103 protein-coding genes and 1 riboswitch (1 of these 104 running past the window's edge) are annotated in these 115,343 nt (G+C 49.9%); of the genes, 34 read left to right on the top strand and 69 right to left on the bottom strand.

The features are described from left to right. The 7 genes from BLU57_RS16415 to BLU57_RS03965 all read right to left on the bottom strand — a co-directional run. Positions 1-643 carry the 5' portion of a diacylglycerol kinase family protein gene (locus tag BLU57_RS16415; RefSeq protein ID WP_256206097.1) on the bottom strand. Its footprint begins 362 nt before the window's first position, so only the first 643 of its 1,005 coding nucleotides appear in the window; the start codon lies at positions 641-643; its stop codon lies off the left edge, out of view. Positions 644-668: 25 nt separating this feature from the next. Continuing rightward, positions 669-1,901 (bottom strand): CDP-alcohol phosphatidyltransferase family protein, encoded by a 1,233-nt coding sequence (locus BLU57_RS03990; protein WP_090316535.1) that lies wholly within the window; start codon positions 1,899-1,901, stop codon positions 669-671. 101 nt (positions 1,902-2,002) lie between these two features. Continuing rightward, positions 2,003-3,067, bottom strand: a complete 1,065-nt coding sequence (lptG, locus tag BLU57_RS03985; protein ID WP_090316531.1) for an LPS export ABC transporter permease LptG — start codon at positions 3,065-3,067, stop codon at positions 2,003-2,005. Beyond that, a complete protein-coding gene (lptF, locus tag BLU57_RS03980) occupies positions 3,064-4,146 on the bottom strand; it encodes an LPS export ABC transporter permease LptF (protein WP_090316525.1) in 1,083 nt (360 codons plus the stop codon). Before lptF ends, lptG begins: the two co-directional genes overlap by 4 nt. 66 nt (positions 4,147-4,212) lie before the next feature. Continuing rightward, entirely contained in the window at positions 4,213-5,052 is an 840-nt protein-coding gene (locus BLU57_RS03975; protein ID WP_090316522.1) for a nucleotidyltransferase family protein, read from the bottom strand. Next, complete coding sequence (locus tag BLU57_RS03970) at positions 5,049-6,200, bottom strand: N-acetyltransferase (protein ID WP_090316519.1); 1,152 nt, start codon at positions 6,198-6,200, stop codon at positions 5,049-5,051. The genes BLU57_RS03975 and BLU57_RS03970 overlap by 4 nt, the downstream gene beginning before the upstream one ends. 94 nt (positions 6,201-6,294) lie before the next feature. Then, entirely contained in the window at positions 6,295-6,759 is a 465-nt protein-coding gene (locus BLU57_RS03965; protein WP_256206098.1) for a hypothetical protein, read from the bottom strand. Positions 6,760-7,218: 459 nt separating this feature from the next. Between BLU57_RS03965 and BLU57_RS03960 the strand changes: the two genes are divergently transcribed. From BLU57_RS03960 to BLU57_RS03940, 5 genes are all read left to right on the top strand, one after another. Next, positions 7,219-7,473, top strand: a complete 255-nt coding sequence (locus BLU57_RS03960) for an exodeoxyribonuclease VII small subunit (protein ID WP_090316513.1) — start codon at positions 7,219-7,221, stop codon at positions 7,471-7,473. Further along, positions 7,463-8,356 (top strand): polyprenyl synthetase family protein, encoded by an 894-nt coding sequence (locus BLU57_RS03955; protein WP_090316510.1) that lies wholly within the window; start codon positions 7,463-7,465, stop codon positions 8,354-8,356. The genes BLU57_RS03960 and BLU57_RS03955 overlap by 11 nt, the downstream gene beginning before the upstream one ends. A gap of 35 nt (positions 8,357-8,391) precedes the next feature. Further along, positions 8,392-10,236, top strand: coding sequence for a 1-deoxy-D-xylulose-5-phosphate synthase (gene dxs, locus BLU57_RS03950; protein WP_090316507.1), 1,845 nt, complete (start codon positions 8,392-8,394; stop codon positions 10,234-10,236). A 72-nt stretch (positions 10,237-10,308) separates the two neighbouring features. Further along, positions 10,309-11,130 (top strand): GTP cyclohydrolase FolE2, encoded by an 822-nt coding sequence (gene folE2, locus BLU57_RS03945; protein WP_090316504.1) that lies wholly within the window; start codon positions 10,309-10,311, stop codon positions 11,128-11,130. Positions 11,131-11,264: 134 nt separating this feature from the next. After that, on the top strand, positions 11,265-12,359 hold the full coding sequence (locus tag BLU57_RS03940) for an ADP-ribosylglycohydrolase family protein (protein WP_090316501.1): 1,095 nt from the start codon (positions 11,265-11,267) through the stop codon (positions 12,357-12,359). Here the strand turns inward: BLU57_RS03940 and BLU57_RS03935 are convergent. The 6 genes from BLU57_RS03935 to BLU57_RS03915 all read right to left on the bottom strand — a co-directional run bounded on the left by BLU57_RS03935 (position 12,356) and on the right by BLU57_RS03915 (position 18,524). Next, the gene (locus BLU57_RS03935; RefSeq protein ID WP_090316498.1) at positions 12,356-13,390 is read right to left on the bottom strand and encodes a methyltransferase; all 1,035 of its coding nucleotides are present in this window, start codon (positions 13,388-13,390) and stop codon (positions 12,356-12,358) included. The two genes, BLU57_RS03940 and BLU57_RS03935, sit on opposite strands and share 4 nt — an antisense overlap. 73 nt (positions 13,391-13,463) lie before the next feature. Beyond that, positions 13,464-13,955: an SRPBCC family protein gene (locus BLU57_RS03930; RefSeq protein WP_090316495.1), complete on the bottom strand. Its 492-nt coding sequence runs from the start codon at positions 13,953-13,955 to the stop codon at positions 13,464-13,466. 222 nt (positions 13,956-14,177) lie between these two features. Then, positions 14,178-15,617, bottom strand: a complete 1,440-nt coding sequence (locus BLU57_RS03925; protein ID WP_256206099.1) for a DUF4263 domain-containing protein — start codon at positions 15,615-15,617, stop codon at positions 14,178-14,180. Continuing rightward, positions 15,520-15,969, bottom strand: coding sequence for an ATP-binding protein (locus tag BLU57_RS16410; RefSeq protein ID WP_256206100.1), 450 nt, complete (start codon positions 15,967-15,969; stop codon positions 15,520-15,522). The genes BLU57_RS03925 and BLU57_RS16410 overlap by 98 nt, the downstream gene beginning before the upstream one ends. A 145-nt stretch (positions 15,970-16,114) precedes the next feature. After that, complete coding sequence (gene murJ / locus BLU57_RS03920; RefSeq protein ID WP_090316492.1) at positions 16,115-17,653, bottom strand: murein biosynthesis integral membrane protein MurJ; 1,539 nt, start codon at positions 17,651-17,653, stop codon at positions 16,115-16,117. A gap of 151 nt (positions 17,654-17,804) precedes the next feature. Continuing rightward, positions 17,805-18,524 (bottom strand): hypothetical protein, encoded by a 720-nt coding sequence (locus BLU57_RS03915; protein ID WP_090316489.1) that lies wholly within the window; start codon positions 18,522-18,524, stop codon positions 17,805-17,807. A 273-nt stretch (positions 18,525-18,797) separates the two neighbouring features. Here BLU57_RS03915 and BLU57_RS03910 point away from each other — a divergent pair, with 273 nt between their 5' ends. The 5 genes from BLU57_RS03910 (at position 18,798) to BLU57_RS03890 (ending at position 23,329) form a co-directional block, all read left to right on the top strand. Beyond that, positions 18,798-19,136, top strand: coding sequence for an HvfA family oxazolone/thioamide-modified RiPP metallophore (locus tag BLU57_RS03910; RefSeq protein WP_090316486.1), 339 nt, complete (start codon positions 18,798-18,800; stop codon positions 19,134-19,136). A gap of 12 nt (positions 19,137-19,148) precedes the next feature. Further along, positions 19,149-20,006: an HvfB family MNIO-type RiPP peptide maturase gene (locus tag BLU57_RS03905; protein WP_090316483.1), complete on the top strand. Its 858-nt coding sequence runs from the start codon at positions 19,149-19,151 to the stop codon at positions 20,004-20,006. After that, complete coding sequence (locus BLU57_RS03900; protein WP_090316480.1) at positions 19,984-20,760, top strand: HvfC family RiPP maturation protein; 777 nt, start codon at positions 19,984-19,986, stop codon at positions 20,758-20,760. Before BLU57_RS03905 ends, BLU57_RS03900 begins: the two co-directional genes overlap by 23 nt. 164 nt (positions 20,761-20,924) lie before the next feature. Further along, the gene (locus BLU57_RS03895) at positions 20,925-21,650 is read left to right on the top strand and encodes a sensor histidine kinase (RefSeq protein WP_090316478.1); all 726 of its coding nucleotides are present in this window, start codon (positions 20,925-20,927) and stop codon (positions 21,648-21,650) included. Positions 21,651-21,676: 26 nt separating this feature from the next. Beyond that, positions 21,677-23,329 (top strand): tetratricopeptide repeat protein, encoded by a 1,653-nt coding sequence (locus BLU57_RS03890; protein WP_090316476.1) that lies wholly within the window; start codon positions 21,677-21,679, stop codon positions 23,327-23,329. A 40-nt stretch (positions 23,330-23,369) separates the two neighbouring features. On the opposite strand, the gene BLU57_RS03885 is transcribed toward BLU57_RS03890, so the two are convergent. From BLU57_RS03885 to BLU57_RS03805, 17 genes are all read right to left on the bottom strand, one after another. Continuing rightward, entirely contained in the window at positions 23,370-24,236 is an 867-nt protein-coding gene (locus BLU57_RS03885; protein WP_090316473.1) for a hypothetical protein, read from the bottom strand. 169 nt (positions 24,237-24,405) lie between these two features. Then, entirely contained in the window at positions 24,406-25,020 is a 615-nt protein-coding gene (locus BLU57_RS03880; protein WP_256206101.1) for a YfiR family protein, read from the bottom strand. Then, entirely contained in the window at positions 24,995-27,091 is a 2,097-nt protein-coding gene (locus BLU57_RS03875; protein WP_090316467.1) for a TonB-dependent receptor plug domain-containing protein, read from the bottom strand. Before BLU57_RS03875 ends, BLU57_RS03880 begins: the two co-directional genes overlap by 26 nt. Positions 27,092-27,407: 316 nt before the next feature. Next, a complete protein-coding gene (locus BLU57_RS03870) occupies positions 27,408-27,941 on the bottom strand; it encodes a YfiR family protein (RefSeq protein ID WP_256206102.1) in 534 nt (177 codons plus the stop codon). Positions 27,942-27,997: 56 nt separating this feature from the next. Then, positions 27,998-30,115, bottom strand: coding sequence for a TOL_0244 family TonB-dependent receptor (locus BLU57_RS03865; RefSeq protein ID WP_090316464.1), 2,118 nt, complete (start codon positions 30,113-30,115; stop codon positions 27,998-28,000). Beyond that, the gene (locus BLU57_RS03860; RefSeq protein ID WP_090316462.1) at positions 30,103-32,166 is read right to left on the bottom strand and encodes a TonB-dependent receptor plug domain-containing protein; all 2,064 of its coding nucleotides are present in this window, start codon (positions 32,164-32,166) and stop codon (positions 30,103-30,105) included. The genes BLU57_RS03865 and BLU57_RS03860 overlap by 13 nt, the downstream gene beginning before the upstream one ends. A gap of 167 nt (positions 32,167-32,333) precedes the next feature. Further along, positions 32,334-34,277 carry a GGDEF domain-containing response regulator gene (locus BLU57_RS03855; RefSeq protein ID WP_090316459.1) on the bottom strand — a complete coding sequence of 648 codons (1,944 nt, stop codon included), beginning with the start codon at positions 34,275-34,277 and terminating at the stop codon, positions 32,334-32,336. Next, entirely contained in the window at positions 34,264-36,384 is a 2,121-nt protein-coding gene (locus BLU57_RS03850; protein WP_090316455.1) for an EAL domain-containing protein, read from the bottom strand. Before BLU57_RS03850 ends, BLU57_RS03855 begins: the two co-directional genes overlap by 14 nt. Continuing rightward, positions 36,381-39,143 carry a response regulator gene (locus tag BLU57_RS03845; RefSeq protein ID WP_090316453.1) on the bottom strand — a complete coding sequence of 921 codons (2,763 nt, stop codon included), beginning with the start codon at positions 39,141-39,143 and terminating at the stop codon, positions 36,381-36,383. Before BLU57_RS03845 ends, BLU57_RS03850 begins: the two co-directional genes overlap by 4 nt. After that, the gene (locus BLU57_RS03840) at positions 39,143-39,703 is read right to left on the bottom strand and encodes a YfiR family protein (protein WP_090316450.1); all 561 of its coding nucleotides are present in this window, start codon (positions 39,701-39,703) and stop codon (positions 39,143-39,145) included. The genes BLU57_RS03845 and BLU57_RS03840 overlap by 1 nt, the downstream gene beginning before the upstream one ends. A gap of 10 nt (positions 39,704-39,713) precedes the next feature. Then, positions 39,714-41,597, bottom strand: coding sequence for a TonB-dependent receptor plug domain-containing protein (locus BLU57_RS03835; protein WP_090316447.1), 1,884 nt, complete (start codon positions 41,595-41,597; stop codon positions 39,714-39,716). Positions 41,598-41,733: 136 nt separating this feature from the next. Continuing rightward, positions 41,734-43,659, bottom strand: coding sequence for a TonB-dependent receptor plug domain-containing protein (locus BLU57_RS03830; protein ID WP_090316444.1), 1,926 nt, complete (start codon positions 43,657-43,659; stop codon positions 41,734-41,736). Between the two features lie 264 nt (positions 43,660-43,923). Then, positions 43,924-44,427 (bottom strand): YfiR family protein, encoded by a 504-nt coding sequence (locus BLU57_RS03825; protein ID WP_090316441.1) that lies wholly within the window; start codon positions 44,425-44,427, stop codon positions 43,924-43,926. Between the two features lie 90 nt (positions 44,428-44,517). Beyond that, complete coding sequence (locus BLU57_RS03820; RefSeq protein ID WP_176776358.1) at positions 44,518-45,786, bottom strand: TonB-dependent receptor plug domain-containing protein; 1,269 nt, start codon at positions 45,784-45,786, stop codon at positions 44,518-44,520. Between the two features lie 3 nt (positions 45,787-45,789). Then, positions 45,790-46,497 carry a TonB-dependent receptor plug domain-containing protein gene (locus BLU57_RS03815; protein ID WP_090316435.1) on the bottom strand — a complete coding sequence of 236 codons (708 nt, stop codon included), beginning with the start codon at positions 46,495-46,497 and terminating at the stop codon, positions 45,790-45,792. A 145-nt stretch (positions 46,498-46,642) separates the two neighbouring features. After that, complete coding sequence (locus BLU57_RS03810; RefSeq protein WP_090316431.1) at positions 46,643-48,499, bottom strand: ABC transporter ATP-binding protein; 1,857 nt, start codon at positions 48,497-48,499, stop codon at positions 46,643-46,645. An 18-nt stretch (positions 48,500-48,517) separates the two neighbouring features. Then, on the bottom strand, positions 48,518-49,762 hold the full coding sequence (locus BLU57_RS03805; RefSeq protein ID WP_090316429.1) for a TraB/GumN family protein: 1,245 nt from the start codon (positions 49,760-49,762) through the stop codon (positions 48,518-48,520). Between the two features lie 357 nt (positions 49,763-50,119). Here BLU57_RS03805 and BLU57_RS16405 point away from each other — a divergent pair, with 357 nt between their 5' ends. Further along, positions 50,120-50,998: a PEP-CTERM sorting domain-containing protein gene (locus tag BLU57_RS16405; protein ID WP_256206104.1), complete on the top strand. Its 879-nt coding sequence runs from the start codon at positions 50,120-50,122 to the stop codon at positions 50,996-50,998. A 371-nt stretch (positions 50,999-51,369) separates the two neighbouring features. Continuing rightward, positions 51,370-51,813: a hypothetical protein gene (locus BLU57_RS03795; RefSeq protein WP_090316426.1), complete on the top strand. Its 444-nt coding sequence runs from the start codon at positions 51,370-51,372 to the stop codon at positions 51,811-51,813. A 4-nt stretch (positions 51,814-51,817) separates the two neighbouring features. Here the strand turns inward: BLU57_RS03795 and BLU57_RS03790 are convergent, their stop codons facing one another. Genes BLU57_RS03790 through BLU57_RS03775 form a run of 4 tightly spaced genes read right to left on the bottom strand, consistent with a single transcriptional unit; the run spans position 51,818 to position 55,998 of the window. Then, entirely contained in the window at positions 51,818-53,548 is a 1,731-nt protein-coding gene (locus BLU57_RS03790) for a hydrogenase maturation protein (protein WP_090316419.1), read from the bottom strand. Between the two features lie 10 nt (positions 53,549-53,558). Continuing rightward, positions 53,559-54,617, bottom strand: coding sequence for a hydrogenase expression/formation protein HypE (gene hypE, locus BLU57_RS03785; protein WP_090316416.1), 1,059 nt, complete (start codon positions 54,615-54,617; stop codon positions 53,559-53,561). Continuing rightward, entirely contained in the window at positions 54,617-55,765 is a 1,149-nt protein-coding gene (gene hypD, locus BLU57_RS03780; protein ID WP_090316661.1) for a hydrogenase formation protein HypD, read from the bottom strand. The genes hypE and hypD overlap by 1 nt, the downstream gene beginning before the upstream one ends. Then, positions 55,765-55,998 (bottom strand): HypC/HybG/HupF family hydrogenase formation chaperone, encoded by a 234-nt coding sequence (locus tag BLU57_RS03775; protein WP_090316413.1) that lies wholly within the window; start codon positions 55,996-55,998, stop codon positions 55,765-55,767. The genes hypD and BLU57_RS03775 overlap by 1 nt, the downstream gene beginning before the upstream one ends. A 73-nt stretch (positions 55,999-56,071) precedes the next feature. On the opposite strand from BLU57_RS03775, the gene BLU57_RS03770 reads away from it, so the two are divergent. Next, complete coding sequence (locus tag BLU57_RS03770) at positions 56,072-56,647, top strand: L,D-transpeptidase (RefSeq protein WP_256206105.1); 576 nt, start codon at positions 56,072-56,074, stop codon at positions 56,645-56,647. A 281-nt stretch (positions 56,648-56,928) separates the two neighbouring features. After that, positions 56,929-57,219: an Lpp/OprI family alanine-zipper lipoprotein gene (locus tag BLU57_RS03765; protein ID WP_090316406.1), complete on the top strand. Its 291-nt coding sequence runs from the start codon at positions 56,929-56,931 to the stop codon at positions 57,217-57,219. 106 nt (positions 57,220-57,325) lie between these two features. Here the strand turns inward: BLU57_RS03765 and BLU57_RS03760 are convergent, their stop codons facing one another. Beyond that, complete coding sequence (locus BLU57_RS03760; protein ID WP_090316403.1) at positions 57,326-58,315, bottom strand: L,D-transpeptidase family protein; 990 nt, start codon at positions 58,313-58,315, stop codon at positions 57,326-57,328. 425 nt (positions 58,316-58,740) lie between these two features. On the opposite strand from BLU57_RS03760, the gene BLU57_RS03755 reads away from it, so the two are divergent. The 3 genes from BLU57_RS03755 (at position 58,741) to BLU57_RS03745 (ending at position 61,112) form a co-directional block, all read left to right on the top strand. After that, positions 58,741-59,952 carry a porin gene (locus tag BLU57_RS03755; RefSeq protein ID WP_090316658.1) on the top strand — a complete coding sequence of 404 codons (1,212 nt, stop codon included), beginning with the start codon at positions 58,741-58,743 and terminating at the stop codon, positions 59,950-59,952. Between the two features lie 146 nt (positions 59,953-60,098). Continuing rightward, the gene (locus BLU57_RS03750) at positions 60,099-60,515 is read left to right on the top strand and encodes a hypothetical protein (protein WP_090316400.1); all 417 of its coding nucleotides are present in this window, start codon (positions 60,099-60,101) and stop codon (positions 60,513-60,515) included. A 36-nt stretch (positions 60,516-60,551) separates the two neighbouring features. Further along, entirely contained in the window at positions 60,552-61,112 is a 561-nt protein-coding gene (locus tag BLU57_RS03745) for a hypothetical protein (protein ID WP_256206107.1), read from the top strand. Here the strand turns inward: BLU57_RS03745 and BLU57_RS03740 are convergent. Both BLU57_RS03740 and uvrA read right to left on the bottom strand, forming a co-directional pair. After that, complete coding sequence (locus BLU57_RS03740; RefSeq protein WP_090316398.1) at positions 61,102-62,373, bottom strand: glycerate kinase type-2 family protein; 1,272 nt, start codon at positions 62,371-62,373, stop codon at positions 61,102-61,104. The two genes, BLU57_RS03745 and BLU57_RS03740, sit on opposite strands and share 11 nt — an antisense overlap. Further along, on the bottom strand, positions 62,370-65,189 hold the full coding sequence (uvrA, locus tag BLU57_RS03735) for an excinuclease ABC subunit UvrA (RefSeq protein WP_090316395.1): 2,820 nt from the start codon (positions 65,187-65,189) through the stop codon (positions 62,370-62,372). Before uvrA ends, BLU57_RS03740 begins: the two co-directional genes overlap by 4 nt. A gap of 66 nt (positions 65,190-65,255) precedes the next feature. Here uvrA and BLU57_RS03730 point away from each other — a divergent pair, with 66 nt between their 5' ends. Together BLU57_RS03730 and ssb are read left to right on the top strand one after the other, a co-directional pair. Next, entirely contained in the window at positions 65,256-66,641 is a 1,386-nt protein-coding gene (locus BLU57_RS03730) for an MFS transporter (protein WP_256206108.1), read from the top strand. Further along, on the top strand, positions 66,642-67,097 hold the full coding sequence (ssb, locus tag BLU57_RS03725) for a single-stranded DNA-binding protein (RefSeq protein WP_090316389.1): 456 nt from the start codon (positions 66,642-66,644) through the stop codon (positions 67,095-67,097). 20 nt (positions 67,098-67,117) lie between these two features. Here ssb and BLU57_RS03720 read toward each other — a convergent pair whose 3' ends face one another. The 4 genes from BLU57_RS03720 to hemP all read right to left on the bottom strand — a co-directional run bounded on the left by BLU57_RS03720 (position 67,118) and on the right by hemP (position 69,155). Next, positions 67,118-67,324, bottom strand: a complete 207-nt coding sequence (locus BLU57_RS03720; RefSeq protein WP_090316386.1) for a hypothetical protein — start codon at positions 67,322-67,324, stop codon at positions 67,118-67,120. A 164-nt stretch (positions 67,325-67,488) separates the two neighbouring features. Continuing rightward, entirely contained in the window at positions 67,489-68,163 is a 675-nt protein-coding gene (locus BLU57_RS03715) for a DUF2325 domain-containing protein (RefSeq protein WP_090316383.1), read from the bottom strand. A gap of 118 nt (positions 68,164-68,281) precedes the next feature. Beyond that, entirely contained in the window at positions 68,282-68,746 is a 465-nt protein-coding gene (bfr, locus tag BLU57_RS03710) for a bacterioferritin (RefSeq protein WP_090316380.1), read from the bottom strand. A 223-nt stretch (positions 68,747-68,969) separates the two neighbouring features. Next, positions 68,970-69,155 carry a hemin uptake protein HemP gene (hemP, locus tag BLU57_RS03705; protein WP_090316377.1) on the bottom strand — a complete coding sequence of 62 codons (186 nt, stop codon included), beginning with the start codon at positions 69,153-69,155 and terminating at the stop codon, positions 68,970-68,972. 283 nt (positions 69,156-69,438) lie between these two features. Here hemP and BLU57_RS03700 point away from each other — a divergent pair, with 283 nt between their 5' ends. Continuing rightward, positions 69,439-70,455 carry a J domain-containing protein gene (locus BLU57_RS03700; protein WP_256206109.1) on the top strand — a complete coding sequence of 339 codons (1,017 nt, stop codon included), beginning with the start codon at positions 69,439-69,441 and terminating at the stop codon, positions 70,453-70,455. 45 nt (positions 70,456-70,500) lie between these two features. Here the strand turns inward: BLU57_RS03700 and BLU57_RS03695 are convergent, their stop codons facing one another. Further along, complete coding sequence (locus tag BLU57_RS03695; RefSeq protein ID WP_090316374.1) at positions 70,501-71,361, bottom strand: MBL fold metallo-hydrolase; 861 nt, start codon at positions 71,359-71,361, stop codon at positions 70,501-70,503. 348 nt (positions 71,362-71,709) lie between these two features. Here BLU57_RS03695 and BLU57_RS16815 point away from each other — a divergent pair, with 348 nt between their 5' ends. The 3 genes from BLU57_RS16815 (at position 71,710) to BLU57_RS03680 (ending at position 72,787) form a co-directional block, all read left to right on the top strand. Further along, complete coding sequence (locus BLU57_RS16815) at positions 71,710-71,919, top strand: YeeE/YedE family protein (RefSeq protein WP_371113136.1); 210 nt, start codon at positions 71,710-71,712, stop codon at positions 71,917-71,919. Between the two features lie 30 nt (positions 71,920-71,949). Continuing rightward, entirely contained in the window at positions 71,950-72,363 is a 414-nt protein-coding gene (locus BLU57_RS03685) for a DUF6691 family protein (protein WP_090316371.1), read from the top strand. 97 nt (positions 72,364-72,460) lie between these two features. Further along, positions 72,461-72,787: an ArsR/SmtB family transcription factor gene (locus BLU57_RS03680; RefSeq protein ID WP_090316368.1), complete on the top strand. Its 327-nt coding sequence runs from the start codon at positions 72,461-72,463 to the stop codon at positions 72,785-72,787. Between the two features lie 247 nt (positions 72,788-73,034). Here the strand turns inward: BLU57_RS03680 and BLU57_RS03675 are convergent, their stop codons facing one another. Beyond that, positions 73,035-73,550, bottom strand: coding sequence for a protein tyrosine phosphatase family protein (locus tag BLU57_RS03675; protein WP_090316365.1), 516 nt, complete (start codon positions 73,548-73,550; stop codon positions 73,035-73,037). Positions 73,551-73,697: 147 nt separating this feature from the next. Here BLU57_RS03675 and BLU57_RS03670 point away from each other — a divergent pair, with 147 nt between their 5' ends. Further along, positions 73,698-76,412 carry a cation-transporting P-type ATPase gene (locus BLU57_RS03670; protein WP_090316650.1) on the top strand — a complete coding sequence of 905 codons (2,715 nt, stop codon included), beginning with the start codon at positions 73,698-73,700 and terminating at the stop codon, positions 76,410-76,412. Positions 76,413-76,488: 76 nt separating this feature from the next. Here the strand turns inward: BLU57_RS03670 and BLU57_RS03665 are convergent, their stop codons facing one another. From BLU57_RS03665 to BLU57_RS03630, 8 genes are all read right to left on the bottom strand, one after another. Then, positions 76,489-77,940: a cytochrome c peroxidase gene (locus BLU57_RS03665; protein ID WP_090316362.1), complete on the bottom strand. Its 1,452-nt coding sequence runs from the start codon at positions 77,938-77,940 to the stop codon at positions 76,489-76,491. Between the two features lie 357 nt (positions 77,941-78,297). Next, positions 78,298-79,743 carry a vanadium-dependent haloperoxidase gene (locus tag BLU57_RS03660; RefSeq protein ID WP_090316358.1) on the bottom strand — a complete coding sequence of 482 codons (1,446 nt, stop codon included), beginning with the start codon at positions 79,741-79,743 and terminating at the stop codon, positions 78,298-78,300. Positions 79,744-80,348: 605 nt separating this feature from the next. Continuing rightward, entirely contained in the window at positions 80,349-81,074 is a 726-nt protein-coding gene (locus BLU57_RS03655) for a glycosyltransferase (protein ID WP_090316353.1), read from the bottom strand. Positions 81,075-81,145: 71 nt separating this feature from the next. Beyond that, positions 81,146-81,736: a protoglobin domain-containing protein gene (locus BLU57_RS03650; RefSeq protein WP_090316350.1), complete on the bottom strand. Its 591-nt coding sequence runs from the start codon at positions 81,734-81,736 to the stop codon at positions 81,146-81,148. A 188-nt stretch (positions 81,737-81,924) separates the two neighbouring features. After that, the gene (locus BLU57_RS03645) at positions 81,925-83,334 is read right to left on the bottom strand and encodes an FGGY family carbohydrate kinase (RefSeq protein ID WP_256206110.1); all 1,410 of its coding nucleotides are present in this window, start codon (positions 83,332-83,334) and stop codon (positions 81,925-81,927) included. Beyond that, the gene (locus tag BLU57_RS03640) at positions 83,319-84,905 is read right to left on the bottom strand and encodes a glycerol-3-phosphate dehydrogenase/oxidase (protein WP_090316347.1); all 1,587 of its coding nucleotides are present in this window, start codon (positions 84,903-84,905) and stop codon (positions 83,319-83,321) included. The genes BLU57_RS03645 and BLU57_RS03640 overlap by 16 nt, the downstream gene beginning before the upstream one ends. Further along, positions 84,902-85,654, bottom strand: coding sequence for a glycerophosphodiester phosphodiesterase (locus BLU57_RS03635; RefSeq protein WP_090316344.1), 753 nt, complete (start codon positions 85,652-85,654; stop codon positions 84,902-84,904). The genes BLU57_RS03640 and BLU57_RS03635 overlap by 4 nt, the downstream gene beginning before the upstream one ends. 20 nt (positions 85,655-85,674) lie before the next feature. Further along, positions 85,675-86,835: an ankyrin repeat domain-containing protein gene (locus BLU57_RS03630; RefSeq protein ID WP_090316341.1), complete on the bottom strand. Its 1,161-nt coding sequence runs from the start codon at positions 86,833-86,835 to the stop codon at positions 85,675-85,677. A gap of 232 nt (positions 86,836-87,067) precedes the next feature. Between BLU57_RS03630 and pgeF the strand changes: the two genes are divergently transcribed. The 3 genes from pgeF (at position 87,068) to BLU57_RS03615 (ending at position 89,152) form a co-directional block, all read left to right on the top strand. Beyond that, the gene (pgeF, locus tag BLU57_RS03625; RefSeq protein ID WP_090316336.1) at positions 87,068-87,814 is read left to right on the top strand and encodes a peptidoglycan editing factor PgeF; all 747 of its coding nucleotides are present in this window, start codon (positions 87,068-87,070) and stop codon (positions 87,812-87,814) included. A gap of 71 nt (positions 87,815-87,885) precedes the next feature. Beyond that, complete coding sequence (locus BLU57_RS03620; RefSeq protein ID WP_090316333.1) at positions 87,886-88,695, top strand: ZIP family metal transporter; 810 nt, start codon at positions 87,886-87,888, stop codon at positions 88,693-88,695. A gap of 40 nt (positions 88,696-88,735) precedes the next feature. Further along, entirely contained in the window at positions 88,736-89,152 is a 417-nt protein-coding gene (locus BLU57_RS03615; RefSeq protein ID WP_090316645.1) for a DUF4019 domain-containing protein, read from the top strand. Between the two features lie 21 nt (positions 89,153-89,173). Here BLU57_RS03615 and BLU57_RS03610 read toward each other — a convergent pair whose 3' ends face one another. From BLU57_RS03610 to BLU57_RS03565, 10 genes are all read right to left on the bottom strand, one after another. After that, positions 89,174-91,756, bottom strand: a complete 2,583-nt coding sequence (locus BLU57_RS03610) for a glycosyltransferase family 39 protein (RefSeq protein ID WP_090316331.1) — start codon at positions 91,754-91,756, stop codon at positions 89,174-89,176. A 47-nt stretch (positions 91,757-91,803) separates the two neighbouring features. Beyond that, positions 91,804-92,799 (bottom strand): endolytic transglycosylase MltG, encoded by a 996-nt coding sequence (gene mltG, locus BLU57_RS03605; protein WP_090316328.1) that lies wholly within the window; start codon positions 92,797-92,799, stop codon positions 91,804-91,806. A gap of 17 nt (positions 92,800-92,816) precedes the next feature. After that, the gene (gene fabF, locus BLU57_RS03600) at positions 92,817-94,058 is read right to left on the bottom strand and encodes a beta-ketoacyl-ACP synthase II (RefSeq protein WP_090316326.1); all 1,242 of its coding nucleotides are present in this window, start codon (positions 94,056-94,058) and stop codon (positions 92,817-92,819) included. Between the two features lie 36 nt (positions 94,059-94,094). Further along, positions 94,095-94,337 (bottom strand): acyl carrier protein, encoded by a 243-nt coding sequence (gene acpP / locus BLU57_RS03595; protein WP_090316324.1) that lies wholly within the window; start codon positions 94,335-94,337, stop codon positions 94,095-94,097. Between the two features lie 201 nt (positions 94,338-94,538). Next, on the bottom strand, positions 94,539-95,282 hold the full coding sequence (fabG, locus tag BLU57_RS03590; protein WP_090316319.1) for a 3-oxoacyl-ACP reductase FabG: 744 nt from the start codon (positions 95,280-95,282) through the stop codon (positions 94,539-94,541). Positions 95,283-95,332: 50 nt separating this feature from the next. Next, positions 95,333-96,274: an ACP S-malonyltransferase gene (fabD, locus tag BLU57_RS03585; RefSeq protein WP_090316316.1), complete on the bottom strand. Its 942-nt coding sequence runs from the start codon at positions 96,272-96,274 to the stop codon at positions 95,333-95,335. Between the two features lie 3 nt (positions 96,275-96,277). After that, positions 96,278-97,234: a beta-ketoacyl-ACP synthase III gene (locus tag BLU57_RS03580; RefSeq protein ID WP_176776354.1), complete on the bottom strand. Its 957-nt coding sequence runs from the start codon at positions 97,232-97,234 to the stop codon at positions 96,278-96,280. After that, positions 97,234-98,274: a phosphate acyltransferase PlsX gene (gene plsX / locus BLU57_RS03575; RefSeq protein ID WP_090316310.1), complete on the bottom strand. Its 1,041-nt coding sequence runs from the start codon at positions 98,272-98,274 to the stop codon at positions 97,234-97,236. Before plsX ends, BLU57_RS03580 begins: the two co-directional genes overlap by 1 nt. Before the next feature lie 66 nt (positions 98,275-98,340). Then, positions 98,341-98,520 (bottom strand): 50S ribosomal protein L32, encoded by a 180-nt coding sequence (gene rpmF / locus BLU57_RS03570; RefSeq protein ID WP_090316306.1) that lies wholly within the window; start codon positions 98,518-98,520, stop codon positions 98,341-98,343. An 18-nt stretch (positions 98,521-98,538) separates the two neighbouring features. After that, positions 98,539-99,054 (bottom strand): YceD family protein, encoded by a 516-nt coding sequence (locus tag BLU57_RS03565; protein WP_090316303.1) that lies wholly within the window; start codon positions 99,052-99,054, stop codon positions 98,539-98,541. 56 nt (positions 99,055-99,110) lie between these two features. On the opposite strand from BLU57_RS03565, the gene BLU57_RS03560 reads away from it, so the two are divergent. The 6 genes from BLU57_RS03560 to BLU57_RS15760 all read left to right on the top strand — a co-directional run bounded on the left by BLU57_RS03560 (position 99,111) and on the right by BLU57_RS15760 (position 107,324). Continuing rightward, positions 99,111-99,707, top strand: coding sequence for a Maf family protein (locus BLU57_RS03560; protein ID WP_176776353.1), 597 nt, complete (start codon positions 99,111-99,113; stop codon positions 99,705-99,707). A gap of 133 nt (positions 99,708-99,840) precedes the next feature. Next, positions 99,841-100,182, top strand: a complete 342-nt coding sequence (locus tag BLU57_RS03555) for a hypothetical protein (protein ID WP_256206111.1) — start codon at positions 99,841-99,843, stop codon at positions 100,180-100,182. Between the two features lie 127 nt (positions 100,183-100,309). Next, the gene (locus tag BLU57_RS03550; RefSeq protein ID WP_090316298.1) at positions 100,310-101,734 is read left to right on the top strand and encodes a TolC family protein; all 1,425 of its coding nucleotides are present in this window, start codon (positions 100,310-100,312) and stop codon (positions 101,732-101,734) included. Between the two features lie 27 nt (positions 101,735-101,761). Continuing rightward, positions 101,762-103,261 carry an efflux RND transporter periplasmic adaptor subunit gene (locus BLU57_RS03545; RefSeq protein WP_090316639.1) on the top strand — a complete coding sequence of 500 codons (1,500 nt, stop codon included), beginning with the start codon at positions 101,762-101,764 and terminating at the stop codon, positions 103,259-103,261. A gap of 32 nt (positions 103,262-103,293) precedes the next feature. Continuing rightward, the gene (locus BLU57_RS03540) at positions 103,294-106,461 is read left to right on the top strand and encodes an efflux RND transporter permease subunit (protein WP_090316295.1); all 3,168 of its coding nucleotides are present in this window, start codon (positions 103,294-103,296) and stop codon (positions 106,459-106,461) included. Positions 106,462-106,655: 194 nt separating this feature from the next. Further along, entirely contained in the window at positions 106,656-107,324 is a 669-nt protein-coding gene (locus tag BLU57_RS15760; protein ID WP_143026935.1) for a PEP-CTERM sorting domain-containing protein, read from the top strand. Between the two features lie 311 nt (positions 107,325-107,635). Here BLU57_RS15760 and BLU57_RS03530 read toward each other — a convergent pair whose 3' ends face one another. The 8 genes from BLU57_RS03530 to mgtE form a co-directional block, all read right to left on the bottom strand. Further along, on the bottom strand, positions 107,636-107,977 hold the full coding sequence (locus BLU57_RS03530; RefSeq protein ID WP_090316292.1) for a type II toxin-antitoxin system PemK/MazF family toxin: 342 nt from the start codon (positions 107,975-107,977) through the stop codon (positions 107,636-107,638). Continuing rightward, the gene (gene mazE / locus BLU57_RS03525) at positions 107,970-108,200 is read right to left on the bottom strand and encodes a type II toxin-antitoxin system MazE family antitoxin (protein ID WP_090316289.1); all 231 of its coding nucleotides are present in this window, start codon (positions 108,198-108,200) and stop codon (positions 107,970-107,972) included. Before mazE ends, BLU57_RS03530 begins: the two co-directional genes overlap by 8 nt. 166 nt (positions 108,201-108,366) lie before the next feature. Next, positions 108,367-110,562: a bifunctional 23S rRNA (guanine(2069)-N(7))-methyltransferase RlmK/23S rRNA (guanine(2445)-N(2))-methyltransferase RlmL gene (rlmKL, locus tag BLU57_RS03520; RefSeq protein WP_090316287.1), complete on the bottom strand. Its 2,196-nt coding sequence runs from the start codon at positions 110,560-110,562 to the stop codon at positions 108,367-108,369. Positions 110,563-110,642: 80 nt separating this feature from the next. After that, positions 110,643-110,855 (bottom strand): RNA-binding S4 domain-containing protein, encoded by a 213-nt coding sequence (locus tag BLU57_RS03515; protein WP_090316284.1) that lies wholly within the window; start codon positions 110,853-110,855, stop codon positions 110,643-110,645. Then, entirely contained in the window at positions 110,848-111,096 is a 249-nt protein-coding gene (locus tag BLU57_RS03510) for a VF530 family protein (protein ID WP_090316281.1), read from the bottom strand. Before BLU57_RS03510 ends, BLU57_RS03515 begins: the two co-directional genes overlap by 8 nt. Positions 111,097-111,241: 145 nt before the next feature. Then, positions 111,242-111,901, bottom strand: coding sequence for an NADPH-dependent FMN reductase (locus tag BLU57_RS03505; protein ID WP_090316278.1), 660 nt, complete (start codon positions 111,899-111,901; stop codon positions 111,242-111,244). A 7-nt stretch (positions 111,902-111,908) separates the two neighbouring features. Beyond that, positions 111,909-112,643, bottom strand: a complete 735-nt coding sequence (locus BLU57_RS03500) for an endonuclease/exonuclease/phosphatase family protein (RefSeq protein WP_090316275.1) — start codon at positions 112,641-112,643, stop codon at positions 111,909-111,911. A gap of 35 nt (positions 112,644-112,678) precedes the next feature. Continuing rightward, positions 112,679-114,121 (bottom strand): magnesium transporter, encoded by a 1,443-nt coding sequence (gene mgtE, locus BLU57_RS03495; protein ID WP_090316272.1) that lies wholly within the window; start codon positions 114,119-114,121, stop codon positions 112,679-112,681. A gap of 343 nt (positions 114,122-114,464) precedes the next feature. Beyond that, a riboswitch (cyclic di-GMP riboswitch) is annotated at positions 114,465-114,551 on the top strand. Between the two features lie 112 nt (positions 114,552-114,663). Between mgtE and BLU57_RS03490 the strand changes: the two genes are divergently transcribed. Next, positions 114,664-115,343, top strand: a 680-nt coding sequence (locus tag BLU57_RS03490; protein WP_143026934.1) for a hypothetical protein, incomplete at its 3' end; no start/stop codon positions are given.

Here is a 115,343-nt window from a genome sequence, read left to right as displayed (position 1 = left end):
TAACCGGCGCCCATTCGCTTTGCTGGCGGCCCAGAATCATGTTGGCGAGCATGCCGAAAAGCGAGCGCAACATGATCATCGCGGTGAAAATGCCGCCGGTGATGCCAATTTGCTTCACCGGGCTGCGCGAGAATTTTACGCCGCGCGCGACCAATCCGACGGCAAAGAACATACCGTAAATCGGATTCGTGCCAGCCTGTTCAATACGCAACACCGCACGTTGTGCCAGTTTTGGAGCGGAGGGTTTGCGCAAATAGGCGTGCAAGCGCCGGATGATTTGTTCGGGCTTGCCGCGCACGCCCAAGTCCAGCGGCGTCATATTCGTGGTGCCGCCGGGTATGATCGTGATGAGCGGCCAGTCAGCGGGGGCGCGTGCTGCGAATAAATGGCCGAAGATAGCGTGCGTGGTGCCGTCACCGGCTACGATCACCAGTAAGTCGATATCCGCTTGGAGTAATTGATCAACCGCGCTCTTGAAAGTGATCGCATCATTGGCTTCGCACACCAGCATGCCGGGTATGTCGTCCAACGCTTGCCGGATCGCCGGTTTGCGCTTACGTACCTGACCGCCCATGGGGTTGAGCAAACAACCGGTTTTGGCTGTTCCGCTTCTCAGACGGTCAATCCGTGCTTGCAACGTCATCAGGTATTGTTATGCAATGTGGTGCTTACGAAAGCGGAAACGGTTTTCTAAGATCGATCGGGGCGCGCGTGAAAATTTTCACCGCCCATTGTTCACGATCACGCGCCGGATCGATATCCTGCAACCAGGATCGCAACGATCCTTCCTTCTGCTTGGTTTTCCAGCCATCGGCCAAGCGCCAGAGCAGAATTCCCGTTGAGATCACGTGCCACAGCACCACCAGCAGCAACCCGGTATCCGGGTGGCCATTGAGCCATCCGCACGTGAGTAGCAGTAAATTCGGATTGCGCCGGGCTGTGATCAGCCGGTTAAAAGAATCCATTCTGCGCCAGATGAACATATCAAAGTGCGCCAGCCAGTACTGGAATGCGCCTTCGCACAAACGCCCGCCGATATACCCCAGGAACATCAAGAACATTAGGACGCTCAATCCGGTCAACGGCGTTGCCGTGCCTTCCAAGCCCAGCCCCCAAGCCAGATACCACAGCGGCGGGTGGATGATATCCAAGCCGTGATCCATGATATCGCCGAAGCGGCTGGATGTGACCGTGACGCGCGCCAGTTTTCCGTCCACTGTGTCGAGAAAGGTCATGAACCAACCCATCAATAATCCGATGCCGAAGAATCCGGCCCAGAACGCAAGCCCCGCCAGCACGGCGAATACAACACTGAGATACGTGACGTGATTGGGTTGCCAGCCTTGGCGTACGCAATAATGCGTGACCCAGAATGCCGGAACAGGCCAGACCCATTTGGTGACCAGATCGGTGACGCCTTTGTACGATCCGGAAAACAGTTCTTGTTCCAATAACGGACGGTTAGCTTCGCTGACCGGCAGAATGTACGGCGGATCTTTCTTTTTCAGATTCTGCTGGTAATCGATTTGCAGATCTTTTAATCCAACGCGCGGGATCGTCAGCAGTGCAAATTTATAGTTCTGGTCCTTGTTGTTATTGAGATTGCGCAACAGTTGCGGTGCATAATTGCCGTCGGTGCGGATTGCCGCGGGGCAGCCTTCATCGCTATACAAGGCGATTTTCTTGTCCATGCCGAGCAATGCGCCGAGCACCCGGGCATCGAATAGAAAATTGGAATTCAGGAATAGAGCAGTAGCGGTAACGGGAATTTTTTCAACGTCATCGGTCAGTATGATGTCCTTATGCGTTTGCAGCATGCGCCGCAAGCGCTCGCGTCCGGTCAATCCCCAGATGGTTATTTCATTTTCACCGAAAAAATAGATATAAGTTGCAGTCGACATGTGTGATGGAGAATTAGGATTATTCAAGTGCAACACGTTACGCCAAACTATGCGATTTTAGATGTTTTGCGGTAACAATAACAGCAGTTAATACACTGCTGTTAAGAAGTCCGGCGTAACCAGAGAGCGGCTAGGGCGATCAGCATCAATCCGGGTGCCAGTGCGACCAGCGCCGGGTTTAAGCGCAGGATCAGACCGGCATTGGCAATAATTTGATCGAGCAAGTAAACCGCAAGACCGATCAGCGCGGCAAGAATGAGCTTATTGCTCAGCCCGGAGCGGATCGACCCGAATACCAGCGGAACCGATAGTAACAGCATGGCGACCGTCATGATCGCGCCGCCCGCTTTGCGCCACAGCGCCAGGGCGTAGGAATCGGCTTCCTGGCCGGTGCTGCGCAGAAATTCCACATGCCGTACCAATTCCAGCGGTGACAAGCTTTCCGGCGGCTTGGTCAATGTTGCAATATCCTCGGGATTGACGAAGGAAGGCCAGCGGATCGAACTGGCATGACTCACCGAGATCCGTCCGTCGTCATGGAATGTTCTGATTACTGCATTGCTGAGTTCCCAGACTTGGTCTTCCACAATGTCGGCGTATTCAGCAATGGTATGCGTGAGCAGGAGATCTTCCGCGCTCAGATGCAGGATTTCGATATCGGCTGCGCGCTTGTTATGCACGATCATGCCGATGCGCAGAATGTTATGCTCGTTGCGCGTCCAGATTCCCAGGTTCTTGCCTAATTCCGCGCTTTGTTCCAGCGCGATGGCGCGATTGGTGATGGCTTTTTGTTGCAGTTGCGGTGCGACAAATTGTTCCAGGATGGCGACAATCAGCAGTAGCGCAATACCAACGCTCAACGGCGCGAAGCTGATATGCAACGGGGAAATGCCAGCAATCCGCATCGCGATCAGTTCCGAATTGACTGCCAGTTTTCCCAATGCAACCACCGTGCCGAGAGAGGCAATAAAAGGTGCGATCTGAATAAACCGGCGCGGTAATATCATGGCTGTGTAGAGGAACGCGTCCTTGGCGTGGTAAGTTCCTCTACCCACGTCATCCAGTTGATCCAATAAGTCAAAGAAACTGAATAATGGCAGCAGAATGGCGGTGGACATCACGAAGCCGATCAGGACCTGGTAGGCGATGTAGCGATAAATAATCATTGCGTGCGTGCGAAGAGACGTTTTTTGTTTGATAACAATGCGTACATGCCGAGTCCTGTCAGCATCAGCAGATCCAGCCACCAGACGCCCGGTATGCTGCCGACCACACCTTGTTCAACCCAGGTTCTGGCCAATCCGCTCAGATTGTAATAAGCGGCGAAAACCAGGGCGGCGGCGAGGTAGGTTCGCTCGGTTTTATCCTGGCGCGGCGAAATGCGGATAAATGTCACCGCGATCAAAGCCATCAGAATCGCCGAGAGCGGACGGGAAAGGCGCCATTGCAGTTCCGCGATGTCACGCGGCTGAGCCGATTCCCATAAGGTCCGGGTGGTGGCTGCTTTGCGCCGGTAATTCAGCACATAGTCGCTGTCGATGAAATAAGTCATCTTTTCGAATTGTATGACATCGTCGATGCTGGCTGTTTTACTTAGCTCGTACACCACGCCGTCGGATAACAGAATGTGCGGTCTTTCTTCCTTGGCAGACGGTTGAATCTGACGGGCCTGCTTGGCAATGACAATTTCACTGCCTTCTTTTTTCTTGATGTAGTGAAAAATATTCTGCATTTCCTTGTCAGTATCGTTTTTGCTGCGCACATACACAACCCGCCCGGTTTTTTCACTGCCATAGAAACGCCCGGCCTGGAAACGATTGGTATTGAGTTCCGCTTCCGCCTGCGCATCGAGTATATAGCTCTCGGCATAGGCCCACGGACGCACATACGATGACAGCATGCCGCTGATGAGGCCGACCGGTATCGCTACCGTCAACACAGTGAGCACAATGCGCGTGCCGCTGACGCCCATCGTGCGGATAATGTTGAGTTCCTGATCTCTGCTGAGCCTGCCGAGACCGATGATGACCGAAATATAGAGTGCGATGGGGATTAATACTTCCAGTGCGATCAGCGTTTTTAAGAAGACCAGTTTAAGCAGCGCGGAAACGCCCAAGGTTTCCGTTACGGCGCCTGCCAATAGCCGGGCGCTGATGAAACTGGCGAACAGACCGACCAAAATGAGGATAACTACCGTGAAAGGCAGTGATATTTCGCGCGCGATATATCGTTCAATTAATTTCATACATCGGTTTGATCAGTTATTTACTGATAAAAGGCGAACATCATCGGGTATACAGGTGAAGATTGCTCAAGATGGATTAGTGCTGCATTCGGAACCGGCTTTCCGGCTGAGGATCACTTCCGCCAGCATTAAATCTTCAACCTTGTCGACATCGATACCGGCGCGGGGATCGTCAAGCATAACCAGCTGAATGTTGACTCCGGATTTTTCCGATACCGCGGCTAAAGCCTGTTGCGATGTGAGCAGTCCAAAGACATACAACAATACCGCTTTGAATCCCAACACTTGTCCGATCAACCGCCACGGACGTTTACGCAAATCTTCGGCTTGCTGCCAGAACCCCACCAGTGTGCGCCCTTGCGGGTTGAATGCATACAGATTGCAACCGCGGAATCCACCGTCGCGCAAACGGATAATGGTGCGCTTGCAACCGGGGAATGCATCGGCGATGGACTGCCCGCTGACAGCCCCTACCGCGGCATCACACTGCGTAGTCAGGGTATTCTGTAAAAAACTGCGCACAATGCCGGGTGTGAGTAAGGCATGATCGGCCGTGGTCAATAATACCGGTGTATCGAGTGGTATGTGGTTGAGGCCGCGATCTGCGCTGCGACTGGGGGAATCCAGATTCGGCAGCCAGATTACTTGTCCGGAAGCGATACGCTGCTTTAATTCCGGGCAGCGATCGTGCAGCGATTCGGGAGGCCCGCACAAGATGACGGTGGAGATCAGATCGCAAGCCTTCAATGTATCCAAAACGCGAATAATCATCGGTACGCCGTCCACCGGTGCGAAAGCCTTGCAGGCCGCGCCGGTATGCTGCGTAATGGGGTCTTTGCTGGTGCGGTCAGCAGCTAGAACCACTGCGGCGAATTGCTGCGTTGCCGGACGGGATTCAGCGCTCATAGTGTTTTTCCATAAATACGGTAGCGTTTGTATTGTTCGCTGCCAATGCGGTCGAGGATGCCGCGCATTGCCATGTTATCTTCCAATATCCAGGACATTTCAACTTCCTTGACACCTCGCTTCATGCCGACTTGACGGGGCGCATCGATGACCAGGCAAGCCAGTGCCAAACCGATCGGTGTATGGTGATATTTTTTTCGCACCCCCATCAGTGGAATGCGCCCAGTGCGGATCTGGTGGTTGCGGACTTTATTAATTAGTTTCAGCCAGCCGAATGGAAACAAGCTGCCGTTGAGTTCGATCAACACTTCGTTGAGGTTGGGCAGTGCGACCATGAATGCTGCTGGTTCTCCGTTAACCTCGGCGATTTGAATATAGTCATCTGGTAATAACAGACGCAAGCTGCTACCCAGTTCGGCAAATTCTTCCTGCGTGAACGGGATAAACCCCCAGTTTTCCGACCAGGCATCGTTAAAGATGTCGCGCAGCGTCTCCATTTCCTGATCGAATCGATCGCGTTGCAATGTGCGCAACTTGATTTGCGGCGAGAACCGGTTAATCACCGTTTGCATGACGTGCGGTATTTCAAAATCGACTTTGACTTTGTAAGCCAATAAATCCTTTTGCGGAAGATATCCCTGTGCTTCGAGTAAGCGGCTATACCAGCGCGGCGAATGCGGCATCATGACCACCGGCGGCGTATCGAATCCATCAACCAGAATGCCGCATTCCTGGTTGATCGACAGATTAAACGGGCCGCTGACCCGGCGAATTTCCCGGGAAGCGAGCCAGGCTTCCGCGTGCAGCAGCAGCGCAGCGAATACTTCCGCATCGTCGATACATTCCAGCAGGCCGAAGTGTCCACTGTCGGCACCGTAACGTTCCTGATGCAAAGAATCGATTTGCGCGCTGATGCGCCCAACCGGCTGGCCGTTTTGAAAGGCGACCCAGGCTTGCCATTCGCCGTGCTTGAAATAGGGATTGAAACGGGAAAAATGAAAACGCCGTTCCAGCCGCAGCGGCGGCACCCACATCGGATCGTTCGCGTAAACATGCCAAGGCACTTCGATAAACTTACTCATGTCACGATAAGACATGACTGGGCGCACCGTTACTCTGGAATTGGCCGGCTTATCGTGTGGAGTCATGGCAGGTGAACGATGTCGTTTTAATGATAGTGCCGTGAAAAAGAATTATAAATTTATGCCGATTTGCTGCTCTGACCGGTGACGCCGGAAATTCCTACTTTTCAGTATGTTTCAGTAAATTTGATATCAGTTGATGAAAAACGGCTTTGGGATCAGGTTCGTTGCTGGCGGATTGACCTGTAGCGTTCTGTTCCGCTGCGGCGATCTTTTCATCGGTAAGCGTGCGGCAGAAGTCGCGGAAATTGTTCCAATCCGTGTTGTATTTTAGTAAATGATCCTGCCGGATGAAAACGCGCAGCACTTCAAAATTTTGATACATTTCCGGCAACCGGGATGTCAGATAATGATTGATGTTAGGTGGCCAGCGTTTGTGCTGCGGGTACATATCGGCCAATTCAATTTCGATGGTATAGCGGAAATTTTCGATGGCCATAGCGCGGCGCTTGCGGTTAACGATATCCACCATGATGGCGACTACCCCTAGTAAACCAAATAAGACAAAGGGCCATAGCGGTACGGTTTCAAAATATGAGGCGATTTGATCAAGGCTTTCGTTCACGATATTTTCAATTAATGTGCGTTAGAAAAAATAGAATAGGTTCTTATACTGGGAACCGCTACCAAGAATATTGCTGAAATAAGCGGGTGTGGCGATCAAAATAGGCAAGCAGTCATTTTTATTTCATCACATATGCTTACCGGTTTCGATGATGCCATCCAAGGCCCGTATCTTGCCATAGTAATATGCATGGATCAATATGATTGCCGTGCGCGACTGACATTGCAAACAAGTCATCGAGAAACCGCGATCAATTTTCCTGAGATAACTGCAATCACAGGTAACCGGTGATTTGAGCGGCTTCTTGAGTCGTTGTTCCCGGCTTCAAGAAGGTATGATGATCGTCATTTCTAAATTTGAATTGACCTGATACTGCTAATTGCGTTATTTTTGTCTGTTTTTTTGTAATAAAACCACTTATTATTCTTCATATGAGTTTCTTGCTGGCTTGGACGTCTTATGACCAAATCATCTAAACAGGCTGCGCCGCCACAACCGGAGAGCTTTGAAGCGGCGTCGGCTGAATTGGAGAAAATCGTGACGGCCATGGAAGCGGGGCAAATGTCATTGGAAGCATCTCTGGCAGCCTATCAGCGGGGAGCGGAGTTGTTGCAATATTGTCAAAATAAACTACAAGGCGCGCAACAGCAGGTACGCGTGCTGGAAGCCGGTATGTTAAAAAACTTCACTAGATCCGATAGCGATGAGCGTTGATTTTCAGAGTTGGGCAAGCGGTTGTCAGGCACGGATTGAAACGTTTCTGGATGCGAGACTGCCCGCGAGCGATTGCGTTCCGGTGCGATTGCATAAAGCCATGCGTTATTCCGTACTGGGCGGCGGCAAACGAGTCCGTCCGCTGTTGTCATTTGCAGCAGGTGAACTCGCGGCAGCGGATGTAGAGCGCGTAACAGTCGCAGCAGCGGCGGTGGAATTAATCCATGCCTATTCGTTGGTGCATGACGACCTGCCGTGTATGGACGATGATGTGTTGCGGCGCGGTAAACCGACCTGTCATATTGAATTTGACGAAGCAACTGCACTGTTGACGGGCGATAGTTTGCAAACACTGGCTTTTGAACTGTTGGCGGAAAAGCGTTTGGCGGATACACCACAAGCGCAACTGGAAATGATTACGCAATTAGCACTGGCTTCGGGTTCGCGCGGCATGGCGGGCGGACAGGCGTTTGATTTGGATAGTGTCGGCAAAATGCTCAGCCTGCCGGAGCTGGAATTCATGCATATCCATAAAACCGGCGCGTTAATTCGCGCAGCGGTGATGCTGGGCGCGCGTTGCAGCAGCCGTTTGGATGATGAACAACTAAGCAAGCTGGATCATTTTGCCAAGTGTGTCGGTTTGGCGTTCCAGGTGGTCGACGACTTGCTGGATGCCGAGGCGACGACTGCCACATTGGGCAAAACCGCCGGTAAGGACGCGGAAAACAATAAACCGACTTATGTCAGCATTCTGGGGATCAGTCAGGCGCGTGAGCTGGCGGAAAAATTGCAGCACGACGCCGATCAAGCGCTGGATGGTTTTGGTGAAGCGGCGGCAAGATTGCGTCAGGTAACCGATTTTATAATTAAACGTAAATTCTAAGTTTTTCTTCTTTCTTTTTTATTCTCAGGTCTTGAATGTATCCACTGTTAGATACCATTAACTCGCCATCCCAGTTACGCGAACTGGAGCAGAAGAAATTGCCGCAGTTTGCCAAGGAACTCCGTGACTTTCTTGTCGAATCGGTAGCAAAAACCGGCGGGCATTTGTCCTCCAATCTGGGTACGGTTGAATTAACCGTTGCGTTGCACTATGTTTTTAATACGCCGCACGACCAGCTGGTTTGGGACGTGGGGCATCAAACTTACGCGCACAAGATTCTGACGGGACGGCGCGATGGGATGAGCAAGCTGCGCATGCACGGCGGGATTGCCGGGTTTCCGCGCCGTGACGAGAGTGAATTCGATGCCTTTGGTACCGCGCACTCCAGCACTTCGATCAGCGCCGCACTGGGCATGGCGGTTGCCGCGCGTTTGAATCATACCGACCGGCGTGCGATCGCGATCATTGGCGATGGCGCCATGAGCGCCGGGATGGCATTTGAAGCATTGAACAATGCCGGTGTGATGGACGCGAATTTGCTGGTTATCCTGAATGACAACGATATGTCGATATCGCGACCGGTCGGTGCATTGAACAATTATCTGGCCAAGCTGATGTCCGGACGTTTCTACGCCACGGCACGGCGCGCCGGAGAAAAGGTATTGGGGGTAGTACCGCCGGTGCTGGAGCTGGCCAAACGCGCCGAAGAGCATGTCAAAGGCATGGTGACGCCGGGTACTTTATTCGAAGAATTCGGGTTTAATTATATTGGCCCGATCGACGGTCACGATCTGGATGTCTTGATTACCACGCTGAACAACATCAAACAACTGGACGGCCCGCAATTTCTGCACGTGGTGACTCGCAAAGGCGCCGGTTACAAAGTAGCCGAAGAAGATCCGATTCTGTACCACGGCGTAGGAAAATTCGATCCGAAAAAAGGCATTGTCGCTAAGTCGGCTGGAAAACCGGCCTATACGCAGATATTCGGTGATTGGTTGTGCGATATGGCAGCGCAGGATTCCCGCTTGATCGGCGTTACCCCGGCGATGCGCGAAGGCTCGGGATTGGTGCGTTTTTCAGAGGAATATCCCGAACGTTATTTTGATGTCGGTATCGCCGAGCAACACGCCGTCACCTTCGCCGCGGGTGCGGCATGCGACGGCTTAAAACCGGTAGTGGCGATTTATTCGACTTTTTTGCAGCGTGCTTACGATCAGCTGATTCACGATGTCGCCATCCAGAATCTGCCGGTGGTATTTGCCATTGACCGGGCCGGCTTGGTGGGCGCGGATGGGCCGACGCATGCGGGTAGCTTTGATTTGTCGTATCTGCGGTGTATTCCGAATATGACCGTCATGGCACCGGCGGATGAAAATGAGTGCCGGCAGATGTTGTATACTGCTTTTAAACTGGATACACCGTCGGCGGTGCGTTATCCGCGGGGAACCGGGCCGGGCGTGAAGATTCAAAAGGACATGCAGGCGTTGCCCATAGGCCGGGGGGAAATCCGCCGCCAAGGGGAAAAGATTGCGTTACTGGCGTTTGGTAGCATGCTGACACCGTGTTTGAACGCAGCGGAAGAATTGAATGCGACAGTCGCTAATATGCGCTTTATCAAGCCCTTGGATGATGATTTGGTGGCATCATTGGCAGCCAGCCACGATGTGCTGGTGACTGTGGAAGAGAATACGGTTCTGGGAGGCGCTGGAAGTGCTGTAACAGAATCGCTCAACAGTCAGCGGATCAATGTTAAGGTGCTGCAACTGGGTTTGCCGGATGTTTTTATCGACCAAGGCGATCATGCGCAAATGCTGGCGGATTGCGGGTTGGATAAAGACGGTATTATTAAATCAGTGCGAGCAATTTTGCCTGCGTAACGTTTCTGGGATCGGCTGAATATTTGATTCGATGTTGCCAGGAATGAATTCCTCATCGCACAGGAGAGAGACATGAATAAACAGATAGATTTGCCGATTGCCGATGTGCAAAGCTCGCCCGATACCCGGCGCATTGCGATCGACCGGGTAGGGATTAAAGCCATACGTCATCCCGTGGTTGTGGCGGATAAAAGCGATGGTGTGCAACATACCATCGCGGTTTTTAACATGTACGTGAATTTGCCGCATAACTTCAAAGGCACGCACATGTCCCGCTTTGTCGAGATCCTCAATAGCCATGAACGGGAAATTTCCGTTGAATCGTTCCAGGTTATCTTGCGGGAAATGATTCAGAAGCTGGAAACGGACTCGGGTCATATTGAAATGTCCTTTCCGTATTTCATCAATAAATCCGCTCCGGTTTCTCAGGTCAAAAGTTTGTTGGATTACGAAGTGACCTTTATTGGTGAAATTAGAGATGGTGAATACCTGTTCACTATGAAAGTCATCATTCCGGTCACCAGCCTTTGTCCGTGCTCGAAGAAAATATCCGATTACGGCGCGCATAATCAGCGCTCACATGTGACGATTTCCGTACGCACCAACAGTTTTGTATGGATTGAGGATGTTATCCGGATTGCCGAGACAAATGCGTCGTGCGAACTATATGGTTTGCTGAAACGGCCGGACGAAAAATACGTGACCGAAAAAGCGTACGACAATCCCAAATTTGTCGAAGACATCGTCAGGGATATCGCCGAAGTGTTGAATCGCGATGAACGAATCGATGCCTATGTGGTTGAGTCGGAGAATTTTGAATCGATTCATAATCATTCGGCGTATGCGCTGATTAAAAATGATAAAACCCAGTCTTCGGGGATATCGCTGGAATAAATCGCTGCTTTGAAGCTTTTTTGCGGCTAGCACAGCTAAGATGCACCTGTAACAAACCGAAGGCGCCGCAGTTGTCCATGATTTCAGCAGCATAACAAGTGTTGCCGTAGCGTTTCACCGGTCAAGGAGGTTTCATGTCGCACACGACTACCCAGGAACGCGCCGCGGGTGCCATTATGGGGGCTTTTATCGGTGATGCTCTGGCGCTCGGCCCTCATTGGTACTACGATCTCGCCGAACTGCGGCGTGATTACGGGGAATGGATCACCACCTATACCGATCCCAAACCGGGGCGCTACCATAGCGGGCGCAAGGCCGGTCAGCTCTCCCAATCAGGCATTGTCCTCACGCACATGTTGCGTTCTCTCGTTGAAAACGGCCGATACGACGAAGCCGATTTTTGCCGCCGGTTGGACGAACAGCTTTTTCCATTGCTTGATGGCACCCCGATGGCCGGGCCGGGTGGCTATACCTGTCAATCGATTCGTCATGCATGGCGCTGCCGGGTAGAACAAAAGCTGCCATGGGGGAAAACCGGCGGGCATGCGGATACCACTGAAGCGATTGAGCGCACACTGGCACTTGCTGTCCGCTATGCTTTCCAGCCAGCCGAACTGGCTGCCACAGTCGCAAACAATACTCACCTGACCCAGATTGACGATACGGTAATTTCAATGACCGTTGCCTACGCGGCTGTGCTGAGTATGCTGGTGCAAGGGCATGCTTTGGATGCGGCGTTGTCGGGAAAATTGATGCAACTGGTGAAAACCGGGAAACTGCCCTTTCATGCTGTTACCCTCGGCGATTTGCAACCACCGCGCCCAGGCGATCCCGATCCGCCGCGTGCCGGGCGTTTTGCATCACCGGATGCATTGCTGACACCGTCTTATATGGCCCAAGCGGCAGTGGACGAAGATATCCGCATCGAACCGGCGTGGAAGGTGTCGATCGTCTATGGCATGCCGTGCGCGATTTATCATCAACTGCCTGCGGTGTATTATCTTGCCGCTCGATTCCGGGATGATTTTGAGTCTGCCGTGCTGCATGCCGTCAATGGCGGAGGGCAGAATCAAGCGCGTGCGAGTCTCACCGGTGCGCTCGTTGGTGCTCAGGTGGGACTGGCTGGTATCCCTCAGCACTTTCTCGACGGACTCGAAGATTCGGAATTACTTATAAATCTAGCGAAAAGCCTAGCTGCGCAGACGGATAGCGCAATGACCCGAAATTAAGGCTTTCGCCCGGTTACGATACTGTAATAACCAGAAGCTTTATGGATTTGGATGTCCTCAAAGCCGATTTCTTTCAGCATGGTTGAGAGTTCCAAACCGGAGTATTGCTTTCCTTCCGTCCAGCCCATCATCATCATGCCGAACGCGGCCGGTGCAAACGGGCCTGTTTTATCGTCGTTGCACAGCATCTCATGAATCACGATACGTCCGCCGCATTCTAAGTACCGGAAACTTTTCGCGGTCAGAAAATGGCATTTCTCCGGCGGCCAATCATGGTACATGTTGGAAAAGAAATGCAGATCGGCGGATGGCCAATGATCGTTCCAGATATTCGCGCCGCAGGTTTTAATGCGCTCTTGCAGGTTGTATTCCACGATGTATCCTTCGGCCACTTCGCATACCTGTGGAAAATCCAGAACAATCGCTTGCAGATTAGGCAATCGCAAAGTCGCGCCGATGGAATGCGCGCCGGAACTGCCGCCGATATCCAGCATCACGCGGTGCCGGGAAAAATCTAAAACCCCCGGCCAAACCAGTGCGGAAGCCATGCTCATGCTATGCATGCCGCTGGTGAAGCGATGCAATAGCTCGACTTGTTCTTCGTGCGATTGATAAATATCGCCGCCGCCGTAAGTTTGCGGTGAATCGGTCATGACGGCTTTTTCCAGGCTTGTAATGGAGCATACCTGATAATTGTCGATCATCAGATCCCAGAGAAAACCGAAGTAATTGGGGCTTTTCTGCAACAAATATTCTTCCGCCACCGCAGTGAGCGCATAACGCTCCTGCTGTAGCGACAAAAAACCCAGCGCGGTAGCGACCGTCAGGATCACTTCCGCCGGGCGTGGCTTGATATTGAGCGCATCGCAAATCTCCGTCAAAGTGCGCGGATTATCCTCCAGCAAAGCAAAGACTTTGAGCCGGTGCGCCAGCAATAAAGCCGGATAACCATAAACCGCGAACACCACATCCCATACCGGACGATCATCGACGCGCGGCATTTGAATATTGGAAGAGGTATGTTGTGTCATCAGTTCTCCTTGGACATTAAGCGGATTGCAGTGAAGATCATCAGCCAAAGCGGTTGCGGACGAGCGGGAATTTTCATGATTGCTTCGCCTCAACCAAGCGCTTGATGTTTTGTACTGTTCTGCCCGCACCATCTTTGATGGCAACCCGCACCAATCCTTCAAAAGGACGCATAATCGCCAGAATTTCCAGCAACTCAAAAGAAAATGTCAATTTGGTGGATTGCGCCGGACTGATTTCCTGTAATTCATAAGTGCAGCGGAAAGGGTCGGATACACCAACCAATGTGATGCGCTGACCCGGTTCAAAGGCGGAAATTTTAAACTTCGATTCCGAACGCCGACCCTGATCAACCCGCACCTGCCGCCCTTCCGTTCCGAGTTGGACGGGACCGGGCGTAATTTGCTCCAGCTCTTTCACTTCCGGAGACCACTTGGGATAGTTATCGAATAGGCCCGCGCCAATATATTGGAAAAGCTCCGCAGCCGAGCAGGACACGATGGTGTGCGCCCGTCCGATAACCGGGTCGGTCGAACCCAGATTGAGCATGGAACCTAAATTGAACATAGCGTTTCGCCCTTGCTGCCGCGTTCAGCGGGTTAATCGATTACCAATCGAGACGTTAAACCAATCAAGAGGGGATTACAAGTGATTTGGGTGTTTGGGGGTGTTAGCGAGAAGATGGGATTTCAAACACAAAATCAGTTTAAGTAGCGCATTGTCTAATTAACTCGTTAATTGTTTATTCTTATCATGGCTCACGATCGCCATTAAGAGAAAAGAGGAGAATCAGCCATCATTTTGCTCTTTACCCATTCTCAATAGCCATTCAATTTGCTTGCGAGCTGTAGAGATTACTTGATTATAAAGCCGCGTTTCTACTTGGGGCTCTATATTGCTGGTAGGAAAATTTGATGAACGTCTGCCACCGATCAACAACACTCGAATTTGAGAATTGAGATCCTTGGACAATTCGTGACGGTAGCTAATCGCCTGAACATAGTTATCGTGATTGAGCTCATGTTTTGGTTTCTTGAATTCGATTAATAGATATTCGCCACTCAAATTCTCACTCAGTACAAGATCTGGGCGATTATCGGCTTTGGCACCGGTGTAGGTTTTGCCGAGAAAAACTTCTATTTGCCGTCGTAACGTGGTGTTTGAGCTGAATAAGGAGTATTCATTTCCCAACACCCAGAGGTTACGCTCCAAGGCTTTATGCAAGATCGCCTCTGTGGTTGTGTCGTCACGTGCCAACGCTTCAAGCTGATCGAGAATAACTTGCCGAGCGGTAGCTTGCTGAACTAGAAAAGCCATATCAGCTAAGCCAAATTCATTCAGGTTATCTGCGATACCTGCAACATCACTCGACTTGGCATCAGCGATATGCTCGAGAAGAAGGCGGTAATCAGAGCGTTCCAAAGCCTCAAGTAGCACATAGACAATCGGTTCAACCTTGCTTTCAGGCTCACCATAATATTTATCGAGCACTTTCTTGATTGCACGATCTGCGAAACTGCGTTTATGCTCGGGTAAGGTAGCTAGACGCTCAAGAATATTTCTTTTTAACCGAGCTTGGGCAAGTTGTATCTCACGGCGGTATTGCTGACTAAATGCATCACGCAGAATTGGTTGAACAAAGCTTTCGACGATCTTCAATAATTCGCTATTTTCTACCGGAGCATCCCAACCGGCAGTGATATGATCGCGTAGACCGTTGGCTTCTACTTCTCCGAATAGTTTACGTAAGAGCTTTTTAGGAAAATCGTCTTGTTCATCTAAACCGAAGAATCCTGGTCGACCAACTGATTTTCCATCAACGCGAAGAGTGATTCCAGGCTGACGTAAGCCGGTTTTGCCGTCGCTTAATGAGAATCGGAGACGGACTTTGCCTACAGAAGGTAATTCCTGTTCGGTTTCGACGTAAGAGCCAGATATGTCATCAACATCAAGCTGTTTGTCATTAATTGTGATGATAAAGTCATCTTGACGTCCATAATCCTGTAGCAATACTTGACGTAGTTTACTGGCACTTGGGTAAACCAACCCTTGGTGCAAATCGGTAAGTGTAATCGTAGTGCCATGAAGTTCGGGATTGCATGGTTCAATTTGGAAGTCAATTTGTAGTTGCTCAATGTCTTCGACATTGGCCAAGTCTTGCAAGCGTAAAATGAAACTGCATCGACGTCCTCGAGCTCGGGTTTGTAGGCTCATCACCGATGCGGCCATGAGACCGGCAAATTTTCCAATACCTTTGCGCCCTTTGATTCTTCGATTTTTTTCCTGTAGTACGCTCACCGCGGCGTGAGCGCCGATCACTGGCTATGAATAGATAGTGACGACGTAGCTCCTCTTCCGTCATACCACTACCGTCGTCTTGAATAATGATGGGTTCGCTACTCATCGGTTTGGGAAGCGTTACTGAAACATTTTCAGCATCGGCATCCCAGGCGTTGTCAATCAGCTCTTTTATTGCGCGTTCGGATGATGTGTATTCCTGACTGAGCAAAGTGGCGATGCGGGAATCAACTTGAAAGTTTAAACCGACTTTGCTGCTTTGCTTTGTGTCTTCTGCAATCATGTTGCTCCCTTATATGGACTTGAATGCGCTTGAACTGAAGTAGATTTTGTCGCGCGATACTGGGGCGAAAGTTGATTAAAGAATTGTGCCAAATCTCTCAAAGTCTAGCATCAGCCCATAGAGCTGGCTGCATCGGCTAAGCGGATTACAACGCCTGCCGCTGAGTGAAGTCTCTCAGGCGGAATCCCAGCAGCCAGAGCGCGGCAAAATAGCTGCTTGCGCCAGCTGCAACTACCCAGCTTAACCGGCCGGCACGTGTCAGTGTCGAATCGGTCAGCCATGAGGCATCGCTTCCCGCTGCAAACCATAACACAGCACCCATTGCCGCTAATGCCAGCAATATTTTCACACAGAAGATGAGCCAGCCGGGCTGTGGTTGATAGATTTCCTGTTTGCGCAATTGGTAAAACAGCAATCCGGCGTTGAGACATGCGCCCAAGCCGATGGCCAGCGCCAATCCGGCATGCTGGAGTGAACCGATGAAGGCGAGGTTCATCAGTTGCGTTGCAGTTAACGTGATGATGGCGATTTTTACCGGTGTTTTGATGTTCTGGCGGGCGTAGAATCCGGGGGCGAGCACTTTTACCAAGATGATGCCGAGCAAGCCGACGCTGTATGCGACCAGCGCTTCGCGCGTCATCCATACGTCGTGTTCGGTGAATGCGCCGTGGTGAAACAGTGTGGTGATCAGCGGCACCGACAGCAAGGCGAGCGCCAGTGCGGCCGGGAGCGTCAGCAGCATGGTCATGCGCAGACCCCAATCGAGCAGGCGGGAGTATTCGTCGTTGCTGTTATTGCTGTAATGCTTTGCCAGCGATGGCAGCAGGATGGTGCCGAGCGCGACACCGAGCAGACCGGCGGGAAATTCCATCAGCCGGTCGGCGTAATACAGCCAGGAGACGCTGCCGGTAACCAGCAGCGAGGCAAAAATCGTATTGATCAACAGGCTGAGCTGGCTAACCGAGACACCGAAAATGGCTGGGCCCATCAGTTTGATCACACGCCACGCACCGGTGTCGGGATTTTTGAAGCGGATGCGCGGCATAAGTTTGAGCCGCAACAGATAGGGTATTTGAAACGCCAGCTGCAAAATGCCACCGATAAAAACCGCCCAAGCCAGCGCTAGAACCGGCGGATCGATGAGCGGCGTCAACCATACCGCGCAACCGATAAATGCGATATTCAGCAGCGCCGGAGTAACGGCGGGTACATTGAATTTGCCGTAAGTGTTGAGAATCCCCCCGGCTAGTGCCACCAACGAGATAAATAAAATATACGGAAAGGTGATTTGCAGCAGCTGAACGGTGAGCTGGAATTTATCCGGATCGGCGGAGAAACCGGGCGCGCTGACATAAATGATCAGCGGCGCCGCAAAAATACCGGCCAGCGAAATGAAAAACAGTATGGTGCCTAGCAGCATCGTGATTTGATCGATAAGGCCGCGGGTTTCTTCAATGGTGCGATTGTTCTTGTACTCGGCGAGAATCGGCACAAACGCCTGAGAAAACGCACCCTCGGCAAACATCCGCCTCAGCAGATTCGGAATACGGAATGCGACAAAGAAAGCATCCGTTTCCATACCCGCGCCAAAAATCCGCGCGATGATGATATCGCGCACAAAACCGAGAATGCGCGATATGAAAGTCATGCTGCTGACCGCAGCGAGTGCTTTAAGAAGATTCAATGGTTTGCGATGTTTGAGCGATCAAGGCGGTGGTGAGAAGCTGGGCAGACTGGATTGAGAAATCCGATCTGCCCGGTTGGAAATTCAAGTAATCGTTCTGCTGATCCAATCCTGTTACTGTAAACGGGCAGGATGACGATTTGATGGCCGCTTAGAACATGCAGCTTACTTTTTTGATCAAGCCTTCTTCTTCCCAGCTCCACTGCAGGCAGTATTCCACTCCCCGTTTCGGGTTTTTGATATCCGCTTCAATGGTTTGTCCGGTGATTACGGGTGGTAGCAGAGCTTCTTCTTTGCCGTCATGGATGCTGAAAAAACGGGCGGTTGAAATGGCGCGTCCTTCGGGTAATTCAACGATCAGGCGTAATCGTTTCGTGTCATCGTCGACGACATGGGAGAGTATGCCTTCGTTCTGTGTGAAAGCGCCTTCGCATTGATATGTGAGGGTTAAATCGGAACCGTTGATGACTTTTAATTCCGGCGGGAATTTCATGCAGACTTGATAGCTGTCGTTTTCTTTTCGCAGTTCAGCTGGCTCGGTGTTATTGATGCGGAAATTGCTGATGCTGCCGATCGAGCGGATATTTTTAAACCAGTATTCTGAATTATCAACATGACATGCGGTGGTCATTTGTGTTTGCGTCAATGTCGCTTTTTTCCCGCAAGTATCGTGCACCGTCAGTATTTTTCTTAAATCCGCGATGGAAAACGCGTGTTTGTTTTGTCTGATTTGCTCGTAAATCAGCAACGCGGCGCAGACTGCAACGATCAGTGCAATCACGATGAATTTCGTCAGCAGTGCAACCAATACACCAAAGACAAAGATTGCGGCATTGATGTAAAAAACAAGCTGGTTGGGTTTGTCAAACATTCGGAGCTCCTTAGTTAACTGGCATATTTTTATAATATTTTTCGAAGCGCTGAGTTTATCAGAGAGGCGCAGGCAACAAAAGTAAGATAGGCCAGATTGATGCTGGCCGCGTAAAAATGGGATGTGCTGGTTTTTAGCCGGTATTGGCGGCTAGTGGTGTTATGCATGGCGAGCGCCGTTCAGACTGAGCGGGAGAAACGAGCGACTTCGCGCCGATTTGGCGTTATCATTGGTGTTTGCAGTTACGATCAATTTTTATGGAGAAAATAATCAATGTCGAAAAAATTAATGAAACCCGTTTCACTGGCATTAAGCACCGCATTAGTCACCAGCTTGGCGGCCAGCAATCTGTCGGCTGACACCGTTGCCAACCCATTTGCGATGAATGAATTATCAGGCGGCTACATGCAATTGGCCGATGCCAACGGCGCGAATAAACCGGCGCAAGACGGCGGCAAGGAAACCAAGCAAGATATGGAAGGCAAGTGCGGTGAAGGTAAGTGTGGCGGTAAAAAAGAAATGAAACAAAATATGGAAGGCAAATGCGGGGGCAAGAAGGCCGAGCAAGAAGGTAAATGCGGTGAAGGTAAGTGTGGAGCGAATAAGAAGTAATCCGTGAAAACCATGAACGGTCTGTGTTATCCAGTTCATGGTGCTGGTTTGGGTCTGCGGCGTTCACTGCTCGGTGCGCTGGCGGATCAAACCACGCAGCCGGTGAATTTCTGGGAAGTTGCTCCGGAAAACTGGATCGGTGTCGGCGGACGGTATGGAAAACAGTTTCGTGAGCTGACCGAGAAATTTCCTTTTATTTGTCATGGACTATCGCTTTCGATCGGCGGGCCGTCGCCATTGGACGAAGCATTTCTGCAACGGCTGAAGCGTTTTCTGCACGAGCATCAAATCCGCTATTACAGTGAACATCTGAGTTATTGCAGCGACGACGGGCATCTGTACGATCTGCTGCCGATCCCCTTTACCGCAGACGCGGTGCGCTATGTGTCGGAGCGCATCCGGCGAGTGCAGGATATCCTGGAACAGCGTATTGCAATGGAGAATGTTTCCTACTATGCGGCGCCAGGTCAGGAGATGAACGAGATTGATTTCCTCAACGCCGTGCTGCACGAGGCGGATTGCGACTTGCTGCTGGACGTTAATAATATTTATGTGAACAGCATCAACCATCGCTACGATGCCGAAAAATTTCTGCAACAGCTACCCGCATCGCGCATTCGCTATGTTCATGTTGCCGGACACTACCAGGAAGCCGAGGATCTGATTGTGGATACGCATGGCGCGGATGTCGTCGATCCGGTCTGGCAATTACTCGAAAAAACATATCAACATTTTGGTGTTATTCCAACCTTGTTGGAACGCGATTTTAATTTGCCGCCGCTGGCGGAGCTGCTGCAAGAAGTGGACGTCATTCGCACACTGCAATCCAAATGGCAGGACCAAACCGATGAGCACGTACAACACGGCTAATCGTCCCGATTTTGTGCGGCAGCAGTATGCTTTTGCAGCGCATATCCGCGATCCGGAGAGAAATCCTTGCCCGGATGGGATCGAAGATCGGCGCATGAAAATCTATCGCGAATTGTTTTATAACAACGTGGAGGATTTTATCGCCAACACGTTTCCGGTATTGCGGCAAATCATGCCGGATGCGCGCTGGCATACCATGATCCGGGATTATTTCGCCCATCACCTATCGCATACACCGCTGTTCCCGGAAATGCCGCGCGAGTTCTTGAAATATCTGGAGCATGAACGCAAGCCGCAACCGGATGATCCGCCTTTTCTGCTCGAGCTGGCGCATTATGAGTGGGTCGAGTTAGCACTTTCGTTGCTGGACGAAAAAATTGACGCAACGAAAATGGATGTTGATGGCGATCTGTTGGAGGGAGTCCCTGTTATTTCACCGTTAGCTTGGCCATTGAGCTACCGCTTCCCCGTGCATAGAATCGGTCCGGCTTTTCAACCCAAGGAAGCCGATGACAAACCAACCCATTTGATTGTTTATCGCGACACTGGTTTTGACGTGCGTTTTATCGAAATCAACCCAGTCACTGCGCGGTTGCTGCAATTGCTTTCCGGCGATGATCCTGTGCCGGGACGGATGGCGCTGCAACAAATTGCCGCGGAGCTGAATCACCCCCAACCTGATGCTGTGATTCAGGGGGGCATCGAAATATTGCAAAACTTAAGAAAGTGCCATGTGATTCTAGGAAAACGCTGATTAATGCAACGAAGTGATTCGCTCGTGCAATCAATGAATCAGCGTTTCTCTAGGAATCTATCCCTAACTTGCTGATTGTGCTTCAACACTACAGGTTTAAAGTGATTTGCCGTTAGATTCCCCATTGATAACGAATCGAAAACGCATGTTATGCGGGGAATCACATGATAGGAATATCGAATAAGAAGCAGACGAATACAGCCAACACCCCGGTTGTATTCAATATGGCAAACTTTCTGGTTTCTTCCGTGCACGACATGAAAAACTCGGTCAGCATGCTCATTTGCGGTCTGGATAAAGTGCTGACATCGGCTGAAGCGGCCGAACTTTCCACGCATGCCGAACTGGTACAAATGAATCATGAAGCGAAACGCATCAATAACCGCCTGATTCAATTACTGACACTCTATAAGCTGGGTCAAAAAATATATCCCTTCGACCCGCAATCCGTTTGCTTGGATGACTTTTTGCGCATGACTGTAGCGCAATATGCGCAGTTGCTTAAATTTCGCCAGATCCATCTGGAAATCCGGGTAGATCCTGGGCTGTACTGGTATTTTGATGAAGATCTCATCAGCGGTGTCATCGGTAATGCGCTAAATAATGCCATGCGTCATACGAATGATCATATCTTGATCAGTGCCGAAGAGCATGATGGTCAATTAATGTTGCGAGTTGAAGATGATGGTGATGGCTATCCGCCTGAGTTACTGGAAGGAAACGGTAATGTCATGCAGAGCGTCGATTTCCATGGCGGTAATACCGGTTTGGGGCTTTATTTTTCCGCTATGGTGGCAAGAATGCATCGTAATCAAGGCGTTCAAGGCGATCTTTGCCTGGAGAACGGCGGCTCACTGCAAGGCGCCTGCTTCGTACTACATCTGCCGTAACCATCATTCATTCTAATTTTTGAATCATGCATATTAATCCGCTAGACATCTCAACGCCTGCCACTGAGTTAAATTTTTCAGGGAAAAATGTATTGATCGTCGATGATTACATGGAGATGCGCAGTATTTTGCGCGATATGCTCAGTAGTTGCGGCGCTGAAATGAAAAAGATACATATGGCAACCAATGGCAATGAAGCGATCGCCTGGTTGAAAAAGGTGCCGTTTGACATCGTGCTCTGCGATCTTATCCTGGGTTCCGGAAAGAATGGCCAGCAAGTGCTTGAAGAAGCAAAATATCAATCGCTTGTCGGGCCTTCTTGCCTTTGGCTCATGATCACTGCGGAAAAAACCATGGAAGCGGTTACCGGGACTGCGGAATATCAGCCGGATGCTTATTTGCTGAAACCGGTCACGGAAGCGAGCTTGCGTTCACGGTTAGCCAAAATTTGGACAAAAAAAGAGGCATTTGCGGAAATATACAAGGCCATTAAACAGCAAGATTATTCTAAAGCCATGTATTTGTGCGATCAGCGTCTGGCTTCGGATAAAGCTCATGCGGCTGACTTGCTTCGCACCAAATGTGATTTGTTGCTGGTTAGCGGTGAGTATGACCGTGCCAAACAAGTGCTGGAAGATATTCTGGCTGTACGCGACCTTCCTTGGGCCAAAGCGGCGTTGGCCAAAATATTGCTGAAGAAAAATGATTTGGATGCGGCCAAGCATTTGCTGGAAGAAACCACAGAAGCGAATCCGGCTTATCTTGAGGCGCAAGATCTGCTGGCGCATACGTTGCAAGTCATGGGTAATCTGGAAGAAGCCGGGAATGTTCTGGAGCGTACAGTGAAGCTATCGCCGAATTCAGTGACACGGCAGAAAAACCTCGGTCAGGTTGCGATGAAACTCGGTAAGCTGGAAGGTGCCGAACGTGCATTTCGCAAGAGTGTGTCGCTCGGAGAAAATTCCGTATTGCGGACGGCGGATGCCTATCTGGGTCTTGCCAAGGCATGCAGTGCCAATAAAAACGCCGAACAAGCACTGAAAGTGCTGGGGCAGCTCAATAAGAATTTTGCAGCGGACGAAGTGCGCACGAAAGCATTGGCGGTTGAAGGATTGATTCATCATCAAAGTGGAAATACCGAAAAGGCGAAACAGATCGCCGATGAGCTGGGTCAATCGATCAGCAATGACAGCATACATCCGGATTCTGACGGAGCTCTGGAAATTGCCCGTTTGCTCTTGACGACCGGTGATAAAGAGAAAGCCATTCAGTTACTGCAAAGTGAAATCAAGAATAATCCTGAAAGCGCTACTTTACTGCGCGATGTTGCAGAAATATTTGACCAAGCCGGTATGGGCGAAGAAGGCAGCCGATTGATTGAAACTTCACGGCAAGAAGCCATGCTGATTATGAATCGTGGGGTATTGCTGATCAGTAAAGGGCAGTACGAAGAAGCGCTAAGTGCAATGCGCGATGCCTATAGCGCGATGCCGGCAAACATACGCGTGCTACTCAATCTGGCGTATGTGATCATTACCTATATGCAGAAAAAAGGCCCGGCCCCGGAACTGATTGAAGAAGCACGCCATAGTCTCCAAGCGGCCAATGAATTGTCGCCTGGAGAACCTCGTTTTGTTCGTTTGTCAGCTGTACTTAACGAGCTCACAACTTTGAGATGATTCGCGCGGATGGTTTCGTGCCAGCCTTAATCCGTGCTTGTTATTGAATCTTGACGAAACTGCCGCTTTGTTTCACCCAAACTTCTCCTGTAAAAGCGTCGCTGACGGTAGTGGCGTCGGTATTAAAGCAATCACTGACCGTTTGGCTGGTATAGGTTCCTTTTGTGTAATATTTCACCGGCGGAGAAACTACGATGCCTGTGACTGGTAAACCTGCCAGTGTTTCGCTGATGGACGCTGTGATATCGAGACACAGATCGGAATTCACAACCAGATTGGCCGTAGCAGCCGGTGCATTCATCGTGCAGTGTTTAACATTGGCCGCGGCATCTACAATGGCTTGAAACGGATTGGGTAATCCCGGAATACTGGTCGACAGACCTTCGATACGGGATTCGGTTATGGTATTGCTGCCGAGCATCGAAACACCGCTCGCCGCTGTTTGCTGAGGCACTTGGCAGAGATTGGTTTTAGAGATATCTGGTGCGGTGACACATTGACCGTTGGTTGTCACTGTCACGACAGTGCCGCTTTGGCTGTACGATACGCCGGAAAGCGCATCAGTTGTATCACAACCTGCGATGCCGCTGTTGCCGCCGGAACTGTCGATCTGGGTGATCAGGTTAGCGAGTGTATCGACCACTGCCGGATTGTTTCCCCAAGGCCCGCCAAGCACATAAGCAGTATTGTCACTTTTATTGACACCCGCATAAACGCCAGTCTCCGGATAATAGCGGAATAGCCAGGGTTCGATATTTTGCGTGACTTGAGGATTGGGGAAGAACTGCGGAAAGGTCTTTTCAGCCCAATTGAGCAATTTTTCCGTGTCGCTGGATAGGGTGGCGAAAGCAAGCTGAATGTGAGCGATCATAATAAATGTGCAAGCCGATAGAATGAGCCGTTTCATAGTTAAATCTCCGGTTAACTGGATGGTATGGATAAGTATCCGTGATGGACTTTCTTCTTGATCATCAATGGAAAGGATAAGAAATATTGTACATTTCAAGTATTCGATCTAAAGAAGGATTTGACCGGGAAAAAGCGAGCATTTCTGAGCATTGCAAGTCAGATAGTGCTTACTGGTGCACTTTGGTTGCCAGCTGAAGCAGTTTTGAACTGATATCCAATCCCGATTTGCGGACAATTCCTAAATTAATCTCGAATATGATTTTTTCATTGACCAGACTCATATTGATCATTATCCCGTGGGATATGGCATTGGGGCTGTCGGCCAAGGTCAGGATAGGTTGGTTGGGTAAATTGCTCAGTAAGCTCGACAGGCTGCCGCTCACCGATTTGGAGAAGATAATGACCTGGCAATCCGCCAATTTTTCCGGGACGGTGGTACGCACGACCTTGATAAGCCGCTTGTCGACCGGTTTGCTTTGCAATTTGTCGATTTCGCTGCCAAAGTAATCTTCCCCATATACACACAGATTGATCGTAGGGCCGGTGGTGCCGGGCCATTGCGTGAATGCGATAAAGTTGTAAATGAAAGCAGCCTTAACTTGGTATTCCAAAACGCCGCCCGCGTAGACTGGCGAGTGCGCGGCAGGCAAGCCATAACCGAGAAATAAAGCGAATAGGCAGGCCCGGATGCCGCGCGTCACGCGGCTATCCGGCAGTCGCAATAGCCAATGCAAAAAGTGCATGCTCACATTCTCGCTAGAAGCGCCACTGCACGCCAGCATAAACACCCCGTGGAATGAACACAGGAACAATGGGCGTGAACTCGGATACCGTCTCTCTATGGTTTTGACTGAATAGATTTTGTCCAACCACGAATAGCTCGATATTTTTTGCCGGCTTGTATGCCAGCTTGGCATCCATCGTGACGTAGCCGGGGATATGATAAAACCCGATATTACTGATATAGCGCAGCCAAAGATTGAATTGCAGCCGTTCGGAAAAGTCGTAGTTGGAACGAACCGACAATTGATGTTGCGGCGTTACTTTCTCTGCACCTCCACCGGTAGGATCGGATTTCGTCAGGAAATTTTTTGAGGAGAAGTCGATATGGAGAAAACTATAGCTGCTTTGCAAACGCCAGTTATCTTTGGGTTTCCAATCAACCGATGTCTCAAAACCATAGGTGAGCGCGGATCCCTGGTTGCTGATCGTGAAAGGGAAAATAAGCTGCCTCGGGGATCCGGTGCTCAGTGATAAAGCGCCCAGAGCTGAATCCCGCATTTGACTGTAGTCGTTGATAAAACCTGTCATGTCGATGGAAGCCTGGGGCGAAAACTGATGGCGGTATCCCAATTCATACGCGATCAATTTCTCGGAATTGAAGCCACTGCTACCGTTTAATAATGCGCTGATAGGAAACGGCAACAGGGGTGATCCGATAGAGCTTTGTAATTGTGGCGTGATATTGATGATGGCGTCATTTTCAGCGCGAGAAGGCGTCCTGACGGCGCGGGATACTGCCATCCAGATCGAATTCTCCGTATTGGGTGTCCACATCAGGCGCGCATTGGGTTGTATCTCCATACCGGTAAAATCGTTATGCTCAAACCGGCTGCCTACTGTAAACAACAAGCGATCCGGTATCAGCGTGATGTCATCGCGGATAAACGTGCCGATTAAATGATTCGTTTGTTCGCGTGGAGAAAGCGTGAGTAGATTGGTATCGGGAACTTTGTTGTGATATAGCCGGTAATTGGCGCCCCACGTCAGATTATGCCGCTCGAACAGAGGGAACCGGTATTGCATATCCACATCGAAGCTTTCGGCATCGAATTTCCCGATCGGCAATAATTGCGACCGGCTGCGGTCGTAGTAGGCTTGCAACATAAAAGCGGATTGCTCGGAGAACGTCCGGTCCCAGCGAAAACGGATATTGCCGCCTTCGTTATGTCCGCGCATGTCACCGGAGCGGCTGGTCGATAGATTGGAAGCGCTTTTATCCAGCGTGCTGCCATCAAAATTGGAAAAGAAATCGCTTTGCAAGGTAAATTGGTCAATGCCACGGTTATGGTCGATGCGGAATCCACCCCTGGCCGAATGCCATTGATCGTTGGCGCTTTCCCCGGAAAGCGCTTGAGTCTGGCCTCGGGTGAATCCTTTAGCGTAGACACGGAAAGGTGTGTCTTCATTGATCATGCCGCCATAGCGGGCGCCTGCAAAACCGTTCTCGAAACTTCCGCCGCCGGCGGTAAAGAGTGCGCCCTGGGTATCGGCGGCTTTCTTGGTGATAATATTGATGACGCCGTTGACTGCATTGGATCCCCATGATGTGGCGGCAGGCCCGCGGATCACTTCGATGCGCTCAATATCCTCCATCAGCGTGTCTTGCTGTTCCCATAATACGCCGGAGAAAATCGGTGAATAGACACTGCGGCCGTCCATCAGTACTTGCAGCTTGTTGGCATAAAGACCATTAAAACCGCGTACGCTGATGGCCCATTTATCGGTGCCAACGCGCTCGACTTGCACGCCGGGCGCCATACGCAGCGCATCCGGAATACTCGTGGCGCCGGAGCGGCGGATGTCGTCCTGGGTAATGACAAAAACTGCGGATGCCACTTGGGTAAGCCGTTGCGGATTTCTCGAGACCGTGGTTACCTTGACGTTCATCAATTCTTCAATGCTCAGGTTCAGAAACTGATTATTGATCGATTGGTTCTCCGCCATCGCCGGATTCGCAAGGTATCCAAGCAGAAACAAGCTTGCAAGCCGCAGCGTCATGGTTTTACCATGCTGCTGCTTTGCTTTCCGGTGAATGGGATGCAATTGAGTAAATGGACAAAATATCTTCATAGGGATGTTTTCATTTACAACGGTCTCTTTGCGCTGATGTGGGTACTACAAAGGTTTTCAGGGTTGAACTGAGCAAGTTTCAACACACTCTCGAGTGATGCTGGTTAGATCGGGTGTGGCAGCGCAATCGCTTAGAATGATTGCGACGGCTTCACAACTCGACCAATATTCGGATGAATTTTCGCATGCTATGGATCAGCGCAATGGCAGGAATTGGCTGATAAAAAATGACTATTTCTTACAAAAAAGCAGGAATTTTTGTGCAGGGATAATTACAGTGACGTTTGGGAAGGGCTCCGGCAATCGAATGCCGGGGCTATTGATACACTTTGACAGCAAGTTGCAGTAATTTTGAACTGATATCCAATCCGGACTTGCGTGCAATTTCCAGATTAATTTCAAATACAATTTTTTCATTGACCAGATTCATATTGATCATTATCCCGTGGGATATGGCATTGGGGCTGTCGGCCAAGGTCAGGATAGGCTGCGCCGGTAAGTTGCTTAATAAGTTTGATAGCGAGCTGCCGGCCGATTTTGAGAAAAATACCACTTGGCAATCCGCCAATTTTTCCGGATTGTTGATGCGCACTATTTTGATAGCGCGCTTATCCAATGGTTTGCTCTGTAATTTATCGATTTCACTGCCAAAATAGTCTTCGCCGTAGACACAAAGATGAATGGTTTGTCCGGTAGTGTCCGGCCATTGCGTGAATGCGACAAAGTTATAGATAAAAGCCGCTTTGACCTGATATTCAGTGATACCGCCCGCTTGGGCGATTGAGTGTGTGACCGGCAGACCGTAACCTAACCCCAGGGCCAGAATGAAGCCGTAGACACATCGTTTCACGATTGTGCTTGAGCGTCTGATGAGTTGGTTAAGTGTGGGCATATTCATTATTCTGATTAGAAGCGCCACTGTGCCCCGCCATAGATTCCTCGCGGAATAAAGGCTGGTGATGAAGGCAGGAAATCAGCCACGAACTCTCGATGATTCTGACTAAACAGGTTTTGCCCGACAACGAACAGCTCAAGGTTTTTGACCGGTTTATACGTTATTTTGGCATCCATCGTGATATAGCCGGGGATGTTGTAATACGAAATATCACTGATGTAGCGCAACCAGAGATTAGCCTCCAATTTATCCGAAAAATCGTAGTTTGAACGGAGCGACACTTGATGTTGAGGATTGACTTTGTCAGCCCCGCTGGTAATGGGATCAAACTTTCTTGTTAGTGAACTTGCGGAGATATCCATGTGCAGAAAACTGTAATTTCCTTGCAAGCGCCATTTGTCGGTTGGTTTCCAATCGGCGGAAATCTCAAATCCGTAAGTTAATGCGGATGCTTTATTATTGCCCATGACCGGCAACAACAGTTGAATGGGCATCCCTGTGCTCAGCGACAATGCGCCGAAACTGGCATCGCGCAGCTGGCTATAATCGTTAACAAATCCGGCGATGTCGACGGACGCGCGCGGAGAGAATTGATGACGATAGCCTAATTCATAAGCGATGAGTTTTTCGGAATTAAAGCCGTGCGAGCCCTGGATTACCGCCAATATCGGGAAAGGCAATATCGACAATCCCGGAAAATCACGTATTTGCGCCGAATTGATACGAATGTCGTGTTCAGCGCGCGAAGGGGTGCGAACTGCGCGTGAAACCGCCATCCAGAGCGAGTTATCAGCATCGGGAGTCCACATGAGGCGTGCATTGGGCTGTACCTCCAATCCGCTAAAATCATTGTGATCCAATCGAGTGCCGATTGAAAACCGCAAGTAATCGGGTATTAGCGAGATTTCGTCGCGAATAAAACCGCTGAAGAGCTGATTGGTGCGCGTGCGCGGATTAAAATTAATGATGTCGGTATCGAAGAACGTATTGTGATAAAGCCGGTAATTCGCACCCCAGGTTAAGTCATGCCGGTCGAGCCAGGAGAAACGGTGCTGAAAATCAAGATCAAAGCTTTCAGCATCATAATCAACAACCGGCAATATCTTCTGGCGGATACGGTCATAGTAGGTTTGAAACATGATGGAAGAGCGATCGGACATTGTCCGGTCCCAACGGAAACGGATATTTCCCCCTTCCTCATAGCCACGGTAACCGTTGATCGGAATGGCTGGCAAATCGAGTACCGCTTTATTGATTCTATCGCCGTTGGAATTAAAGAAAACATCGCCTTGCAGGGTGAACTGATCAATCCCGCGGTTATGGTCTACGCGGAATCCTCCCCTAGACGAATGCCATTGGTCGCGATTGTTTTCTCCGGATAACGATGCCGTATTGTCTCGCGTGAAGCCTTTGGCATAAACACGGAACGGTGTATCTTCATTAATTTTCCCGCCATATCGTGCACCGGCGAAGGCGTGTTCAAAACTTCCACCGCCCGCGCTGAGGAGTGTTCCCTGGGTATCGGCGGCTTTCTTGGTGATGATGTTAATCACGCCATTTACTGCATTCGCGCCCCATACCGCAGCGGCAGGCCCGCGAATCACTTCGATACGTTCGATATCTTCCATCAACGTATCCTGATGCTCCCACAATGTGCCTGAAAATAAAGGGGAGTAGACGCTGCGCCCATCCATCAGGACTTGCAGTTTATTGGCGAAGCGGCCGTTAAAACCGCGCACACTGACAGCCCATTTATTCGTATCGATACGCTCTACTTGTACGCCAGGCGCCATTCTTAAGGCATCCGGAATGCTGGTGGCGCCGGAGCGGCGAATATCATCCTGAGTAATCACAAAGACAGCGGATGCCACTTCCGTTAGTTTTTGCGGACGCCGTGACACCGTGGTGACTTTGATGTTCATCAATTCTTCGATGCTTAAATTCAGAAATTGATCTTCGGCAAGCTTGCCGCTTGCCGGTGCAAGTTCTACAAAACACCCCAGGAAGCAGAGAACAGTGAGCTGCAACAGCCGTTTACGCATTAGAGTCAGCTCCCGGACTGCAGGCTCGGTTTGCATTCCAACGAGCTGATGGATTGTTTGTCCGGTATTCATCGCTAAAACTGCCATTCCGCTCCGGCATAAACGCCGCGCGGTATATAGACTGGAAATGAAGGGAGAAAATCGGCAGAGAATTCTCTGTGATTCTGGCTGAACAGGTTTTGCCCGACCACAAATAATTCGACATTCTTGAGGGGGCGATGCACCAGTTTGGCGTCCATGGTGACGTAGCCGGGAATCCGATAGAAATCCACGCTGCTGACATAACGCAGCCAAAGATTGAGCTGCAATTTTTCCGATAAATCGTAATTCGAGCGGACGGATACCTGATGTTGCGGACTGACTTTGTCGGCACTGCCGGTTGTCGGGTCGATTCGTCTTAGTGGCGAATCGGAGTGAATATGCATATTCAGGTAACTGTAGCTGCTTTGCAGACGCCATTTGTCATGCGGTTTCCATTCAATCGATGTTTCCACCCCATGTGTATGCCCCGAAGCTTTGTTGGTCAGTCCGACCGGTAGTATCAAATGAGGCGGGAAGCTTGCGTGAAACAGCGGCAATCCGACAGATAGGTCGCGTAACTGGCTATAATCATTGTAGAAAGCGGAAATATCGATGGAAGCCTGAGGTGAAAACTGATGCCGGTAACCTATTTCGTAGGCGATTAGCTTTTCCGCGTTGAAGTTTGAAGCACCATTGAGTTGTGCCAAAACCGGAAACGGGAGCAGCGCTGATAAACCGGGAATTGCACCGAGTGTCCGGGTGTTGAGCTGAATATCATTTTCCGCCCGGGAAGGTGTCCGTACTGCGCGAGAAACGGCCATCCAGATCGAGTTTTGGTTATCCGGTGTCCACATTAAACGTGCATTAGGCTGGATTTCCATGCCGGTGAAATCGTTGTGATCAAAGCGTGAGCCCAGATTGAGCCGTAAGCGTTCGGGCAATAGCGTGATTTCATCGCGAATGTAAGCACTGGCAAGATGATTGGTTTGCTCACGCGGACTGAAGGAAATCAACTCGGTGTCAGATACTTTGTTGTGATAAAGACGGTAGTTCGCCCCCCACGTCACATCGTGTTTGTCAAAAAGCGGGAAACGATGTTGCAAATCAATGTCGAAACTTTCGGCGCTAAAAATCGAGCTGGTTAACAAGCGATAATCGACACGATCGTAATATGTTTGCAGCATGATGGCCGATTTTTCCGAGAACTTCCGGTCCCAGCGCAGGCGGATATTGCCGCCTTCATTATGTCCTCTGGCCGTTTCTGCCTGGATGATTGGCGCGCTCAATTGCGATTTATCCAGCCGGTCGCCAAAGGCGTTGTAAAAAATATCACCTTGCACGGTAAACAGATCGATGCCGCGCGCATGATCCAGCCGGAAGCCTCCTCTGGCTTGATGCCAAGCATCGTTGGCGTTCTCCCCGGTGACTGTTTTCATGTGGTCGCGGGTGAATCCCTTGACATAAAAACGGTAGTGCGTGTCGTCGTTGATTTTTCCGCCGTAGCGCGCGCCCGCAAAGCCGCGCTCAAAGCTGCCGCCGCCACCGGAGATTAATGCCCCCTGCGTATCGGCAGCTTTTTTGGTGATGATATTGATCACACCATTAACCGCATTGGCGCCCCAGACTGCCGCATTAGGGCCGCGGATGACTTCGATACGTTCGATGTCTTCCATCAGCGTATCTTGCTGTTCCCATTGCACTCCGGCGAACAGCGGATTGTAGACACTGCGGCCATCCATCATGACTTGCAGCTTGTCGGCAAAACGTCCATTGAAGCCGCGTATGCTAATGGCCCATTTATCTGTGCCGATGCGTGCGACCTCGACTCCGGGTGCCATGCGCAAGGCTTCCGGGATACTAGTTGCGCCCGAGCGACGGATGTCGTCTTGGGTGATGACGAAAATAGCGGATGGGACTTCGGATAGTTTCTGCGAATGCCGCGATGCAGAAGTAACTTCGACTTTCATCAATTCTTCGATGCTCAGATCGAGAAAAGGATTGCTCACCGGCTGCTTTCCGGTGATCGATTTGTTTTCGGCCGATGCGGTATTTGCCAGCCAGCAGAGGGCAAGGACGATGAATAGCTTCGGATGGAATAGTTGTGCCGGATTAAGCATCGAAACCAAAAGTCATCAATTTCCGGTGAGTGCGATCGTGCGGCATTTGTTTTTGTTAAAAACGATATCTGTCAGAAGTTGCCATGATACTGTGTCAGAGAATTCTTCAAAACCTTAATTACAGCAAGTTCAGGTTTGTTTTTCCAAAAAAGAAGAGTTTTTACGGACTAAGTTTTGATCGGAGGTTTTGCGATGACGGACGGTGCTGCCAGGAGTCTGTTTTTAAATGTCAGAAAAACCCGGTTTCTCCCTGCGTTTTTGGCGGCATAGAGGGCTTTGTCGGCTGCGTTGACCAAATGGTCTTCGCTTTTCATGCCGGATTCTTTTAACGCAACACCAATACTGATGGTGACTTGGATATGAATTTCACCGATATTGATTTGTTGCTGACTGATTTGCTGGCGCAGTCTTTCGGCGAACTGAATAACTGATTTGGCATCCGAATTTCCGAGCTGGCATACGACCAAAAACTCTTCACCGCCCATGCGGCAAAAAGTATCGCCTTTACGGGCGGTTTTGCGGATGATCGTGGATATTTCTTTCAATACTTTATCACCCACCGCATGGCCGTAGCTGTCGTTGATTGCTTTGAAATGATCAATGTCAAGGAGCATCACAGCCATCAATTGCCCAGACCGGTTGGCGACACTCCAGGTTTCCGCCAGCGCTTCCATGCCGGAGCGCCGGTTCGGTAACTCCGTGAGCATGTCGGTTAAGGCAAAGTACTCCAGTTTGCGGTTGGTGACCGCCAGTTCAGCGGCAAAACGCTTGAGTTGTTCGCGGTCCCGCTCCCAGGATTCTTGTAGTTGCCGGTAGTGCCAGGCTGCCCGCAACCGGGCCCGGAAAGCGCGGATGTTAATCGGCTTGGTGACGTAATCATCCACACCGGCGTCGAATGCCTTAATGACTTCTTCTTCATCTTCGATGCTGGTCAGCATGATGACGTATAAATTTTGCCCCCACTCGGTCGCGCGTAGGGATCGAATCAGTTCCAGTCCGTTCATGACTGGCATCATCCAATCGGTGATAACGATATGTGGTAAGACTTCCATTGCTAGCGCTAGCGCTTGTTGACCGTCACCGCTGGTGAACACGGTGTGGCCGAGTACATTGGCGAGCAATTCTTTAGTGAGAATAAGACTGGTGGGATCATCTTCGACTAATAGGATACGCAACGCAGCGGCATTCGTTGCATTTTCCGGGCGTGGCGCCGAAGCGTTCATCATCTTGTGGAATGGCAGAGGAAAGTCCATGACCGGAATCTTCAATATCGCTCCCCAGGCGTGCCATTCTTGCACGATCTGGTCGATAAAAGCACCGAATGTTTCGGTGTCCAGGCCAATTTTCCCGCCCAGTAGTATCAGTGCGGAGATATGCTGGTTCCGTGTGGATTCTTCGGTTACAGCGAAATCCGCGATTTGTTTTGCCAAATAGAGCAGATGCACAATCTGGTACGGGCGGGAGCCTTCGGAGAAACCTGATTCGTCCGGGGTTTCATGATAGTAAATGGATTCGACAAAAATCGTGGGAAAGCCGAAATTGATCAACATGGCTGCCGTCAATTCGTTATGGTCGGTTTGCAGATACTGTTGTTCCAATTGACTCAATGTAATGTCAGGCGATTGTTGCAGCAGTATTTCAGAATACTTGTCCGGGTAGATTGTAGCCAATGCCAAGCAACCGATACGCATCATCAGGCCGCAGGCAAATAATTCATCAGGTGCTGTCACTCGGGTTACTTTGCCCAATTCTTGCATGGCGATCGCCATCAACAACGAATGCGACCAGAATTCCTGGTAGTCAAATCCTTGGCTGGAGCCTTTCTGATATTGGTCGATCAAGGAAAAACCCATGGCCAGTTGCTTGACCGCGGTCAAACCGACACGCGACACTGCATCCGAGATCGATGAAACCGCACGTGCGGTTTGTTTGGTGGCATTGGCGCGTTGAATCAGACGGCCTGAGAGTGCCGGATCGGTCTGGATCAGTTTGGTGATTTCACTGATGGTGACATCCTCTTGCCGGCAGGCTTCCAGCAGAGCGAGCGCTACGCCTTTGGGACTGGGCAGTGAAGAGCTGATATTTAATTGATTGATGTCAGCTACTTTCATGATTGACTCCATTCGGTCTGAGTGGCTCAATGCGCCACTGCTTATCGGTAAGCGCGAGCATTTCTTGCATCGTGATCGGCTTGCTGAAATAGTAGCCTTGCAAAGTTTCACAGCCAAAATATTTCAAGACCTGCGCCTGATTCAGTGACTCTATACCTTCGGCGGTAATGGAAAAGCCAAGATTTTTCGATAACGAGATAATCGCCCGGACAATCGCGAGATTTTCTTTTTTATCCAGTAAGCCGCGCACAAAGCTCTGGTCCACTTTGATGTTATTAATGGGTAAGCGCTTTAAATAATTCATCGACGAATAACCAGTACCGAAATCATCCAAGGCAATTTGGATATGATGTTCACGCAACGCAAGCAGTGTTGCCAAGATATTTTCGCTATGCTCCATCAAGGCGCCCTCGGTAATTTCCAATACCAGCTTGCCTGGTGGAAAACCGGTTTCCGCCAGGATATCGAGCACATTTTTAACAAAATCGGGATTCTTAATTTGCAGCGGCGAGAGGTTGACCGCAACCTGTAATGGCCGTCCGCGTTGATGCCATTGCGCGGCTTCGGTGCAGGCGGTTCGCAGCACCCAGTCACCGATCGGAATAATCAAGCCGTTTTCTTCCGCCAGCGGAATAAAGTCAAGCGGCGAAATAAGCCCTTGTTTAGGATGTTGCCAACGGATCAGCGCTTCCACCGACTGGAAGTTTTCTTCCGCTACATCCAGTTGCGGCTGGTAGACAAGATAAAATTCATTCTGTTGTAATGCATTGCGTAAATCATTTTCCAGATGCATGCGTTTCTCGGCTTGAAAGGTCAAGTCGACGTTGTAGAACTGACAATTATCCCTGCCCTCATTCTTGGCGTGATACATCGCTGTATCCGCATGCTTGAGTAAAGTTTCCGCGTCTGCGCCATCGTCCGGATACAAAGCAATTCCGATGCTTGCGGTTAACACGACATCGCGGCTCTCAAGCTGGAAAGGGCGGCGCATGGCTTCGCGGATGCGGTGCGCCAAAATCAGTGCATCTTCGGTGCGCGGAAGATTGGGAATGACAACCGTAAATTCATCACCTCCGAGGCGGGCGAGTTTAACTTCCGGCTGTTCGGTATTATTGCGGGAAACAAAGTCGGAAGGGCGCGTGCTGCTCTGTAACCGTTCGGCCGCCCACTGTAGAATGGTGTCGCCGGTATTGTGTCCCATGGTGTCGTTGATACTTTTGAATCCATCCAAATCGAGAAACAGTACCGCTAATTTGTTACCCGTAAATTGGGCGCGTTTGATTTCGCTCTCCAAGCGCTCCATGAACGATTGACGATTGGGTAATCCGGTCAGATTATCGAAATAAGCGAGGTGAAATATTTTATTTTCTGAGTCTTTGCGTTCCGTGATATCGCGCACCAGGCACAGTGTTTCCTTGGGATCTATAACCACGATACGGTTTTCATAGTATTTGGTTTTGCCGTCGGCCAGTTTGAGCGGGTACTCGAAAAGCTCCACCGTGCCGTGGCTGCGCGCACGATCAGCCGCGCCCAGATAAAGACTGACAATTTGTTCCGGCAGACTTTGGCTTAGTGTGCTTTCCGCACCGGCAGTCAACCAGGGTGTGTTATCCGGATGGCTGCAGATATCGATAATCTTGCCTTTATCGTTCAAGATGAACATGGTATCGGGAATGGCGCTGAAAATTGCAGTACTGCGCGCATTGGCAACTTTGAGCGCGAGCATGTTCAGATAACCGCGCCGCAAGTACAAAATGCGATAAGCGATTAGATTCCAGTTGATGGGTTTGGCAATAAAATCGGTCGCGCCGGCTTCAAAGGAACGGTTGATCGATTGCATATCATCCATTCCGGTGACCATCATGATGGGTAATTCGTCGCCTACTCTCTCCCGTAAATACGAACAAACCGCATAACCGTCCATACCCGGCATTTCAACATCCAGCATGACCATATCCGCAGGCCTTGAGTCAAACAAGCGAACCGCTTCCACGCCGTCGCATGCCACGGTGACATCGAAGCCTGCTTTTTCTAAAGCGGCCTGCATCAGTAATCTGACCGTTGCATCATCATCGGCCAGTAGGATTCTGAAAGATTCTGTTGTCACGATGGATTGAGTATTTTTTTAATCTCGGTAATTACGCTTTGGTATTGTTGCTGCATGTGTTGCTGTAGCGTGTGCGCATGAGCGAGTTCTCCTGACCGGCCATCCGCTTCCAGTTGCTTAAAGATGGCGGATAAGTCTTCGGCGCCAATATTGCCCGAACTGGATTTTAACGCATGAGCCGTTTGGCGCAGGCTATCGGCATCACAATTCAAGAGGGCCTGCTCAAGCTGGCGGATATTGCTTTCAGCGGATTCGAGAAAGGCTTGCAGAATTTTGTTCAGTAAACTATTTCCACCCGATGAATCAAGTTCCCGGATTTGATTCAGCCGTGTTGGATTGAGTGCAGGCATAATGTTAGCATCATGTTTCATATCAATAGCTTCTAATTCTACAGCATTCAATGAGTTACTTTTTTCTTTAGATAACCAATCCGTGATTTTTTGCTGCAATTGATCGATTGAGTAGGGTTTGGAAAGAAAGTCATTCATCCCGGCATTTAAGCAATGGGTGCGATCATCTTCGGTTGCATTTGCCGTCAGTGCAATGATGGGGATATTGCCGTATTGCTTGCGAATTTCCGAGGTTGCTTCAAAGCCATCCATTACCGGCATTTGACAATCCATGAGGATAATATCGTACGAATTGCTGTAAACCAGTTCTACCGCTTGTTTTCCATCGTTCGCAATGGTCGTCTCCATGCCAAGTCTGTTCAACATCGCTTTAGCCACTTCCTGATTGACCGGATTGTCTTCAGCGACCAGGATCCTGCCCTTTATTCCGGCTGTAAGCTGAGCCGACGGAGCTTGCTCAATAACATCCTCCGTGGCGGATTTTGCGAGATCGCGGCCCATTACGTCGCGGATAATTTCAAATAACTCCTTCTGGCGGATTGGCTTATTGACGCAACGCAGAATCCCGATACTTTGTCTTTCCAACTGGCTTGCATCACTGTGGGTTGAAGTGAGCATCATCATGCGCGTTTTACGCATGCCGGGGTGCGCATAAATTTTATCGGCCAATTGCAAGCCGTTCATTTTGGGCATGTGCATATCCAATATGGCTAAATGAAAGGGTTCGTTGTTTTCCAGCGCCTTGTTCATGAACATGAGTGCTTGCTCGGCCCCACTGGCGCACACAACGTTAATTTGCCAGTTCTGCAACTGTATTTTAAGAATCTCCCGGTTGGTCTGATTGTCATCGACAACCAATGCCCTGATGCCAATTAAATCGGCCATATTGGAGGAATGGCTGTATTCCAGCTGCGATTTTTCCAGCGGCACATGTATCCAGAATTTGGAACCTTGACCCGGCAAGCTTTCGACATGGATGCTTCCGTCCATCAGTTCCAATAATCGTTTACAGATCGTTAATCCGAGACCGGTTCCGCCATATTGACGCGTTGTAGAACCATCGGCTTGTGAGAAATGCTGGAAGATCTTGTCATGATACTCCGCAGGAATACCAATCCCGGTATCTTCCACGCATATGCTGATATTTGATCGTGTCCCCGATTCATTGGTCAGCGTGGTGCGAACGACTACTTCGCCCTCTGAGGTGAATTTGATGGCATTATTAAGCAGATTCGCGATGATCTGACGTAACCGGAACGAATCTCCGCGTACCATGAAGGCGATATTGGGCGGGGTAAACTGTGCCGCCAGCTCCAGGCCTTTTTTATCTGCGGGCTGCGCGAACATAGCCAGTGTGTCTTCAATCATCTTGACCAAGTCAAAATCGATGATTTCCAATTCCATGTGATCCGACTCGATTTTGGAGAAATCAAGAATGTCGTTAATGATGCCCAAAAGATGTTGTCCTGAGCTTTGGACGGTATCTGCAAAACGGCGCTGATCCTTATCCAGGTGCGTATCCAGTAACAGCTCGGTCATACCCAGAATGCCGTTCATCGGCGTGCGGATCTCGTGGCTCATCGTGGCCAGGAATTCACTTTTCGCTTTACTCGCGGCTTCAGCGGATTCTTTCGCCAGCAACAGTTCGGCTGTTCTTTTCGTGACTTCGTCTTCGAGGTGATCGAGATGGTTTGCCAGCTTTGCATCGCGTTCTTGGATCATCTCCAGCATGTTATTGAATCCCTTCGATAGCGTATTCAATTCGGTAATCGCACCCGGTTCCAGCCGTGTGGTGTAATCCGCCTTGCTGGTGACATGCACCATCACGGAAGAGAGCTCGTTGAGCGGGTCGAGCACGGAGCGGTTAAATCGCTGCAGCATCAGGTTGGCGACGAATAAAGCGATGATCGCTGCGGCGAGGGTAATGACAACATACCAAAGAATCTGCCAATACAGCGGAGAGAGGGTAATTTCCAGATAAAGACCGCCCAAGAGCTGGTCATTGAAGTAAATGGGTTGCGTGATGGTTAATGAATGAATATCCGACGTATAGTTTTCGGTCAATGTCGGCAAGGATTCCGGGAGCGATTTGTTCTCAACCGAGTACTGCACAAATTGTTTTTTTTCTTCATTATAGATAACCGCAGCCTGTACTTCCAGGGTGTTGTTGAGGGAGCGTAACAGCGTTTCGGCAGTCGTCTTATCCTGGAACATCAATGTCGCTACCGCATTTTCCGCCAGTAATTTCGCTGTTGATTGACTGGTTTGTAATAACGAGAAAAAGCTGATGAAGAAGCTGCTCAAAATTACCAATGTTGCAACCAGCAGCATGGCGGTGCCCTGTGTGGCAAAACTGATTTGCTGCAATTTGGCGCGCAATGTTACGGCGGCCGATGATGAACTCTTCATTATTGATATACCTCACTGGCGAAACGTAGTAATTGAGAGCTGAGTTTTAAGCCATTTCTTTTCGCGCGTGCGATATTGGCTTCAAAGGTTACTTTACCCTCTTTGATAGACATGTTGATCACAACACCTTGCAGGCTGGCATTTGGGCTGTCACTGATGGTTAATATCGGCTTCTCGTTCAATTGATTGAGGATGGTGCCCAGATCGTGAATAACCGACCGGGAAATAAAAACAATCTGACACGCGGCGAGATCTTCGATAGTGTTCTTGTGCTGAATCACGATCTCTTGCTCGCTGGTTTTTTTGCCGCGTAAATGTTGCAGATGTTCACCAAATGGATCATCCCCATAAATGCAAAAATTCAAATTGAGGCTTTGCTGCTCCGGCCATTCAGTATAAGCGATGAAATTATAAAGGAAAGCTACTTTTAAACGGTATTCCGACGGTTGCTCGGCGCGTGTCACGGGCGAGTGCACCGATAACGCAATGCAGCCGATCATAGCCATAATCTTGGCTATGCGTTGCGCTTGCTGGCGGAGTTTTTTGAGCGGAAATGTCATATCGGCGCGCTTAGAAACGATAGTCCATTCTGAACCGCACGGTACGTCCGGGCTGCCAGAAAGCATTCTGCCAATTGCTATCTGCCGCCGGATGCAGATAGTTTTCATTGAACAAGTTATAAATGCTGAGCGAAGCCTCCAACCCTTTCACTTGCGGGACGTTGGTGACCAAGTTGAGATTGGCGAGCACATTGCTGTCGGTATGGGTGCCGTCGAGCGTTTTGCGCTTGCCGTAGTATTGCAATTCGTAACCGGCGTGTAAGCCCGTGATCAGCGGTATCGGAATGGAGATATTAATTTTCCCTAAATGATACGGTGAATTGACCAAATGGGAATCGTGTTGTTCGGCATTCTGGAGGCCATAGCTCGCGCGCAGCCTGCTCCCGAAATCCCATGTTTTGTCGAGAGATAGCTCAGTGCCTTTGGCTAAGACTCTTTTCCCCGTTTGTTGATATTGCGCAAGCCCGCTGATCGGATCGGCACCGGCTGCGATGATATTGTGCATGTCCCACTGATAAACGGTGGCGCGCAAATTCATGCTGGGCAGTGGCAGATAATCCGCCACAATCTCCGCGGTATCCGTCATTTCGCTCTGTAATCCTGGATTGGCGACTTGGTAAGTGCCATCGCTGTAGTTACGCTCAAACGAATTGGGTGCGCGATGCGAGCGGCTGTACAATGCCTTGAATGTAACCTTGGGGCTCGCTTGCCAGATCAATCCGCCGCGTGGGCTGAAGACGCTGTCTATCCACTTGTTGTGATCATAACGCAACCCCGCGGTGACAGACAAAACGTCGTTGATGCGCCATTCATCCTGAATATAAGCGCCTATCCGCAGAACAGAGTTGTGGAGCGCGATATTCTGAGCGGGGTTGTCGAAATTCTGGAATGTTTGCTTGATGTCAGTATTATTTTGATATTCAACGCCGAACATTAATTTATGATCGGTAATGGCTGTTGAAAGCAAGCGTAATTCGGCGCCATGCCAATCGCTCGGGCCGGTTGATAAGGTTCTCTCGCTGCCGTAAACCGCTGTATTCTCATAGCGGTACTGACCCAGAAACACTCGTCCGAGCACGTTCAAGGTATCGTTGGCGAAATTATCGTTATATTGAATTTGTGCATTGAGGCGGCGATCCCGCTGGAATTGACCCGGTATCAGCGGATCGGATAAATAGGCACCAGTTGGATCTTCTTTCTTTCGATTGCCGTAAATGAAGTCAAATGAAAGCGGGCCATACGAACCACGAGCGAACATTTGCTTGACGTTTTCTCCGTCCATGTGACGCGCCACGCCGGAAATACCGGAATCGCCGAATTCAAAGAAACGGTTCGCGCCCCTGGATTGGAGACCGGAGAAGGAGATGAGTGCATCAGCGCCATTTTCGAATTGTTTGCCCAAGGTAACACGTTCCTGCGGCATGATTTCCGCCGTCTGATACGATGCCGAAAGTTCAGCGCCTTTTACGTCAGCACCTTTGCGGGTAATGATATTAACCACGCCGAGCATGGCATTCAAACCGTAGATCGTGCTGCCAGACCAGGGAATAAATTCAATCCGCTCAATTAAGTCGATGTCGAGCGGGAAATCCCGTCCCGTAGGGCTTTGATCGTAGGTCGCGTCATTGATGCGATTGCCATTAATCGTAATCAGTACACGAGAATTGAAGTCTCCGGGCTGACTAAAGCCTCGTGTACCTAGGTATTCATATTGATAATCATACGTGGTATGAATGCCGGGCAGGCTCGCCAATGCCTGATTCAGTGTGCGCCAGCCATAGGTACGGATATCCATGCGCGTAATCACACTGACGGCGGCGGCAGCTTGTTGTTGCTTCTGCTCATATTTTGAAGCACCCACGACACGGATATTCATTAATTCTTCTATGCTCATCTGCTCTAAATTCTTGGCGGCATAGCCAGGTATTTTGCTTGAGTGAAAAGCAGGGATAGCAGCAATGCTTTATAGCGATGCATTGCTGCGGGTTTTTTTGCTTGTAAGGCTGTTTAAATAACATATCGACGTGCACTTAAAAGCGATAATCCAGCCTGAAGCGAACCGTCCGTCCGGGCTGCCAGAAAGTATTCTGCCAATTGGTATCCGCAGCCGGGTGCAAATAGTTTTCGTTAAACAAGTTATAAATACTGAGCGAGGCTTCCAATCCTTTCACTTGCGGAACATTAGTGACTAAGTTGAGATTGGCAAGCACGTAGCTATCGGTATTGGAGCCATCGAGCGTTTTACGTTTGCCGTAGTATTGCAATTCAGAGCCGGCTCGCAATCCGGTAATCAGTGGGATGGGTAGGGAAAAATTGAGTTTGCCGAGATAATAGGGGGAATTGGGCAGATGGGAATTTTGCTGCTCGGCATTTTGGATGCCGAAGCTGCCGCGCAAACGCGCACCCCAATCCCAGGTTTTATCGAGCGACAGTTCCGCGCCCCTAGCGACCACTTTTTTGGAATTTTGCTGATATTGGGACAATCCGCTGAGCGGATCGATACCGAGCGCAATGAGGTGGTACATATCCCAGGCGTAGACGTTCGCACGCAGGTTCAGGGTAGGCTGAGCGAGATAATCCGCGACCAATTCGGCGGTATCGACCGATTCGCTGTGCAATCCGGGGTTCGCGACCTGTGAAATATTGTCACCATAATCACGTTCGTATGAATTCGGCGAACGGTGCGCGCGACCATAAAGCGCCTTGAATGTGGCTTTGGGCGTGGCCTGCCAGATCAACGCGCCGCGCGGACTCAGGCGGCTGCCGATCCAGTGGTTGTGGTCGTAACGCAAGCCAACGGTGGCGGACAACGTGTCAGTGATGCGCCACTCGTCCTGGAGATACACACCGATGCGCATTACGGTGCTTTTGATGGTTATATTTTCGTCCGGAGAACTGAAATTCTGGAAAGTTTGTTTGATGCTGGTGTTGTTCTGGTACTCGAAGCCCGCCATTAGCTTATGATCGGTAAGCGCCGTCGACAGCAAGCGCAATTCAACGCCATGCCAATCGCTGGGGCCGGTGGATAAGGTTCTGTCACCGCCGTAAATCATCGGATTATCATAGCGGTATTGGCCGAGAAACGCTCGTCCAAGTACGTTTAAGGTGTTATTGGCAAAATTGTCGTTATATTGAATTTGTGTATTGAGGCGCTGGTCGCGCTGGAACTGGCCCGCTACCAGCGGATCGGAAAAGAACATGCCGGTAGGATCATCCTTGCGCCGGTTACCGTAGATAAAATCGAACGATAGCGGGCCATGCGAGGCGCGTGCGAACAACTGCTTGACGTTCTCTCCGTCCATGCGGTGCGCGAAACCGGAAATGCCGGAATCGCCGAATTCAAAGAAATGATTCGCGCCGCGCGATTGCAAGCCGGAAAAAGAGATGAGCGCATCGGTGCCATTATCGAATTGTTTGCCCAGTGTGACGCGCTCTTGCGGCATGATTTCGGCGGTTTGGTACGAGGCTGACAGCTCGGCGCCTTTGATGTCGGCGCCTTTGCGGGTCACGATATTGACCACGCCGAGCATGGCGTTCTGGCCGTACACCGCACTGCCGGGGCCGGGAATGAATTCGATGCGCTCAATCAGATCGATGTCGAGTGGAAAATCCCGTCCTGTCGGTCCTTGGTCGTACGTGGCATCGTTGATGCGGTTGCCATTGACGGTGATCAGCACGCGCGTATTGAAATCTCCCGGTAATCCAAAACCGCGCGTACCCAAATATTCATATTGATAGTCATACGTGGGATGAATGCCCGGCAGGCTCGCCAAAGCTTGATTCAGCGTGCGCCAGCCATAGGTGCGGATATCCTTGCGCGTGATAATGCTGACAGCCGCTGCCGCTTGCTGTTGTTTCTGCTCGTATTTGGAAGCGCCGATGACGTTGATATTCATCAATTCTCCCAAGCTCATTTGCTCCAGATTGGTCGCGGCGAGAACCGGTAGCGATTGCATGCAGAACAAACAAAAGAGTAAGTCTTTTCCTGCGCGGTGATTTTTGCTGAAAGAAGATTGTTTCTGTGATATACGCACGATCAGCTGGGTGGGTTCTTAAATTCTGAGATTAAAGCATGCGAAACTGAAAATCAAAAAGAAGAAAAGTAGGATTTATCCTATTCTATTTGAAGTATTCGTTTAAAAACTTTCATTGATAAAACCAATCCGCAATAACCGATTGCGTTTGTAATCGATGAAATGTTGGATGGATTGCGGCTTTTGTTACTGCTGTACTTTGGTGGCGAGGCGCAGCAATTGAGAACTTAAGCTCAATCCTGCTTTTCTGGCCATTGTCAGATTGGCCTCGAATGTGATCTTGTCATCTTTGACATTCATGTTGAGTACAACACCTTGCTGGCTTACACCGGGGCTATCCGCCACGGTCAGGACTGGCTTATCTTTCAGGTCATCGATGATATCCGCTAAATCGCCGATCGCGGCGCGGGAAATAAATACCAGCTGGCATTGACTGAGGCGGTCAATGGTATTGATTCTATGGATGATCACTTTGCGGTCATTGATATGCTTTTTCCGCATTAATGAGTCGAGATCCTGGTTGAAAGGATCTTTTCCGTAAATACAGAGGTTAAAATTATCCGTGGTGCGGTCGGGCCAGGTGGTGAAGATCGCGAAGTTATACAAAAAAGCGGCTTTTAGCATATATTCAGCCGCTTCGTCCGCCTGTACATCCGCTGTGAAGCCGATGCTTGCGATATAGAACATCATCCCAAATTTTGCATAAGGTGTTCTGGATACGAATATCCTGCAAAAGTGATGAATGAATAACGTAAGCAATGCCGTCATCGTGCGATATTGTTAGAAACGCAAAGTAAACCGGCCAAAAACACCGCGTTGAATTTGGACCGGCATCGTCCGGATCAACTCCGGTGCGAATTCCTGATGGTGTGATTGCAGTAAGTTTTGTCCAATCACGGAAAATTCCACGTTCGATTTGGGTTTCCACGCCAATCGCAAATCCAGCGCCTGATAACTGGCCACCCTCAGACCCGGTAATTTATCGATGTGACGGAAAAAAGCATCCAGTTCAACGTTCTTGACCAAGTCCAATTGCGTGCGCAGGGTGAATTGATGCTTGGGATCTCCGCCCGATTCGGCTTCCTGGCCCAGCGGTACCATGTTCCTCACTTGCAAGTGGCTATAGCTGGGCATGAAACGCAACCGATCAAATGCATTCCATTGACTGTAAACCTCAAAACCGAAAATGTGCGTGTGACGCTGATCCATTATCTGAATCGTTGCCGGTGCAACTTCCGATTCACTGGAGGAATGATCATAGTCGTTGAAGAATCCCGCAATGTCGACCGACAGATCGGATGTGATCTGACGCCGGTAACCGGTTTCGAATCCCCACAGGGTCTCGGCCAGCAGATGCGGATTGCTGATTAAGCGAATAAATTCCGCGCCGTCCCGGATCAACTGATTGCCGTCGCGTTCAAAGCGGGACGGCAAGCGTATCGAGCGGGTTGCGGACGCCCAGAAAGACTGTTTAGCATCGGGTGTCCACAGCAAACGGGCATTGGGTAAGAAATTTCCGTGTGTGTAAGTGTGATCGAGAAATTTAATCCCTGCCGTCAGTTTTAACCGGTCTTCTACCAGCGGCACGTCTGCCTGAGCGAAGACATTGCCGGTTTGCAAGCCGCGCCTGATAGGGTCGAAGGAGATCGGCAATCCAGTCCCCAAGTGATCGACGGTCCAGCGATAACCGCCACCCCAGACGATATCCGGTTGCACTGGAATAAAAGGGACTACCAACGGGAAGCGATGTTGAAAATCTACATCGACGGTCTGGCGGGTTTCCCGGAAAGATAGTTCGTTGCGATGCGTGCGATCATAATACACTTGTAGTGCGGTATTCGAACGCTCGCTCGTAGTGCGCTGCCAGCGCACCAGCGCATGTCCGCCGGCCAAATTGGCGTCTTCCGCGCGTGTAATGGCAGACTCGGGTTCCGCAGGATTGATGAAAGCAGTGTTTTGCCCCGCTTTGCCGCCGTAATACTGGCCTTGAAAAGTCACGGCGTTGCTGTCGTTGATATCCCAATCGGCGCGAAAACCGGCCGTTCTTATGCGCTAGCTGTCGTTGGCTCCACTCGGACTAAAGCTGTTATCGCGAGTGAATCCTTTGGTGAAGAAGCGGTAGAAAAAGCTTTCCCCGATTTTTCCGCCGTGGCGCAGCGTGGCGAATCCTCGCTCTTCGCTACCGCCACCCGAGGTGATTAAATTGCCTTGCGTGGTTCTGGCATGCTTGGTGATGATATGGATCGCGCCATTGGCGGCATTCGCGCCCCAAATGGTGCCGCCCGGTCCGCGGATGACTTCGATACGTTCGATATCTTCCAGCGGAAGATCCAGTGTTTCCCAGAATGTTCCGGCAAACAACGGAGAGTAGACCGTACGGCCATCGATCATCACCAGCAAGTCGTCGGCAAAGCGGCCGCTGTATCCGCGAGAGGTCACCGACCATTTGTTCGCATCGATGCGCGCCACGGATAAGCCGGGTGCCATGCGCAGCAGCTCGGGAATGCTATTGGCGCTGGCGCGGCGGATATCTTCCTGAGAAATGACAAAAACCGCCGCAGGTGTGTCGCTCAAGGTTTGCGGTTTGCGTGAAACAGTCGATATTTTCGTACTCATCAATTCGACAAGTGAAGCGTCGGAAATATCTTGTTTCAGCGGCATATTTTGTGCCGTGACCGCAGTCGTAGCTGAGAATGAGAGAAAAAGCAGCAGCCGAATCCAAGTTAAATGCGTTACTCGTTGATTTGAAGTCGCGATCATGAACGTACAGGGTGCTTTGATAAGAAATTTTTTGCGCGCAAAACCATGGGATTCAGGATTGTAATCCTGATATTTCTGTCTGACAGCTTGGAATAAACGGGGAATTATGCGTTAGTTTGGCACTACGGAAGTGACTGTGCCGGTGTCATGTGCGTTCGTTTTCCAGCAATCCTAGAAAACCGCCCGATTGATGATCCCACAATTGCGCGTAAAGCTGATTGTTGGCGATGAGTTTGGCGTGACTGCCTTGTTCGACAATCTGACCCTTATCGAAAACGATGAGCCGGTCCATTGCCGCGATGGTCGACAAGCGATGCGCGATGGCGATGACGGTTTTACCTTCCATCAGTTGATACAGGCTTTGCTGGATACCGGCTTCGACTTCGGAATCCAGCGCCGATGTGGCTTCATCCAGCACCAGAATGGGGGCGTTTTTGAGCAGCACGCGGGCGATGGCGATGCGTTGCCGTTGCCCGCCGGAGAGCGTCACGCCGCGTTCGCCGACGTGCGCATCGTAGCCGGTGCGGCCTTTGATGTCGCGTAATCCCAGGATGAATTCATGCGCTTGTGCTTGTTTGGCGGCGGCGATCATTTGCGCGTCGCTGGCATCCGGTCTACCGAATAGAATGTTGTCACGTACCGAGCGATGCAGCAGCGAAGTATCCTGCGTTACCATGGCGATGTTGGCGCGCAAACTATCCTGCGTGACGGTGCGGATATCCTGCCCGTCGATGGTGATGTCGCCTTGCTGGGTATCGTAAAAACGCAGCAGCAGATTGACGAAAGTCGATTTGCCCGCGCCCGAGCGACCGACGATGCCGACTTTCTCGCCAGCGGCGATATGCAAACTGAGACCGGAGAAAATACGCAGCGATTCCGGTTGTTCCGGGTGATACGAAAAAACGACGTGATTAAAATCGATCGCGCCTTGCGCGACAGTGAGTTCTTTGGCATCCGGCGCATCCGTGACACGCTGCGGTTTGGAAATGGTGTTGATGCCGTCTTGCACGGTGCCCATATTTTCAAACAATGCATTCACTTCCCACATGATCCAATGCGACATGCCCGTCATCCGGATCGCCAAGCTCATGACGATCGCGATCGCGCCAGGACCGATGCCGCCTTGCAGCCAGATTGCGAGCCCCAGCGCGCCGGTCGCGAAGACCATCAGCATGTTGATGGTCCAAACACTGAAATTCAGACCGGTCGCCAAGCGCATTTGCGGATAGACCGTGGCCATGAATTCTTCCATCCCGGCCTGCGCGTAGGCCGATTCCCGCTGGCTCTGAGAGAACAGTTTAAGTGTCAGAATATTGGTGTAGCTGTCGGCGATGCGCCCGGTCATCAACGCGCGCGCATCGGCTTGTAATGTGGAGATGCGTTTTAAGCGCGGTACAAAATACAACAGTATGCCGATGTATAAAATCAACCAGGCCACGATCGGCAAACACAGATAAGGATCGGCATTGAGCACTAACAGTAGGGTTGTGGCGAGATAAATGATGACGAACAAAATGACATCGAGCAGTTTTAGCACGGTTTCGCGCACCGACAGGGCGGTCTGCATGACTTTGGCGGCAATCCGCCCGCTGAATTCATGCTGAAAAAATGCGTAGCTTTGGTTAAGCAGATAACGATGCGATAGCCAGCGCACGCGCATCGGGAAATTACCCATTAACAACTGGTTGATCACTAAAGCGTGTGATAACACCAATAGTGGAATCCATACCAGAATGAAGATCGACATGCTCAGCAGCGTTGGCCATTCGCTTTCGAGAAAATACCCGGTTTTCTTTTCCGCCAGCCAATCGACCATCTGCCCGACCAGGCTGTAGAGCATCGCTTCACTGATGGCCAAAAGTGTGGTCAGCAACGCCAGTAATACCAGATAACGCTCAATGCCGCGAATATAGTGGCGGCAGAATTGATACAGCCCCTGCGGCGGTTCGGCGGGGTGCTCCGGCGGGTACGGGTCGATCAAGCGCTCGAAGAAGCCGAACATGGTTACGATACTCGTGATTTAACTGCTGCTCAGTTGCTCGAAAATCCGGAATCCGGCCACATAAGTGCCGATCGCGGCACCCAGTGACGAAAAAATGAAAATTAATAAAATTCGTGTGACTTGATTACTCCACCAGCCTTTTAAGCTGGTTGTATCGGTTCTGAGCCGGTTAAAATCACTGACCTTGGGCTTGCGCAAATAGGCTTCAACAGCCGCTACGACCATTCCGGCGCCGATGGCAGGATGCAGCGTTGTGAAGGGAGCCGCCAGGAAAGCGCTTAGAATGGACAGCGGATGTGCAAAAGCGATGGCTGTCCCCACTGCGGACAATCCGCCGGTTATCAGCACCCAATCCATGACCATGCTGATGCCGATATCCGGGCTTTGCATAAAGCCGATGACGAAGCCCGCCAAGATGAATACAACAATCAACCAGGGGATGAGCTTGAGCCACGGTGATGGTGGCGGGATGTTGTCCAGTTGTGCAATGCGCTCGTCCGGATTATCCATAAGATGCTCTTCGAATTGCCTGGCCATGCCATTCAAATGACCGGCGCCGACCACGGCTAAAATGTGCTGGTAATTGTTCTCCCGGCATTCTTTGATGAGCCGCGCGGCCATGTATTCATCCCGTTCACTGATCAGCGGACGGAACAAATCTTTTTCATCTTCCGCGAATTGCGAAAAAGAACTTTCCAATACATCACCTTCTTTCAGTTTTTCGATTTCCGCCGCGCTGAATTTCTCCTGACTGATAACACTGGCAATCAAACCGGCAAATATGTTGATGCGTTTCCACCATGGCACGCTGTGATAAATCCGTTTCATGGTCGTGCCGATTTCGCGGTCAATCAGCAACACCGGTAATTGTGCCGCTTGCGCATCCTTGATGGCAACCCGCATCTCCGCTCCCGGCTCAATCCCGAATTGCTCCGCCATGCGCTGCTGGAATGCGCCTAATGCGAGGCTGGCCGCGACCATGCTCGCTTGACCGTTTTTGATCACTTGGAATAAATCCATTTTAGCCATCGCGTCCGGATTCACGATGGCTTTATGACGGCTTGGGCATAACTCAACCGCCACTGCATCGTATTGTCCGGTGGCGATCAGCTCTTGAACCTTATCCGCACTGGCTTTTGAAACATGCGCGGTTCCCAGTAATGTAATGCTGCCGTTGCCGGTTTTGACAATCTTGATCGGTTCGTCTTGCGTGTCACATTTGCCGGTTGATGCAGTAGTAGTTTGTTCTTCTAGTGTGGTCATTGGCGGTGATAGTTATAAATCATCGGAAGTGGATTGCTGTTGCTTTGCATAACGAAGATTATCACGGCGTTAACTAAAACAAAATTTAGTTCTGCACAAATTTAAAACAGTGCGAAATAGTGAATATTACGGCGTGACAATTGCAGTACACATGTACTAATAAAAAGGGAAAGATGTTCTATGTACTTAAAAAAATTCAAACCTATAATGGAACACGCTGTAATCGTTAAATAAATTTTGCATTGAAACATACAAAGTTTAATTGATTAATGGGTGGTTTGAGATTTAAGTTGGTTGTGAAGAGCGAAGATTCTAACAACTATTTTATGTTGCACCGATAAATTTAAGGAGTTAATTATGAAATTCGAATTGAGAAAAAATTGCCTGGCACAAGTTGTAGCAATCGCTTTATGCGGTTCGTTTGTTTCTGCAGTACAAGCTGCTCCAACCGTAATCAGCGGTTTTGGTACTACTTCCGCAACGATTGATGATGCAGGTTATTTCTCACCTGCTGGCGCACTCGGCTTAAGCTTCAACGGCAGAGAATTTGTTAATCTGGGCACATTTGCATCCAACTGGTCACTCAATGCCAACGGCGGATCTGTTGCTGTTGCTGATTCAGTGGCCGGTAACAATCCATTAGCAACGACTGCTTTTGGTGTAGGTGGCAGCATTTCCGTTGTTACCAATCTTGGCGGTGGCGGTGGCGGCTGGAGTCTGGTTGAGACAGTCAGTGTTCCAGCAAGTGGTCACGTAGCTGTTCAAATTCAATTGACCAACAACACCGGTGCTAATGCAACCGGTGTGCAATGGGGCGTTGGTATCGATGCTGACCAAGGTGTTCCAGCTGGCTTCGGATTTGGCACAACAAACGAAATTCTGGGGCTAGGAAATGCATCTGCTGTAAGAGCTACCAGCTTGGATGGATGGTCGTTAACCCTGGCTAACACAACCAGTGCATCGGCATTCAATATTGCTTCGTATATCGATCCATTCAGCTGCTGCAGCCCAGTTGATCCTGCTGCAATGTTAGCAGCTGCTCAAGCAGTTGGTAATTATGGTTTTGCAGACAGTTCAATTAACCTGGCCTATGATCTGGGCGCCATTGCTAATGGTCAATCAGCATCTTTCGGTTATGAATACATTATGGCCGTTCCAGAACCAGAAACCTATGCAATGTTACTGGCTGGTCTTGGTTTGATCGGTTTCTCAGCACGCCGCCGTAGCGCAGTGTAATTAGAAGCAAATTTTAGAAGCCACGGAGATAAGATTTTCTCTGTGGCTTTTTTGTTTCCTGCATTTAAAGTAATTCATACATGCGTTACCAGCAATGAGCGCAAATAACTCAGGTCAATGATTGCCAAGCGCTTCCGATAATCAGGGTTTGTGAAACTCCTTACTCTCAATATATCAAAGAAGCAGATTGCTCTTAAATCTGTTTGGATTTATTGGTTTTGTCCATCTTGTCTATAAAATCGATAACACATTCGTTGCTGTACTCAAATCCATAATGCGAGCTTACGAGAGCAAATATCGGTGTACAATTCATGGCAATGGATGTGTACAAGTCAGGTTCAATGTAATAACTTGCGAGGGAAGTGGTTGTTATGAAGAGATTAATTGCTGCTATTTTTTTTATTGTTGCGATTACACTATCCGGCTGCGTGGCTTCATCGGGGAATCAACAAGCACCTTATATCTCACCAGCGCAATTTCAAACTTACAATTGCAACGAATTACTGGCAGAGATTGAGCGAATTCAAACCAGAGTCAGTCAATTGACGGGTAAGCCGGATGATAAAACACCGGCCAAGGATAAATGGATACTGGGTGCCGATTTATCGCTTTCCTGGGCAGCGTTATTTGCACTCGGCGGGACTAAAGAACAGGAAGCTGAATATGCGCAGTTAAAGAGTGAATATGATGCGATACAGCAATGGGCAGTCATCAAACAATGCCCCGGAGTGATTCCACCCGCGGAAAAACCGCCGGAATTTGATCCCGATCTGGTCGATTCTCATAAGCTGGATACTAAGACAAGTCAACGTTAAGAAATCATATGTGAATTTTTGAACCGGACTGCACTGAGAGGCGGCGATGCCGTGCGAGATAACGTGGTGTCCAGCCATAGGGGATTTTGTGCACGAAATGATAACGTGCCACATGATAACTGGGGTCAAAGCCGTAAAAATTAAGTTCCATGTGCTGGAGTTCTTCAGTGCGGTAATTTTGTAACGGTTTTAGCTGTTCATCCAATTGCCGCTGCTGTGTTTTTTGTTGCAAGAGTGAAGCGAACTCGGGATTTGCAGCAAGCGCTTCAGCAATACGAACTACTTCCTTCTTAAAGTCTTCCGGGTTTAAAGCAAAGCAATCATCGATCAATCCGATATCCCGGGCTTTTTGTGCGCTGACCGGCAAACGATTTTGTGTCAATGCGTGTACACACGATGCATCGACCCGGCGCGGTAGCAAATAAGTCCAATATTCCGAGCCGTAAAGATTTCCCATGCTTTTATAATGCGGATTGAGTATGACACTGGCGCGTGCAAAAATGTGATCGGCAGCCAGTGATAGAAACACGCCACCAGCACCGACATTGCCTTGCAGCGCCGCGATCGTGAGCCGCCGCTCAGTGGTGATGATTGACTGCACCAAATCATTCATGGCATTAATGTTGCGCCAGGACTCGCCGGCGGGACTGTCGGCATTTTCGATATGATTGAGATGTATGCCATTGCTCCAGAAATCGGGTCCGCCCATCAACACGATCACACGAACGTCGCTTGCTGCGACTTGCAAGTAAGTGTTACGCAAACGCTCACACTGTCCGGTATCCATGGCGCCGTTATAAAAATCAAAATACAGATAGCCGACATCTTTCTTTCGTTCGAACCAAATATCCCGGTAAGTGTTGCCAGATTTTGCAGTGAAAGGATCAAGAGATATTTCCGGCACAGCGTTAAGATAATCTTTTAAAGCAATCGTGGCGGCCAGTTTGAAAGTGGATTCAGCGTCTTTTTTGTGTTTCAAATGACCGATCCAGACCGCGCCATCCACGGTAGCCCGGCAGATGGCGTTGTGACGCTTGGCGATGATCGCTCCGGGTGTGCCGGTCAGATTCTCTTCACTGTATGCATCATACAAATAATAGGATTCACCCAGCAGCGTATCCAAAACACCGGGGAATCCATCGGCAGCATGGATTTTTCTCACAATGGTGCGCGTGTTGTCTCGCTGCCAATCAATACGGCGGTCAGTTTGCCGGATGGGTGTATGCAAGCGGCCGTAGACATCAACGCGCGAATAGTCCAGTGGAGCCGGTTTATAAGCGCCGGACTGAAAACGCGCTACCGCTGTGAGCACAGCGCGTGTTGCTGCTTCAACAACTTCGTGGCGGTACAGGCTGCTTTTGCGGGCCAGCCGCATCGGAAAAACTTCCGCAGCCCAGATATCGCCCGCATCCATTTCCGCATTGGCTTGCAATACGGTAACCCCCCATTCTTGCCGATCCAGCATAATCGCCCAATCGAGCGCGGCAGGGCCGCGGTCTCCGATGATTCCCGGATGCACGATAAAGCAGGTATGTTTGCGCCAGATGGCTTCCGGGATAGCGCGTTTGAGATAAGGCGCGATAATTAAGTCCGGCTGGAAAAGTGCGACGGCTTCGCAGCTCGTCGCGTCGTTGATATCAAACTCGATGGATATATCATGTCCGCAATGCGTTAATTCGACAAACAGACGTTGCGACAGACAATTGAAGCTGTGTGTGAGAAACAGAATTTTCAATTGATGGAAATTAACAGATCCGTGGCAGTTGCTCGCCGCTTAACCAATCAACGACGCGTTTGCCACCAAACCGGGTTTGCATTTGCACAAAGCAGTGTGCGTCTTCGATGACTTCGCCGATGATACTGGCATGCCTGCCCAATGGGTGGGCATGCATCACATGCAATAGCTTTTCGGCATCTTCCGCAGCACAGATCGCAATCAGCTTGCCTTCGTTGGCAATGTACAACGGGTCCAGACCGATGAACTCACAAGCGGCCTGGACTTGCTCCTGGATCGGCAGCCGGTCTTCATAGATCATCATGCCTACCGACGATTGCTGGGCAATTTCGTTTAGGGTAGTGGCCACGCCGCCGCGCGTAGGGTCGCGCAATACATGGATGCCAGGTGTGACGGCGATCATGGCCGCTACCAGATCATGCAAGGCTGCGGTGTCCGATTCGATGCTGGTTTGGAAAGACAGGTTTTCACGCAACGCCATGATGGCGATGCCATGATCGCCAAGTGTGCCGGATACCAATATCTTATCGCCGGGCCGGGCACTGTCACCGGAAATATGGATCCCTTCCGGCACCATGCCAATGCCCGTCGTGGTGATGAATACGCCATCGCCGCTGCCTTTTTCCACCACTTTGGTGTCACCGGTGACAATCGGTACTTGTGCAGCTTGCGCCGCTTTAGCCATGGAATCCACAATACGTTTCAGATCGGATAATGGAAAGCCTTCTTCCAGAATAAAACTGGCAGCCAGATAGCAAGGCTTGGCGCCAGACATGGCAATGTCATTGATGGTGCCATGCACTGCCAAATTGCCGATATCCCCGCCGGGAAAAAATAGAGGAGTCACGACATGGCTGTCGGTAGACATCACCATGCGGCCATTAATGCTCTGAAAGCAAGCCTGATCATTCATTTGTCGCAAGAATTCATTGTCAAATGCGGTCATGAACAATTGCTGGATTAATTGCGCCATCGCCCGTCCGCCGCTGCCATGACTCATTTCGATGCAGCCATGCTTCAGGTCGAGTGCACGGGTATAACCCGGTTTAACTTTACCAGTGGCGGACATTAATTTTTCTGCGCTGCAACATGATTATTTTCACGGAAACGGCCATAGCTGTAATGAGCGGCACATGCGCCTTCAGAGGAAACCATGCAGGAACCGACCGGGTTTTCGGGTGTGCAAACGGTGCCAAAAATTTTGCAATCCTGCGGCCGTTTAACGCCGCGCAAAATAGCGCCGCACTCGCAGGCCTTGTTATCGGCAATGGATATTGTTGAAATCCGGAAACGCTGTTCGGCGTCAAAGTCAGCATAGCTTGATTTGATTTTAAGCGCGCTGTAAGGCACCCACCCCAAGCCGCGCCACTCAAATGTACGGCGTAATTCGAACACTTCGGCGACAAGCGATTGCGCTTTGCGATTGCCTGCCGGAGAAACCGCACGGGTAAATTCATTTTCAACTTCAGCCCGGCCTGCATTGATCTGGCGTATCAGCATGAGGATGGCCTGCATGACATCGAGTGGCTCAAAGCCGGCTATCACGACCGATTTCTGAAATTCCTCGGCGAAATATTCGTACGGTTGGCTGCCAATGATGACGGAAACATGCGCCGGTCCAATAAAGCCATCCAAGGGAACCAGTCCAAACTGACGGACTTCCGGCGATTGCAAAATATGAGAGATGGCGGAAGGGGTCAGGACGTGATTGCAGAATACCGTGAAATTATTCAAACCCAGTATCTGCGCTTGCTGGATTGCAACAGCTGTGGGCGGTGTCGTGGTTTCAAAGCCGATAGCAAAGAAAACCACCTGCCGTTGCGGATTTTCCTGGGCGATTTTTATAGCATCCGCACTGCTGTAAACCATACGGATATCCGCACCTTGCGCTTTCGCTTTCAACAAACTCATCCCGTTGGTGGCCGGTATGCGCAGCATATCCCCGTAACTGCAGAGTATCAATCCCGGCATTTGTGCCAATTGAATCGCATTCTCCACGCGGCCGATAGGTAAAACGCATACCGGACAACCCGGGCCATGAATCATATGCACATTGACAGGCAGCAGATCGACTATACCGAAGCGCGAAATGGCGTGGGTATGACCACCGCAAAATTCCATGAAGTGGTAATCGCGTCCGGGGCCGGCTTCCGATGCGATTTTTGCAGCGATTTGCCGTGCCAGAGCGCCTGCGCGAAATTCGTCGATATATTTCATCATGAGAGATTGTTATCGAGCGCCGATATTTCGGCGAACATTGCCAATGTGCGCTCCGCTTCCAGTGGATCGAGCTTTTGTAGCGCAAAACCAACATGTACGATGACGTAATCTCCAGGAACAATATCTTCAACCAATGCCAGTGAGATTTCTTTGCGCACGCCGCTGAGGTTTACGATGGCATGATTTGCAGCAGTCAATTGTTCGACACAAGCAGGAATAGCAAGGCACATGGGCGCTTAATGGGAATTTCCGGAGAGTGAAATTATGACATAATTAATCATCCTTATTATTGATAGTCAAAAAGTGATCAAGCGAAATTTTTTTATTCAATATTCGATAATTGTGTTGATTGGATTAGCTGGCTTGTGCGTTATGCACAATTCTGCGCGTGCGGATAATAACGTGTGGATCGATGTGGATACCACTGAGCACACTTTGTCTGTGATGCAGGGAAATAATGTTCAGGCGGTATTTAAAAATGTAGCGATTGGACGTTTCGGTACTACATGGTCAAAAATGACAAAAGACGATAAAACCCCGCTGGGTAGATTCAAGATTGGCTGGGTCAATGAAAAGAGCCGTTATTATCGTTTCTTTGGCCTTAATTATCCGAATCTTGATACTGCAAAACGCGCACTGGAGGAAAATAGGATTGATGAAGATACCTGGTTATCAATCTTGGCGGCAAAAAGTATGGGGAAGACACCACCTCAGAATACACCGCTGGGTGGCCATATCGGCATACATGGGATTGGCAGGGGAGATCGAGAGATCCACCATCAGTATAATTGGACGAATGGCTGCATTGCGCTGACGAATGAGCAAATCGATCAGCTCGGTAAGTGGATCAGACCTGGTGTGTGGGTGAATATTCGTTAGCGTTAGAATGCCCATTTATGCAGGTCTTCGTTCTTTGTTGTTAATTAATTGAATTGCGGAATATGGGGAAATAGTTATTCTTATTAATTGCTTATGATTCTGTTTGTGGTTTTATTGATCCGGTGCGTGGTAAATTTGTCATAAAATGCATTTATTTTGCGGGAAAAATCGGATAAGATTCCGGTGCGTTAATGATATTAAAATATCTAAAATGTCATTAACTAGTAGAAATAGTGGATGTTTGTGCGTATTGAATAGAATAAACAACTGAGGAGATCGGAATGAAAGGAAAAATCCAGCATCCAGTTCGTATGTTAACACTGGCAGCAATTGCAGGCGCTTTTATTGGGTTGACAGGATGTGCAACGACAGGTCAATTGGAAGAGCTGCAAAATAAAGTGAATGCTGATATTGCGGCTGTTAAAGCTGATGCAGCTGCAGCGAAAGCAGCAGCAGATGCAGCTAACGCCAAAGCAAATGATGCGCTGCGTATTGCGGACGAAGCAAACAGACGTTCAATGGATACAGAATCCAAAATCGATCGCATGTTCAAAAAAGCAATGCATAAGTAATAAGTAATGTAATACCAAATAAAAATTTGGATTTGCATTCATAAAAAACCCCTCGAATGAGGGGTTTTTTATGTGTGTAGCTTCACAGCTTACATTCCGTTTGATACTAATGGTTATTTTGCGTGTGTAATTGTGCTTGTGCGGTAGTGCGAGAGATCAGTACGGGCATTCCACTTTTTTCCATGATCGCTTGTTTTAGAGCTTCTTGATCGATTTCAAAATCTGCGGGTATGGTTCTTTTGCTGCTTTTTAATGCGAGGAAGTCATTGATGGCGGTAACTACCATGTGTTTATAGTTGGTGTATTTTTCCTCGTCTTCTTCTAATGGCGGGTGAAGTTCAATGAAAAGCGAATCCAGTAACCAGCCAAGTTTAATGGGTTGATTTACTATTTGTACTGTTGTACCGACCGGGACTTTATCAAAGAGTGCTTCTATGTCTTCCGGATACATGCGAACACATCCTGCGGAAACGCGCATACCGACACCAAATGGCTTGATCGTGCCGTGTATCAGATAACTGCCGCTGCTAATACCTAGACGCATGGCATGCCGGCCTAAGGGATTGGTCGGGCCTGGCGGAACAATACTGGGATAGGGTTGTTCTCCATTGGCAATTCTGTCCATTTGGAGAGATTTTGGTGGTATCCAGGTGGGATCTTTCTTTTTGTCTACTATTTTGGTTGTTCCCAAAGGGGTTATCCAGTCCATTCTGCCTATACCGACTGGGTGTGTGATAATCATCGGCTTTTCGCCTTTTTTAGGTTCCGGGAAATAATAAATTCTCATTTCAGGTAAGTTGAGTAGTAATCCCTTGCGGTCGCCATGAGGAATAATATAGCGGCTAGGCAGAATGACTTCTGCGCCATCCTGGGGTAACCATCGATCTACATTGGGATTGGCCAGTAGAATCTCAATTTGACCAATATCGTATTGGCGTGCGATATCGAGTAGTGTTTCCGCGCTGCTTGCATGTGTAGTTCGTATCTGGCCAAAAACATCAATATCGGAGGGTGGGAGTACCCACGTTTCAGCTTTAATTGGAAGAGCGGCGATTAGATTCAGTATTGCAAAAAGAAGCAAATAGGATTTACGCATAAGTCGTACCTTGCAAAGGTGGTGCCCTACTTAAGTTATGAGGTAATCAATGTAGCGGATGATAGCTGAAATTTCCTGATTCAAAACATGAAAAACAGTATAAATATGCCTAATCGGAAGAGGACGAAATTAATTTATATTGCTTCAATATCAGTGAGTTAAATAAATTCTGAACGAATTTTTCAAGGATGTGAAATAAAATTTATCATCAGAAAAACAACAAATATGTTGTATGAGAACAACATATTTGTTGCTTAATGTGCAAGATTTGTTTGTTTTTCTTGCAGTATGTTTCTGTATTGGGGCACAATCAAATCAAACCTCCCGATTGGGGAGGTCCGAACAAGCGGGGTGCATTCCACCGGAATGTAGTGAGACAAAATAAGACGGCCCCAGTCGTTTTAACATTAAAGGAGAACTTCGGTATGAAGAAGAAACTTATTTCGTTGGCAGTAGCCGGTGCACTTGCAGCTCCGATGGTTGCATCAGCACAAGGAACAAACGTAACACTGTTTGGTAGCGTGCAAGCTGAATATGCAACAGTGAACAAAGAAGGTCAAAGTAGCCAGGCTCATATCGGTGACGATACAGGTCGTTCCAGATGGGGTATGCATGTTACTGAAAATTTGGGCGCCGGCTTAAAAGCAAAAGCGCATGTTGAGTACGGTTTTAGTACAGGCAGTGGTGCTCTAGGTATTGCGCGTGAACGTTGGGTTGGATTGGCCAATGACAATTGGGGTGAAGTAAAATTTGGTCGCGTTCAATCACCATTTAAAGATTTCGCTGGTGGTATGACCATTGATCCATTTGCATATACAACCCTCCAAGCATCAGGTAGCGGCGGTACTATGTCGGCATCAGCAAATGGTCTGGGATCAGGAGCAAATGGCTTCGTAAATAGCGCAGCTCGCTATGATTCACCAAAAGTCGAAGGTTTTAGCTTCTCGGGTATATTAATGCCAGGCGACTCTAACAGATTAGATCCTGCAAATGTTATCGCTCCATCGGGTAGCTTTGCTGGAAGTCAGTCAAATTCAGGTGGTGAAGATGGTGAATGGGACTTCCAAGTTGCAGGTAAATACGAAGCTCAATTTCAAGGTCATAATTTAGCTGTATTTGGAGGTTACTCTCGCGATAACATCAGTACCCGCCAAAGAACAGGTAATGCAGGTTATGCTCCTTTGGTTAACAACGAGCATATCTGGCGTGGTGGTGCATCATGGAGTTTCCAAAACTTTAAGTTGAATGGCCAGTATGAAAATATTAACAATGCCGTAGGTGCAGCTACTTGTACCAATGCAGGTATGCTAGGTAACCCAGCAACGGGTTCACCGGATTCACGTGGACAGTGCAATTCAGCGATGAATTGGGGTGGTGACGGTAATATCTGGTTTGCAGGCGGTCAATATGACTGGGGTAATACCAGCTTTATCGCTCAAGGCGGTATGACAAATGCTCATGGATTGGCAGGTGGTGCATCACGCCGTGAAGTAAGCAGCTTTACCGTTGGCGCAATCCACAATCTCAGCAAACGTTCTAGCCTCTTCGGCGGTTATCAACGTGCAATGATTGATGATAGAAATGCTGTATTCAGAGATAGCAATACCTATAGCATTGGTATGCGTCACAACTTCTAAGAAAGTTTTAGTCTCATAAAAAAGGCACCGATTGGTGCCTTTTTTATTGTCAGAAAGAAATATAATAAATCCTCATTAGCCTTTTTCTGGTTGTGCATTTGTAATTAAGGAAATATTGAAGGATTTTTAAAGGAGAATTTGCAGTCATGAGTATGAAGAAATGGACAGACGAAGAACTGATTACTACGCGCGACAATCTGGATGCATGGGATAAACGAAGGAAGAGTTCGGGCGCGGGCTCAAAAATGTGGTTGTTGACAGCCCTGTTGGGTGCGTTTGCTATTTCGACCGGGGTCGCATTTATCTTCCTTGATGGTATTGATGTGATGAGCGTGATATTGATCGTTATGGGTGCAGTGACATGTTTTTCCTGGTACAGAAGTGACAAGCAACTTAAAGACAATATTGGATTTCTGGCGGAGATCAACAAAGAGATTAAAGCGCGAAAATTGAAAGATACTTCAAAATCCACCAATAAAATGGATGAGCACATAAAAGAAATCAAAGAGGATGACAAGCAAGAGTCGTCTGAAACGGAATCTCAGGTTACTGATAAGAAGTAAATAAAAAGAAGTCAGGGTGATAACTCCGGTATGAGAATGAGTAATTTATGGACAACATTTGTTCAATTTGTTGTTTCCAAAGTAGCGCATTCAGAAAAAACTCATTTGCAAGATGACTTGTTTGAACAATCGGATTTAAGCGCGGAAGATGGCTTGATTTTTAAGGCACTTTGTCAATTTGTATGGATTCAAGGTGATTTACTGCCACTTATTTTTGATGTGGAAAATGAGATTTATACGAAGCAAGGAATTACCCGATCGACACTTAAGCGCCTTGAAGAGATTGATCTGGTTGTGTTTGAGAGCGATGGTTTTATTAAGAAAGGCTACGGTAAACATACACGTTTATTTTATGACGGTAAGCCAACGAAAATAGGATTCCAACGGAATGCTGATAATTATCTGGACTTGGGGCATGTGCTGCTGACCGAGCGTGGTAAGAAATTAGCGCTGAATTTTAAGGTACCGGGAAATCAGCAATTCTATGAATATGTCATCACAAGATGGTTTCAGCAAGGACTGGTATTGTCATCAATACAAGTGGACCGCAATCGAGCAGCGAATTCTCTGAATTACACATGCTCAATCAAAGAATGAGAATGGCGCGGTAATCATTCACATTGGTGAAAGTTGGGCCTGTGATCACTAAATCGTCTAATAGCTGAAAAAACGTATAGGCATCGTTATTGGCCAGATATGCTGTAGCATTCAAGCCAAGTTTTTCCGCACGATGGAGTGAATCCGGTGTAATGAGCGCACCGGCATTGTTTTCGCTGCCATCCAATCCATCCGTATCGCAGGCAAGGGCGTAAATCGCTTCAGTACCTGCAAGCTCTATCAATAGCGATAGCAAAAACTCGGCATTGCGTCCGCCGCGGCCATTACCTTTGATTGTGACTGTGGTTTCGCCACCGGATAACAGAGCCACGGGCGCTCTTAACCATTGCGGGTGGTGATGGATCTCTTTGGCGAATGCAGCGTAGCTTTTGGCGATTTCGCGAGATTCACCGCTAACGGTATCACCCATAATCAAAGGTGTAACCCCGATACCCCGGAAATATTCGGCGACTGCAACCAGTGACTGATGCGCATTGGCGATGATCCGGTTTTCGACGCGGGTAAAAATAGCGGAACCGGGCTTAGGTGTTTCATTCACAGCACCGGCTTTTCCAGTCAGTAATACGTGCTTAACTGCTGGCGGCACATTGAGATCGTAGCGCTCCAATACCGTAAGTGCATCGGAAAAGGTGGACGGATCGGGTGCGCAGGGACCGGAAGCGATATGAGTTGCGGCATCACCGGTAACATCCGAGATGATCAAAGCCAGTACTGGCGCCTTGCAAACGGCGGCGAGCCTGCCGCCTTGAATAACCGATAAATGTTTGCGAACCGTGTTGATTTCCTGAATATTCGCGCCACACCGTAATAATTGATTGGTGACTTCCCTCAAATCTTGCAACGAAATATCCTCGATGGGCAGGGACAGTAAGCTGGATCCGCCGCCGCTGAATAGGCAAAGCAATAAATCGTCAGGGTTTAGCGCCTTGACCATAGCCAGTATTTCTTGCGATGACTGTATGCTATTTTCGTCAGGGATGGGATGCCCGGCTTCAATGACTCTAATTTTATGCGTTGGTAGTGTGTGTCCATAGCGCGTGACTACCAGACCGTCGAGCTGTCCATCCGTAGGCCAGGCATTTTCGACTGCCTGTGCCATGGCTGTGGCAGCTTTCCCGGCGCCGACAACCAGTGTGCGGCCTGCGGGAGGATTGGGGAGATGTTGCGGCACGATATGTGCTGGATTAGCAGCTTTCACAGCCACTGAGAAACTTTCCAGCAAATAGTCGCGCGGATTCATTTTTTCAACATGGGTTGCAGGTAATGGCCGGTAAAACTGTTTGTATTGGCGGCAATGTCTTCCGGTGTGCCTTCCGCGATAATGCATCCGCCCCCGTCACCGCCCTCGGGACCTAGATCAATAATCCAGTCGGCGGTTTTGATGACATCGAGATTGTGTTCAATCACCACTACGGTATTACCGTGATCTCGCAGCCGATGTAGCACTTTCAGCAGCAGATCAATGTCCTGGAAATGCAGGCCGGTGGTAGGTTCATCTAAAATATACAGCGTGCGTCCCGTATCGCGCTTGGATAGTTCGAGCGATAATTTCACCCGCTGCGCTTCTCCACCGGATAGTGTGGTAGCGGATTGTCCCAGGGTAATATAGCCGAGACCGACCTCCAGCAGCGTTTGCAGTTTGCGGGCAACCACCGGCACTGGTGTGAAGAATTCATGCGCATTCTCTACCGTCATTTGCAGTACTTCGTTAATATTTTTGCCTTTGTATTGAATCTCCAGTGTTTCGCGGTTATAGCGGCGGCCATGGCAAACATCGCAGGTGACATAAATATCCGGCAGAAAATGCATTTCTACCTTGATGACGCCATCGCCTTGGCAAGATTCACAGCGTCCGCCTTTGACATTGAATGAGAAGCGCCCGGGCGCATAGCCGCGTTCGCGTGCTTGCGGCACACCCGCGAATAATTCCCGGATCGGTGTGAACAAACCGGTATACGTGGCCGGATTGGAGCGCGGCGTGCGCCCGATCGGGCTTTGATCCATGTTGATCACTTTATCGAAAAAAGCCAGTCCGTCAATTTGCTGATAAGGTGCGGGCTCGGCGTTGCTGGCGTACAGGTGCCGGGCGACCGCGCGGTGCAGCGTTTCATTGATCAGCGTGGATTTTCCCGATCCCGAAACGCCGGTGACACAAATAAAGAGTCCAACCGGCAGGTTCAGCGTAACATTCTTGAGATTATTCCCGGCAGCGCCTTCAATCCGCAGTATCCTGTCGTGATCCGGCAAGTGGCGTTTTTCCGGGATGTGGATCGATAATTTTCCGGATAAGTATTTACCGGTCAGAGAGTGATCGTCCTCTTGGATGGCCTGTGGACTGCCTTGAGCTACCACGAAACCGCCATGCTCACCGGCGCCTGGACCCATGTCGACGACATAATCCGCGATTTGAATGGCATCCTGGTCATGTTCGACGACGATTACGCTATTGCCGAGGTCGCGCAGATTTTTGAGCGTATCCAACAGGCGGCTATTATCGCGTTGATGCAGACCGATGGAAGGTTCGTCCAGAACATACATGACACCTGTCAGACCGGAGCCGATTTGACTGGCGAGACGGATGCGCTGCGATTCGCCGCCGGATAACGTGTCGGCTGAGCGATCCAGCGATAGGTAATCCAATCCGACATTGTTGAGAAATTGCAGGCGGCTGGAGATTTCCTTGACGATGCGCTCGGCGATCGATTGTTTGTGGCCCGTTAACGCAATTTGGTCAAAGAATTGTTTGGCCTTTTTGAGCGGGAAAGCGCTAATTTCATAAATCGCCTGTCCGGCAACGTGCACATGCCGGGCGGCTTGACATAAGCGTGTACCTTGGCATTCCGGGCAGGTTTGCGCATTGAGATATTTCGCCAGTTCTTCGCGCACGGTTTGCGATTCGGTTTCCTTATAGCGCCGTGTCAGATTTGGAATGATGCCTTCAAACGGATGCGTTTCTTGCTGCTTGCGTCCGTTTTCGGTTAAATAGGAAAAATGGATTTTTTCCTTGCCGGAACCATGCAAGATAATGTTGCGGATGGATTCATCCAAATTCTCAAAGGGAGTTTCCAAATCGAATTGATAATGTGCCGCCAGGCTGGTTAATAGCTGAAAGTAAAATTGGTTGCGCCGGTCCCAGTTTTTGACCGCGCCAGCCGCCAGTGAAAGGTGCGGAAAAGCGACCACGCGTGCCGGGTCAAAGAATGTGATCTGTCCCAAGCCATCGCACTTGGTGCAGGCGCCCAGCGGGTTATTGAATGAAAATAATCTCGGCTCCAGTTCGGAGAGCGAATAGCTGCATACCGGGCAACTGAATTTGGCGGAAAACAAGTGTTCATGGCCGCTATCCATCTCAACTGCCAGCGCGCGTCCTTCGGAATGACGTAATGCCACTTCAAATGATTCCGCGAGCCGCTGTTTGGCCTCCGGAGAAACTTTCAAACGATCGATCACGACTTCAATCGTGTGCTTTTTGGTTTTTTGCAGCTTAGGCAACGCATCGATTTCATGCACTGCACCGTCGATCCGCAAACGCACAAAACCTTGCGCACGCAATTCATCAAATAAATCAGATTGCTCGCCTTTGCGTTCCACGATCAGCGGAGAGAGGATCATCAGGCGAGTATCGGGCGGCAGCTGCAATACATGATCGACCATTTGTGCAACGCTTTGCGCAGTTAGCGTGATATTGTGCTCGGGACAGTAAGGATCGCCGACGCGGGCGAACAGCAAACGCAGATAATCATGAATTTCCGTGACCGTGCCGACCGTCGAACGCGGATTGTGCGAGGTCGCTTTTTGCTCGATGGCGATGGCCGGGGAAAGTCCTTCGATCAAGTCGACATCGGGCTTTTCCATCAGTTGCAGAAACTGTCTGGCGTATGCCGAAAGCGATTCCACATAACGGCGCTGACCTTCTGCATAGAGCGTATCGAATGCGAGCGAGGATTTACCCGATCCCGATAAACCGGTAATTACCACGAGTTTGTTACGTGGCAGATCGAGATGAATGTTTTTCAGATTGTGCGTACGCGCACCCCGTATTTTTATGGATTCCATGAACTATCTATGTAAGAGTCAACCTGCTAATATACCCAACTTTTTAGGAATATCACAACCTGATTCATGTCTGCTTCTTCTTCAACTGAAAAAATGTCCCCGGCGGAATTACGTGCGACCATCGGTTTGGCGGGTGTGTATGGCTTGCGCATGCTGGGCTTGTTTATCATTTTGCCGGTGTTTGCTTTTTATGCCGAGGATTTGCCCGGCGGAGACAACTTCACCTTGGTCGGCATTGCGCTGGGAGCTTATGGTCTCACACAAGCCGTGCTGCAAATCCCTTTCGGTTGGCTATCCGATCGCATCGGACGCAAGCCCGTCATCTACCTGGGATTGATTCTGTTTGCGGTGGGTAGTCTGATTGCAGCAATGGCTGCCGATATTTATTGGGTGATAGCGGGCCGGGTCATTCAAGGCGCCGGTGCTATCTCCGCAGCTGTGATGGCGCTGGCAGCGGATCTTACGCGCGAAGAGCATCGTACTAAAGCAATGGCGACAATCGGCATGACGATCGGCACTGTTTTCGCCATTTCCCTAATTGCTGCGCCAGTTCTAAATCAATGGATTGGTGTGCCGGGGATTTTTGCCATGACCGGTATATTGGCGCTGCTGGCGATGATTGTAGTGAAGAAAGTCATTCCCGATCCGGTGATTAGCCGCTTTCATTCCGATACGGAAGCATCGCCGGCAAGTTTTGCCAGCGTATTGCGCAATACGCAGTTGCTGCGTTTGAATTATGGCATTTTTGCGTTACATGCCGCATTGATGGCGCTGTGGCTGGTGGTGCCGTTAACCTTACGCCAAGCGGGCATGGCTGCGGACGATCACTGGCAGATATATTTGCCGGTTCTGGTTTTATCGATTGTGCTGATTGTCCCAGCCATCATTTACGCCGAGAAAAAGGCTAAATTAAAACCGGTATTTATTGCAGCCGTTGCGACGTTGCTAACAGGCCAGCTGTTACTGGCCATTACTTTGGACTCGATCTGGGGCACGGCTGCTGCATTATTGGTTTTTTTCACGGCATTCAATTTGCTTGAGGCCAGTTTGCCATCCTTGATTTCGAAAATCGCGCCAGTCGGAGCGAAAGGAACAGCAATCGGCATCTATAGCAGTACGCAGTTTCTGGGGGCGTTTGCCGGGGCCGCAGTGGGCGGTCACTTGGTTGCCACTTATGGAAGCGATGCGTTGTACGCGTTCTGCGGGGCGTTGTTGCTGGTATGGTTGATACTGGCTGCTACGATGCAGGCGCCAGCAGCAGTGCGCTCCAAAATGTACCATGTACAGGAAATGGATACAGATCAATCGGCGGAGCTTTCGCGTCAGCTCGCAGCGATACCCGGTGTATATGAAGCTTTGGTTCTGGTCAATGAGCGGGTGGCTTATCTGAAAGTTGATATGAAAGGCTTCGATGAAGAGAAAGTGATTAAATTGCTTGGGGAGGAAACATAAATGGCGTCGCTCAATAAAGTCATACTCATCGGTAATTTGGGTAAAGATCCGGAAACGCGTTACATGTCAAATGGTGATGCGGTGACCAACATTACATTGGCAACGACGGATACTTGGAAAGATAAAAATGGCGAAAAGCAAGAGAAAACGGAGTGGCATCGTGTCACTTTTTACCGCAAGCTTGCTGAAATTGCGGGAGAATACTTGAAGAAAGGCCGCTCGGTTTATGTCGAAGGCAGGCTTGAAACCCGTAAATGGACGGACAAGAACGGCGTGGAACGGTATACGACGGATATTATTGCCAGTGATATGAAAATGCTGGGGAATCGATCAGGAAGCGGCAGTTTTGAGTCGACGCCTGATCACGAAGAAGATAGCTCAGTTTCTAACCGGTCTTCTTCATCAGGCAAAGCGCCGAGTGGATTTGATGATATGGATGATGATATTCCATTCTGACCGGCCAGAATGCAATTGCGTTAACGTTTTTCAGGTAAGCGGACTATTCCCAACCGGCGTTCTGCGATAGAGATATTTGATTGCCGGCGGGGCGGTAATGAAAATTCAATGCTTTCGATGTTGCCGCCAATATCTTTGGCCATATTTCTGAACTCGAGCGCCAGCATGCATTTGGGAACGATAAACGTTTGCTTGAATCCAGACTTGAAATGAACAAGAATTTTCATAACTTTTTTCCAGGTAAGTTTTATTTATTAATGGTTTAGTCAATAAATTAACAGCAATGAAGCTGTTTCAACGACCTAAAAAAAATAAACTTTAGTGGATATTGGCTATGATTCCTTATAGCAGTGCAATTGTACGTCTTGGAATATCAATTCTGATGGAGTCCTCATTCAGTGGATTTCACAACTCTGCTGGTAATATTTCCTGAGCAAGATTGTGACGATCCTGATACAGTCATTGCAACCAGAGCTCCGATTCCTGCTTGAAAAGTATTAACTTCGGAACGCGCAAGCAGTACACACGGTTTGCCGGAATGCTTGCAGTAATGTTTTACGGTGAAGAAAGCTTCATGATTTATGCAGTCAACCGGGCAAATGATCATATCCGCTTGTTTCAGGAGTTTTGGCAGATCTTCCAGATGATCGTGCGAGCCGCCATGGAACCCCATAAAACAACCGTCGCAGCTTTTTACTAATTGGCTGTATTCCGGATAGAGCCTAATCCGGCCCCCAACACATAAAACAGATCGTCCGGCTAATTGGCAGCCGGAATTATATTGATGATCATCCGCCTGACTGTACTTTCTCTTGGTCTCAGTTAAATACGCTGCTTTGATCAGCGGTGCCCAATCAACAATAGGGATGCTCTTATTCGATATCCTGCGGGGACTGGTAATCTCTGGATTGGCGTGCTCGAGTCTTTGCTGCCATGCGTACGACAATTTTGTGAAAATGCGCAGGCAGCAGGATACGAAAGTATCTGCGGATTCTGAAGTCGTGAAATGATCATGAGGAATCGTGCTGGAAGTATTGGCCAATGCCAGTTTCTTTAGAAATTTCATTGTGATATCTCCTGAGAATCATCAGCGAATAAAAAATTGGCTGGCTGACCTGGAGACAGGCTGGCTGGCTGAATATGCCGCTGAAGAAGGAAGAGGTAAACTTCAGCGGCAGGAAATACTACATCTGACTTTGCAGCCAGTTATGGATACCGATTTTTTGCATGACATTGAGCTGAGTTTCTAGCCAATCAATGTGCTCCTCGGTATCTTCCAGAATCCGTTCAAAAACTTCACGCGATACATAATCTTGCACTGATTCGCAAGCCGCTATTGCGGCGAGTAATGTGTCTCGCGAAGCTAACTCAAGTTTTAAATCGCATGCGACGCACTCTTCAGCGGTCTCTCCGATCATCAACTTACCGAGATCCTGTAAATTCGGTAATCCTTCCAGTAACAAGATCCGCTCAATTAATGTATCGGCATGTTTCATCTCTTCACACGATTCTTCAAACTCGTGTTTTCCTAAACTGTTGAATCCCCAGTTTTTGTACATACGTGCATGAAGAAAATATTGGTTAATGGCGGTTAGTTCATGTTGCAGTTGCTGATTCAACCAGCGAATAATATCTGCGTTACCTTTCATTTTTAGCTCCTAAGGTGAATATCTCTTGATGTATCCGGGTGGTGAGAAGATATCACTCTGTATGGTATTTATTACTTGTTGGATCTAGCATTTTTGCAGAGGAAACCCCGGCATTACCTCAGATTATGCATCCACTCAGCCTTGCGGTTCATGATGATTTACGACTAGCGAGAGTGCTAACAGATTACACGCATTAATATACATGATATGTGTCTTTTATCCACTATTTGTTCAGAATTAACTTGCCATTCCGTGTGCGACGCAGCGAATATTGCTCGCCTTTATGCAGTATTAATACAACATCGCCATTCTTGAATAGCACATCGCTATTGATCAATGTGCTTAAATTTAATAAATCAGGTTTTGGTGAATTTCTTATGATTGCTTGAGATGAGTTTATGGTGTTCATGGTTAATTAGAATTACATATAATGAGAATGATTCTCATTATATGTAATTCAGGATGAAATGCAAGACCTCGCCGGAAATTTTGTTTGAGAAGCTTTTTGCTACTGGGATGGCGAATAGTAGATGAATCCAAATGGCAAGCAAAATGTGAAGAGGTTTTATTGGTGATGTCAATAGATAAGTGTATACTGCAAATCTGCTGTCTAGGTAATTGCAAGCTATTGAGATTTATAGTTAAATAATTGAACTGCTCATCGTGAATGAGTAAGACGCTTTGATTCTACAATGATGATTGAACGGCGCAATTTTTATCGAATTCTACATGTTCAGCCCGATGCACCGATGGCGGTGATAACAGAGAGCTATCGGGTGTTGATGCAAAAGCTGAACATTCGTGCTGATCTGAATAATCCGGATTGGAATGCCAGCTTACTCAATATTGCTTATAACACCTTGCGAGATCCAGTTAAGCGAGCCGCCTATGATCGTGAGTTGCTGAAGCGCTATCATATTAGAGTCCTGAGCCAGGGTGCGCTGGGTTCTAAAACGGAGGTTGAAGTAGAAAGTGCAAGAAGTGAGCAACCATCCGGATTGAATCAACGCAATTATTACCGGATACTGCAAATCCAACCCGATGCGCCGATTGCCACAATCAAGGCCAGTTATCAGGCGCTAAAAAAGAGTACTGTCGGAGATACCGCGTTACTTGATGAAGCCTATCGAGTTTTGTCCGATCCCAGGATGCGTCAACAATATGATGATATATTCGCGGGAGGATTGTTTCGTGCAGCGAGAAAAACTACGCAACAAAATAGTAATTTACCTGGATTGACGGTTCGTGAAAACAATACATCGCAATTTGCTGTCGAGCAGTATCGGCCAGTTATCACGCGTTATTGCTCGTTTTGCAAAACCCCCAATGTGCCGCAACCTGGTGTGTATCAAAGTGAAAATTGTCTCGAATGCGGCAGTCCATTGCTTTTATTACATCATGAGAATCTGGAATCATCGCAGCGCGCCATGCGGCGGGTTAACATCAGTGGAAAGTTTGAGTTTTACTTATTCTGGCCGGGGCGGCCATGCTTAGGTACATGCCAGGATCTTTCGCCGATGGGAATACGTTTCATGACGACTGAGATACTCGATTCCAATGACGTCATTAAAATTGATGCACCCAGTTTTCAAGCAGTGGCTGAAGTGACGCATAAGCGTTATGAGAAAAAAGGGTTTTCGGTTGGAACTCGTTTTATTGCCATCAAATTTGACCAACGCTATGGGAATTTCGTCACGGTACAGGTATAAACCGATGATAAAGCAGCCCGGTTTGATCACTCACAGTAAATCACATCAAATCAAGTTGACCGGTATCTTAAAGTAGGCAACGACATTTGTCTCGACCGGCGGCAATTTCCCCGCTCTGATATTCACCTGTATCGAAGGCAGCAATAAATTGGGCATCTCCAGGGTTGCGTCACGCCGGTTGCGCATGCTGACAAAGGTGTCTTCATCAATCCCGTCATGTACATGGATATTGCGCGCGCGTTGCTGTGCCACGGTGCTTTCCCATACCGCCGTGCGCGTAGCGGGAGGATAGTCATGGCACATAAACAGCCGTGTTGTTGATGGCAGAGCCAGTATTTTCCGGATGGAATGAAAGAGCTGATGCGCATCTCCTCCCGGGAAATCCGCACGTGCGGTGCCAATGTCCGGCATGAAGAGCGTATCGCCCACAAACACGGCATCATCGAACTGATATGCCAAATCAGCGGGCGTGTGGCCGGATACAGAGATGGCTTTGCCCGTTAAATTCCCAACTGAGAATAACTCGCCATCAGCGAACAGGTGATCGAAATGATGACCGTCAGGAACAAACTCATCGCCAAGATTAAAAATTTTTTTGAATGTCTTCTGTACGGCGGGAATATGATCGCCAATGCCGGTTTTTCCACCCACTTGATGTTTGAGATAATCGGCGGATGACAAATGGTCTGCATGCGCATGCGTCTCAAGTATCCACTCAACCGATAATCGCCGCTCACGGATGAATGCAATCAGCTTGTCAGCAGAATGCGTACTGGTTCTACCTGATTTTGGATCGTAATCCAGAACTGGATCAATGATGGCGCAACTTCCACTCGATTTGTCAAAAACTACATAACTGACGGTCCAGGTTGGCGGATCGTAGAATGCTTGAATAGTGGGCTTTATTGCGTTCTCCTGTTATATTATTAGGAAAAATCTTACATATTATATTGCATTTATCTATAATTATACAATATTACATATTGTAATTAATTTATGCATCGTAGTCGAAATGCAATAGAAGGAGGAAATCAATCATGTCTATCACTTCTGATTTAATACCATGGCATGCGCTGACCGGTGGTTTTGTCATAGGCATTGCGTGACCTTGCTACTATTTTTTGAAGGCCGCATTGCAGGCATGTCGGGAATCGTGGGTGGATTATACCGGTTAAAGAAAGGCGACGTCAGCTGGCATGTTGCGTTTATTTTGGGACTTATAGTATCGGCGGTCATCTGGAAGCTTTTTTTGACATGCCGCCAATACAAATAGAAACTAGCCATGTGATGCTCGCGTTTGTCGGCCTATTGGTGGGCTATGGTACCCGTCTGGGTTCGGGGTGTACCAGCGGTCATGGTGTGTGCGGTTTATCGCGCCGTTCGCCGCGCTCCATTGCAGCGACGGTGGTATTCATGCTGACTGGTTTCGCAGCGGTTTATTTGTTGCGGCATGTTTTAGTTTAGCCTGGATAAATTGATTATCGGAGAATCAAAATGATTAGTTTTATCGCGTTAATCGCTGGGATTATTTTCGGTTTCGGGATTATCGGCTCAGGCATGGTTAATCCGGCACTGGTTTTGGCATTTCTTGATGTGACGGGCGATTGGGATGCTACATTGCTATGGGTGATGGGCGGTGCAGTGACTGTCGGTACTATCGCTTTTATGCTGGCAAGAAAGCGCGAGCGATCCTATCTTGGCTTACCGATGCAGATACCTGGCATGGCTAAAATAGATAGCCGCTTGCTTTTAGGGAGTCTTATGTTCGGAATCGGCTGGGGTATTGCAGGCATTTGTCCCGGGCCGGCCTTGGTATTAGCGGGGACGGGCAATAGTGATGCGCTGGTATTTTTGGTTGCAATGCTATTGGGGATGGGGATCTACCGGATGACGCAAGATCGTGGCTGATTTGATGCAAATGGATTAGAATCTTAATCGCTCAACAAAATATTATTTTGTTATCCTAATCTTATTAATATAAGTTAACGTAAAGAATTAATTAATCATGAAAACAGATTCAGCCTTAAACAATATCGCAGCGCTGCATTCATCCGCATCGGAGGCTTGCGCTTTACTGAAAATATTGGCTAACGAAGACCGGCTGCTCATTTTATGCGAATTGACCAAAGGAACCCGGAATGTGGGCGAACTGGAAGAATTGCTGGGTATTCATCAACCCACACTGTCGCAACAATTGACGGTGTTGCGTGAAGAGAATTTGGTTGCGACGGAGCGTCGAGGAAAATACATTTACTACAGTTTGGCAAGCCAGGACGCCGTCAAAATCATGGAAACTTTATTTAGTCTGTATTGTAAAAATCACTCCGATTGAAGGAAAGGCGCGATCATACAGATGTCGGCTTTACGGTATCCTTCTGGCGGCGGTTTCTCGTGAACCGGTTTAGCGATTGCCATGGATTATCTTATTTTTCTGTATGTTACAAGGAACATGTTCGGCGATCTGTTGGTTGCCAACAGCAAAACAGGAACTACAGCAGAACCTGCTGTAGTTCCTGCGAGTGTTTCATTCATGAATGCTTTTAGGTTGCGTTGAGCCGGTTGGCAGGTGAAGCCAACGTTCAGTTCAGCATGATTTCACGTAGTTTTTCTTCCAGTGGAGGACGCAAGCCGGATTTGCGGGCCTCCTCGATCGCTACTTCAGGATCGATGCCTTTGGTGATGCGATAGCTAGCCCACATAGCGCTTGCCCGGTTACCCGATCCGCAATGAATGAGTACCGGCGTTTGCGCCGCTTCGAACACTTTGGCGAATTGCGCCACTTGCTCCTTAGTGATGCCGGCCACTGTCGTTGGAATGTTGAAATAGGCGATGCCAACCGAGTCGACCAATCCTTTTTCTTCGGCAGTTCCTTCGTTCTTGGTACGCAAATCAATAACCGTTTTGAAACCGGTAGCTGATAGTGCTTGCACGCCGCCATCGCTGATCATTCCTGATATGGCGACTTGTTCCGTAGCGCGGCTGTAATTTTGTACGGGAATTACCTGGTGCGCGAACGGCACCCGGCCTCCCGAAGCTTGTGCAAGGCCGGTAAACAACATGCCCGCCAGCGTTATCAGAATGATAGAGTATTTCATAGAAAGCCCCATTTGCTGTGTTAAGTGAAAAAAGATTGTTTTCATTGTAGCCGGACTGAATAATGAAATACAAATTATTCCTGCCGGTGCCGGTCTATGGAATGGATGCAATGCAACCGGACAAATTTCATCAAAGGTAAAACACTTATGCCGCATCAACACTCATCGGAAGACGGCGGAACACCTGTATGGCATACCTGTCCACCGCAGCAGGTGCTGGATGTGCTGAATACCGGAAGCGACGGACTAACGCAAACGGAAGCACTGCGGCGACTTGAGCGCTATGGCGCAAACCGTTTGAAGCCTCCGCAGGCGAAGAGTGCCATGATGCGGTTTCTATTGCAGTTTCATAATGTGCTGATTTATATCTTGCTGGTTGCATCGGTGTTGACTGCTGTTCTCGGGCATTGGGTGGATAGCGGTGTCATTCTTGGTGTGGTGGTCATTAATGCCATCATCGGTTTCGTGCAAGAAGGCAAAGCAGAAAAAGCGCTCAATGCAATCCGGCGCATGCTGTCGCTTGCTGCGATTGTGATACGCGCGGGTCAACGGGAACAGATTCCGGCAGAGCAGCTGGTGCCCGGTGATATTGTCCTGCTGCAATCGGGCGACAAGGTGCCGGCCGATTTGCGCTTGCTTCACTGTAAAAACCTGCGTATAGAGGAAGCCGCGTTGACCGGAGAATCACAAGCGGTAGAGAAATCCATTAGTGAGGTTGAGGCCGTGACAGCTATAGGAGACCGGTTCTGCATGGCGTACTCCGGTACGCTGGTGGTTTATGGACAAGGAACGGGCATCGTGGTTGCCACCGGCCAGCAGACCGAGATCGGCCGTATCAGTCAGATGATCGCGCAAGTCGATAAACTGACCTCACCGCTCCTGCGGCAAATGGCGATTTTTGCCCGCTGGCTGACACTGGTGGTTTTGTTGCTGGCGGCCGGTATTTTTGTGTACGGATTGTTATGGCAAGACTATCCGCTCAGTGAAATTTTTATGGCGGCAGTCAGCATGGCGATCGCAGCCGTTCCGGAAGAGTTACCGGCCATCATGACAATCACGCTGGCATTGGGAGTGCAGAATATGGCGCGGCGCAGCGCCATTGTACGTAGACTTCCGGCGGTCGAAACGCTGGGTGCCGTGACTGTCATTTGCACCGACAAAACCGGAACGTTGACGCGCAACGAGATGACCGTGCAACGTGTGGTCACTGCCGATGATCAATTGCAGGTCAGTGGCGCGGGTTATGTGCCAAAGGGTAGTTTTAGCAGGGATGGAGCGGAGATTTCCAGTGTTGACCATGCCGATCTGCGGGAACTGTGCCGCGCTGGTCTTTTGTGTAATGACGCGCTGTTGCGGCAGAGCAATGATACTTGGGAAATTCAAGGCGATCCGACAGAAGGTGCGCTGATTACCTTGGCGATGAAGGCCGCGCTGGATCCTACGCAGGAACATGAGCAGCTGCCGCGTATTGACGTGATACCGTTTGAGCCGGAGCACCGTTTTATGGCGACACTGCATCATGACCACACCGGGCACAGCCTGGTTTATGTCAAAGGCGCTCCGGAAAGGGTGCTGGTTATGTGTAATCACCAGTGTAGCCAAGGCGAAGACCGTCCGCTTCAATCCGATTTCTGGCAGGCCAGAATACGCGAGGCAAGCGAAAACGGGCAGCGTATCCTCGCCATTGCCAGCCGTGTGATGCCGGTAAAACAACACACATTGGCAATGTCCGATATGGAAACCGGGTTCACTTTGCTCGGATTGGTTGGTATTATCGATCCGCCGCGAGAGGAAGCCATTACCGCAGTACAACAATGTCATGCCGCGGGCATTCGCGTCAAAATGATTACCGGCGATCACCGCATCACCGCCGCTGCGATTGGCGCAAGCCTGGGCATTGGGGATGGTCAACGGACCGTGACGGGAATTGAGCTGGACGATATGGACGATGCGCAATTGCGCCGGACGGCTGCGGATGTGGATATTTTTGCCCGCGCCGATCCGGGGCATAAACTGCGTCTGGTGAACGCTTTACAGAATAACGGTGAAATTGTTGCCATGACCGGCGACGGTGTGAACGATGCACCAGCCTTAAAGCGCGCCGATATTGGTGTAGCCATGGGACGGAAAGGTACCGAGGTGGCTAAGGAAGCGGCTGAAATGGTGCTGACGGACGATAATTTTGCGTCGATTGCGCATGCTGTGGAAGAAGGCCGCACAGTCTACGATAACATCAGAAAAACAATGGTGTATGTGCTGCCGACCAATGGCGGTGAAGCCGGATTGGTGCTACTGGCGATCATGTTTGGAATGGCGTTGCCGGTTACACCGCTGCAAATTTTATGGATCAATATGGTCACGACGGTGACTTTGGCGATTTCTCTTTCGTTTGAACGGCCCGAAATGAGCGTGATGTCACGTCCGCCGCATGATCCGCATGCGCCGGTTTTGTCGGGTTTCCTGGTGTGGCGTATCGTTTTTGTCACGCTCTTGATGATTGGCGGCAGCTTTGCCTTGTATTTCTGGGAGCTGGCGCAAGGTTCGAGTGTTGAGCTTGGCCGCACCGTGGTGGTGAATGTGCTGGTGTTATGTGAAATCGTCTACTTATTCAATTGCCGCTATTTGATTGCTTCCGTGTGCTCGCGCCAGGGCATGCTGGGTAATCCCTATGTGGTGTTGGCGGCGGGTTCGTTACTGATATTGCAGTTGCTGCTTACTTATTTACCCGTCATGCAACAGCTATTTGGCACCGTTGCACTGGATGCGGCGGCTTGGGGACGTATTGCCGCAGTGAGCTTGATATTGTTTGTAGTGATTGAATTTGAAAAATACTGGTTGCGGCGCAGGGGGATCAAGGATTGATGAAGGGCCAATTTATCCAGTTCAGCATAAATTGGCCCGTTTGCATCCCCCTACCGGCGGATGCAGTTTTACAATGTTACAACGCTGCGAGGAAAGCCACGAGATCGGCTTTTTCTCTTTCGGTCAGACCGATACTGAAGCGGGTGTTGTAAAACTCAACCACGGATTGCAGATCCGGTGCAGAACCATCATGGAAGTAAGGTGGGCGTGAAGCAACCGAACGCAGGATCGGTCCTTTAAAGCGGCCAATATCCTTCCATTTGCCAGTCAGCAATGCACGGCCTGGATCGGTCGTTTTGACGATTTCACCCGTCGTTTTGTTTTTCAGGGTGTACAGCGGCATATCCGGTGTGCGGCGTGATTCATCGGCAATACCGATATCCAGAGGCATCGGGGTGGAGTGATTGCCCGAATTCGGGGTGTTATGGCATGTTGTGCATGTACCTGGCAGTACGCTTACAGCCAGGTCATCATTAATGCCTTTTACCCCTTTGATCAAGATCGGTTTGCTGTTGAATAGCGCTTGTCCGCGTGCAATGGCAGCGCGTGCGCTTTTGGTGCCATGAGTGGATTTGGTTGTTTTAAAGCGATTCCAGCTGTCATAGAGCGACATCGCATTGGGATCAAAAGGTTCGCGTGTTTTGTAGTCACCCGCTAATGTATCGTTAATGCCAAAGTGATACTTTTGCTTTTTCAGCGCTTTAGGTCCGCCGAGTGCATCTTCTGCGGTAAGTTCGCCGGCATCATTATCTTTGATTTGCGCAGTGAACAGTCCGGATTCGAATGCCACGATCGCATCGCGCTCTTCTTCGGTCAGATCCCGCAATGCTTCGGCATGGCCTCGTGTGGCGTGATTGGCTTGTGTGCCCAAGTCAAACGATACCGGAGAGAAGCAAGTCGATGTGCCAAAAATACAATCACCGGAGCCTGGCTGTAGGGTTGTTTCGCGACCATCCCACATGACGGCGCTGAGAAACTTCAGGTTGGTGGTTGGCATCGGGCGGCGGAATAGAGACAATTCGGTTTCGCTGGCGAAGCCGTAAGGATCATCGGCTTCGATCAATTCAAATTCCGCACCGCTGGGAATACCGATTCCCACACGGATATTGGCTTTCTCCAGCAGCATGCTATAAGCCGCGCGGCGTTTTGTAACCGTAGTTACATCTGCGAGGGGAGAGTTGGCGCCATCCACCAAACGGAAAAGCGGATCCAGACCTTTTGTTTTATTGAAAAGTTTCTTTACCTCTTGCGGGGTAATGGTCCATCCTTGGTCCGGTGCATGGCAAGAAGCGCAGCTGCGGCCATTTGTTCCAATGCTTTTGAAGAATGGGTTATTAAGATCAATAAAACCTGCTGTGCTATAGGTCGCATCTTTCCCATGACTATTCTCTGCGCTAAACATATTAGGCAGGCGGTTTGAATGATGATCACGCTCGTCATCGTGATCATGGCTATCTTTGGCAAACGCGGGTGCTGCCAGCATAATAAATAATGCTGATATTGCTTGCAGCTTAATGTTGTTCTTCACTTACTTTCTCCTATTTGTGGATAAAAAAGCCAAATCTTTTTCGGAATTTAGCTCAACAAAGTTTTCTGCCGAGGGCTTAAAATGGGGCGTAGTCTAATTCAATAAATGAAGACCGGCTATAGTCTTGTTGAACTAGTGGTTATAGTCTAAATAACCTAGAGTAAACTGGCTGTGAGAAAAGTCACATCCGCTGAATTAAGTTGAAATTACTTGCAGAGAAAGTTCCGAAAGGGAGTAGGTTTGGCGGCGGGATAATTGCTGAATAGAAGACCGCCAAGCGGGGATTGATAGTCTTCTTGCTGCTATGGTGCTGATTCTAATTAGAGTAAATTTTATCGGCGAATCAAATAAAAGCTTTTATTCTCGTTCATTCTTATCGGATTTGCCCTTGTTATTGCTATGCTCACCGAAATGTTTCAACGATTTTTTCCACGCGCTTTGTCCTATGATACGTCCAAATTTGCGCGCCACTAAATCGCCGTCAATGAAATGGATACCGCCGTAGCGTCTGGAAACACCGGCTTCATCAGCAGCATCGGAGAAAGTAGCCCAGTAGAGGACAATATCTTTAGCCGGTACGGTACCGGGCTCGACTCTTGATGATCCGGCCGGTATGACTACGCTATGTCCGAAGTTGTCGCTTTTGGTAAACAGCTTCAGTGTTTCCGCACCTGCGGCACTGAAGATGCTGTGTCCCGAGAAATATTCCGGAAATGGAAGCGTAACTACGCTGGCGGCTTGATAAGGTTTCCAATCGGCACCGTCGATTAACCCTTGCCATGAGGGAATATGTTGACCAGCGAAGAGAAAGTGTATGGCAGTAACGGGTCTGACATAGTCAAAATACCGTTTGATATCCCACGACACAATACTGGCGTCCAGAATAGCATTGGATAAAGCGAAAAACATTTTGATATCTTGATCGATGTTGTGCGCGTCACGATCCGATACGAATGTGGCAAACAATGTCCAATGTCCGGGTGACAGTTCGGATAACGGACCATTCGCCCAGTACTCAGCGATGACTTTTTTCTCGTCGGTTAAATGAGTGCCGTAATCGACAACTTGTTGCGCTTGAATACGATAGCGCTCCGGCTCGGTTTTATAGTTGGCGGGTGCAGGAATATCTTTCCGGAATTGCGAGCCGGATTTCAGCACATAAGGTTTCACATTTCCCCAATGCGGCGCAATGTAAGCCTGATCGTGCCCGCCGACCGATAATGGCTGCCAGTGATTCGGATCGTTGATGGATGAAGACGTGTTGATCGGTGTATATCCGGTGTAATCACTGTAGGGCGCTCCTCCGCCATTCAGATCGCCCAATTGATTGGAACCGTCATGGTGGCGGAATTCAATTACGGCTGCGGCTGCAGTATTGCCAACACCCGCTGGGGTGGAGGTATCGATCAAATTATCCAAAGGATAGCCTAATGCACTCATTACACTATTGAAGCTGGTAACCTGTGTAGGGAACAGATCGGATAAGCATTTATGAGCAGCATAGCTCATGGCTTTTGCTTTATTCGCATGAGTATGTTCATTGACAGGGCGGCGCAGATGATCTTCTAGTTGCGTGCCTTTTGCTTTTTTGTCATAGGCTGCCCACGCATCAAACATGCAAGTATGTGTGATTGCCAGGGATCTAGCCACAATTGGCGGGCCTGGGTGTGTGGTGCGGATGGCTTCCAGCGCAGCATTATTCCATTTTGTTACGATCGTTTCTGCAATTGTGAGCTGGCTGCAAAAATACATTGCGGTGCCCAAAGTTGCAAATGCGATTCTTCTGATATTTTGGTGTTTCATTTATTTCCTCCTTCATTGTGGATAAAAGAACTAAATTTCTAACATTTGACATCAATGTAATGCTCAGTGATTGCTAAAAATGGTATAAATCCTATTGGAATCAATGGGTATTGGCTTTGGTCATGTTGAATTAGCGGAAATAAAGTGTAGATAAGTTATGTGCTATGTGATATGAGAAAAGTCACATGAAATATAAGATAAATATTTCATAAGAAAGGTGATTTTCTGAAATTGTTAATACTGTGCTGGCTTAGAAATAAGAAATGCCAATCTGATGACTCGGAGTAAGGCAAGCGTGCAGCCTGCGATCAAAATTCCGTCATTGGTGGGGTTGTGATTGCTTTGCAGATGTTTCAGGAGAGGTACGTTTATCCGAAGCGGTAATTATGGCTAATTCTCTGATCAGATATTGATAAAAGAATCCTAGCTGATGATCCCGCCGGAACTGACTCAAAAGCCAGAGAGCGCTTTCGATGCTGCCAATATGTTCGGCGCCGGTGCCGCCACAAATCAGCGCAAGCTTAAGGGAAGGCAAGTGAGTTGTGTTCGGAGGTATGGGGGGTGGAATAGAGAACTGCATGAAAAGTCAGGTATTACAATTTACATTAGCGCCGCCCGTCGTACCAAATCGGCAGTTTCTTTTTGTCCTGCAAGGCCTTACGTGGACTGAATATGACACTGAAAATCTGACTGGTGATTTCCCGGCCGGTATAGAGTTTTACCTTACGAGGTGAAGTCACCAGCGGGTGGCGAGTCAATATGGTGAATTTTAAGCCGTGCTTGCGGCCCCATTTTTTCAGCAGTTCGCTCAAATCGATTTCGTCGGCGGCGAACATTTCCTGGTTAAAGCCGCCCACGTCGCGAAACGCATCGGTACGGCAAACGACCAGCGCGCCGGATGCCCAGTGAAAAGTGACTGAGCACACAGTCCATAGCCGCATCGCGGCATTACCCCACCACGGCAGACCGGGCATGTGCATGACACTGCCGCAACCGACGTATTTACCCGATTCGATCATGTGCAGAATGTCGGTGACCATACCGGGATTCAACAAGCTGTCGGCATCGACAAACAGCAGCCAGTCACCAGTAGCGGCGGCCGCGCCGGTGTTGCGTGCGCGGCCGATCTGGTTGATCGGCTCGAATACGACTTTTGCGCCTGCTTGCGTGGCCAGTTCCGCAGTTTTGTCGCTGGAATTGTTGTCCACGACAATGACTTCATGGGTAAAGCCGGGTTTTGCGTTGGCGCCGACTGATAATTTGATGGAGTCCAAACAGTCGAGGATCAGCTGTTCTTCGTTAAAAGCAGGGATGACGATCGAAAGATGCATGGCCAGCTTGGAATTGAAAGTGAATATGCGGATTCAGGATGGAGAGCGGGGGACCGCTCTCCAGTGCGAAATTAGAACTCGCCTTGTTTGATGTAAGGTTGTGACCACAGAATCACTTGCATCAGCACGGATTTGCGCCATGCGTCTTGCATGCGATCCACATCATCGCGGGAATGACCGCCTTTTTCCAGGAACGGACGCAGGGTGGTGGTGATCGGGATCAATAAGGCAAAAATGTAATGCACATGAATGATCGGTACCGCTTTGACGTTGTCCGTGGTGTTTTTCTTGGTGGTGTGGTGACGCAGACCGATTTCGTGTTGATAGTTCAACCAATCCTGATTGTATTCCGCATTGGCGGTATCCAGAATCCATTGGCCAAAACGTTTGCGCACGCCACCGAGGTAGTCCATGTTGGGTTGACCGTCGGATGCATTGGTAAAGTAGTGCAACAGGAAAGGAGTTGAGCCGACAAAACCGTACCACACGTCGAGAATTTGCTCGACTTGATCTTTCAATATGTCGTGCGACATTTTCAGATAACGCACATCGTCATCACCGAATAGCGATGCTTGTTTCAGTTTGGCGAAATCATCCAGGGATACGGGAGATTTTCCAACAGCAGCGGTACCGTAGGTATAGCCAGGTATATTTGTTGCCATAAAATTTCCTTTTTAAATGTTTACGAGGTTAATCACCATAACTAACAGCGATTGTCGTTAGCTATGCATTGTATATCATGCTGTTATGCAATGAATTCTTGTTAAATGCTAGAGAAAAATAAACTGGTTAAATATTCGCAACGCGGATTCTACAGGATTGATAATTTGTGCGGGTAACCTTTTTAAGGTTAATGATTAGGTGTTTTCAATAACGCATCGAACCAGACTTTCCAGCGCTGGTATTTTTTGACTAAAGCGTTGTTGTCATTGAGAACCGTGATGTCCTTGGCGTGCCGATGGCATCCTATTTTATGTTCGCTCGCGAGTAATGCCGCGCCCAGCAGACTCGCTTCTTTTTGCTGCAAATGTGAAACCGGGCAAGGGGCGCACTGCGCGATGCCATGTTGCAGACAAGGTAGTTCGGATAATCCGCCAGACAGATAGATCCTGGTCAATGGCGCGTGCCGGTGAAAATCTTCTAGAATGCGTGACACCCGGAAAATAATGGCTTCGAGCAATAACGCGCCGATTTGCCGTGTGGTCAGACCGGATACGGATTGCGAGAAATGAATACCCCAATCATTGCGAAAATACGGTGCGCCTAAACCGCTCGGTTCTGCCAGGCAAAAGATATCGTTTGCCGCTAAATCTTCAACGAGGCAATCCTTGACTGGATAAGGTGCGAGTGCGGCGGCGATGGAGTTGAGCGTGCCTTCTACGGCAAATTGCGTTTCTTGCTGATTGTTCTGATAAACCAATGTGTGCAGATAGCCGCCAAACGCTGATGTGTCCGCGGCAAGGGAGCGGATCACGAAACCGCCAGTGCCGAGATTCACTAAAGCTTCGGAAGAGCGATCGGTCAGGCTGGCGACGAGCGCGGCGGATTGATCGCCCACGCTGGCTTGCAAAGTTACACCGGTATTCAACGGCAAATTCAATCCGGTGGAGGGCTTGAGGTGTGGCAAAATCGAGCGGGGAATATCAAGGAGATGACATAAAGTGTCAGACCACTGTTGCCGGTGGATGTCCATCAGCAGGGTGCGTGCGGCCATCGAAGCATCGGTGACAAAATGCCTGCCCTGCGTCCAGCGCCAAATCAGAAAAGTATCCAATGTGCCGGCCAGCCATTCGCCTTGAACCAGCTTCTCGCGCCATGCCGGATTCTCCTGCAACAAAACACTGAGCTTGGGGGCGAAGTAATAGGGCGTCAAACGCAAGCCAGTCAGCGAACGCAAGGTTTCCTCGGATGCATGCAAGCGCTCGTAACAGCTTTTTCCCCGGTCGTCCTGCCACGAAATCAAAGGTGTTACCGGCTCTCCGCTGGCTTTATCCCAGATCAGAAAAGACGAACGCTGGCTGCACAATCCCAGCGGCGGGTTGTTGTCCGCTTGTGCGATGCAGTCTTGCAGGACTTGTGCGGCAATCTGGACATATTCGGATGCGCTGCTTTCGTACCGCCCATCGCGGCTATCGATCGCGGGCGCGGGTTGGGCGGCGATATGTTGGAGGTTTCCCCGCCGGTCCAGTAAAGCGGCTTTTATCGATGTTGAACCCAAATCGAGCGCAACGGCAGCAGCTGAAATCAGTGTGCGATCCACGGCGCGCAGCGCTCAATTTCCTGATGCAAACGGGTATCGGTCCACTGCAAGGATGCCGCAACGCGTAAGGCGATGCGCTGCAACTGATCCTCCGTCAGCTGGGTGAGAATCAGTAACGGCAGGCGGCGGCGTAACAGATCGTCGAGATGGATGATCATTTCGTTCGTTGCGCAGTGCATCAGATCGGCAACAATAAACGGCAATGCTGGAACGATCCGTTGCGCCAGATTGGGATCTGTTTCGATGCGGCGAAAAATTCCGTCCACTTGTGTGCCGTGACGGCGCAGCAACCATCTTGCGCTCTCGGCATCGATGCCGAGTTGCGCTGCGCGGTCTTGCATTGCCGCAAACCACGCCGGAAAAGTATCCTGCGGCGCCCACGGAAAGCGCTTGTTTTGCGTGGCGCAAGGTTGTTTGATGTCCAATTGCGCGCATACCGTGTCGACGATGCAGGCGGCGTCCTGGCGCGATGAGGTTATTTTTCCGCCGATGGCATAGTGCACACCGTTAGCGGCGGTTTTTAGCTCCCAATCGCGGCTGACTGCGGAAGGCGAACTGGCAGAAGTGGTTTTTACGGGTTGTTTAAAAACCCGCACACCGGCAAAACGGCCGACGATATCGGCTTTGGTCCACGGCGTTTTCAGATAGCCGTTGGCGGCAGCGAGCAGATAGTCGATATCGCTGTCATCGGCGCTTACCTGATCCACATTGCCTTTGAAATCGGTATCGGTGGTGCCGAGCAGCGTTAAGCCATACCAGGGAATCATAAAAAACACCCGGCCATCGGACTGGGCTGTCAGCAGCAAGGCTTCATCGTTCAATACAGCAGGCATGAGCAAGTGGATACCTTTGGCGAGGCGGCACCAATCGCGGCTGGGTGATTCGGTTACCAGCCACTGGCCGGTGGTGAAAACGATCTGCTTGGCACGGATTGCCTGTTCGGCTTGCGTGAGCTGATCGCGGACGATCGCGCCGTCCGCTTTGCCATCGGTTTCTAATAATCGCACCAGCTGGCAGTAATTGACGCAGCGTGCGCCAGTTGCCAGGGCACCGGCGGTGAGTTCCAGTACTAAGCGGGCATCATCGGTTTGCGCGTCGGCGTAAGTAAAGCCGCCTTTCAGTGCAACTTCGGTGAGTGCGGGAAAATGTGCAGTGAATTGTTCCGGGTTGAAATAGCGATGCTGCATGCGTGGTTCCGGGTCATGCGCCAGGAAATCGTACAGCGTTAACCCCAGTTTCAGTTGCAGGCGGTTTAGGCGCTGCTGAGCGTACACGGGTACGCCAAAGCGTAACGGCCAAATGCGGTGCGGTGCGTTATGCAGCAGCAGGGTGCGTTCTTTCAGCGATTTGCCGACCAGTTTGAAATCGTATGTTTCCAGATAGCGCAACCCGCCGTGAATCAATTTACTGGATGCGGATGACGTGGCGCTGGCCCAGTCGTTTTGTTCGATGAGAGCGACTTTCAGGCCGCGCAATGCGGCGTCATACGCGGTCCACGCGCCATAGATACCACCGCCGCACACCAAAAGATCGAAGGGTTGATAGTGTAATGCTGCAAAATCCCGTTTCATTGATCGCGCAGCGTCAGCGCTTGTTGCGGCACATCGCTAATCAGGATATCAACGCCCAGCTGCAACGCTTGCATGATTTCCGCATCGCTGTTACACGTATAAACCGCGATGCATTTACCGTGAGCACGCAATAGATCGGTTATCGCGCGATCTGTAATTTGAATAGGCAAACAGAACCCGTAGAGAAATGCGTGGGTACTTAATAGCGCACGGACATCCGCGATGGTTTGATCGGTTTCAAGATTGTATATCAGCGGAAATTCCGGTTGATATTGGTGTGCGTAGACGAGACTGGCTAAGTTGAAGGACGACACGGCGATGTGCTGTTCCGGACTCTCGCCAATCAAATCGAGTGTTTGGCGGATTTTCAGCTGGTGACGGGAAACCTGTTCCCAGTCACGATTTTTGACTTCGACCAATAAACGGCAGCGCGTACGGTAGGCGGCGAGAAAATCCTGCAAGGTCATGATGCCCTCGCCGTCCGATTCCGGATGAATCAATGCCTTGAGCTCGCGGTAATCGAAATCGTCGATGCGTTTGCCGTCCAAGCCGATTTTGTTCAGAAAACGGTCGTGCCATAGCACCGCAATCTCATCCCGGCTCAACTGCACATCGGTTTCGATGCCATCGATGGCATACCCTAACGCTTTATCGAAAGCGCTTCGGGTGTTTTCCAGCGCTTCCCGGTTAGCACCGCGATGTGCGAATACCAGAGACTTTTTGCGTGGCTGGTTGTCGAGTTCGGACATCGCGTCGATGGATAGTTTGATTACTTCACAGCAGCCTGCAACAGCTCAACGATGGCAGGATCCTTGGCTATTTCAGCTGCGGTTTTTTCGGTTTTGCTTTTGATTTTCGGGTTAGCGCCTTTGGCCAACATTACTTTCACAGTGTCCGCATGATCGTGTAATGCAGCCCACATCAAGGCAGTTATGCCATCGTCGTTTTGCAGATCGATTTTCGCGCCATTCTCCAGCAATATTTCAATGACCGGCGTATGGCCGTTTTGCGCCGCCAGAATCAGCGGTGTGAATCCGTTGGTGGCTTGATGATCGACTTTGGCGCCATGCTTGATCAAGGCTTTGACCACATTGGCGTGACCGATCAACGCAGCCAGGGTGAGCGGTGTTGCGCCGTTTTTATCCTGCACGTCCGTTTTCGCGCCTTTTGCCAGTAATGCATCGACAATTTCACCATGTCCGTTCTGTGCGGCGATGTAGAGTGGCGTCGTATCGTTGATCGCTACGATATCGACCGGCGCATTCTTCGCCAGCAACGTTTTGACAATCGCGGTATGGCCGTTTCTGGCTGCCATATACAGTGCGGTGGTATTGTCGGCAGCCTGTGCATCGATTTTCGCACCTTTTTCCAGCAGGGTGTCGACCATACCGGCTCTGCCGTCCATGGCGGCAATGATCAAAGCGGTTAGTTTGTCCTGCGTTTGCAAATGAATATCCGCGCCTTTTTCCAGCAACGTATTGGCGATGGCGTCGTGACCTTTCTGAATCGCCAGCATCAAGGCGGTGATGCCATCCGTTGTCTGTGCATTGATTTGTGCGCCTTTTGCCAGCAATGCGTTGACTACATCCGCATGCCCGTTTTTGGCGGCAATGATCAGTGCGGTCGCGCCACCGGCGTTTTTCAGATTGACATCGGCGTTCTTATCCAGCAACAAGTTGACGTTGTCGGCGTGCCCGTATTGCGAAGCCACGATCAGCGCGCTGAATCCCTTGTCATTCTGGTAATTGACGTTGACTCCCTTGTCCAGTAACTGCTTGAGGTTTTCCGGCTGTCCGGAGAATGCCGCTTTAAGAAATTCGGCTTCATCATCGGAAGAAGCGTTGGCGGTAGAAACGGTCAATAGCGCTGCGATGACCGGAAAAATAATGAATGCGCGCGTAAAATTTACAAAGTTTTTTATATAATTCATCTATGACACCTATATCGGGCTTGTATTGTAGTGATCGATTATCAGGATTTAATTTCGGGGTAAACTGATCAATGCTTTTTGCACTGACGTTGGATCGTTGATTTTCATGGCCGGTATTTTAACCCAGAAATGTCTTTTCTTCGTTCTAATTGACTGGTTAAGATAAGCTTTATTTTTATCAGTAAAAGATAGTATGAATTCACTCGCGGTAGTTAATGATTGGTAGATCTCTATGAATGATTGGATAATCCCGGATTGGTCGGCGCCAACCAATGTGAAAGCGTTGTTTACAACCCGCAATGGCGGTGTCAGCCGGGGTGAGAATGACATCTACGCTTCGTTGAATTTGGGGGCGCATGTCAATGATGATGTCACGCATGTGACGCGTAATCGCGCTTTACTGCGCCGCCATTTGCCGAATGAGCCGAAATGGTTGAAACAAGTGCATGGCACCTCACCGATCTGGATCGATCATGCCGAAGCGGCAACGCCGGAAGGCGATGCCGTTCTCAGCCGCGAGTCAGGCACTGTGTGTGCAGTCATGGTGGCCGATTGCTTACCGGTGTTTCTTTGCGACACGGCAGGAACCACGGTGGGTATTGTGCACGCCGGATGGCGCGGACTGGCTGGCGGAATCATCGAACAATCCATTGCTGCGATGCAGGTGGATCAGCGTAAGTTGATGGCTTGGCTGGGACCGGCGATCGGTCCGGATCATTTTGAAGTCGGCAAGGATGTTTATGACACTTTTGTGCGGCATGACGCGCAGGCGGCGCAAGCCTTCGTGCCCACAAACAGTCAGCATGAAAAGAAATGGCTGGCGGATATTTTTCTGCTGGCGCGGCAGCGGCTGATCAGCGCGGGTGTTACGGAAATTTACGGCGGCGGCGTTTGCACTTATAGCGACCCTGCGCGTTTTTTTTCCTACCGCCGGGATGGTGAGACCGGCCGCATGGCGGCCTTAATCTGGCTGGCGTAAAAATTCTTTAACTTGTTAATTTATTAGATTGTAACAGCGTATAATCCGGCCTTTCTTTTGTCATTGGTTTTATGTCGACGCTGACCTGGATCATAACCGCCAGCTTGCTGGGCGGAATATTGAGTTTACTGTTTGCCGCAATACTTGCACTCAATGCCCGGGTATCGTGGCTTTCCATGCTGGTATCGTATGCCATCGGCGCCTTACTGGGCGCTGCTTTTCTGAATACTCTACCCGAAGCGCTTGAACATTCGGACGATCCAAAGCAAATAACGCTCATCGTATTGCTTGGCATTTTGGTGTTTTTTATCCTGGAAAAGCTGGTGCTGTGGCGCCATTGCCATTTGGAAGATTGCGAGGCGCATGATCTATCACACGCGCCGGTAGCTGCGGTTTCATCCGCTGCCGGTCACCACGATCACGATCATGGACGTAGCGGAATGATGGTGATTGTCGGGGATACTTTCCATAATTTTGTCGATGGCATTTTGATCGCGGCGGCATTCATGGTAGACGTGCAATTGGGGATCGTGACATCGATTGCGATTATCGCCCATGAAATCCCGCAGGAAGCGGGCGATTTCATTATTCTGCTAAATTCCGGATATACGCGCCGCATGGCATTCTTGATGAACCTGCTATCCAGTTTTGCCACGCTGGTGGGCGGTGTGCTGGCTTATTTCATGTTGCATAACATGAATTTCCTGGTGCAACCGTTACTGGCGATCGCTTCGGCGAGTATGATTTATGTGGCGATGTCGGATTTGATTCCCGGCTTGCATAAACGCCCGGAGATTCATGCGACCATTCAACAAGTAACATTGATTTTACTGGGGATCGCTTCGATCTGGATCATGGGAGGTTTTTTCCCGCATGATTGATGCTATGTTCAAAGAAACTTTACTGACAAGGTATTCAACAATGAAACGATTCATTATGCTGTTATTGCTGCTTTTTTGTACCAGCACCGGGTATGCGCAAGAGGACAATAGTCTTCTCGAGAAAGTTGAAAGCAGCGCGCGCGCATGGTTAAAGATAGTGGATAGTGGCGATTATAAAGATAGCTGGGAGAACGCATCGCCGCTATTCAAGGGGAAAACTTCCGAAGGCGCATGGATTAAATCGATCACTGCGATCAGAGCGCCGCGTGGCGCAATAACCGCGCGTTATATTGCAACCGCGGGTGCGACCAAGTCGCTATCGGGATTTCCCGACGGAGAGTATGTTGTGCTGCAGTTTTACACTACTTTCGGGGAGAACGGTCTGGCATTGGAGACCATTACGCTGGCAAAAACAAAAGATGATACTTGGCAAATTGCCGATTATGAAGCCAAATAAAGGATTTGGCTGTATCCCGGATCAGCTGACTCCCTTGAATCCCTGGGAAATCCGGTAATAGACACGCCGCACCGGCGTGCCGTAGCGTTCGATGACCCGGTATTCGATAGGGCCAGGGTGATCCAGCATGTGGTTAATATCATTTTTTGTGCGGGTTCTTTCCAAGTGGCGGCGTTTCATGCCCACTTGGATGATAGGGCGGTCAGCCGCTTCCTGCGAAGGCAACCAATATTCGTACATGGCGCCGCTGTCGCCAAACATATTACGTGAGCGGATATCCAAGGGATCATCGCCGTGCGTATAAAAATATAACGCGCTGGCAACAGACCATTTGCTCATGCCGACAATAATCGGTTCCTGGCCGGTCTGGTGCTTCACTTCCGCGGCAATTTGCTTGATCTCACCCGCCGTCTCCCGCCAGAAGTAATGTTCCGTGAACATATGATAAGGCATACCCGGTATTCCCAGTACCACGTAGTGCAACACGAAAGCATACACAAAAATGCAGCTGATGATGGTCAATCGCCAGCTGGCTTGAATCCGCCTGGCGAAGGCGCTGACTTGATCCGTTTGGCCGATCATCCAAGCGATGGCGGGTAAAACCGCGAGCCAGATCGGACCGGTCCAATGAAAACGCGGTGTTTCAAAAGTGCTGATGATGAAAAAAATACAAAGCGGAACGCCGGTGAAGATCTGTACAAATAACTGACGCCTGCGTTCGAATGGCCGATCCTCAGAGGGTTTATTCGAGAACAAGGCGAGCAGTGCCGCAGCAAAGCCGATCGGGGTAAGCAACACCAAAATGTGAAAAATTAAAAAATGCACGGCGAATTCATGACCATCCGTCAGCAGCTGATTCGATTGAAAGGCAAACGATGCCCAGTCATTCTCATAGTTCCAGATAATGACCGGCGAAAAAAGTAATAACGCCAGCAATGCCGCCAGATAAGGATGAGAACGTTGCATCCAGCGCCGCGCTGTTGGATCCAGGATGACAAACACCAGCGCTGCGATACCGAGTAATCCAATCGTATATTTGGATAATAATCCGGCGCCAAAAGCGATTCCCATGCCTAGCCAAGCCGTGCGTTGACCGGCAACCAGAGTGCGCTCCATGTAGTACAGCGTGGCAGCCCAGGCGGCGACCAACGGTGCGTCAGGTGTCATGAGCAGACCGGAACCAAATCCCAGCGGCAGAATGGCCAGCAATAATAATGTGCGCATCGCGGTGGATTTGTCGTACAGATTCTGCGCCAGCGCGTACAAATAACCCAAAGTGATTGAGCCGCACAGCAGTGCGCCAATGCGTACACCAAATTCATTATTACCGGCAATAGCGGTGCCAAACCAGATTAACCACGCCACCATGGGCGGGTGATCATAGAAACTCAGGTCCATGTGTTGCGCATACTGCCAGTAATACGTTTCGTCAGGTATGAGCTGCGCCAGGCCGAAATAAACCAGGCGCAATAATATGGCAAACAGTACGATGCCGATCGCTGCGGTACGCCAGCGTATATCCAACGAGGGCAAATCTTTCTCGCTGGGGAATACATAAAAGGCCGAGCCCAGATAATTGACGGCTGCAGTGGCCACGATAGCGGGAAATATGGCTAATAAAGGCGGTATATGCCACACATAAACCAGCAGAGCCAGAACACCGCCGCGCAATAATAATGCCAGTGCGCCGACAGTCAGAAAACGGCCGAATTGATGCCATTTGAGATAACCTGCATGGTGCTCACGGAATGACCACTTTGAATTAAATGTATAGTTGGTGACTGCGGCGACGAAGAAACTGATGAAGTGAGCCAGTGCAAGTCCGGCGTCACGGCTGATCATCCACTGAAAAACGACGGCGTCAATTAATGCGCCGAATAACCCAACCGCGGCGAAACGTCCGGCGGTATTCAGCGTGGCTGTGCCACCGGCCAGAGTGATCAGGCGTTGAATATAGGCTTGCTGGTGTGACAATGATAATTTGGAAGCACCCTGTGCGCGGTCGCGGAAACAGATCGGCACCTCCGTGACGCGCAGTTTTCCCTGATTGGCCATGAGCAACTCGAGCAGGATTTTGTAACCGCGCGCATGATTGGAAATGCAGGCAGCCAATTCACGGCGGAAGGCAAAGAAACCCGAGGTGGCATCGTTCACATCGCACAGCGGGCGGGCAATCCAGCTGCCAGCGCGAGACAATAATTGCCGGTACAGCGGCCAGTTTTCCGTACTACCACCGGCTACATAGCGGCTGCCGATCACGACATCGTAGTTTCCGTTCAGAACCGGTGTAACGATTGCCGGTAGCTGCTCCGGCGGGTGACTCAGATCGGCATCCATGACGACAATGACATCACTTTTGGCTGCGGCTATACCGGCGAGAGTCGCAGCGGTCAGATCGGGTTTATCGCGGCGCTCAATGAGATGAACGTTAGACTGATTTCTCCATGCGCGCACTTTGTCCGGTGCGCCATCGGTAGAACCGTCGTCAACGAAAATAACTTCAAAACTATACGGGGCAAAGTTAAGTGCGGATAAACGAGTTAACAGTAAATCAATATTCCCGGCTTCATTCAATGCGGGTACTACAATCGAAAATTGAGTCATGTAGTTCCACAGATTAACGTTGAGGCGTGGTGATTGGCGGCATGATTTTATTTGTGTAGCTTCTGGTATTTATTTACCGCTTTATTATGATCTGCCAGATTAGTGGAAAATTGCGATTCTCCATTGCCTTTTGCCACAAAATACAGCGCATCCGTTTCAGCCGGATTCACTGCCGCACGAATGGAAGCCAGACTGGGCAGGGCAATCGGAGTGGGCGGCAAACCTGCGCGAGTATATGTGTTGTATTCCTGATCCGCAAGCAGATCTTGTTTGCGCAAATTACCGTTAAACTGCTCGCCCATGCCATAGATAATGGTGGGATCCGTTTGTAACCGCATCCCTTTGCGCAGCCGGTTGGTAAATACACCAGCTATTTCAGCGCGATCACTCTCCAAGCCGGTTTCTTTTTCAATGATCGAAGCTAGAATGAGCGCTTCATACGGCGAGGTTAACGGCAAAGATCCGGTGCGCGACTCCCAGCTGGTTTGCAAGTGATTCTGCATGGTGCGATAGGCGCGCTGCAAGATTTCGATATCGCTGCTGTCGCGCACAAAAAAATAGGTATCGGGGAAGAACAGTCCTTCGGCAGCACTTTCAGCCGCGCCGATCAAGCGTAAAATTTCCGGGTCACTGAGTCCGGCCGTATGATTTTGTATGGCCGGATGTTCATTCAATGTTTTTCGCAGCTGTGCAAATGTCGAGCCTTCAAGAATTCTGATTTCATGCTGTTTGGCATCGCCCTTAGTCAGATAGTTTAACAGCGCAATCTGGGTGATATTCTCGGTCAGCAGATAGTCTCCGGCCTTGATGGCGGATTCCAGGTTCAAGTAACGCGCCAACAGGATTAAAGACCATTTGGTGTGGATGACACCGGCGTCGGCCAGTTGCTGGGCGGTTTGTTTTAGGTTGCTGCCATGCCGGATAGAAAATTCATACGGCTTGACTGGCAGTGTGATACTGGAATGAACATGAAGATAAAACCATCCGATGAGCAGGATGGTTGCGAAAAACGCATAGAACAGGAGGCGTTTCAGCGTGTGCATGCGCCACAGATGATGATTTATACGCTACGGAAAACGAGCGTTCCGTTAGTCCCTCCAAACCCGAAGGAATTGGATAGCGCAACTTTGATATTCATGTCTCGTGCGGTATTGGGAATGAAATCCAGATCACACTGCGGATCTTGATTGACCAAGTTGATGGTCGGCGGAGCAATGTGCTGATGGATTGCGAGTACGGAGAAAACCGCCTCCACGCCACCGGCTGCGCCGAGCAAGTGCCCGGTCATTGATTTCGTTGAGCTGACCGCCAGTTTACTGCTGTGTTCACCGAAGCAGCGTTTGACTGCGATGGTTTCGGCAATATCACCCAACGGAGTGGATGTGCCGTGTGCATTGATGTAATCGACTTCCGTAGTATTAATGCCCGCATTCTTGAGCGCATTGGTCATACAGCGTGCAGCGCCCTCGCCATCGTCACAAGGAGCGGTCATATGGAATGCGTCCGCACTCATGCCAAAACCGGCCAATTCCGCATAAATCTTCGCGCCGCGCCGTTTGGCGTGCTCTAGTTCTTCCAATACCAGCACGCCTGCACCCTCGCCCAGAACAAAACCATCGCGGTCGACATCCCAAGGGCGGCTGGCAGTTTCCGGATTGTCATTGTTTCCGGATAATGCTTTTGCCGCGGCAAATCCGCCGATGGCAAGCGGCGTTACACAGGATTCCGCGCCGCCGCACACCATGACATCGGCATCGCCGTACTCGATCATACGGGCTGAATTGCCGATGCTATGCGTAGCCGTGGTACAAGCGGTTACGATCGCGATATTGGGTCCTTTATAGCCATACATGATGGATAAATTACCCGCGATCATATTGATAATGGTACTGGGAATAAAGAACGGGGAAATTTTGCGCGGTCCACCGGCATGGTACGCCGTATCGGTATTTTCGATCATCGGCAAGCCGCCGATGCCGGAACCGATATTGACGCCGATTTTTTCCGCATCAAGGCGGGAAATATCATCGATACCCGCATCTTTGACGGCTTGAATCGCCGCTGCCATGCCGTAATGGATAAAAACATCCATGCGGCGCGCTTCTTTTACAGAAAGATATTGGTGAATATCGAAATCTTTTACTTCACCTGCAATTTGTGAAGCAAAACTCGATGCATCAAAACGGGTTATCCGGGTGATACCGGATTTTCCTGAGATGATGTCCTCCCATGCGCTGGATACTGTGCTGCCTACTGGCGACACAATACCCAATCCGGTAACGACTACCCTGCGTTTGGACAAAATAACTCCGCTTACTTGTTCTTGAAAAACAAAATACTAACTGGCGCTGGTGTTGGCGGTGACGTAATCAATCGCTTCCTGGACGGTATTTATTTTTTCAGCTTGCTCATCTGGAATTTCACATTCGAATTCTTCTTCCAATGCCATGACCAACTCAACCGTATCGAGTGAGTCCGCTCCCAGATCGTTGACGAAAGATGATTCGTTTTTGACTTCTGCTTCATTAACACCAAGTTGTTCAGCTACAATTTTTTTAATACGCTGCTCAATATTTTCCATCTAGGTATTCCTTTTCAGGTAAGAAAAATGCGTGCCATTCTAACAAATTTTGTATGCCAGCAAAACCAAAACATGACTGCGGGCACATAACTTCCTATTTAAGTTTTTAATTAGGTGGCGCATTATAAAGAACTTTTTGTGATTGTTTTGTGATTAATCTGATTTTACAATCCGATTGAATCAATCTATTCCGTTTCTGTGTTAATCCATATACATGCCGCCATTGACGTGAAGTGTTGTGCCTGTGATGTAGCCCGCTGCAGATGACGCCAAGAATGTGACAGCCGAGGCGACTTCTTCCGGGCGGCCTAATCGCCCCAGCGGAACGTGTTGAATCAAGCTCTGTTGGAATTCATCAGCTAGTGCGCGGGTCATGTCAGTGTCGATGAAACCAGGTGCAACACAGTTGACAGTAATATTTCGGCTGCCCACTTCACGCGCCAATGATTTGCTAAATCCGAATATCCCCGCTTTTGCGGCGGCATAATTGGTCTGCCCCAGGTTACCCATAGCGCCGACAACAGAGGAAATGTTGATAATGCGGCCGTAGCGGGCTTTCATCATGGCGCGGAGAACTGCACGGCTTAAGCGGAATACTGATTTTAAATCGGTTTCCAATATATCGTCCCATTCCTCGTCTTTCATGCGCACCAATAAATTGTCCCGCGTAATGCCGGCGTTATTGACCAGTATTTCCACTTCACCGAATTTTTCCCGGATGGTTTGGAGGGTGTGGTTGATTTGCTCGGCATCGTTTACGTTTAAAGCGATCCCCATTCCCTTGATACCGGATTTTTCCAAATATTGGTTGATCGCACCAGCACCGTTTTCCGTGGTTGCAGTTCCAATCACGACAGCGCCCGATTGTCCCATTTTGATTGCGATGGCTTGCCCGATACCCCGGCTGGCACCCGTGATCAACGTTATCTTATTTTCCAAAACCATACCTCCTTAAATCGAGCCATGATAATGTGTTACGAATGTTCATTGTAATGCTATGTCCTTAAATGGTTAATAGCTTGTTTGATGGCTTCACCATCCGCCAGCGACAGCTGTTGCAGGTTTGAGTCAATGCGTTTGTTAAGTCCGGCCAATACTTTTCCCGGGCCGCATTCGACGACATGCGTAATACCGTTAGCGGCGAGTGCTTTGATGGTATCCACCCAGCGTACCGGGCTGGTGAGCTGGCGAATCAGAATTTCTTTGATATCCGCGGCATTAGCATGTGTTTTTACATCAGCATTATGCAGAATCGGGATGCGAGGCGGTTGCAAGGGCACATGCGCTAACTGCTGCCGCATACTGTCAGCCGCCGGTTTCATCAGCGAACAGTGCGACGGGATGCTCATGGGCAGCATGATGGCGCGTTTCGCTCCCTTTGATTTGGCCATTTCGATTCCCTGCAAAATGGCATTCTTATGGCCAGCAATGACGATTTGTCCCGGTGAATTAAAGTTGGCGGGTTCAAGCGATTCTTCACTGTTTTGGTTTGTAATGTCACGGCAGATGGTTTCGATGATTTCATCATCCATTCCCAAAATCGCTGCCATGCCGCCAACGCCTTCCGGCACGGCTTGTTGCATGGCCTGTGCGCGAAAACGCACCAATGCCAAGGCATCGGCAAAACTCAACGCTTCGGAGGCGACCAGTGCGGTATATTCACCCAGGCTATGCCCGGCCATCAATGCTGGTAGCTCGCCGCCCAAGCTTCTCCAAGCGCGATACACTGCGATTCCTGCAGTGAGCATGAGCGGCTGGGTATTGATCGTGAGATTGAGATCATCCGCCGGTCCGTTATTGACCATGGACCAGAAATCCTGCTTCAGGATATCGGATGCTTCTTGAAAAGTTTCCTGAATGACTGGTAAATCGGTGTACCCATTCATCATGCCGACGGATTGCGATCCCTGGCCCGGAAATACAAATGCAAATTTCATAAATCACCAACGCAGTAAGACTGCTCCCCATGTAAAACCACCACCGACACCTTCCAGTAAAACCAATTGATCGCGCTGAATACGCCCGTCACGCACAGCCATGTCCAGCGCAAGCGGGATGGAAGCGGCGGAGGTGTTGCCGTGCTTGTCCACGGCTACAACCACTTTGTCCATCGGCAATCCAAGTTTTCGGGCGGTTGATTGAATAATCCGGATATTCGCCTGATGCGGAATCAACCAGTCGATATCGGTGGATTGCAGATCGTTTTTTGCCATCGCTTCCTGCACGACTTCTTCCAGAACCTTGACGGCGAATTTAAAAACAGCATTGCCTTCCATATTGATGTAAGGCGTGCCCTGTACTTTGCCGCCGCTGATGCTTCCCGGTGCGGAAAGAATATTGCTATGACTGCCGCTGGCATGCAGATGCGTCGATAATATACCGGGTTGATCGCTTTGCGAAAGTACCACCGCACCCGCGCCGTCACCAAACAAAACGCAAGTGCTACGGTCATTCCAGTCGAGTATTTTCGAATAGATTTCACTGCCGACCACCAATGCATTGCGGCATTTTCCGGAGCTGACAAACATATCGGCTGTGGCGAGCGCATAAACAAAACCGCTGCAAACCGCTTGCACATCAAAAGCCGGGCAATTTTCAATGCCCAGCTTGTTTTGTAAAATACAGGCGGTGCTCGGGAAAATCATATCCGGTGTGGTGGTGGCGACGATAATGAGATCGATGTCCTGACTGGTTACACCGGCAGCCTGCATAGCATTTTGACATGCATACAGCGCCAAGTCGCTGGCCACCTGATTTTCTCCGGCGATATGCCGTTGCGTGATGCCGGTACGCGTACGTATCCATTCATCACTGGTATCCACCATGCGTTCCAGATCAAGATTGGTGAGAATTTTCTCCGGTAAATAACTGCCTGTTCCAGTGATTCTTGAATACATTATCGTGTTATTTCTTTAGAGGAAGTTTGAGAATGACGGGAGAACTCGGCTACCCGCTCACTAATACGCCGCAGCATGCCGCCGCGCACCTCGTCAGCGGCGCGCTTGATGGCAAAACCAAAAGCATATTTGTCCGCCGAGCCGTGGCTTTTAATCACGATGCCGCGTAAACCCAGGAAACTGGCACCGTTATAACGCCGGTGATCAACGCGGCGTTTAAAGGAATTGATTACCGGCATCGCGATCACCCCGGCGAGTTTTGTTAGCAGATTGCGCTTGAATTCCTCGCGCAGATAGGCTGCCAGCATTTGTGCCAAGCCTTCGGAGGTTTTTAGTGTGATATTGCCGACAAAGCCATCGCATACCACGACATCCGTGGTTCCTTTGTAAATATCGTTGCCTTCCACGTTGCCATAAAAATTGAGACCGCTATTGCGCAGTAATTCAGCTGCCTGCTTCACTATTTCATTGCCTTTGATTTCCTCTTCGCCGATATTGAGCAATCCGACGCTTGGAAAGGCTTTATTTTCTACCGAGGATACCAGGGATGCGCCCATGATGCCAAATTGGAACAAGTGCTCCGCCGTGCAATCGACATTAGCGCCCAAGTCCAACACGTAAGTGTGGCCGGTACTGGTCGGCAATATCACCGCTAGCGCCGGGCGGTCAACGCCTGGGATCGTTTTTAAGACAAACCGGGAAGTAGCCAGCAACGCACCGGTGTTGCCAGCGCTGATACAAGCCTGCGCTTCACCGGTTTTGACGAGATTTATGGCGACACGCATGGAGGAGTCTTTTTTGCCGCGCAAGGCGGTTGCCGGTGACTCATCCATGCCGACAACTTCGCTTGCCGGATGCAAGCGGATTCTTGGGCCAAACTCGGATTTAGCGGCGCGCAGTTCCGCCTCAATGGCATCGGGAATGCCGACTAAAATGATATTGGCTTCAGGGTCCTGACGCAAATATTCGAGTGCGGATGGAACGGTCACATGGGGACCATGATCGCCCCCCATACAGTCTATTGCTACAGTGATATCCAATTTCGGTGCTCTTGCGGCTGGAAGAAGCTATAGTTGATGCGACCTGTAGCAATAGGAATTGTGTTTTTAATCGTTTTTGGTTTTAACCACTTTTTTGCCGCGATAGTAGCCGTTAGGGCTGATATGATGGCGTAAATGAATTTCTCCCGTGCTTGACTCTACCGCTAATGGCGGACTGGTCAAAAAATCATGTGAACGGTGCATACCGCGTTTTGATGGGGATTTTTTATTTTGCTGAACTGCCATGTGAATAACTCCTTGAACTCAATTTGTCTTTTTTAATGCCGCCAATGCTGCAAAAGGGTGTGCCGGTTTTGTTTTATCAGCCGAGCCGTTACCGTTTGATTTCAGTTTAAACATGCTGCATTCGTCATCCGCGTGACACAATGCAATCGATAAACTGAGAATCACTTCATCTTCAATTAAATTAAAAACATCTAAATCAGGGATTGCTAAAATTGCATCAATCGTATCGTCATCATCGGCCAGATTCAACTCTGTTTCATTTTTGGCCAGTATCAGGAATGTCTGCAAATCAATATGATGCACTAGTTTATCAAGACAACGCTGACAATGAAGATGAATTTTCCCGGTTATTTCAACGTATAACCCCGGTCTTTTATTCTTGTCGAATTGACCGCTGATTTGATAGATTAGCTCCCCTTCCTGATCAAATAACAGATCATGTAAGCGCACAAGCTCAACCAACGGGATTTTACCATGACGACTGCCCGCGTTACGCACAAAATCCAGAGAGTCTATGACTAACCTATCAGACATAAGGCGCGCATGTTATATTTTTTAAACCTAAGTGTCAAAAATTACAGAAGGAAATTTTGAAAACACAAAACATTACCCCGCAAATTATCCTGGGATCCAGCTCGATTTATCGTAAGGAGTTACTGCAACGGCTGCAAATCCCCTTTGAAACGGAACATCCGGATGTTAATGAGACACCGCTGTACGGTGAATCTCCCGAAGAAACAGCCATGCGTTTGGCTGAAGCGAAAGCGCGTGCTGTCGCGAAGACTTATCCGCATGCCTTAATTATTGGCTCCGATCAAGTCGCGGCATTGGGAAATATTCCGCTCGGCAAGCCCTTGAGTCATGAAAATGCGGTAAAACAATTGCAACTGGTTCGAGGTAAAGAGGTTGTTTTTTATACCGCTTTATGCCTGCTGAATAGCGCGGCGGATCGTTTGCAGTCGCGTGTCATTCCTTATCACGTGAAATTCCGGCCGCTGAGCGACCAGCAAATTGAAAATTATTTGTGCAAAGAGCAGCCATATCACTGCGCCGGGAGTGCCAAATCCGAGGGGTTGGGGATTGCACTTATTGAGCGCATGACCGGGGATGATCCGAATGGCCTGATCGGATTACCGATGATCGCGCTGGTGGATATGCTGATGGCTGAAGATGTCGAGATTTTTTAAAGTTTGATTTCTTTCATAAACTTCTAAATTGCAAATAGCGTCATTCTGTGGAATGATTATGCTTAAATGAAATTTTCATTTTTTATAGATTAAATACTTTATGCGGAAATATTCGGCTTATCCAATCATCTTTATGCTTATTGTCAGCATACTGACGAATGGATTGAGCTTGTCGTTCAGAGGTGAAGTATTTGCTCATGAACTGGATCATATCCGTCAGTCCTTGTCCGCCGATCCTGCAACTCATTTGGAGCTGCATCGCAATAATGTGTCGTGGGAAGGTGTTGATCTCGATGCCGCAACGCACTTGTGCTTGCATTCGGCCGGACAATACCAGCCATTTTTCTTTCATTCTTTCCCCTTGATTCCCGGTGTGATTGTGACGGAAGTCATGGCGATATTCATTTCTTCCTTGATTCCCGAAACAATTCCGGATTTGCCCCTGCGTCCTCCGCGTGCGCTTCACTTGTTATAAATCAGATTTAAAAAATATTGTTTGTGAATGGATGGTAATAATCCATAGCTATGCAAAAAACAGATCAGTTCTGATTTTTTGATGATCCGTTTCACATTTGCATAGCATAGGTGTATGCGGAGGATTTATGACATTGAGCGGCTTATTGATCGCGCTTTGCTATTGGGCGGTATCCGGATTGCGGCGTATCTTGCCGGGGTTCATTTTTTTGCTGGGTTTTTTATTCCACGCCAATGTTGGCGCCGATGCTTTCGGTGTTGCACCAGACGGTGTCAAAGGTCAAGCAGCAGAGTTGTCCGCGCAGGAAACGGGCGATCTCACGTTGCGCGACGCCGTCAATCTCGCCTTGCTTCGTAATCCCGAATTGGCGTCGTTTGCCAAGGAAATGCGCGCGCTGGAAGGAGCTACCCTGCAAGCGGGTCTGCTGAAAAACCCGGAATTGTCAGTGAATGTTGAAAATCCCGGCAACATACAAAAGCTGAGCGGTGACATCAATTCGCAGGCTTCGGTATCGCAGGAAGTGGTGCAGCAGTTGACCACCATCCGTATCGGGCAATTGATCGAACTGGGTGGCAAACGTGCCGCGCGGGTTGGCGCCGCCCGGCTGAATGAGGAATTGGCTGCGCGGGACTATGAATCCAGGCGCGTGGAAATCATAGCCCGGGTGGCTAATGTGTTTACCGAAGTGCTGGCCGGCCAGGAACGGCTCAAGCTCGCGGAGGAAACCAAGCAGCTGGCGCAAAATGTGGTGGATACCGTGGTTTTACGGGTCCAGGCAGGCAAGGTGCCGCCCATTGAAGAAACCAGAGCCAAAGTCGGATTGTCCACGGCGCGTATCGAATTCGAGCAAGCGCAACGGGATCTGATTTCCGCCCGTAAAAGGCTTGCCTTGCTATGGGATAGCGCTGTGCCGCAGTTTGCTAAAGCCTTGGGGACTTTGGAAACATCGATTGCGCCGCCCGATTTTCAAACGCTGCAAAACCGTGTGCTAGAAAATCCGATGGCTCTGCGTGCTATGAAGAACATTGAACATCGCAAAGCGCTGCTCGAAGTCGAGCAAACCCGCCGCATCCCCAATCTGACCCTGAATGCCGGTGCTGTGCATCACGCGCAATTGGGTGGTACCACGGCGGTTGCGAGCGTAATGATTCCATTGCCGCTCTTCGATCGCAATCAAGGCAATCTCAAAGAAGCTTATCAGCGTGTGGATAAAGCCGTCGATGAACAGGTGGCGACCGACATACGGCTTAGAACCGAGCTGGCGCAATCGTATGAAACGATGTCGGCGGTGTGGAATGAAATCAATATTCTGCGTGATGAAATCTTGCCCGGCGCCCGGAGCGCCTTCAATGTGATGCGCAGAGGTTATGAGCTGGGAAAATTCGGCTTGCTGGAGCTTCTTGATGCGCAGCGCGTGCTGTTTCAGAATCAACTGCTCTATGTGCGTGCGTTGGCAAACTATCAGCGTCTGATTAACGACATAGAGCGCCTGATCGCAGCACCAATCGATAGCATTAAGCCTAAGCATGAAATCAACGGACGTTTGCCTTAACAGCGGAAAAAGTAAAAAGGATACATGATGAATAAAACGCGATTGATGCCAATCCTGATCGTCATTGCCATAGGCGTTGTACTGGCGGGATTGATTTTATTGCTGGATAAACCGTCGGCAGTCACGGCGGAGATGGCGGCTGGCGATGCCAGCGGGATAGCGGGCGAGAATCAGCCGGATATCGGCCCAAGAGGCGGTAAGTTGTTTACCGGCGATGGTTTTGGCTTGGAATTGACGATCTTTGAAAAAGGCGTGCCGCCACAGTTCCGGATTTATCTGTATGAAAACGGCAAGCCGCTTCCACCGGCTGCCGCCAAGGTGTCTATCGCATTGACACGGCTTGGAGCGCCGGTGCAGCTGATTAAATTTGCACCAGAAGCCGATTATCTGCTCGGCGATCAAGTGGTGGAAGAACCGCATTCATTTGATCTGGCAATTGCCGCCGAGCGCAACGGCCAGACATTCCGCTGGGGTTCCAGTCAAGTCGAGGCGCGCTTGGAAATGACGGATGAGATGCTCAAAACGATGGGTGTCGAGATACAAACGGCCGGTCCGGCCATTGTTAAATCAACACTCAAGCTGCCGGGCGAAATTGTGTTTAATCCGGATAGGATCGTGCAAGTAGTGCCGCGTCTGCCGGGTGTGGTGGCCGAAGTGAATTTTGAGCCGGGACAGATGGTGAAAAAAGGCGATGTGCTGGCAGTTATTGAAAGTCAAATGCTGGCGGATTTACATAGTCAATACATGGCCGCTCAGAAACGGCTGTCGCTGGCGCGAACCGTTTATCAACGGGAAAAGCAATTGTGGGAAGAAAAAATATCGGCCAAGCAGGATTATCTGGCGGCGGAATTGGTATTGAACGAAGCCCAGATCGCTGTCGATCTGGCTGCGGAGAAGCTTAAGGCCTTGGGTGTTCGGCCTGAGCCGGGATTACCGGCAAAAGCACTGACCCGCTACGAGGTGCGCGCACCGATTTCCGGGCTCATCATTACTCGAACGGTGGCTCTGGGCGCAGCATTGAAAGAGGACATCACCATCTTCACCGTGGCCGATATGTCGACGGTGTGGACGGCTGTGACGGTGTACCCGAAAGATCTGAGTATCGTCAGAGTCGGACAGAAAGCCTTGGTCAAAGCGACTGCCTTCGATGTCGAAGGCGAGGGTGTTGTCACGTATATCACTACGCTGATCGGCGGGCAGACGCGCACGGCCACGGCGCGAGTCATCCTGGACAACAAGGACGGCCGCTGGCATCCCGGCATGTTCGTCAACATCGAACTGGTATCCGATGAAATAGAAGTACCGGTTGCGGTTTCGGCGCAAGCGATACAAACGTTCCGTGACTGGACGGTGGTGTTTGGCCGTTACGGCGGTTATCTCGAAGCGCGTCCGTTGGAATTGGGCCGCAGCGACGGCAAAATGGTGGAGGTATTGAAAGGATTCGCTGCCGGGGAGCGTTATGCTTCGGGCAACAGCTTCGCCATTAAGGCCGATATCGATAAAGCCGGTGCATCGCATGACCATTAGCCAACCTAAAATAAGCTACCCAAGGATAAATCATGTTTGAACGCATTTTGAAAATATCGATATACCAGCGCGGGCTTGTTTTATTGGCAGTACTGGCAATGGCTGCATTCGGCATGTACAACTACCTGAAGCTGCCGATCGACGCGGTGCCGGACATCACCAATGTGCAGGTGCAAATCAATACCACGGCGCCCGGTTATTCGCCACTGGAAGCCGAACAACGCATTACCTTTCCGATCGAGATGGCGATGGCCGGACTGCCCGGTCTGGAATATACCCGTTCCCTGTCGCGTTACGGCTTATCACAAGTCACAGTGATTTTTAAGGATGGCACCGATATCTACCTGGTGCGGCAACTGGTCAGCCAGCGCATTCAGGAAGTCAGAAGCCGGTTGCCAGCGGCGATTGTCCCGACCATAGGGCCGATTTCGACGGGGCTGGGGGAAATTTTCATGTGGACTGTCGATGCTGATCCCGAGGCACGAAAACCGGATGGCACGCCGTATACGTCGATGGATTTGCGCGAATTGCAAGACTGGATCGTCAAACCCCGCATGCGCATGGTGAAAGGAGTGACGGAGGTCAACTCGGTCGGCGGCTATGTCAAGCAATTTCATGTCACCCCCTATCCGGAGAAACTGATTTCGTTTGGTTTGACGCTGCAAGACTTGGTGCTGGCGCTGGAGCGTAACAATCTCAACATCGGTGCGGGTTACATTGAGAAAAGCGGCGAACAGTATCTGGTCAGGGTACCGGGCCAGGTGGCCGATCTGGTCGAAATCGGCGAGATTATTCTCGGCAGTAATCAAGGCGTGCCAATACGCGTCAAGAATGTCGCCGATGTATTGATCGGTAAGGAATTACGTACTGGCGCCGCGACGCAGAACGGCCACGAAGTGGTGCTGGGCACGGCGTTTATGCTGATCGGGGAAAACAGCCGCACCGTTTCGCAGGCGGCGGCGGAAAAACTGACCGAGATCAACCGCGGTCTGCCTGCCGGTGTCACTGCAACGCCGGTCTATAACCGCACTACGCTGGTCGACAAAACTATCAGCACGGTTTCAAACAACTTGATGGAAGGCGCCGCACTGGTCATCGTGGTGTTGTTCATATCGCTCGGCAACCTGCGTGCTGCGCTGATCACCGCGCTGATTATTCCGCTGGCGATGTTGTTCACCATCAGCGGCATGGTGGCCAGTAATGTCAGCGCCAATCTGCTGAGTCTGGGGGCGCTTGATTTCGGCATCATTGTCGATGGCGCTGTCATCATTGTCGAAAACTGTATTCGCCGTCTTTCACTGGAACAAGGGCGAATGGGGCGGGAATTGACGGCTGACGAACGCTTCGAGATCGTTTTCGATGCATCCAAGGAAGTCAGGGAAGCCCTGCTGTTCGGGCAGATCATCATCATGGTAGTTTATCTGCCGGTGTTTGCACTATCCGGGGTGGAAGGCAAGATGTTTCATCCGATGGCATACACGGTGTTGCTGGCATTGCTGGGCGCGGTATTTCTGTCGGTGACGTTCGTGCCGGCCGCGGTCGCCATGTTTTTGTCCGGCAAGATGATGGAAAAAGAAGGCGCTGCGGTGCTGTGGGCGAAGAAAATCTATGCGCCTGCGTTGGATGCCGCGATGGATAACAAGGGATTGACGGTGACCATCGCCGCTGTCATCGTGATTCTGTCGCTGCTGCTGACCACGCGCATGGGCAGTGAATTTATTCCCAGCCTGGACGAAGAGGATATTGCGCTGCACGCCATCCGTATTCCCGGCACCAGCCTCAGTACAGCGGTCGATATGCAAAATGAGCTGGAGGAAACGATCAAGAAATTTCCCGAAGTCAGCCGGGTGTTTTCCAAAATCGGTACCGCTGAAATTGCTACCGATCCCATGCCGCCCAGTGTTGCGGATATTTTCATCATCATCAAACCGCAATCCGAATGGTCAGGCAAGTATCACAATAAACAGGAATTGATCGCGGCGATGGAAGAAGCGGTGCGCAAAGTACCGGGTAACAATTACGAGTTCACGCAACCGATACAGATGCGCTTCAACGAACTGCTATCCGGGGTGCGCGCGGATGTCGCGGTGAAAGTGTTCGGTGACGATCTCGATGTGATGCTCAATCTTGCCGAACGGATCGAAAAAATCATCAAGGCGGTGCCCGGCGCGGCGGATGTCCGGGTGGAACAAATTACCGGCTTGCCGGTGCTGTCGATTCAGATGGATCGCACCAAAATGGCGCGTTACGGTCTCAACGGCAGCGATGTGCAAGACGCGATCAATATCGCCATCGGTGGCAGAACGACCGGTCTGATTTTTGAAGGCGACCGCCGTTTTGAGTTGCAAGTGCGGCTGCCGGAACAGGTCCGCGGTGATATCGAAACACTCAAACGCTTGCCGATCAAGCTTCCTGTCCTCAATCCGGCGGGTGCGCCGAACGCGCCAAATGCCCCAGCTGCTCCTTTGCCGGTCTATGTGGCGCTGGGCGAAGTGGCCGATCTGCATATTGCCAAGGGTCCCAATCAAATCAGCCGGGAAAACGGTAAACGCCGCGTAGTGATCACCGCGAACGTGCGTGGCCGCGACATTGGGTCGTTCGTGACAGAAGCCGAGGAGCATATCGGAAAGCAAGTCAAAATACCTGCCGGTTATTGGTTGTCGTGGGGCGGGCAATTCGAGCAATTGATCATGGCGGCACAACGCTTGCAGATCGTCATTCCGTTGGCGCTTGGGTTGGTATTTTTCCTGTTGTACACCATGCTCGGCAGTTTTCGCGATAGCTTGCTGGTGTTCAGCGCGGTGCCGTTGGCGATTACCGGCGGCATCGTCGCGCTATGGCTGCGCGATATCCCGCTATCGATTTCCGCGGGCGTCGGATTTATCGCCATGTCCGGTGTGGCGGTGCTGGATGGCCTAGTGTTACTGTCGTTTATCCGCGATTTGCGCGCACAGGGGTTAAAACTCGAAGAAGCCATCAGGACCGGGGCACTATTGCGGCTGCGCCCAGTTCTGATCACGACCTGGGTGGAATCACTGGGCTTCCTGCCGATGGCACTGAGCACCACTACCGGTGCCGAAGTGCAGCGCACCCTGGCGACCGTGATGATCGGCAGCACGCTGTCGCAGTCGCTGTTGTCGTTGCTGGTGGTGCCGGTGTTGTATCAGCTGGTGCACCGGCGGAATGCAACGGTTACTTAAGGTTCTGATTCAGGTGTGGTGAGTTCAACGTTGAGGTGCATAAAACACTGATATAAAGTGTAAGCGCCGATACTTGCGTATTTCTACTGATATCGGTCGCGATGTTTTTGAGCGATTATTGGGTTGGTGTAGCGAGTGCTCTGCCGTTTGCGGCCGGGTTTTTAGTATCAAGTTTTTTAATAAAGGAGACTATCATGAAATACTCGAATTATTTGGGTGCATTGATTGCGGTGTTTGCGTCTTTTTCCGTGCAAGCGAGCACTACACTTTTTAGTGAAGATTTTGAATCCGGTCTGGGTCAATGGAATCCCGTTGGAACCGGTGTTGTCGTTGCCGATCCAACGAATCCGCTGAGTGGTAATGATGTGCTGTCATTTACCGGACTCGGCTCCGGTGGTGATATTTTTACTGCCAACCCCTTCTTTGCACCGTCACAAATTTATACCGTGAGTTTCGATTACTTGAGTGTCGAAACACCCGGTGCTCCCACGGCTGATCTGGGCGGATTCGTGGGTATCAGTGACGGCAAGCCAGGCTCGCACACTTGGATCGCGGGCACTCAGACCGGTTATCCAGGACTCAATGTGGTGTTGACCCACAACGGAGCATGGACAAACTATTCGATTACGATCGATGCCAATACCGCTCTATTTGTTTATGGCAGCACCTCCATGAATGGTATGCCGCTGCATCTTATGCTGGAAGATTTTGTCGGATCTGACGTAATTGCGGGCAATGTGTACTTTGATAATATTGCCGTGACCGCCGTCCCTGAACCCGAAATGTATGCCCTATTGCTGGCCGGATTGGGGCTGCTGGGGTTTGCCACGCGCTATCGCCGCAATAGCTGCGAGCAAGCCTGAATCCGGCGGCGTATTGCTACATAAAACCCAGTTAACTGGTAAGAAAAATCAAGACCAATCCTGAGTATCCCTGGATTGGTCTCCTCGAACTGCAACGATGCGTTGCTAAAGTGGAATTTAGCCACGCTCATTTGTTGTAAATCTTCCAGCAATAATGAATCTTGGCATCGCGAGCGAAATCCTCGGGGATCATTTTGCTGCTGATGAGTTCTGCGGATACTTTCAGTAGCCTGAAACGGTGCTAACGTTACCGGGATTGCCAGTGCTATATCGGATTGTGGGTGATCTGGTTCTGCCCGGTGAGCCTGATTTTACAGATCAAATACGATAGTTAGAGCCGCTTTAATAGCATCGATATACTGACTCTCCAATTTCCCTTGTTTTCTGCCAATCCTGGAAACATCAACCGCACGTAATTGCTTGAGATTGATGTGGCGGTTTTTGTCCAAACCGTTTTCTTCGGTTGGTTCCAGGTTTACTGCGAAAGGCCAGGGTTTGTGGTTCGGTAGCAAAGGGGCAACAATCACTGTTTTGGATTGTATATTGACAAGGTTGCCTTGAAGCATCACGCACGGTCTCAGTTTCTTGGTTTCCGCGCCCTTTGCCGGTTCAAGATCAATCCAGTGAATATCCAGTTGCTTGAATTCAGTCATTGATCAGACCATCGGAGAGAGTGCTTTCCCATGACTGCAATTCATCCTGATAATCCGCATCTTCGGCTTCTTCCTGATTGGCTTTGATTAATGCCTGCTTGAGGAAATTAGAGCGTTCTTGTTTCAGAAGCGCATTGATGTAAGCGCTACGGTTATCACCGGCAACTTGATCTAGAAATGCAAAAATTTCATCATCCAGCGTGATGGTGGTTCGATGTGTCATAATTTAACGCACACTTATGTGAAGACAATATGATCATACGAAGAAGTATGATCATTGTCCAGTGCGGACAGAGTGCATGAACGCATGCAGCGTTCCACGCACGAAAAATGAGTCTGCGTTGATTTGCCTTAACCGGTGCAATACTTGCCTGATTACTGCGGGATCCTCAGTGAGAAATTTTCCAGCAATAATGAATCTTGGCATCGCGGGCGAAATCCTCGGGGATCATTTTGCTGCTGATGTCTTCGATGACCAAACCGCTCAATGCCTCCGTGTCCATCTTGAAGCGGCGGAAGTTGGTCGAGAAATACAAAATACCGTCCGGCGCCAGCAGGGCTGCGGCGTTTCGGATCAATTGCACATGGTCTTTCTGGATGTCGAAGGCTTCGTCCATTCGCTTTGAATTGGAAAAAGTGGGCGGGTCGAGAAAGATCAGGTCGAATTGCGTTTTTTGTTTGGCGCTGGCTTGTTCGGCGAGCCATTGCGAGCAATCGGCGCGCACCAGCCGGTGATCGCCATCAATGCCGTTGAGGACGAAATTCCGTCTGGCCCAATCCAGATACGTGTTCGACATATCCACCGTGACGCTCGATATCGCGCCGCCGATTGCTGCATGTACCGTGGCACTGCCGGTGTAGGCGAATAAATTCAGGAAACGTTTGCCTTTGGCTTGTTGCTGAATCAGTAAGCGTATCGGCCGGTGGTCGAGAAACAGGCCGGTGTCGAGATAATCCTCGAAATTCACCCAGAACTTGCAGCCGCTTTCTTCCACGACATGAAAGTGGCGCGAGTCGCCCAATTTTTCGTATTGATCGGTGCTTTTCTGCTTGCGGCGAATTTTCAGAAACACTTGCTCGGCGGGAATTTCCAGCACTTGGGGTATCGCCGCCATTGCGCCGGCCAGCCGCTGATTGGCTTTGATTGGATCGACTGTTTTCGGCGATTCGTATTCCTGCACGTTGACCCAGGTTTGCTCGCCTTGATAAATGTCGATTGCCACCGCGTATTCCGGCAAATCGGCGTCGTACAACCGATAACAATGAATGTGCTGCTGTTTCGCCCACTTGGCCAGTTTTTTCAGGTTCTTGCGTAAGCGGTTGGCGAACATTTCCGCCTGGCTGTCGACCTGCCCGGTTTGGGCGCGGCGGCTGATGTGTTCGATGCGTTCCTGTTGCGAATGGGTTTTCGGTTCGAAGAAAGCGGATTCCTCGACGGTGAAGCGCAATAACTTGCATTCCAGCGCGCCATTGAACAGCGTGATCGGTTTTTGCGAGCGGATGCCCAATTTGAAACCCAGCTCGGGATTGCCGATGATGATCGCCGCTTGCCAGCCGGTAAAACGGTCTTTCAGAACCTCGCCGAACTGACGGTAAAGCAAGGCAGCTTGTTCTTCGTCGCCGAGCCGCTCGCCATACGGCGGATTGCACACGATCAACCCTTTCGCCCAGCTTTCCGCCGCGGAGGCAGCGCTGATGTCGCGTTTCTCGATGTGAATTTTTCCGGCCAATCCGGCATTGTCAATGTGCTGCAACGCTGCGGCGGCGGTGCGGCGGTCTTGGTCGAAACCGGCAATCACCGGTAATTTACTCAAACCTATCTCGCGGCGCTGCTGCGCTTCGTCCAGCAGGCTTTGCCAGAGCGCGGGGTTGTGCTGCTTCCAGCCGATAAAACCGAAATAATCGTGCAGCAAGCCCGGTGCGATATCTCCGGCGATCAATGCACCTTCTAAAAGCAAGGTGCCGGAGCCGCACATCGGATCGATCAGCGAGCCGCCTTGCTGGGCGATTTCCGGCCAACCGGCACGCAGCAGAATCGCCGCCGCCAGGTTTTCCTTGATTGGCGCGGTGATGTTGATGTCGCGGTAACCGCGTCTGTGCAAGCTCTGGCCGGATAAATCCAGGCTCAGTTGCGCGGTGTCGTTGTGCAGATAGACGTTGACGCGGATATTGGGGCGCTCGGTATCGACATTGGGGCGGCTGCCGAACTTGGCGCGCATTTGATCGACGATGGCATCTTTCACTTTGAGCGCGCCGAAATGCGTATTGTTGATCGCCGGATTGTTTTTGCTGCTGAACGACACCGCCAGGCTGTCGTCCGCATTCAGATGCTCAGACCAGTCGACACATTGGATGCCATCGTAAAGATCCTGCTGCGATTTGACCTCGAAGCTGCCGAGCAGCAACAGGATGCGGTTGGCAGTGCGCGACCATAAACAGGCTTTATAAGCCATCGCCAGATCGCCCTGAAAAGTCACGCCAGCCATTTTCTGCTGCACGTTTTGTCCGCCGAGTGCCTGGATTTCGTTGGCGAGAATGCCTTCCATCGCTTTCGGCGTGGTGGCGAAAAGTTGGTATTGCGTCATGATTTGCGGCTGTGGTCTGAATAGCCGGGTAGGATACTCGAATGTATTGCTGTCGCGCTGACTTTTTTAAACCGGAGCGCTCAGACCGTCACGGTGATGCGCTCCCGGGCAAATTCCACCATTTGGCCGCTGCGGATCTTGCAGGTTTTGCGCAGTTCAATCTGACCATCCACCTTGACTTTACCCTCGGCGATCACAGCTTTGGCCGCGCCACCGCTGCCGCACAGGCCGGTGATTTTGAGCAGATCGTTCAATGCAATCGTGTCGTGTCCTTTAAGACTGAATTCACTCATGGTTACCTTGTTTCAATTGGATGTAGAGGGCCTCGACTTTCTCTCTGGCCCAAGGTGTTTTGCGCAGAAACTTCAAACTGGATTTGATGCTGGGATCCTGCTTGAAACAATTGATGTCCACCTTTTGGGCTAATCCTTCCCAGCCGTAATGCGCATGTAGTTCGATCAACAGTGCTTCCAAAGTGATTCCTTGTAAAGCGTTTTTGGCCTGCGGCTGTTGGTTACTATCGGGATTGGGCATATTCGGCGGGTTGTAAGCTAACGGGTTTAATTATACGTGCTATACCCGGCGGAGCGTGCGGCATTTGAAACAGCTTAATAAAATGAGCATGTTGAGTCCGTTTCTGACGCCGTGGCGGCAACGCAGATGATTTTTCAACGGCCTGCTAACTGGCGGGCGAATTCCTTTGCGACGGATCTCTTTTAAACGCTGGCGCCAATTTGTGCGGGTCGATTGCATCCCGCTGATTTTTGGCGGCGGATGCCCACCACGTCAGCTGCGCGAAGGATCGGGCAAAATAGCTCGTCCATCTTTCCGCATCAACAGACGCGAGAAAATTCCCGTCTTCAGCGAACACTTCATGTGCCTTCGGAACATGAATCATCGCCGAAACCGGCAAACAACCCAATTCCGACAAAAAAGACCGCATCCCCACCGCCGCCCTGACACCGCCCCATTGCCCCGCCGAATACGTGACAATCGCGCTGGGTTTGTACGAAAACAGCGAACTGCCGAAATGATTGAGCAAATGCGCCAAAGCCGGACTCAGCGAATGATTGTACTCCGGACTCACCATGACATAGCCGTCTGCGGCCGCAATCTTGTCTGCTAAGGCTTGGAGTTGCGCAGGCGCTTTGCCTTGTGCATAAGCAAAGTGCGGTTTGAATATGAGCCCAAGATCAAAATCCAGCGGTTCGATCAGTTCTACTGAAACATCGCCTTGATGAAGCTGTGCTACGCACGCTCTGGCGACTCTTAGGCCCAGCCGGGGAGGGTTGGGTGGTGTGCTGTTGCGGACTGTGCCAAGGAAGGTTAGGAATTTCATCGGTATTCTAAATGCTTTTAAAAATGGGTATAACGTTTGAGTTTGCCATTATGCGCACGATCAGTGGCATATGGTCACTATATTCAAGCCACTCATTTGGTTCGCCTATCTCTACAGCGGCGTCACGCAAAAGCGCCTGGGATAGAAATGCATAATCAATATGATATGGTTTCTCAGGCTGCCGATGCATAAAGAATGTGGGTCTGGATTCCTGGCCCTGAGCCTCGGCCCTTGCGAAGTGATAGACGCTTTCAAGCCCAACATCCTGTAGTTCTTTCAGAACATCGCTGTGATTCCACCAGCGATCCCAAACATCCCAGCAAGCGTTGCTATTGAGATCGCCGATGCACACGGCCTGTTCATGCCGCAAGAACTCTCGATGTTGTTGTAGGTATTTCCATAACTGGCCGATATAGCGAAATGTTGGTGAATTTGCCTGTCGAGTCCAAACTGCCAAGAGCGAGATATTCCCGGCCACAATGCATGGAAGGAATAGCTCAAGCGGACCGGAATCAAGACCAACCTGCTCAAGAGAAATACCTTGCTTTGCAAATACTCCTAGACCGCGATTTTTGTTCGTGCCGACCCAAAGGAAATTTGACGCCCACGCTTTGTACTCTGGATCTTCGCAGCGCGCCGGGTCTTCGCACTCTTGAATTACGCATACGTCAGCATCTAACGCAATCAAAGTACCAAGCTTCTTTCTAAAAGCACCGTTACAATTCCAGCTGACAATTCTCATAATCCTAACGTGATATATATTCCATCACTGCTTGCTTACAGCAAAAAGACAGTCGCCAGACCCAGAAAAATAAAGAATCCGCCACTGTCCGTCACGGCGGTGATCATGACGCTGGAGCCTATGGCCGGGTCGCGGCCGAATTTGCGCAGGGTTAGCGGGATCAGGACGCCAAGCAGTGCGGCGAGCAGCAGATTTAACACCAGCGCCAGGGTCATGACCAAGCCGAGTTCGGCATTCTGGTAAATGGCGAAGGTGAACAGGCCGACGATGGTTCCCCACAGCAGGCCGTTGACAATACTGACGCCGACTTCCTTGGTGATGAGTTTCCAGGCGCTGCTGGTGTTGATTTGATCCAGCGCCAGGGCGCGCACGATCATGGTGATGGTTTGATTGCCGGAGTTGCCGCCGATGCCGGCGATGATCGGCATCAGCGCGGCGAGCGCGACCAGTTTTTCGATGGAATCTTCAAACAGGCCGATGACGCGCGAGGCGATGAACGCGGTGACCAGATTGACGGCCAGCCACACCCAGCGGTTTTGCACGCTCTTCAAGACCGGCGCAAAAAGATCTTCCTCTTCGCTCAAACCGGCTAGATTCAATGCATCGTTTTCAGCTTTGTCGCGGATGAAATCTATCACGGTGTTGACGGTGACGCGGCCCAGCAGTTTGTCGTTGTCATCGACCACGGAAGCGGAAACCAGGTCGTAGCGCTCGAACGCGTTGGCGGCTTGCTGCGCGACATCGTCCGGGTGCAGTTTGATCATTTCGTTGGTCATGACATCGGCAACCAAGGTATCCGGATCACTGACGAGCAGGCGGTTGATCAGCAACACGCCTTTTAACTGCTCATTACGGTCGACGACGAAGAGCTGGTCGGTATGATCGGGCATTTCTTCCAGCATGCGTAAATAGCGCAGCACCACTTCCATCCGCACGTCTTCGCGGATCGTGATGACGTCGAAATCCATCAAGGCACCGACGGAATCTTCCGGATACGACATGGCGGCGCGCAGTTGTTCGCGCTCTTCCACGGGTAGCGAGCGGAAAACGTCGTCCATCACTTCCTGCGGCAAATCGGGGGCAAGATCGGCGATCTCGTCGGCATCCAGGTATTCCGTCGCGGCGACCAGCTCGTGATTGCCCATGTCGGTGATCAGTGTTTCACGAACGGCATCGGAGGTTTCCAGCAGCACTTCACCGTCGCGGTCGGTTTTGACCATGCTCCAGATCAACAACCGGTCTTCCATTGGAAGCGCTTCCAGAATCACTGCGATATCGGCGGGGTGGAGTTGATCCAGGAAATGCTGCAACTCGGACAGGTTTTGTTTTTGCACCGCGGAATGAACCAGCGACTCATCCGGGGCATCTTGCAAATTCACCAGACCTTCGACCAGCTTATATTTGCGCAGCAAGAACGTGACCTGCTGCAGCGGCGTCGGTGAATTGTCCTGATCGTTGTCGTTGTCCGTTTCTGTCATAGCAGGTTTGCGCTGGCAAGGCGGTTTTTTGTCCGGGATAAATCCAGCCAGTTTATACGCCGGATAGTTTGCAATTTAATGACCGGGAAGTATAACCGTCTGGACTATGTCAGTACCAACAAAATATTGGATAACTAGCCGGAGCCGTTCCACATTTTTGTATTTCTACGATGCAGCGCTGACAGTTCTTGTCGCCAGCTAACAAGAAATGTCACTTATTCTTTGTGGGATTCCTGTTTATCCATGACGAGAATACATTTAATTTATTTGTTAATTGTGTTTTCTTTAATTGTCGGCCGGAAAATTCTTGATTGGCACAGTTCCTGCTTATAGATGGTTCGTAGTATGAAAAAGGCAAACCCTGCGAAAGCAGGGGACGCAAAGTCACTGATCTAACGGGCCAATGCCCCAGGATAGCAGGACTGCCAGATAGCGCTATCGTCTTGATCACCGCAATGATTCGACAAGTATCGAACGAAGTAATGTTGATACAAGCATATCCACGCAGTTCCGTCCTTTTAACGTTAAGGAGGAACCTAATTATGAATTTCAATTATCAAGCGTCATTAGCTACCGATGCATTGGTACCAACTGGCAAAGTTTCACCAATAAAGCAGTTCAGTACGAATTGCATGATCAAATTGAGCATCCGAGTAATGCTTTTGATACTGTTGCTAATAACCGCTTCCTTGGCTCATACAGCTAATCTGCTCTTCAAGTCGAACTTCGGAGCAGGAGTCTCACTTACATCACCGACCGGTTATTACACTAACGGAGCATGGCAATACCTCACGGGTACTGATCGAGAAACCGGATACTCTTGGCCGGTTAAAGCTCTGGGTGCAAATCTATCTGGTATTCAATTGATTACAAGCGATCCAGTTGACTCTTCTACCATCGGAAATTATATAACCAATGAAATCCGGCAGGTTATTGGACCGAAGGGGGATTTAGTTAATGAGCTTTTCCATAATGTTAAAATAAAAGGCGATTTAGGACAAGCCGATTCACAAGCTCCATTAGTGATTAACAGACCATGGACAATCGGTGATGTTAACGATTTGTATATTACCTATTGGTTTAAATACGAATCGGATTTTCCGTCAAAACTAACCCGTGATGTACCAGGGGCGGGGTGGCGTGATATGTTCGCATTTAAAACAGGGGGGTATTTGAATGATTGGCGAGGTGATTATCGAGTCAGCGTAGTTATATTGAAAGG

Source organism: Nitrosomonas oligotropha (assembly GCF_900106555.1).
In the GTDB taxonomy this organism is placed as follows: domain Bacteria; phylum Pseudomonadota; class Gammaproteobacteria; order Burkholderiales; family Nitrosomonadaceae; genus Nitrosomonas; species Nitrosomonas oligotropha_A.
This window is presented reverse-complemented; position numbering and strand designations above follow the sequence as displayed.

Excerpts from the sequence above, each read along its gene's own strand:
- BLU57_RS03955 (WP_090316510.1), top strand. The coding sequence starts at position 7,463 with ATGAGCGTTGATTTTCAGAGTTGGGCAAGCGGTTGTCAGGCACGGATT.
- BLU57_RS03655 (WP_090316353.1), bottom strand. The coding sequence starts at position 81,074 with ATGCATCTTTCGATCGTCATCCCTGCTTTTAACGAAGAACAGCTGATC.
- BLU57_RS03760 (WP_090316403.1), bottom strand. The coding sequence starts at position 58,315 with ATGCGTAAATCCTATTTGCTTCTTTTTGCAATACTGAATCTAATCGCC.
- BLU57_RS03840 (WP_090316450.1), bottom strand. The coding sequence starts at position 39,703 with ATGACATTTCCGCTCAAAAAACTCCGCCAGCAAGCGCAACGCATAGCC.
- mgtE (WP_090316272.1), bottom strand. The coding sequence starts at position 114,121 with ATGACAGAAACGGACAACGACAACGATCAGGACAATTCACCGACGCCG.
- BLU57_RS03635 (WP_090316344.1), bottom strand. The coding sequence starts at position 85,654 with ATGTCCGAACTCGACAACCAGCCACGCAAAAAGTCTCTGGTATTCGCA.
- BLU57_RS03970 (WP_090316519.1), bottom strand. The coding sequence starts at position 6,200 with ATGACTCCACACGATAAGCCGGCCAATTCCAGAGTAACGGTGCGCCCA.
- BLU57_RS03630 (WP_090316341.1), bottom strand. The coding sequence starts at position 86,835 with ATGAATTATATAAAAAACTTTGTAAATTTTACGCGCGCATTCATTATT.
- BLU57_RS03830 (WP_090316444.1), bottom strand. The coding sequence starts at position 43,659 with ATGCAATCGCTACCGGTTCTCGCCGCGACCAATCTGGAGCAAATGAGC.
- fabD (WP_090316316.1), bottom strand. The coding sequence starts at position 96,274 with ATGAAATTTGCATTTGTATTTCCGGGCCAGGGATCGCAATCCGTCGGC.
- BLU57_RS03880 (WP_256206101.1), bottom strand. The coding sequence starts at position 25,020 with ATGCTGGCGTGCAGTGGCGCTTCTAGCGAGAATGTGAGCATGCACTTT.
- BLU57_RS03750 (WP_090316400.1), top strand. The coding sequence starts at position 60,099 with ATGAGTATGAAGAAATGGACAGACGAAGAACTGATTACTACGCGCGAC.
- BLU57_RS03500 (WP_090316275.1), bottom strand. The coding sequence starts at position 112,643 with ATGAGAATTGTCAGCTGGAATTGTAACGGTGCTTTTAGAAAGAAGCTT.
- BLU57_RS03755 (WP_090316658.1), top strand. The coding sequence starts at position 58,741 with ATGAAGAAGAAACTTATTTCGTTGGCAGTAGCCGGTGCACTTGCAGCT.
- mazE (WP_090316289.1), bottom strand. The coding sequence starts at position 108,200 with ATGACACATCGAACCACCATCACGCTGGATGATGAAATTTTTGCATTT.
- BLU57_RS03910 (WP_090316486.1), top strand. The coding sequence starts at position 18,798 with ATGTCGAAAAAATTAATGAAACCCGTTTCACTGGCATTAAGCACCGCA.
- BLU57_RS03510 (WP_090316281.1), bottom strand. The coding sequence starts at position 111,096 with ATGCCCAATCCCGATAGTAACCAACAGCCGCAGGCCAAAAACGCTTTA.
- BLU57_RS03935 (WP_090316498.1), bottom strand. The coding sequence starts at position 13,390 with ATGACACAACATACCTCTTCCAATATTCAAATGCCGCGCGTCGATGAT.
- BLU57_RS03940 (WP_090316501.1), top strand. The coding sequence starts at position 11,265 with ATGTCGCACACGACTACCCAGGAACGCGCCGCGGGTGCCATTATGGGG.
- BLU57_RS03860 (WP_090316462.1), bottom strand. The coding sequence starts at position 32,166 with ATGCTTAATCCGGCACAACTATTCCATCCGAAGCTATTCATCGTCCTT.
- rlmKL (WP_090316287.1), bottom strand. The coding sequence starts at position 110,562 with ATGACGCAATACCAACTTTTCGCCACCACGCCGAAAGCGATGGAAGGC.
- rpmF (WP_090316306.1), bottom strand. The coding sequence starts at position 98,520 with ATGGCAGTTCAGCAAAATAAAAAATCCCCATCAAAACGCGGTATGCAC.
- BLU57_RS03640 (WP_090316347.1), bottom strand. The coding sequence starts at position 84,905 with ATGAAACGGGATTTTGCAGCATTACACTATCAACCCTTCGATCTTTTG.
- BLU57_RS03825 (WP_090316441.1), bottom strand. The coding sequence starts at position 44,427 with ATGATGTTCTATATCGCAAGCATCGGCTTCACAGCGGATGTACAGGCG.
- BLU57_RS03990 (WP_090316535.1), bottom strand. The coding sequence starts at position 1,901 with ATGTCGACTGCAACTTATATCTATTTTTTCGGTGAAAATGAAATAACC.
- BLU57_RS03545 (WP_090316639.1), top strand. The coding sequence starts at position 101,762 with ATGAATAAAACGCGATTGATGCCAATCCTGATCGTCATTGCCATAGGC.
- BLU57_RS03805 (WP_090316429.1), bottom strand. The coding sequence starts at position 49,762 with ATGACCACACTAGAAGAACAAACTACTACTGCATCAACCGGCAAATGT.
- BLU57_RS16410 (WP_256206100.1), bottom strand. The coding sequence starts at position 15,969 with ATGATTGCAGAAGACACAAAGCAAAGCAGCAAAGTCGGTTTAAACTTT.
- BLU57_RS03815 (WP_090316435.1), bottom strand. The coding sequence starts at position 46,497 with ATGATCGCGACTTCAAATCAACGAGTAACGCATTTAACTTGGATTCGG.
- BLU57_RS03745 (WP_256206107.1), top strand. The coding sequence starts at position 60,552 with ATGAGTAATTTATGGACAACATTTGTTCAATTTGTTGTTTCCAAAGTA.
- BLU57_RS03865 (WP_090316464.1), bottom strand. The coding sequence starts at position 30,115 with ATGGCAGTTTTAGCGATGAATACCGGACAAACAATCCATCAGCTCGTT.
- BLU57_RS03875 (WP_090316467.1), bottom strand. The coding sequence starts at position 27,091 with ATGAAGATATTTTGTCCATTTACTCAATTGCATCCCATTCACCGGAAA.
- BLU57_RS16405 (WP_256206104.1), top strand. The coding sequence starts at position 50,120 with ATGAAATTCGAATTGAGAAAAAATTGCCTGGCACAAGTTGTAGCAATC.
- BLU57_RS03855 (WP_090316459.1), bottom strand. The coding sequence starts at position 34,277 with ATGAAAGTAGCTGACATCAATCAATTAAATATCAGCTCTTCACTGCCC.
- BLU57_RS03915 (WP_090316489.1), bottom strand. The coding sequence starts at position 18,524 with ATGTTTGACAAACCCAACCAGCTTGTTTTTTACATCAATGCCGCAATC.
- BLU57_RS03650 (WP_090316350.1), bottom strand. The coding sequence starts at position 81,736 with ATGGCAACAAATATACCTGGCTATACCTACGGTACCGCTGCTGTTGGA.
- hemP (WP_090316377.1), bottom strand. The coding sequence starts at position 69,155 with ATGAACACCATAAACTCATCTCAAGCAATCATAAGAAATTCACCAAAA.
- BLU57_RS03895 (WP_090316478.1), top strand. The coding sequence starts at position 20,925 with ATGATAGGAATATCGAATAAGAAGCAGACGAATACAGCCAACACCCCG.
- BLU57_RS03715 (WP_090316383.1), bottom strand. The coding sequence starts at position 68,163 with ATGAAATTTCTAAAGAAACTGGCATTGGCCAATACTTCCAGCACGATT.
- BLU57_RS03540 (WP_090316295.1), top strand. The coding sequence starts at position 103,294 with ATGTTTGAACGCATTTTGAAAATATCGATATACCAGCGCGGGCTTGTT.
- folE2 (WP_090316504.1), top strand. The coding sequence starts at position 10,309 with ATGAATAAACAGATAGATTTGCCGATTGCCGATGTGCAAAGCTCGCCC.
- ssb (WP_090316389.1), top strand. The coding sequence starts at position 66,642 with ATGGCGTCGCTCAATAAAGTCATACTCATCGGTAATTTGGGTAAAGAT.
- BLU57_RS03675 (WP_090316365.1), bottom strand. The coding sequence starts at position 73,550 with ATGAAATACTCTATCATTCTGATAACGCTGGCGGGCATGTTGTTTACC.
- BLU57_RS16815 (WP_371113136.1), top strand. The coding sequence starts at position 71,710 with ATGCCGCCAATACAAATAGAAACTAGCCATGTGATGCTCGCGTTTGTC.
- BLU57_RS03720 (WP_090316386.1), bottom strand. The coding sequence starts at position 67,324 with ATGAAAATTCTTGTTCATTTCAAGTCTGGATTCAAGCAAACGTTTATC.
- BLU57_RS03505 (WP_090316278.1), bottom strand. The coding sequence starts at position 111,901 with ATGAAATTCCTAACCTTCCTTGGCACAGTCCGCAACAGCACACCACCC.
- BLU57_RS03700 (WP_256206109.1), top strand. The coding sequence starts at position 69,439 with ATGATGATTGAACGGCGCAATTTTTATCGAATTCTACATGTTCAGCCC.
- BLU57_RS03765 (WP_090316406.1), top strand. The coding sequence starts at position 56,929 with ATGAAAGGAAAAATCCAGCATCCAGTTCGTATGTTAACACTGGCAGCA.
- BLU57_RS03925 (WP_256206099.1), bottom strand. The coding sequence starts at position 15,617 with ATGGCCGCATCGGTGATGAGCCTACAAACCCGAGCTCGAGGACGTCGA.
- fabG (WP_090316319.1), bottom strand. The coding sequence starts at position 95,282 with ATGGTTTTGGAAAATAAGATAACGTTGATCACGGGTGCCAGCCGGGGT.
- BLU57_RS03775 (WP_090316413.1), bottom strand. The coding sequence starts at position 55,998 with ATGTGCCTTGCTATTCCTGCTTGTGTCGAACAATTGACTGCTGCAAAT.
- BLU57_RS03905 (WP_090316483.1), top strand. The coding sequence starts at position 19,149 with ATGAACGGTCTGTGTTATCCAGTTCATGGTGCTGGTTTGGGTCTGCGG.
- mltG (WP_090316328.1), bottom strand. The coding sequence starts at position 92,799 with ATGCACACGCTGAAACGCCTCCTGTTCTATGCGTTTTTCGCAACCATC.
- BLU57_RS03555 (WP_256206111.1), top strand. The coding sequence starts at position 99,841 with ATGCTTATTGTCAGCATACTGACGAATGGATTGAGCTTGTCGTTCAGA.
- BLU57_RS03730 (WP_256206108.1), top strand. The coding sequence starts at position 65,256 with ATGTCTGCTTCTTCTTCAACTGAAAAAATGTCCCCGGCGGAATTACGT.
- BLU57_RS03530 (WP_090316292.1), bottom strand. The coding sequence starts at position 107,977 with ATGACTGAATTCAAGCAACTGGATATTCACTGGATTGATCTTGAACCG.
- BLU57_RS03740 (WP_090316398.1), bottom strand. The coding sequence starts at position 62,373 with ATGAATCCGCGCGACTATTTGCTGGAAAGTTTCTCAGTGGCTGTGAAA.
- BLU57_RS03900 (WP_090316480.1), top strand. The coding sequence starts at position 19,984 with ATGAGCACGTACAACACGGCTAATCGTCCCGATTTTGTGCGGCAGCAG.
- BLU57_RS03565 (WP_090316303.1), bottom strand. The coding sequence starts at position 99,054 with ATGTCTGATAGGTTAGTCATAGACTCTCTGGATTTTGTGCGTAACGCG.
- BLU57_RS03890 (WP_090316476.1), top strand. The coding sequence starts at position 21,677 with ATGCATATTAATCCGCTAGACATCTCAACGCCTGCCACTGAGTTAAAT.
- acpP (WP_090316324.1), bottom strand. The coding sequence starts at position 94,337 with ATGGAAAATATTGAGCAGCGTATTAAAAAAATTGTAGCTGAACAACTT.
- BLU57_RS15760 (WP_143026935.1), top strand. The coding sequence starts at position 106,656 with ATGAAATACTCGAATTATTTGGGTGCATTGATTGCGGTGTTTGCGTCT.
- BLU57_RS03610 (WP_090316331.1), bottom strand. The coding sequence starts at position 91,756 with ATGACTCAATTTTCGATTGTAGTACCCGCATTGAATGAAGCCGGGAAT.
- bfr (WP_090316380.1), bottom strand. The coding sequence starts at position 68,746 with ATGAAAGGTAACGCAGATATTATTCGCTGGTTGAATCAGCAACTGCAA.
- BLU57_RS03835 (WP_090316447.1), bottom strand. The coding sequence starts at position 41,597 with ATGAGCATAGAAGAATTAATGAATATCCGTGTCGTGGGTGCTTCAAAA.
- BLU57_RS03515 (WP_090316284.1), bottom strand. The coding sequence starts at position 110,855 with ATGAGTGAATTCAGTCTTAAAGGACACGACACGATTGCATTGAACGAT.
- lptF (WP_090316525.1), bottom strand. The coding sequence starts at position 4,146 with ATGAAATTAATTGAACGATATATCGCGCGCGAAATATCACTGCCTTTC.
- BLU57_RS03550 (WP_090316298.1), top strand. The coding sequence starts at position 100,310 with ATGACATTGAGCGGCTTATTGATCGCGCTTTGCTATTGGGCGGTATCC.
- BLU57_RS03975 (WP_090316522.1), bottom strand. The coding sequence starts at position 5,052 with ATGAGCGCTGAATCCCGTCCGGCAACGCAGCAATTCGCCGCAGTGGTT.
- uvrA (WP_090316395.1), bottom strand. The coding sequence starts at position 65,189 with ATGGAATCCATAAAAATACGGGGTGCGCGTACGCACAATCTGAAAAAC.
- BLU57_RS03930 (WP_090316495.1), bottom strand. The coding sequence starts at position 13,955 with ATGTTCAATTTAGGTTCCATGCTCAATCTGGGTTCGACCGACCCGGTT.
- BLU57_RS03580 (WP_176776354.1), bottom strand. The coding sequence starts at position 97,234 with ATGTATTCAAGAATCACTGGAACAGGCAGTTATTTACCGGAGAAAATT.
- hypD (WP_090316661.1), bottom strand. The coding sequence starts at position 55,765 with ATGAAATATATCGACGAATTTCGCGCAGGCGCTCTGGCACGGCAAATC.
- lptG (WP_090316531.1), bottom strand. The coding sequence starts at position 3,067 with ATGATTATTTATCGCTACATCGCCTACCAGGTCCTGATCGGCTTCGTG.
- BLU57_RS03620 (WP_090316333.1), top strand. The coding sequence starts at position 87,886 with ATGTCGACGCTGACCTGGATCATAACCGCCAGCTTGCTGGGCGGAATA.
- pgeF (WP_090316336.1), top strand. The coding sequence starts at position 87,068 with ATGAATGATTGGATAATCCCGGATTGGTCGGCGCCAACCAATGTGAAA.
- hypE (WP_090316416.1), bottom strand. The coding sequence starts at position 54,617 with ATGTCCGCCACTGGTAAAGTTAAACCGGGTTATACCCGTGCACTCGAC.
- BLU57_RS03845 (WP_090316453.1), bottom strand. The coding sequence starts at position 39,143 with ATGAAGAGTTCATCATCGGCCGCCGTAACATTGCGCGCCAAATTGCAG.
- BLU57_RS03615 (WP_090316645.1), top strand. The coding sequence starts at position 88,736 with ATGAAACGATTCATTATGCTGTTATTGCTGCTTTTTTGTACCAGCACC.
- BLU57_RS03670 (WP_090316650.1), top strand. The coding sequence starts at position 73,698 with ATGCCGCATCAACACTCATCGGAAGACGGCGGAACACCTGTATGGCAT.
- BLU57_RS03795 (WP_090316426.1), top strand. The coding sequence starts at position 51,370 with ATGAAGAGATTAATTGCTGCTATTTTTTTTATTGTTGCGATTACACTA.
- BLU57_RS03660 (WP_090316358.1), bottom strand. The coding sequence starts at position 79,743 with ATGAAACACCAAAATATCAGAAGAATCGCATTTGCAACTTTGGGCACC.
- BLU57_RS03680 (WP_090316368.1), top strand. The coding sequence starts at position 72,461 with ATGAAAACAGATTCAGCCTTAAACAATATCGCAGCGCTGCATTCATCC.
- dxs (WP_090316507.1), top strand. The coding sequence starts at position 8,392 with ATGTATCCACTGTTAGATACCATTAACTCGCCATCCCAGTTACGCGAA.
- BLU57_RS03960 (WP_090316513.1), top strand. The coding sequence starts at position 7,219 with ATGACCAAATCATCTAAACAGGCTGCGCCGCCACAACCGGAGAGCTTT.
- BLU57_RS03810 (WP_090316431.1), bottom strand. The coding sequence starts at position 48,499 with ATGTTCGGCTTCTTCGAGCGCTTGATCGACCCGTACCCGCCGGAGCAC.
- BLU57_RS03885 (WP_090316473.1), bottom strand. The coding sequence starts at position 24,236 with ATGAAACGGCTCATTCTATCGGCTTGCACATTTATTATGATCGCTCAC.
- BLU57_RS03685 (WP_090316371.1), top strand. The coding sequence starts at position 71,950 with ATGATTAGTTTTATCGCGTTAATCGCTGGGATTATTTTCGGTTTCGGG.